Origin of the sequence: Pseudomonas citronellolis (assembly GCF_001586155.1) — a bacterium.
GTDB classification, from domain to species: Bacteria; Pseudomonadota; Gammaproteobacteria; order Pseudomonadales; family Pseudomonadaceae; genus Pseudomonas; species Pseudomonas citronellolis.
The window spans coordinates 4,619,264-4,730,796 of sequence record NZ_CP014158.1; the positions used below are offsets into that span (position 1 = coordinate 4,619,264).

The following is a 111,533-nucleotide window of genomic DNA, read 5'->3' on the forward strand; positions in this document are numbered from 1 at the left end:
TCTGTACCTGGCACAGCGGACAGGCGCCAGAAGCGCTTGCGTTGATTGTTCGTGCCCTGCCGGTGGTGGCCTCGTAACCCCGGCCGCAACACGACTGCAGCGCCCGGCATGCCGGCGACGCGGTTCCCCTGACAGCCAGAAGCACCACCCGCGGGTTGTAGAAGCCCAGTAGGCGAACGCGGAGCAACACCGATTTCCTCGATGCCATCCAGAGGGTGGCATCTGGGAAGTCAGCCAAGAGGACAGGCTCATGAACATCAGCGTTTTGAACTTCACGGCCTACAAGATCGACGTCGATCCAGCCAGCCGAACCACGGTGGGCATCTCAGCATTCGATGCGGACGGCACTTCTGTGCTGGAGAACTTCGACATCGAGCAGATCGTTAACCACTTTGGCGCCGAGGCCCTTCTCGATGAGATCGGGGAGCAGGTCGCCCGCCGCCACTTCGACATTGAGGGATAAGAGATGGCCGCTACCTACGGGCGCAGCCCGGCAGAGATCGCCGAGGACATGGTGCTGACCATGGCCTCCCCCATCTTCAACATCAGCCGCGAGTTTGCAGCGCGTTATTGCGAGCAGCGCTTTGAGCTCGAATCAGCCAAGCCTATCCGTGAGCAGGCAGTGGCGCTGCTTGATAGTTGGGAAGGTACAAACGCGAATATCGCCGCAGCGATGCAGCTGTGGCCGATTTGGTGTTACGCAACCCGCGCGCACCGGTCCAACACCTGATCCTATGCGGCCAAGATTTCTCAGATGCCCTTCGCAAGAGGGGCATCGAGGAAGTCAACGAACACAGCCCGGGAGGGCGAGACGATGAGCCAGCAAATAGCCGACGCAGTAGCCAAGAAGGTCAACGCCAGTGCCTACGGCGTTGCAATCACCGTGCAAAGCAGCGTCGAAGGCAGCTTCTACGTGATCTGGAAGCAAACCAGGTCCGGCATGAAGAGCCACAAGCTCCTGATCGAAGCAACTGATGAATCCCGCCTGGAAGCGCACGCTCGGGGGTTTATCGAGCAAATGATCCAAATGAACGCATACACCAGCGCAGTCGGCGCCTAACCGCCACCGCCCCGGTTCGCCGGGGCATCACAGAGGAAAGGACATGAAAAAGGTCACCATCGGCCGCGCCGCTCAGAAATACGGGAAACGACCAGTGCTGGTGGATGGCGTGAAGGTTGCCGAGATTCACAAGGTGTCGAGCTGCTGGGGCAGCCGCTATCTGTGGATTCTCAAGCGCGACAGCGACGGCAAGACGCAGCAATGCGCCGACCTCGATCACGTCCGGTCAATTGCACGGTCGTTTGCCTAGCCCGATCCCCTGGCCCAGCCAGGGCGCATCGAACCTTGGAGTCATGAGGGGAGCGGCCTGGTTGATCCATCAGCCGCTGCTGCTGGGCAGCGTAAGCGACGACCGATCTACCGGAGATCAGCACCGGCCAGACCGCTCCCCCATGGCTCCGCACAGTCAGGAGAAAGAGATGAGCAACGAACGCGAGCCGCTTCCACGCGGTGACGACGACATGAGCCTGCCCGAAGGAAAGACCTGCGCAGACTGCACGCACTGCCGGCGCTGCACGCTGATGTTCGGCCATATCCCGGCCGATGAGTCCTGCGACTGGTCGCCGTCTCGGTTCACACCTAAAGCGCAGGCCACCGCCTAACCGCGCCCTTGCGCATACACACACTGGAGGCGAGATCATGCCGATCTATGCAGTCACCGTCCTTGCAATGGGAACCGTTTTGGTTGAGGCCGAGAACGAAGATGAAGCCGGCCTGATGGCGATGAACGAAGTCGACGCGGGCGACCTTGAAACCATGAGCGGAGAGATCGACAGCGTGGTCCAGCCCGAAGAACTTGAGCGCTACAAACGTCACGGCAACCTCGTGCTGATCGACGAAGACTGACCTCCCCGGCAAGTACGCCACCTCTTAGCCCGCTTCATGCGGGCTTCTTTCCGCCCTCTTTCGCATGCCGACGCATCGCCGGCAGCCGAAAGCGCGCACCAGCCCTCGGCCAAGGGCATCCGCACTCTCCAAAAGGAAACCCCAATGAAAACCTATACCCCCGAAGAGCTTGCCGAGGTCCTGGAAAAACACCGCCTGTGGCTGGATGACGAAGAGGGCGGTGAGCAGGCAGACCTGAGCGGCGCCAACCTGAGCGGCGCCTACCTGCGCGGCGCCTACCTGCGCGGCGCCAACCTGCGCGGCGCCTACCTGCGCGGCGCCAACCTGGACGGCGCCAACCTGAGCGGCGCCTACCTGAGCGGCGCCTACCTGCGCGGCGCCAACCTGCGCGGCGCCTACCTGCGCGGCGCCAACCTGGACGGCGCCAACCTGAGCGGCGCCTACCTGAGCGGCGCCTACCTGCGCGGCGCCAACCTGCGCGGCGCCTACCTGCGCGGCGCCAACCTGGACGGCGCCAACCTGAGCGGCGCCTACCTGAGCGGCGCCTACCTGCGCGGCGCCAACCTGAGCGGCGCCAACCTGAGCGGCGCCTACCTGCGCGGCGCCTACCTGAGCGAGCTGTCTTCCATCTGGGGCCTGACCGGCAACCTCCGCGAGGTGAAGGCTATCCAGGCGGACACTTGGCCGGTCACCTACACCGCCACCCACATGCAGATCGGCTGTCAGTTGCACGCGCTCACCGAATGGTGGGCCTTCAACGACGAAGAGATCAGCGGCATGGATTCGAAGGCTTTGGCCTGGTGGGCCATCTGGAAGCCGATCCTGCAGCAGATCATCGAAGCCTCTCCGGCAGTACCCGGCGGCGAGAAGCCGGCCGAGATCGAAGCGGCGTAACCGAACAGCGAACGAGTCGAGGGGCTAGCGCAGCCAGACCTGACACTTCCGGGGAAGTGCCCGGCGTTCGCTCCGCTCCACGCGCCGGCCGGCGCCTCCGGCCGATCCCTGCAGGAGGAGTGGCAGCCATGTAGACCTTCAACCCAGGTAGTTCGGCAACAAGCCGGGCGGGCCGCGAAACACTCACATACGGCGGCGTTTGTGAGACCGAAGGGCCGGCACCGCCGGCCTTTCCCCTTCCCTCTCCAGTTTCTTTCCGACAGCACTCACCGCGGCGCCCACCGGCGCACCAGCCGCGCGACCGAGTGCTGCCGAAAGGAAACCACCCAACCGAGGAAAACGCCATGCACCAGCTGATCCCCCGCCAGCAGCCGCTGGCCGACCTGCTCCGCCAGACCGCCGCCGCGCGCGACGCCTTCGCCATCCGCCGCCGCCTGGCCGTCGAGGTGCCGCTGTACCAGGTGAAGCCGGCCGGCCGCGGCTTCTTCCACATCGTCGAGAGCGCCACCGGCAAGGTGCGCGGCTTCCGCCGTACCCACGGCGCAGCCTGCGAGCGGGCCCGCGAACTGGAACAGCGGGCGCGCGACGACATCGGGATGGAAGGCTGATGGCCAAGACGCAACAGGAGCGCTCCGCTAAGGCCGCAGCGAAGCGCGCCGAGGTCGGCGAGGAGGAGCTGCGGCACCGGGTTCGCCCGGGCGTGACCGCCAAGCTGGACGACCTGATGCGCTGGGCCGACATCGAGCAGAAGGCCGAGGCCGTGCAGCTGCTGATCCTCAACGTCCACGCCCTGGGCCAGGAGGGCGCCGCGCAGTTTCTCGCCATCCCGCGCCACGAAATCACGATAAGCGAAAGCGTGGCGCGCAGGCTCGAACAAGAGGGGCGGCGCGAAGCCGCTGCCCTCGACAGGGAGGACCAATGAAGCTCACGACAATCCCGCGGATCAAGCGCGTCTCATTGGCGCGACCGAGACTCCACCGCCCTCGCATCTCGTCTCGAAAGGTTCCCTACCTGTTGCAGGGCGGCCCGCTGAACATGGCCTGGCTGTGCTCCCCGGGAACGCTTCGCTTCAGCTACCAGCAATGGCGCGGCTACTACGACCAATCCAATAAGTGGGTGTCCCTATGAGCACATTCGCCGTATTCGGAATGACCCGGGATGTGGCCTTGGAAGAGGCCAGGAAGACCGTGAAGATATCCAGGAAAACCCCGCTCGGCGAGGTCGGCATCCCCATGGCCGAATGGCTCGCGCTCTGCGAGAAGCGCGCCGACGAGATCATGGAGGGCACGAAGACCAAGCAGCTAAGCCCGCTGTTCGACTCGCCCCAGTACGCCGACGACTTCATCCACCTGGCGCGGCGCACCTTGAGATGCCGGGACATGCACATCAAGGCGCGCGTCACCCTCACCAACGAGAAGGGCGAGCCCCTGATCGACAAGAAGACCAAGGCCCCGAAGATCGGGTGGGAGCCCTACGGCGCGCAGCCGAAGCGCAGCGCGGCGTAGCCATGGCGGCCTACTACAACGAGCACGATGCCTACGCGGCCCAGTGGGGCAACGAGCTGGACCTGCGCGACCGCAACTGAAGCGCCAGCGGCGCAAGGAACCCCTCATGCAACAAGACCAGCAGGCCGGCGCCCCGCTTCGCACCGGGGACGCCTCGCCGATCCACATGCACCTGTCGCACGCGGCCCGGCTCCTGGGCGGCTACCTCTACCGCTACAGCAGCGAGGTGAAGCTGCACGAGGCCATGGCCGAAGTGCTCGCCCAGGCTGGCATCAGCTTCGAGCGCGAGCACGTCCTCGACGCCAAGAACCGCGCCGACTTCTGGCTCGACGGGCTGGTGATCGAGGTGAAGGTCGACGGCACCCTCGCCGAGGCGCTGCGCCAGGTCGACCGCTACATCCACCTTCCGCAGGTCACCGGCGTGCTGCTGGCCAGTACGCAGCGGTGGGCCGCGGCGCCCTTGAAAGATCGCCCAGCCTGGGGCGGCAAGGCCTTCCAGATGGTACGACTGGGACGACAAGCACTATGACGAACTACGGAACCGTGATGTACAACGGCCGCTACTGGCGGATCAACTGCGAGCCGCAGGTCAGGTCCAGGCTGAAGCGGGTGTTCCCCCGCGTGCTGCAGCAGGCGGCCGCCCACATCGACCTGCTGGGCAGCCCGGAGAACAGCCGGGAACTGCTGTGGTTCCTGCAGCGCTACCCTATGGAAATGGAGGCGGACGCCCGCGCCAGCCTCGAGCACCTGGCCGACCAGCACCATGCCATGGAGCACAGCCTGGCGGAGCTGGTCGCGGGCCGCCTGCCGATCCCGCCGTTCGACCTGGCCAAGCCACCCAGGGAGTACCAGCGGTTCGCCGCGGCCCAGATCGAGATCCGCGGCGGCCTGCTGCTGGCCGACGACCTCGGGCTCGGGAAGACCGTCACCGGCATGTGCCCCATGGCCGTGCCGGCCAACCTGCCGGCGGTGGTGGTCTACCCGGCGGCGCTGCCCAACCACTGGCCGGAGAAGCTGGCCGAGTTCGCGCCGGCCCTGCGCGTGCACCACATCCGCAAGGGCCAGCCCTACCCGCTGACCAAGCAGCCGCGCCAGCGCATCACCGACCTGTGGGAAACCCTGCCCGACGTCATCCTGATCAGCTATCACAAGCTGCGCGGCTGGGCCGAGGTCCTGGGCGAGATCGTGCAGTACGCCGTGTTCGAGGAATGCCAGCAGCTGCGCAGCCCCGACAGCGACATCTACCGGGCCTGCTGCTACCTGGCCAGCCAGGCGCGGCTGCGCATGGGCCTGACGGCCACGCCGATCTACAACTACGGATCGGAGTTCTACCACGTCGTGAACCCGCTGATCCCCGACTGCCTGGGCGGTTACGACGAGTTCCTGCGCGAGTGGTGCATCGGCGGCTCGCCCGGGGAGAAGCCCAAGCTGCGCGACGCCGAGCAGTTCGGCGCCTATCTTCGCCGCGAGGGCATCATGCTGCGGCGCACCCGGGCGGAAGTCGGCCGGGAGCTGCCGGCCCTGGCCAAGATCCCCCACGAGATCGAGTCCGACAGCGCCGCGCTGGCACGGATCACCGGCGACGCCGTCGCGCTGGCCAAGACGATCCTGGCGGCGAACGAGGCCTACCGCGGCGAGAAGATGCGCGCCGCCGGCGAGTTCGACCAGCTGGTGCGCCAGGCCACCGGCGTGGCCAAGGCGCCCTACGTCGCCGAATTCGTGCGCCTGCTGGTGGAAAGCGGGCAACAGGTGATGCTGTTCGGCTGGCACCGCGAGGTCTACGGCATCTGGCAGGAGAAGCTCGCCGACTTCAACCCGGTCATGTACACCGGCAGCGAGTCGCCGAAGGAGAAGCAGGCCGCCAAGGACGCGTTCATCGCCGGCGAGAGCAAGGTGATGCTGATCAGCCTCCGCGCCGGCGCCGGCATCGACGGCCTGCAGCACGTCTGCAGCACGGTGGTCTTCGGCGAACTCGATTGGTCGCCGGGAGTGCATGAGCAGTGCATCGGCCGCGTTCACCGCGACGGCCAGACGCTGCCGGTGCAGGCGTTCTTCCTGATCTCCGACGAAGGCAGCGACCCGATCGTCTCCGACGTGCTCGGCGTGAAGCGCGAGCAGATCGAGGGCGTCCGCAATCCAGGCGAGCACCTGATCGAACGCCGCGACATCGGCGAGAACCAGCTGCGCCAGCTCGCCCAGCGCTTCCTCAAGGACCATGGCCAGGCCCTGCTGCCGCCGGCGGCGGTGCCGATCCGGCGCCAGCAAGAATTCGAACTGACCTGATCCGCCCCAGCCATCCCTCTTCCACAAGCCCCGCGCCAGTAGGCGCAAGGATTCGTCATGCCATCGAAAAGACTGGCCGACAAGCAGCAGCGTACCGAACACGTCAACCAGGCCATCCGCATCATCGCCGACCACGGCCGGCGGTTCTTCTTCAACCAAGCCCAGCAGCGATACGCCTGCATGCAGGTCGACGAGCGCGGCCGCATCTGGTTCATCGACGACTACAGCGGGAAGCGGATCTACACCCACCCGACCACCTGGGGCGGGCGCTGGCGAGGCTTCAGCCACGGCGGGACGCTCCGCGACCTAGTCTGCCTGTTCCGTGACTACATCCGTACCGGCAAGAAGCTGCACCCGTTCTATCTCGGACCAGAGCGGGCGCGCCTGAGCGACGGGAACATCTGGGGCTATGAGGTCGACCAGATGGCGGCAGTTCGTAGGCTCGCCAGCGCGCTCCCCGTCTTCGAGCAGATCGAGGCAGCAGCATGACTCAACGCATCTACCTCGCCGGCCCCATGACCGGCCTGCCGGAGCTCAACTACCCGGCCTTCAACGCCGAGGCCGCGCGCCTGCGCCAGCTCGGCTACCGCGTGGAAAACCCGGCCGAGAACGCGGCGCCCGCCTGCGGCACCTGGGCCGGCTACATGCGCCTGGCCCTGGCCCAGTTGGTCACCTGCGACACCATCGCCCTGCTGCCAGGCTGGCTCGCCTCCCGCGGCGCCAACATCGAGCGCGCGCTGGCCGTGGACCTGGGAATGAGGATCGTCATGGCCGACACCATCACCGAGCCCGCAAGGACCGCAGCATGACCCGCCCGACCTTCTGCCGCGGTACCGGCCGCCCCACCAGCACCTGCGACTGCCTGCGCTGCGCGCCGCCGGCCAAGGAGCCCGCACAATGCAACCCATCCAACTGACCGTCGAGCACCGCATCGACCCGCAGGGCAACCCCATCGCCGAAGTGAACGGCCTGCCCCGCCTGGGCGCCCTGCTCTACCCCGACCAGATGCACGAATACGCCCGCCAGCTCCACCAGGCCGCTATCGCCGCCGCGCAGGGCGAGCGCGGCACCCGCATATACCCCGCCGAGGACTAAGCCATGACCGAACAATCGTGCTGTGCCCTGTGTGGTGCGGCAGGGCACCTTGCTGCCCAGTGCAATTGGAATGAGCGGCGCCTGACCTTCACCCTGGAGTCGCTGGCGGCCGCCCTGAACGATGTCCAGTGCTTGAGCGATCTCGGCCCCGAACTGATCGCCGCCAGCGTGTTCCGGCAGCATCCCGAGCAGGCAGAGGGCGCGCAGGGGGAGCGGATCATCCAGACCGCACCGGAACGCATCTATCTCATCGTGGGCGCCGAATGTCCGCGCGACATCGACTTCAGCGAACTGACCGAGGTCAGTTGGTGCGAGAACGATATCGACGATGGCATCGAGTACGTGCGAGCAGACAAGGCCGGCGCCGTCCCGGCCGCCCAGGCTGGGCAGGTGCCCCAGGCCTGGCTTGACGTGCAGGCCGAGCGGCGCCGCCAGGTGGCGGCCGAGGGCTGGACGCCGGAGCACGACAACGAGCACAGCCACGGCCAGATGGCCCGCGCCGCCGCCTGCTACGCCCTGGCCGGCTCCAGCGCGGCGGATGATAAAACCACAGCTCTGCTGGTGTCGCTGGCCTGGCCGTGGGACCAGCAATGGTGGAAGCCGACCACCGCGCGCCGCGATCTGGTCAAGGCCTGCGCCCTGACGCTGGCCGAGATCGAGCGCCTGGACCGTGCTGCCGCGCCGACGGCAGGAGGGAGCGATGCGTAGAGCCCTAATCCTCGCAGCCGGCGCCGTCCTGCTCGGCCTGGCGGTCGCCGGCGCGGTCATCGCCGTGCCGCTGGTCCCGGCATTCGCCGCCATGCAGTGGGGGTGCAGCCTATGACGCCGACCAGGCAGCAGTCCCTCCTCAGGGCCCAGACCGCCCTGGCCCGGAAGGTCTACGACGTGGTCCCGATCCGGACGCCATGGACGCCCCTGCAGATCAAGGGCGCCCTGGCGGCCGGAGGCCACAGCAGCGCGGAGCTGTCGGTGATCCGCGCGTACCTGAACGACCTGAAGGAAGCCGGGCTGATCCGCGAGGCCGACCGCCAGATGTACCTGCGAACCGAAGTCAGAACCCCACTCCAGAAGGACCAACCCATGCCCCAGGTCGTCACCAGCATCAAGCCGGCAGCGAAGGCCAGCAGCGCCAGCCCCATCGAACTGCTCGGCGACCTGGCCAGCCAGTTGAAGACGCTGGGCGAGGAGTTCTCGGCGAAGGCCCAGGCCCTGGCGGCGCGCGTCGAGGAGGCCGCGCTGACGATCGAGCAGGGGCTGGAGGCGAACGCCGCCAACCTGGAGAAGGCGCGCCAGCTCCAGACGCTGCTGAAGAGCCTCGCCGAACCCAACACCTAATTCATGCGGCGCCGGTACGCCGGCGCATTGAGGCATTGCTATGCGAAAAGAACTCATCAAGATCAGCGAGTTCCAGCGGCGCCGCTGGGGCACCAACGGAACGCCATTGTCCGGCCAGGCGATCCGCAACCAGCTCAGGGACGGCATCCTCCCGGGCGAGCGGATCGGCAAACTCTGGTTCGTCGACTGGACGGCGTTCAGCAAATCGACCAGCAACGACCTGGTCGCCATGGTTCTACGAGGAGCCGCGTGATGTCACCTCGACCACGGAACAAGGCCAACAAGGGGCTCCCCGAGAACCTCTACCTGGACTCCAGGCGCGGAACCTACCGCTACAGAAGGCCGACAGATGGAAAGTGGTTCCCCTTTGGCGCCGACCGGGCCAAGGCGATCAACGCGGCCAAGCAGTTGAACATGGAGTTCATTGGCGGGGCCGACCTGGTGTCCAAGGTGAAAGGCGGATCCACCGATCTGTTCGTCGACTTCCTCGACCACTACAAGGAGAAGATCCTCCCACCGCGCGAACTGGCGAAAGGTACGCTCGATCTGTACGAAGTGCGGTTCCGGCAATTCCGGAAGGCCTGGCCCACCCAGGCGGTCAACGAGATCACCATCCGCATGATCGCGGACCTGCTCGACAGCCTGACGCCCCGGGCGGCGAACCAGGCCCGGGCGCTTCTGATCGACATCTTCAACCACGCCGTGGCGAAAGGCCTTTGCCCGGACAACCCGGCCATCTGCACCATTCCGAAGATCGAAAAGAAGCAGCGGCGGCGACATACCATAGAGGGGCTGAGGGCCATTCGCGAGAAGTCGCCAGCCTGGCTGCAGAACGCGATCGACCTGGCGCTGATCACCGCCCAGCGCAGGACCGATATCCTGGCCATGCGATTCGACGACGTTCGCGACGGGTTTCTGTACGTTGTCCAGCAGAAGACCGCCAAGGCCAGCGACGCGGCCTGGATTCGCTTCCGGGTGACGCCTGAGCTCCAGGCCGTGCTCAGCAGGTGCCGGGACAACATTCCGTCGCCCTTCCTGATTCACCGCCGGCCTGAACGGAAAAAGCAAAGGCAGGCGGAGCAGAAGGAGCACTGGACGAAGATCGAGGAGCGCTACCTAACCAGGGCCTTCAAGGAGGCCAGGGATACGGCAGGCTGTTATGCGGGGTGGAGTGAAGAGGAGATGCCGGGCTTCCATGAGGTCAGGGCGCTGTCGCTGCACCTGTACAAGAAAGCCGGAAAGGACGGGCAGAAGATCGCCGGCCATGCCAGCGAGGATATGACGAAAAACTATCAGCGCGACCACGAGGAAGTGGTCTGGGCGGACGCAGTTCCGGACCTGGATATCAGCGATTTCGCCCGATAGTTTTGCGCGCATTTTGCGCCAGTTTTGCGCGGGGCCAGAAACGAAAACGGCTCAAGCACCGTAAGTGCTTGAGCCGTCTCGTAAATTTGGTCGGGACGGAGTGATTCGAACACTCGACCCCTTGCACCCCATGCAAGTGCGCTACCAGGCTGCGCTACGCCCCGACATTGCCTTCCGGTTGCCCGGTTGGCGGATCGCACTATACCGTAAGGTTTTCTTTCGGCAAAGCACTTTTTTCATTTTTTTCAGCTACTTGCGCAGCACGTGAAGAACGTCTTCCAGTTCCGCGATCATCTGGCGGATGAGTTGCTTGTACTGGGTGATGTCTTCGCGGGCTTCGTCGCCGGAGAGGCGCTGGCGCGCCCCGCCGATGGTGAAGCCCTGGTCGTACAGGAGCGCGCGGATCTGGCGGATCATCAGCACGTCCTGGCGCTGATAGTACCGGCGGTTGCCGCGGCGCTTGACCGGGTTGAGCTGCGGGAACTCCTGTTCCCAATACCGCAGCACGTGCGGTTTCACTGCGCACAAGTCGCTCACTTCACCGATGGTGAAGTAGCGCTTGCCCGGAATGGGGGGCAGTTCGTCGTTATGACTTGGTTCCAGCATAAGCCTCAACCCTGGCTTTCAGTTTCTGGCCTGGACGAAAGGTGACGACGCGGCGAGCCGTGATCGGGATTTCCTCTCCCGTCTTCGGGTTGCGACCCGGGCGCTGGCGTTTGTCGCGCAGGTCGAAATTGCCGAAACCGGACAGTTTCACCTGTTCGTTGTGCTCCAGCGCCTGGCGGATCTCTTCGAAGAAGAGTTCCACCAGTTCCTTGGCTTCCCGTTTGTTCAGGCCCAGCTCTTCATACAGACGTTCGGCAATCTCAGCTTTCGTCAGAGCCCCCATACGCTACTTCCTTAACGTGGCGTTGAACCTTTGCTCCAGCGAGGCGACGATTTTCTGCGTAGTCGCGTTCACCTCGTCATCGTTAAGAGTGCGTGATGGATGCTGCCAGGTCAAGCCGACGGCCAAGCTTTTTCCAAGCGGATCAATACCTTTACCCTGATAGACATCAAACAGCCTGAGGTCGGTCAGGAATTCGCCGGCCTCTTCGCGGATGGTCGACAGGACGGATTCGGCTGGAATATCGCGGTTGACCACCAACGCCAGGTCGCGGCGCACCTCGGGGAAACGCGACAGTTCGCTGAACTTCGGCAGGCGGCCGCGGACCAGTTCGCCCAGCACCAGCTCGAACAGGTAGACCGGGCGATCGAGGTCCAGGGCCTTGGCCAGTTCTGGGTGCAGGGCGCCGACGTAGCCGACCAGTTCGCCATCGCGCTCGACACGGGCGGTCTGGCCCGGGTGCAGCGCCGGGTGTTCGCCGGGGACGAAGGCGAAGACATCAGCGGCGCTGGCGCTGGCCAGCAGGGCTTCGACGTCGGCCTTGATGTCGAAGAAGTCGACGCCTTCGCGCACGTTGCTCCAGCCTTCCGGCTCGCGGCTGCCGCAGATGACGCCGGCCAGCATGTTTTCCTGCTGCAGGCCCTCGAGCTGGCCGACGAAGCGCAGGCCGCTCTCGAACAGGCGCACGCGGGTCTGCTGGCGGTTCAGGTTGTGCTGCAGTGCCTTGACCAGGCCCGGCCACAGCGAGGCGCGCATGGCGGCCATGTCGGCGGAGATCGGGTTGGCCAGCATCAGCGGCTGCACGCCCGGGCTGAACAGTTCGAACAGCTTGGGATCGATGAAGCTGTAGGTGATGGCTTCCTGGTAGTCGCGGGCGACCAGCAGGCGGCGCAGCGCCGGCAGCTCGGCCTGGGTTTCCGACTTGGTGTTGGGCGCCAGGCGCGCCTGCGGGTAACGCACCGGCAGGCGGTTGTAGCCGTACAGGCGGCCCAGTTCCTCGATCAGGTCGACTTCCAGGGAAACGTCGAAGCGGTGGCTCGGTACGCCGACCTTCCAGCGCCCTTCCCCATCGGCTTGCACCTGGAACTCCAGCGCGGTGAGCAGGCGCTCGATTTCCGCAGCGTCCATTTCCATGCCGAGCATCTGGGTGACGCGCTCGATGCGCAGCACCACCGGCTCGACCTTGGGCAGGTGTGCCTGGCTGACCTGCTCGACCACCGGACCGGCTTCGCCGCCGAGGATCTGCAGCAGCAGTTCGGTGGCGCGCTCCATGGCGCGGCGGGCCAGTTGGAAGTCCACGCCACGCTCGTAGCGGTGCGAGGCGTCGGTGTGCAGGCCGTAGGAACGAGCCTTGCCGGCAACAGCGATGTTGTCGAAGAAGGCGCTTTCCAGGAACAGGTCGCGGGTCTTGGCGCTGACGCCGCTGTGCTCGCCGCCCATCACGCCGGCCATGGCCAGGGCGCGTTCGTGGTCGGCGATGACCAGGGTGTCGGTACGCAGGGCGACTTCCTGGCCGTCCAGCAGCACCAGCTTCTCGCCCTCTTCGGCCATGCGCACGCGGATGCCGCCCTTGATCTCGTCGAGGTCGAAGGCATGCATCGGCTGGCCCAGCTCCAGCATCACGTAGTTGGTGATGTCCACCGCGGCGTCGATGCTGCGGATGTCGGAACGGCGCAGGCGCTCGACCATCCACAGCGGCGTCGGCTTGCTCAGGTCGACGTTGCGGATGACGCGGCCCAGGTAGCGCGGGCAGGCATTCGGCGCCAGCAGCTCGATGGGACGGACGTCATCGATGCCGGGGGCGACCGGCTTCACATCGACGAAAGTGACCGGCGCCGAGTACAGCGCGCCCACTTCGCGGGCCAGGCCGGTCAGCGACAGGCAGTCGCCGCGGTTGGGGGTCAGGCCGATCTCGATGGAGGCATCGTCCAGTTCCAGGTAGTCGCGGATGCTCGCGCCCACCGGGGCGTCGGCGGCCAGTTCCATCAGGCCGGCGTTGTCGTCGCTGATTTCCAGCTCTTTGGCCGAGCACAGCATGCCGTTGGACTCGACGCCGCGCAGCTTGGCCTTCTTGATCTTGAAGTCGCCCGGCAGTTCGGCGCCGATCATGGCGAAGGGGATCTTCAGGCCCGGGCGCACGTTGGGCGCGCCGCAGACGACCTGGAAGGTCTCGCTGCCGTTGCTGACCTGGCAGACGCGCAGCTTGTCGGCGTCCGGGTGTTGTTCGGTGCTCAGCACCTCGCCCACCACCACGCCGCTGAAGGCGCCGGCGACGGGGATCACGGCATCGACCTCGAGGCCGGCCATGGACAGACGAGCCACCAGCTCGTCGCGGGAAACCTGCGGATTCACCCAGCTCCGCAGCCATTGTTCACTGAATTTCATCCTGCTCTCCTAAGAATTCGTTGACGTCGCACGCGGCCTAGCGGAATTGCCCGAGGAAGCGCAGGTCGTTGTCGAAGAACAGGCGCAAGTCGTTGACGCCGTAGCGCAGCATGGCCAGGCGTTCGATGCCCATGCCGAAGGCGAAGCCCTGGTATTTCTCCGGGTCGATGCCGGACATGCGCAGCACGTTGGGGTGCACCATGCCGCAGCCCATGACTTCCAGCCAGCCGGTCTGCTTGCACACGCGGCAGCCCTTGCCGCTGCACAGCACGCACTGGATGTCGACTTCCGCCGAAGGCTCGGTGAAGGGGAAGAACGACGGGCGGAAGCGCACCGAGAACTCCTTCTCGAAGAAGGCGCGCAGGAACTCCTCGATGGTGCCCTTGAGGTCGGCGAAGCTGACGTCTTCGTCGATCAGCAGGCCTTCGACCTGGTGGAACATCGGCGAGTGGGTCAGGTCGGAGTCGCAGCGGTACACGCGGCCGGGGCAGACGATGCGGATCGGCGGGCGCTGGCTCTCCATGGTGCGCACCTGTACCGGCGAGGTGTGGGTGCGCAGCAGCATGTTCGCGTTGAAGTAGAAGGTGTCGTGCATCGCCCGCGCCGGGTGGTGGCCGGGGATGTTGAGCGCTTCGAAGTTGTGGTAGTCGTCTTCGACTTCCGGGCCCTCGGCCACTTCATAGCCGATGCGGGTGAAGCATTGCTCGATGCGTTCCTTGGTACGGGTCACCGGATGCAGGCCACCGGAGGTCTGGCCGCGGCCCGGCAGGGTCACGTCGACGCGCTCGGCCGCCAGCTTCGCCGCCAGCGCGGCGCCTTCCAGGTCGGTCTTGCGGGCGTTGAGCGCCTCCTGGACCTTTTCCTTGGCAACGTTGATCAGCGCACCCACCTTGGGGCGCTCCTCGGCCGGCAGGTCGCCCAGGGTCTTCATCACCTGGGTCAGCTCGCCTTTCTTGCCAAGATAGTGGACCCGGATCTGTTCCAGGGCATTGACGTCTTCGGTATGTCGCACAGCCTCCAGGGCTTGGGAGACCAGCGCGTCCAGGTTTTCCATGTACCAACTCCAGATACGAAATAGGGGAAGAGCGGTTAGGCTCTTCCCCTATCGGTGACGTTACGTCCCGGATCGAGATCCGGTGATTGTCTCAGAACCTGTCCACGATCTGCTGCGCGTCGGCATAACTGCGTTAAAAACAGGCGAGTGATGCTCATTTAGCGGACTAAACTGCGCTCCCTCGCCTGTTTGACTCGCTGCGCTCGCCCTTCGGGCCAGCCTTCGGCTGTTACTCCCGTTGGTCGTTGCGCCTTGTTCTGCTCTAGCTCGCGAGATCGTGACCAAGCTCTTGGGGCTTAAGCCAAGCTTGCCTTCGCTTTTTCGACAATCGCGGTAAACGCCGCTTTTTCGTTCACAGCCAGATCGGCCAGGACCTTACGGTCGATCTCGATGGCCGCCTTTTTCAGGCCGGCGATCAGACGGCTGTAGGACAGACCGTTCTGACGAGCACCAGCGTTGATACGGGCGATCCACAGGGCGCGGAACTGACGCTTGCGCTGACGACGGTCACGGTAGGCGTATTGGCCGGCCTTGATCACCGCCTGCTTGGCAACGCGGAACACGCGGGAACGCGCGCCGTAGTAGCCTTTGGCGAGTTTCAGAATCTTCTTGTGACGACGACGGGCAATCACGCCACGCTTAACACGAGCCATTTATCTATCCTCTACCAGAAATCAACGCAGACGCAGGGAGCGTTCTACACGGCGAACGTCGGAAGCAGCGAGCATCGAGGTGCCGCGCAGCTGACGCTTACGCTTGGTGGTCATTTTGGTCAGGATGTGGCTCTTGAAAGCGTGCTTGTGCTTGATGCCACCAGCAGTCACTTTGAAGCGCTTCTTGGCGCCACTCTTGGTTTTCATCTTTGGCATGTTTAGTACTCCGCATTCGTTAACAACTGATAACCATCAGGCCTGCCAGTGCCCGGGAGGTTATTTACGCTTCTTGGGAGCGATGACCATCATCAGCTGGCGTCCTTCCAGCTTAGGATGCTGTTCCACGGTGCCGTATTCGGCGAGGTCGGTCTCGACCCGCTTCAACAGCTCCATGCCCAGCTCCTGGTGGGCCATCTCACGACCACGGAATCGCAGGGATACCTTGGCCTTGTCCCCTTCACTAAGGAAACGTACCAGGTTGCGTAGTTTTACCTGGTAATCCCCTTCTTCCGTCCCTGGACGAAACTTGATTTCTTTGATCTGTTGCTGGTGCTGGTTTTTCTTCGCCGCAGCCGCCTGCTTCTTCTTCTCGAACAGGTGCTTGCCGTAATCCATGATGCGGCAGACAGGAGGCGCCGCATCGGCAGAGATTTCAACCAGGTCCAGCTTGGCCTCGTCGGCGTGGCGCAGCGCCTCATCAAGGGTCACTACGCCGATCTGCTGACCGTCGGCACCGATCAGACGCACTTCGCGTGCGGTGATGTTCTCGTTGATCGGTGGTTTCGGGAGAGCCCGCTTATCCTGTCTCATTTCACGCTTAATAATGATTACTCCGAGTCTTGGCGACCACGCCGGGAAACCGCCCGAGTCAACAGCTCGACGAACTGGGAAAGCGGCATCGAGCCGAGGTCTTCCCCTTCGCGCGTACGTACGGCGACGGCCTTCGATTCAACCTCCCTGTCTCCAATAACCAGGAGATAGGGAACCTTGAGCAAAGTATGCTCGCGGATTTTAAAGCCGATTTTCTCGTTTCTCAAGTCGGACTTGGCACGGAATCCGCTTTCCTCGAGCGTACGGACCACTTCCTCGGCGAAATCGGCCTGCTTGTCGGTGATGTTCATGACCACCGCCTGGGTCGGCGCCAGCCAGGCCGGGAACAGGCCGGCGTAGTGCTCGATCAGCATGCCGATGAAGCGCTCGAAGGAACCGAGGATGGCGCGGTGCAGCATGACCGGGCGCTTGCGGTTGTTGTCTTCGGCGATGTAGCTGGCGTCCAGGCGCTCCGGCAGGTTCGGGTCGTACTGCAGGGTGCCGCACTGCCAGTTACGGCCCAGGCAGTCCTTCAGGGTGAACTCGATCTTCGGGCCGTAGAAGGCGCCCTCGCCCGGCTGGTATTCCCACTCCAGGCCGGATTCGTTCAGGGCGTCCGCCAGCGCGCCTTCGGCGCGATCCCACAGCTCTTCGGAGCCCACACGCTTGGCCGGACGGGTGGACAGCTTCATGGAGATGTCGGAGAAGCCGAAGTCGGCGTAGACCTGCAGGGTCAGCTTGATGAAGTCGGCCGCTTCTTTCTTCACCTGGTCCTCGGTGCAGAAGATGTGCGCGTCGTCCTGGGTGAAGCCGCGCACGCGCATGATGCCGTGCAGCGCGCCCGAAGGCTCGTTGCGGTGGCAGGCGCCGAACTCGGCCAGGCGCAGCGGCAGGTCGCGATAGGACTTCAGGCCCTGGTTGAAGATCTGCACGTGGCACGGGCAGTTCATCGGCTTGACCGCGAAGTCGCGACTTTCCGACGAAGTGGTGAACATGTTCTCGGCGTAGTTCGACCAGTGGCCCGAACGCTCCCAGAGGATGCGGTCGACCACCTGCGGGGTGCGCACCTCGACGTAGCCGTGCTCGCGCTGCACCTTGCGCATGTACTGCTCGAGCACCTGGTAGACGGTCCAGCCGTTGGGGTGCCAGAACACCATACCCGGCGCTTCCTCCTGCAGGTGGAACAGGTCCAGCTGCTTGCCGATGCGGCGGTGGTCGCGCTTCTCGGCCTCTTCGATGCGCTGGACGTAGGCGGCCAGCTGCTTCTTGTCGGCCCAGGCGGTGCCGTAGATGCGCTGCAACTGCTCGTTCTTCGAGTCGCCGCGCCAGTAGGCGCCGGAAATCTTGGTCAGCTTGAAAGCCTTGAGGAAGCGGGTGTTGGGCACGTGCGGGCCGCGGCACATGTCCACGTACTCTTCGTGGTAGTACAGGCCCATCGCCTTCTCGTCGGGCATATCCTCGACCAGGCGCAGCTTGTAGTCCTCGCCGCGGGACTTGAACACCTCGATGACTTCGGCACGCGGGGTCATCTTCTTGATGACGTCGTAGTCCTTATCGATCAGCTCGGCCATGCGCTTCTCGATCGCCGCCATGTCCTCGGGGGTGAAGGGGCGCTCGAAGGAGATGTCGTAATAGAAGCCTTCGTCGATCACCGGGCCGATGACCATCTTCGCGCTCGGGTACAGCTGCTTGACCGCGTGGCCGACCAGGTGCGCGCAGGAGTGGCGGATGATCTCCAGCCCTTCCTCGTCCTTCGGGGTGATGATCTGCAGGGTCGCGTCGTGTTCGATCTTGTCGCAAGCATCGACCAGCTTGCCGTTGACCTTGCCGGCCACGGTGGCCTTGGCCAGGCCCGCGCCAATGGATTGCGCCACCTCGGCCACGCTGACCGGGTGATCGAAGGACCGCTGACTACCGTCGGGAAGAGTAATGATGGGCATGGCGCCTCCTCTCCTAGTGGTGACCCCTACGAAAGGCCACATGGGTTGGGATGTGCCAGTAAGCGTCGCCCGCCGGGCAGGCCTGCCTCACAGTGGCAGGCGCCTTTTCGGCACCCTGCGCTTGCGCGCGCGGACGGAGATCACTGGAAGAAAAACGAACGAAGCCCCGACAAGCGGGGCAGGTCGCCATGGTACTGCATGTGGAGGCAACTGACGAGCGGCATCAGTGCGCGTCGATGAACTCCAGCACGGCGCGATTGAAAGCGGCCGGGCGCGTGGCGTTCATGCCGTGGGAAGCGCCGGCGATGACTTGGCTGTGCACGTCCGGCAGCGTCTGCGCCAGGGCCTGGACCACCTGCGGGAAGGGCTCGGGGCTGAGTTCGCCGCGCAGCAGCAGGGTCGGCGCCGCCAGCGTGGCCAGGCGCGCGCGCCCGAGCGGCTCCGGCCGATCGGCGACCTGGCCGATCAGCGTCATGGCGTTATCGGTGGCCATGTCGCGGAAGTGCCGCGAGGAGCGCCGCCAGATCCCAGGCCCGCTGACGGTGTCGACGAACAGCTCCAGGCCCGCCTCGACCTCGCCCTGGCGGATCAGTTGCAGCGCCTGCTCGCGGAAACGGTTGCGCTCGGCCGGCGCCGCCGGCACGGGCACGCCGGCCGCCTGGAACAGGTCGGCGGCGAAATCCCCGCCGGGGTCGCACAGCACCAGCGAACGCAGGCGCCCGGGCGCCTCCAGCGCCAGCCGCAGGCAGATATTGCCGCCGCGCGAATGCCCCAGCAGGTGTACCGGCTCGCCCTGCATGTCGATCAGCGCGAGCAGGTCCTCGACATGTTGCGCGGTAGTGAAGTCCGCGCCCTCGCCATTCCAGCGCTGCGGATAATAATGTCGAAGACTGGGCGCCAGCAGACGATAGCGCTCGCCCAAACCGCGCAATTGCCATTGCCAGTAGCGGTAATCGCAAAGCGAGCCGTGCACCAATACCAGCGGCACCCCCTCCCCCTGCACCAGGCAGGCCAGTTCATGTCCATTGAGTGAATACGACTGGACATTCGAAAGCATCTACATCCCCTATCCCATGGCGCACGCAAGATATCGGCGATCCCCATGGCGAACCGCCATCTAGTTGATGGGAGGCGATTATCCGCGATTCGCGGCATGGCGATAAAGCCATACATTCGGAAGGACCTTTGCAATGCCGTGAAAAACACCTTATCGAAGATTAATTATTGCATCGCCCGCTTATTTAAATTAATAATTCGCCGCCCACATAACTTTCCGAACACAATGGTCGCCGAATAGCTGCGCACCGATATCCGTTTCGGAATGACCTGCCCTGGAGTGCAAACATGTCCAAACTCGCGGAATTCCGTGAAGCCGAACGCCTGCTCAAAGAACAACTGGCCCTGCTGGAAAAGCTGAAGAACGACAGCTCCCTGAAGAAGGAACTGGAATTCAAGGATCAGCTGCAGGCCCTGATGGACGAATACGGCATGAACCTGCGCAACGTCATCGACATCCTCGACCCGCAGGGCACCGCCAACAACGCCGCCGCCGCGCCGGCCGCCAGCGCCCCGCGCCGCAGCCGCCAGCTGAAGGTGTACAAGAACCCGAACAACGGCGAAGTGGTGGAAACCAAGGGTGGCAACCACAAGACCCTGAAGGCCTGGAAACAGCAGTACGGCGCCGAGACCGTGGAGTCCTGGCTGCAGAAGTGATGCCCGCCCCGCGGCGGCCGACGCCGCCGCGGGAAGCTCCTCGGAAACATCCTCTGACGATCCGCACTTGAAAGACCCGCCCAGCATCCGGATAATGCTGCCCGCGAGTCATGAACTTCAGGTCGCCCCTCCCGTCGCCGCCCACCCCAAACCAGGGCGCAGCAGCCGGGACACACAGGGCCACGGCCAGCAGCCAGTCACTGGCAGGCGCATCCAGCGCGCCCCTCAAGGCGCAGCAAATCGTCCTTACATATTTGGCAAGCCCGAACTTCGGGGGTTGGCGTATTCTCCCGCCATGGCGCCCTCGAAAGACCTCTTCGAGTTTTCATTCGCTGCCACATTCCGGTCATGGATATCACGCATTCTGCGTTCGACCGGAGTTTTTTACGTTTCACGCGGTCATAAGACCGTGACTATTTGGAAGAAAGACAATATGAAAAAAAGCACTCAGATCCAGGAGGCGATCGGCACCCTCAAGGCAGCTTTCGCCCCGCTCAACTGCATCATCCTGGCACCGCGCAAAGACAGCTTCAGTTTCGCCCTGGTGGACGAATACGGCGTCGCCTGCCATAGCGAACGGCTCTATCCGCAGCAGTACCAGGCCGCAGAGCCGCTGCAGGCCGTCATCGCCCGCGTGCAGAGCACCCTGGCCGCCTGACCGGCACCCGACGAAAAGCCCCGCGAATCAGGCTGTGTGAAAACCCGAGCGGCTCTTCGAAGAGTGCGTTCCTACGTGAAATCTGAAAAGGCTTGGCTATTCAGCCAACCCAGAATCCGCGTAGAAACGCGAAATCCAGGTTGTTTTTTAACCAGCTGGACCGATCCGGAGGTTTTCACACAGCCTGGAATGCGGGGCTTTTTCATTTCCGGCCCGCTCACTCCAGGCGCAGGCCAGCCTTGAGCGCCGCCACCTCGGCAAGTCGCTGCGGGTAATCGGCCGCCGGCGCGGCATAGGTCAGCGAATAGGCCGCCTCCTTGCCCAGCGCCACCTGCACACCCTGCTTCATGGCCTCGTTGCCGTTCTGGCTGATCGAGCAGACCAGCTCCAGGCCGTCCAAGCCCCCAAGGGAAGCTTGCCGCGGCTTGCTGCAGGCCGCCTGGAAGCCCTGGCGCAGGAAGTCGACCTGCAGCGACTTGCGCATCTGCAGGATCACCCGCTGCAGATCCACATCCTTCACCTCGGCCAGGCGGCTGCGGGTGATTTCCACCACCAGCGCCTGGGAGCCATCCGCCGCCAGCTTGACGCCGCGCTCGCGGCGCAGCGCCGCAGCGTCGTCCGGCGCCTCGGGCGAACGCGTCACCTGCCAGCCCTCCGGCCATTCCGCCAGCCCGGCGGCCATTGCCAACCCACTCGCCGCGCACAGCAGAAACACCCCGAGCCCCCGGCCCCACCCACCACTCATGCCACGCCTCCCGCACTTCCCGACCAGCAGTAGCCACGAAACGCCACTGCACTTTTGCCAGACAAACTACACCGATTGCCGTCGATTGGCTGTTGAACCCCGGCCGGCAATTCGTCGCTCGATGCGCCCGCAACGCCGGGGACCGACAACGCCCACGAGGGAATACGTGATGCGCAGCGAAAAATCCAAGGACGCCAGCGGCCGTGCCCTGGGCGTGCTCTGCGTGGTGGACACCCAGCCGCGCGCAGCAATCCGGCGAACTGCCCCTGACCTACCAGTCACCACCCCGGAGCGGCACCCGGCCGCCACCTGGCCCAGGGCGACTTCACCGGCCGTCCGCTGCCCCGCCCTGCGCTGCGCGCCCTGATCCCCGACCTCAGGCACAGCGCCAACGCCGCCTGAGCCGCCGGACGAACGCATCGGCGCCGATACAAACCTTACCCTGCCGATACCAGGTTTCTCGGGACACCCGCGGTGCGGGCGTGTCTACTTTGCACCCATTTTTCCAACCCTGGTGTCGCCATGCTTTCCAGATTGACCAAAGTCGCCCTGCTGCTCGCCCTCGTCTCGCTCTCCGGCTGCTGGCCGTTCTTCCCGCCCTTCGGCGGGCCGGGAGGTGGCGGACACGGCGGTGGCGGCCATGGCGGCGGGCCCGGCTTCGAGCGCCGCTGAGCACGCAGGGGCGCCCGGCGCGGCCGGCGCGGCCGGTGAATCCAATCGCGGACGGAGTCCGCTCCTACGCCCGCGCTTCCCTGCGGGCCGCGCCGAGGTGCTTTTCGTAGGATGGGTTGAGCTTGCGAAACCCATGCGGTTGCGGTGATGGGTATCGCTTCGCTCAACACCATCCTACGAAAAGCCATGCTCGCTCATGCTGTAGGAGCGGACTCCGTCCGCGATCAGCCCGAATCGCGCGCAAACAAAAAAGGGCGACCCTCTCGGATCGCCCTTTCTGCTACCGCCGAAGCGGTGAATTGGTAGGCACAATTGGACTCGAACCAACGACCCCCACCATGTCAAGGTGGTGCTCTAACCAGCTGAGCTATGTGCCTAAAGAAAAGGGCGACCGCTTAAGATCGCCCTCTCGCTACCGCCGAAGCGGGAATTTGGTAGGCACAATTGGACTCGAACCAACGACCCCCACCATGTCAAGGTGGTGCTCTAACCAACTGAGCTATGTGCCTAGCGATGGGGGCGCATTCTACGCGAAGGCGTTGAGCCGTCAAGCATTTTTTCGCTAACCCCCTGAAAAAGAGAATTTTTTTATGTTCGTCCTTGCGTAAAAAATTTTGCACGGCCACTAGCCGAGTGATTTCGACTCGGGTAGCATCAGCCCATCTCGTAAAAAATAACAAACACAGGTGCAATATGCCGCACACTTCTTATCCCACTTCCTACTATGCAGCCTCGGCCAATCCGGTCCCTGCGCGCCCCGAACTCAAGGGCGAGACCGAAACCGACGTGTGCATCATCGGCGCGGGCTACACCGGCCTGTCCACCGCCCTCTTCCTGCTGGAGAACGGCTTCAAGGTGACCGTGCTGGAAGCCGCCAAGGTCGGCTTCGGCGCATCCGGCCGCAACGGTGGCCAGATCGTCAACAGCTACAGCCGCGACATCGACGTCATCGAACGCACCGTCGGCCCGAAGCAGGCGCAACTGCTCGGCCAGATGGCCTTCGAGGGCGGCCGCATCATTCGCGAGCGCATCGCCAAGTACGACATCCAGTGCGACCTGAAGGACGGTGGCGTGTTCGCCGCCCTCAGCGCCAAGCAGATGGGCCACCTGGAGTCGCAGAAGAAGCTCTGGGAGCGCTTCGGCCACACCCAGCTGGAGCTGATGGACGCCAAGCGCATCCGCGAAGTCGTGGCCACCGACAGCTACGTCGGCGGCATGCTCGACATGAGCGGCGGCCACATCCACCCGCTGAACCTCGCCCTGGGCGAAGCCGCGGCAGTGGAATCCCTCGGCGGCGTGATCCACGAGCAGTCCCCGGCGGTGAAGATCGAGCGTGGCGCCAACCCGGTGGTGCACACCCCGCAAGGCCGGGTGAAGGCCAAGTTCGTGGTGGTCGCCGGCAACGCCTACCTCGGCGGCCTGGTCCCTGAGCTGGCCTCCAAGTCCATGCCCTGCGGCACCCAGGTGATCACCACCGAGCCGCTGGGCGACGAGCTGGCCAGGACCCTGCTGCCCCAGGACTACTGCGTCGAGGACTGCAACTACCTGCTCGACTACTACCGCCTGACCAGCGACAAGCGCCTGATCTTCGGCGGCGGCGTGGTCTACGGTGCCCGCGATCCGTCGAACATCGAGGCGATCATCCGTCCGAAGATGCTCAAGGTGTTCCCGCAGCTGAAGAACGTGAAGATCGACTTCGCCTGGACCGGCAACTTCCTGCTGACCCTCTCGCGCCTGCCGCAGGTCGGCCGGATCGGCGACAACATCTACTACTCCCAGGGTTGCAGCGGCCACGGCGTCACCTACACCCACCTGGCCGGCAAGGTGCTGGCCGAAGCCCTGCGCGGCCAGGCCGAGCGTTTCGACGCCTTCGCCGACCTGCCGCACTACCCCTTCCCGGGCGGGCGCATGTTCCAGGTGCCGTTCTCCGCGATCGGCGCCTGGTACTACAACCTGCGCGACAAGCTGGGCGTGTAACCCGCCCTGCGAACGACGACGGCGCCCTAGGGCGCCGTTTTCGTTGGCGCGCCGCTGTCGCTGCGGATCTGCGCGTGGCTGATCAGGGCGAAGATCAGGCTGCCGCCGACGATGTTGCCGGCCAGAGTCGGCAGCGCGAAGTCCAGCAGGAAGGCCTTCCAGCCCAGCTCGCCGGCCCACATCAGGTAGCCGACCTCGCAGGTGCCGACCACGATGTGGCTGAAGCTGCCCAGCGACATCAGGTAGGTGACCAGGATGATGATCCACACCTTGGCGCCCTCCGCCGCCGGCACCAGCCAGACCATGGTGGCGATCATCCAGCCGGAGACGATGCCGCGGGAGAACATCTGCCAGCCGTCGTTCTCCATGACTTCGCGGCCGATCTCGAGGAAGGCCTGGTCGGTCTTCGCATCGAAGATCGGCAGGTGCAGCATGGCGTAGGCGAACAGCAACGCGCCGACGACGTTGCCCAGCAGCACCACGCCCCACAGGCGCAGCAGTTGCCCGGCCTTGCGCAGGGTCGGCTCGCTCATCAGCGGCAGCACCGCGGTGAGGGTGTTCTCGGTGAACAGCTGCTGGCGGGCGAGGATGATGGCGAGAAAGCCCACCGGGTAGCCCAGGCTGGTGACGATGGCCGCGCTGTCGTGCTCCGGCAGCTTGGCGCGGAACAGTCCCATGGCCATCAGCGACAGGCCGATGGTCAGCCCGGCGGCCAGGGCCGACCACCAGAGCGCCGCCAGGGTGCGCTCCAGTTCGTGGTTGCCCTGCAGGCGGATCACCTCGTGCAGCACCAGCGCCCGGGGTGGCTGGGCCTTCTCGACCTTGCGGCGCTCCTCGGCGGAAAGATCGTCCGCGGTATCGCCCTTGCCGGCGATATCGCGTGCCGGCTGCTGCTTGTCGCTGGCCATGGCTTGCACCTCATCAAGGGATGCAACTTAGGCCGGCGATCAAGCGCAGCGGTTCAAAGAAAATGCCCCGCTGCGCCTCAGCGCACGGGGCAGGCCGGCGCGGCGCTGCATTGCCCGGCAGCCACCGGCGCCGCCTGGGGCGCCTGGAGGAAACGCGCATCCGTCGGCGCCAGCTGGTGCGCGCAGCTCGCCGGGGCGCGGGCCTGCTCGGCGCAGCCGCGTTCGGCCATGACGTTGGCCAGGTTGTACCAGGCGGCGGCGAAGTCCGGCCGCGCGGCCACGCTGTGGCGCAGTGCCGTTTCGGCCTCGCCCAGGTCGCCGGCGGCGTAGCGGGCGTTGGCCAGGGCGAACCAGCCCAGCGGCTCCTGCGGCCAGGTCCGGGTGGCGGTGCGGTAGGCCTGGTCGGCCAGGGCCTGTTGCCCGGTTTCCTCCAGGTCGTGGGCCGCGCGCAGCCAGCGCGTCGGTTCGACGCTGGCCGGCAGCCGGTCGGCCGGCAGCGTCAGCACCGCCCAGCGCCCGCTGCGCCGCCAGGTGACGTCGAACGCGGTGAAGTCGATCACCAGGCGCTGGGTGATGCCGGAGCGCAGCACCAGCTCGTGGCGGTCGCGGTCGTAGCCGACCACCACGGCGTAATGCCACATCGGCAACCAGTCCAGGCCGTTGTTCTGCAGCACCAGCACCGGGTTGCCGGCGGCCACTTCCTTGAGCACGTCCTCCAGGCGCGGGCGCAGCGGGTAGACCAGCAGGCCCCGCTCGCGCGCCGCGGCCACCAGCTCGACCTGCAGGCTGCCCTGGCGCTGCGGCAGGAACACCCGCTCCTTCAACTGGTTCGGCGTCACCCGCACGCCGCGCTGGTTGAGCACGGTGGCGAGCGCCGCCGGGCCGCACTGGTATTGCTGCTGCGGGAAGAACTGCACCGCGGAAAGCTCGACGCGCCGTGGCAGCGCGTCGACCTCCGCCGGCAGCCGCGGCGCCGTGGCGCAGCCGCCGAGCAGCAGCGCGGCCAGGGCCACGGCAGCGGCGGCGTGCCTCAACGCTGGCACCGCACGAAGGTGAAGATATGCGTGATGCAGAGCATGTCGGTGATGATGAAGATCAGCAGGAACAGGATGATGATGCCGATGATGCCACCGGCCGGCGCCTGGTCCAGTTGCTGGTTGAACTGCGCCAGCTCCTCGTTGGACAGGCTCTTGATGCGCTGCTCGACCTGGCTGCGCTCGACGCCCATGGATTGCAGCTTCTTCTGCACACCCTGGTCATCGAGCATGCGCAGCAGCTGTTCGCGGTCGACGTGCTGCTGTTGCGCCTGCAGCACCTCGCCGGTGCCCACCATCGCCGCCTGCGCCAAAGGCACCTCGGCCACCACGCCCAACTGCGCCAGCACCAGCACGGCCGCCAGGCGCCTTACCCGTTTTGTGATTGTCATTCTGGGTCTCCTCCACTTTGACGCGCTAGCAGACCGCCGGGGAAAGCCGGAGGTTCCGCGCCGCCAAGCACGGTTGCACAAGCAAAGCCCGGGCGCCGTCGCCGAACGAGGCACCTTCTGTTCAGATCACGGCGTCAGGCGTTTGGTTCGAAGCGCAAGCGTCGCCAGTCCAGGGCCAGGTGGCCGAGGTACACGCAAGGGTAGGCATGGGGCAGCAGGAAATGCTCGTGGCCGGCCACGGCCAGCCCGGCGCGCCGGCAGTCCAGGCGCAGCAGGCGGCCCCAGGCATAAGCCTGGGCATCGAGCGCCTGCGCGCCGCAGTCCGCCCCCGGCCAGCGCGCCCGGCACCAGTCGAGCAGCGCCCGGGGGTCGCGCACCTCGGGCAGGCAGGCGATCCGCACCTCGTCGTCGCGCCAGTCCAGCGCCCGCTGCGCATCGAAGGCGGCCTGGCGCTCCAGCGGCAGCGGGCGAACCCTGGCGCCATCGGCCAGCGGTTCCAGCGTCACCGCCAGCGGCTGCCAACTGCTGTGCTCCAAGGCCCAGAGCAGATCGCCGTCGACTTCCAGCGACGGCCGCCCCGCCACCCGCTGGCGGAAACCCTCGCAAACCAGGCAGCAATCGCCCAGTGGAATTCGCAGTCGACTCTCGCTCACATCAGCCTCGCAGCACATCGGCCGCGTGATTCTAGGGAAAGCCTGCGGCTGACGGAAAGCCCCGTCAGTTGCCAAGCAGGAACTGCCGCCTTCGGTTCAGCCGCCGGTCATGTTCATGAAGCGCAGCACCTGGACCTGCCCGGCGGCGTCGAAGTGGTGGCGCTGCGGCTTGAGCTGCAGCGCCTCGACCAGCGCCGCGCGCAGCCGGGCACCGTCGCCGGGGTGGCTGCGCAGCAGTTGGCGCAGGTCCAGCGCGCCTTCGTGGCCGAGGCAAAGCACCAGCTTACCCTCGGCGGTGACGCGCACGCGGTTGCAGTCGCCGCAGAAGTTGTGGCTGTGCGGCGAGATGAAGCCGATGCGGCTGGGCAGCCCGTCGACGCGGTAGTAGCGCGAGGGGCCGCCGCTGCGCTCCAGGCTGGGCGTCAGTTGCCAGTGTTCGGCCAGGCGGGCGCGCACCTCGTCGCTGCTGCACAGGGTCTGCGCGCGGTCGTGGCTGCTGATGCTGCCCAGCGGCATCTCCTCGATGAAGCTGATGTCCAGCCCGCGGGCCAGCGCGTACTCCACCAGTTCGCAGACTTCGTCGTCGTTGCGCCCCTTCTGCACCACGCAGTTGAGCTTGATGCGTTCGAAACCCGCCGCCCGCGCAGACTCTATCCCCGCCAGCACCTGGGGCAGGCGGTCGCTGCGGGTGAAGGCGGCGAAGCGTTCGCGGCGCAGCGAATCCAGGCTGATGTTCAGTCGGCGCACGCCGGCGGCGCGCAGCTCGGCCGCGCGGCCGGCCAGTTGCGAGCCGTTGCTGGTGATCGCCAGGTCTTCCAGTTCGGGGCGCGCGCCGAGCCGCGCCAGCAGCGAGCTCAGGCCCTTGCGCACCAGCGGCTCGCCGCCGGTGATGCGGATGCGCCGCACGCCCAGGGCGATGAAGGCGTCGGCCACCGCGTAGAGTTCTTCCAGGCTCAGCACCTGGTCGCGCGGCAGGAACTGCATGTCTTCGCTCATGCAGTAGGTGCAACGGAAGTCGCAACGGTCGGTCACCGACAGGCGCAGGTAGGTAATGCGGCGGCCGAAGGGGTCGACCAGTTGGCTGTCGGACATGGCGGCGAGCTCTTGGAAGGCCGGGCGCCGTAGCGGCACCGGGGTCCGGCAGACTCTACAGAAAACCTGAACCGTGGGTCAACTTCAGCCGCCGGGCCCTTGCTTGAGAGGCCCGCGGAGCCGGTGCTACCATCGCCGGCCCAGCCATGGGCTACCCGCGCACAAGAAGACCCAGCAGACCATGACCAGCATTCGCGAACGCAACCGACGCCTGATCCTCCGCGCCGCCAGCGAAGAGTTCGCCGAAAAGGGCTTCGCCGCCACCAAGACCAGCGACATCGCGGCGCGCGCCGGGCTGCCCAAGCCCAACGTCTACTACTACTTCCAGTCCAAGGAAAACCTCTACCGCTGCGTGCTGGAAAGCGTGGTGGAGCCGCTGCTGCAGGCTTCCGCACCGTTCCGCGAGGACGACGAGCCGGCCGAGGCGCTCAAGGCCTACATCCGCTCCAAGGTGCGCATCTCCCAGGAACTGCCGCACGCCTCCAAGGTGTTCGCCAGCGAGCTGATGCACGGCGCGCCGCACCTGCCCAGGGAATACCTGGACGAGCTGAACGCCCAGGCCCAGCGCAACATCGCCTGCCTGCAGAGCTGGATCGACCGCGGTCTATTGGCCCCGGTGGACCCGCACCACCTGCTGTTCACCATCTGGGCGGCGACCCAGACCTACGCCGACTTCGACTGGCAGATCTCCATGGTCACCGGCAAGGACAGCCTCAGCGATGCCGACTTCGAAGCCGCCGCCGAGACCATCACCCGCCTGGTGCTGCGCGGCACCGCGCCGGACGCCGGCGAGCCGGCCAAGGCCAGCGGCCGCATGCGGCCGTTGCCGCTGTAGGGCGCATAACGCCTAAGGCGTTATCCGCCGTTTGGCCCTCGCATCCGGCCGCTCCGGGTTCAGCCCCTTTTCACCCTACCCCGCGTCGGCCACCAGGCCGGCGGCCTGGATGCCGCGGATGGCGCATTGCTCGTCGATGTCCGAGGCGTCGCCGCTGATGCCGATGGCGCCGATTACCCGATTGCTCGTGTCGCGGATCAGCACGCCGCCCGGCGCCGGCACCACGTTGCCCTGGGCCAGGGTGTTCACCGCGGCGATGAACGACGGGCGCTGCTGGGCGTCGGCGGCCAGCGCGCGCGAGGACTTGCCCAGGGCCACCGCGCCCCAGGCCTTGCCGATGGCCACCTGCGGGCGCAGCAGGCTGGCGCCGTCCTCGCGTTGCAGGGCCACCAGGTGGCCGCCGGCGTCGAGCACCGCCACGGTCAGCGGCGCGGTGGACAGTTCGCGGCCGGCGGCCAGGGCGCCGTGGGTGATGGCCAGGGCGGTATCCAGGTTGATTTCGCTCATGAGGGGTTCCTCGCAAAGGGATAAGACGTGCGCCCGCGCCTTTTTCGAAAAACGGCGCGGCGTTGCAAAGCCCTTGATGGAATAGCCGAAGGCAACCCCGGACGCAACGATTAAATACAATCCTTCGTCATTTTGTACACAATAACAAAAACAGAAAAATACAACGCCAGTATCGAATCAGCCGCTCAAGGATGCCGGGTTTCCCAGTACCCCGGGGTGTTGTAGAGGGCCTTCAGGTAGTCGATGAAAAAGCGCACCTTGGCCGGCAGGTAGCGCTGCTGCGGGTACACCGCCTGGATGTCGTAGGCGGGGATCTCGTACTCGTCGAGCACCGTCACCAGTTCGCCGGCCTTGAGCTCGGCCTGGATCTCCCAGGTGGAGCGCCAGCCGATGCCCAGGCCCTGCTTGACCCAGTCGTAGAGCAACTCGCCGTCGTTGCAGTCGAGGTTGCCGGACACCCGCACCGCCACCTGCCGGCCGTCGCGCAGGAAGGTCCAGCCGCGCTGCTGGCCGCCCTGCAGGTTGAAAGCCAGGCAGTTGTGCCGCGCCAGGTCTTCCAGAGTGCGCGGCACGCCGTGCAGCTCGAAGTACGAGGGCGCGCCGCAGACCACCCGGCGGTTGGGAAACAGCTTCACCGCCACGTAGTTGGGGTCGGTGACCTCGCCGATGCGGATGCCCATGTCGTAGCCCTGGCGCACCAGGTCCACCAGGCTGTCGGTGAAGTTGAACGACAGCTTCAGGTCCGGGAAGCGCTCCAGGAAGGCCGGCGCGTGGGGCGCGATGTGGCGCCGGCCGAAGGCCGCCGGGGCCGACACCACCAGGTGCCCGCGCACCGAGTTGCCGCCGCGGGCGACGCTGGCGTCGGCCTCGTCGAAGTCCTTGAGCAGGCTGCGCGCGCGCTCCAGGTACTGCTCGCCGAGGTCGGTCAGCTGCAGGCCGCGGGTCGAGCGGTGCATCAGCTTCACGCCCAGGTGTTGCTCCAGGGCGTCCAGGCGCCGGCCCATGACCACCGGGGTCACGCCTTCACTCAGCGCCGCCGAGGCGAAGCTGCCGTTGTCCGCTACCAGGACGAAACTGCGGATGAGGATATAGCGGTCCATTCGATACTCCAGATATCGACAGAACTGAAGTATCCATCAATTCCGTCGCTTTGGCACAGCCGGCATCCTTGGCCCCAACAAGAAAACCACCGACTCAAGAGGAAAGGTCATGGCCAAAATGAGAGCGATCGAGGCGGCCGTCCTGGTCATGCGCCGCGAAGGCGTGGACACCGCCTTCGGCGTGCCGGGCGCTGCCATCAACCCCATGTACGCGGCGATGAAGAAGCTCGGCGGCATCGACCACGTGCTGGCCCGCCACGTCGAAGGCGCCTCGCACATGGCCGAAGGCTACACCCGCACCAGCGCCGGCAACATCGGCGTGTGCATCGGCACCTCGGGCCCGGCCGGCACCGACATGGTCACCGGCCTGTACTCGGCCTCCGCCGATTCCATCCCGATCCTCTGCATCACCGGCCAGGCGCCGCGCGCCCGCCTGCACAAGGAAGACTTCCAGGCCGTGGACATCACCAGCATCGTCAAGCCGGTGACCAAGTGGGCCACCACCGTGCTGGAGCCGGGCCAGGTGCCCTACGCCTTCCAGAAGGCCTTCTTCGAGATGCGCAGCGGCCGCCCCGGCCCGGTGCTGATCGACCTGCCGTTCGACGTGCAGATGGCCGAGATCGAATTCGACATCGACGCCTACGAGCCGCTGCCGGTGCACCGCCCGAGCGCCACCCGCGCCCAGGCCGAGAAGGCCCTGGCCCTGCTCAACGACGCCGAGCGCCCGCTGCTGGTCGCCGGCGGCGGCATCATCAACGCCGATGCCTCGGCCAGGCTGGTGGAGTTCGCCGAACTGCTCGGCGTGCCGGTGATCCCGACCCTGATGGGCTGGGGCACCATCCCCGACGACCACCCGCTGATGGCCGGCATGTGCGGCCTGCAGACCTCGCACCGCTACGGCAACGCCACCCTGCTGGAGTCCGACCTGGTGTTCGGCATCGGCAACCGCTGGGCCAACCGCCACACCGGTTCGGTCGATGTCTACACCGCCGGCCGCAAGTTCATCCACGTGGACATCGAGCCCACCCAGATCGGCCGCGTGTTCACCCCGGACCTGGGCATCGTCTCCGACGCCGGCGCCGCGCTGGACGCCTTCCTCGAAGTGGCCCGCCAGTGGAAAGCCGCCGGCAAGCTCAAGGACCGCAGCGCCTGGGCCGAAGCCTGCCGCGAGCGCAAGCGCACCCTGCAGCGCAAGACCCACTTCGACAACGTGCCGGTCAAGCCGCAGCGCGTCTACGAGGAGATGAACGAGTTCTTCGGCAAGGACACCTGCTACGTCAGCACCATCGGTCTGTCGCAGATCGCCGGCGCGCAGTTCCTCCACGTGTACAAGCCGCGCCACTGGATCAACTGCGGCCAGGCCGGCCCGCTGGGCTGGACCATTCCCGCGGCCCTGGGCGTGGTCAAGGCCGACCCGAGCCGCCAGGTGGTGGCGCTGTCCGGCGACTACGACTTCCAGTTCATGATCGAGGAGCTGGCCGCCGGCGCGCAGTTCAACCTGCCGTACATCCACGTGCTGGTGAACAACTCCTACCTGGGGCTGATCCGCCAGGCCCAGCGCGGCTTCGAGATCGACTACTGCGTGCAGCTGGCGTTCGACAACGTCAACGCGCCGGAACTCAATGGCTACGGCGTGGACCACGTCGCCGTGGTGGAAGGCCTCGGCTGCAAGGCGATCCGCGTGTTCGATCCGAACCAGATCGGCGCCGCCTTCGCCCAGGCCCGCGAGCTGATGCAGCAGCACCGCGTGCCGGTGGTGGTGGAAGTGATCCTGGAGCGCGTGACCAACATCGCCATGGGCACCGAGATCAACGCCATCAACGAGTTCGAGGAGCTGGCCCAGAGCCGCGACGACGCGCCTACCGCCATCTCGCTACTGGACTGACGAAGTACCGGGCCCCGCGTGCGCGGGAGCCGTGGCAGGGAAAACCACAGCCTGCGCGCGGCGGGGCCCACCCTTACGGAAATACGTGTTTCATCACCAGGAGGCCCCGACATGCCCCGTTTCTGCGCCAACCTGTCCATGCTCTTCACCGAGGTGGACTTCCTCGACCGCTTCGAAGCCGCCGCCAAGGCCGGTTTCAGCGGCGTCGAATACCTCTTCCCCTATGACTTCGAGGCCGAGGTCATCAAGGCCAGGCTCGACGCCAACGGCCTGGAGCAGGTGCTGTTCAACCTGCCCGCCGGCGACTGGGGCAAGGGCGAACGCGGCATCGCCTGCCACCCCGACCGCGTCGAGGAATTCCGCGCCGGCGTCGACAAGGCCATCGCCTACGCCAAGGTGCTGGGCAACAAGCAGGTCAACTGCCTGGCCGGCATCCGCCCGCAGGGCTACGACTGCGCCACCATCGAGAACACCTTCCTGAACAACCTGGAGTACGCCGCCGAGAAGCTCGAGGCCGCGGGCATCAAGCTGGTCATGGAGATGATCAACACGATCGATATCCCCGGCTTCTACCTGCAGACCACCCAGCAGGCGCTGGACGTGCGCGAGAAGGTCGGCAGCCCCAACCTGTTCCTGCAGTACGACATCTACCACATGCAGATCATGGAAGGCGACCTGGCCCGGACCATGGAGAAGAACCTGGCGGCCATCAACCACATCCAGCTGGCCGACAACCCCGGCCGCCACGAACCGGGCACCGGCGAAATCAACTACCGCTTCCTGTTCGGCCACCTGGACCGCATCGGCTACCAGGGCTGGATCGGCTGCGAGTACAAGCCGGCCACCACCACCGAGGCGGGTCTGGGCTGGCTGAAGAGCCATAACGCAGTGTGAACGCAAGCGCACGAATTCCGCTGCCCGGTCATACCGGGTAGCCAACAGACAAACAGAACCAGGAGACACCCTCATGGCCAAGATCGGATTCATCGGCACCGGCATCATGGGCCTGCCCATGGCGCAGAACCTGCAGAAAGCCGGCCACCAGCTGTTCCTCTCCAGCCACCACGACAAGGCCCCGGCCGCGCTGGTCGAAGCCGGCGCCGTGGCCCTGGCCAACCCCAAGGAAGTGGCCCAGGAAGCCGAGTTCATCATCGTCATGGTCCCGGACACCCCGCAGGTCGAGGACGTGCTGTTCCGCCAGGACGGCATCGCCGAAGGCGTCGGCCCGAACAAGGTGGTGATCGACATGAGCTCTATCTCGCCCACCGCCACCAAGGCCTTCGCCGAGAAGATCAAGGCCACCGGCGCGCAGTACCTGGACGCCCCGGTCTCCGGCGGCGAGGTCGGCGCCAAGGCCGGCAGCCTGAGCATCATGGTCGGCGGCTGCCCGAACACCTTCGAGCGCGCCCTGCCGCTGTTCCAGGCCATGGGCAAGAACATCACCCGCGTCGGCGGCAACGGCGACGGCCAGACCGCCAAGGTGGCCAACCAGATCATAGTCGCGCTGAACATCCAGGCAGTGGCCGAGGCCCTGCTGTTCGCCGCGCGCAACGGCGCCGACCCGGCCAAGGTGCGCGAGGCGCTGATGGGCGGCTTCGCCTCCTCGCGCATCCTCGAAGTGCACGGCGAGCGCATGGTCAAGGGCACCTTCGACCCGGGCTTCCGCATCAGCCTGCACCAGAAGGACCTCAACCTGGCCCTGGCCGGCGCCCGCGAACTGGGCCTGAACCTACCCAACACCGCCAACGCCCAACAGGTGTTCAGCACCTGCGCGGCGCTGGGCGGCAGCAACTGGGACCACTCCGGGCTGATCAAGGGCCTGGAGCACATGGCCAACTTCTCGATCCGCAAGGACTGAGAAAGCGGACCGTAGGATGGCGTTGAGCGCAGCGATACCCATCCTACGAAAAGCCCCGCTGCGTTATGGGAGTGACGCGGCGAGGCAAGGCTTCGAACCCCGGCCGGCGTGAACACGGCTTCGCCGGCCGGGCGTATCGAAGGCATTGCCCAGGCGCTTGCCCCCAGGCGCCTGCGCAATGCCGAAATAAAGAACAACGACAAGAACCTGAGGAGCCCCAGATGAGCCTCGACCCACGCGCCCTGCTGCGCGAGCTGTTCGACACCGCCATCGCCGCCGCCCACCCGGCGCAGACGCTGGCCCGCCACCTGCCGCGGGTGCATGGCGGGCGCACCATCGTCATCGGCGCCGGCAAGGCCGCCGGGGCCATGGCCGAGGTGGTCGAGGCGCACTGGAAGGACGAGCAGGTGGACGGCCTGGTGGTCGCCCCCTACGGCTACGGCGCCAATTGCCAACGCATCGAAGTGGTGGAAGCCGCGCACCCGGTGCCGGACGACGCCGGCGAGCGCGTGGCCCGCCGCGTGCTGGAGCTGGTCAGCGACCTCAGCGAAGACGACCGGGTGATCTTCCTGCTCTCCGGCGGCGGCTCGGCGCTGCTCGCCCTGCCCGCCGAAGGCATCAGCCTCGACGACAAGCGCGCGCTGAACAAGGCGCTGCTCAAGTCCGGCGCCGCCATCGACGAAATGAACTGCGTGCGCAAGCACCTCTCGGCCATCAAGGGCGGCCGCCTGGCCCGCGCCTGCTGGCCGGCCAGCGTGTACACCTACGCGATTTCCGACGTGCCCGGCGACGAGGCCACGGTGATCGCCTCCGGCCCCACCGTGGGCGACCCGACCACCTCCGCCGACGCCCTGGCCATTCTCAAGCGCTACGCCATCGACACCCCGGCGCACATCCGCGCCTGGCTGGAAGACCCGCGCTCGGAGACCGTCAAGCCCGGCGCCGACTGCCTGTCGCGCAGCTACTTCACCCTCATCGCCACGCCGCAGCAGGCCCTCGACGCGGCCGCCGCCAAGGCCCGCGCCGCCGGCCTGGAGGTGCTGATCCTCGGCGACCTGGAAGGCGAGTCCCGCGACGTGGCCAAGGTCCACGCCGGCATCGCCCGCCAGGTGCGCAAGCACGGCCAGCCGCTGGCCGCGCCCTGCCTGGTGCTCTCCGGCGGCGAGACCACCGTCACCGTGCGCGGCAAGGGCCGCGGCGGGCGCAACGCCGAGTTCCTGCTCAGCCTCACCGCCGCGCTCAAGGGCGAGCCGGGCATCTGGGCGCTGGCCGGCGACACCGACGGCATCGACGGCATGGAGAACAACGCCGGCGCCCTGATGAGCCCGTGCAGCTACCAACGCGCCCTGGCCGCCGGGCTGAACCCGCTGTACGAACTGGACGACAACAACGGCTACGGCTTCTTCGCCGAGCTGGACGACCTGGTGGTCACCGGGCCGACCCGCACCAACGTCAACGACTTCCGCGCCATCCTGATCCTCGAGAGTGACGAGCAATGAACAGCGACAAGAAGGTCAAGATCCTCGCCACCCTCGGCCCGGCCATCAAGGGCCGCGAGGACATCCGCGCCCTGGTGGACGCCGGCGCCAACCTGTTCCGCCTGAACTTCAGCCACGGCGAATACGCCGACCATTCCCAGCGCTACCAGTGGGTGCGCGAGGTGGAGGCCGAGCTGGGCACGCCCATCGGCATCCTCATGGACCTGCAGGGGCCGAAGCTGCGCGTCGGCCGCTTCGAGAACGGCGCGGTGATGCTGCACAAGGGCCAGAGCTTCACCCTCGACCTGATGGATGCCGCCGGCGACGAGCGCCGCGTGACCCTGCCGCACCCGGAGATCATCCAGGCCCTGGAGCCGGGCATGAGCCTGCTGCTGGACGACGGCCGCATCCGCCTGCAGGTGCTGAACAACCACGGCGACGCCATCGAGACCCGCGTGCTCAACAGCGGCGAGCTGTCCGACCGCAAAGGCGTCAACGTGCCCGAGGCGGTGCTCAAGCTCAGCCCGCTGACCGCCAAGGACCGCCGCGACCTGGCATTCGGCCTGGAGCTGGGCGTGGACTGGGTGGCGCTGTCCTTCGTGCAGCGCCCGGAAGATATAGAGGAAGCCCGCGCGCTGATCGGCGACAAGGCCTTCATCATGGCCAAGATCGAGAAGCCCTCGGCGGTGCAGTGCATCGAAGAGATCGCCCGCCTGGCCGACGCCATCATGGTGGCCCGCGGCGACCTCGGCGTGGAAGTGCCGGCGCAGAACGTGCCGGGCATCCAGAAGCGCATCATCCAGGTCTGCCGCCAACTCGGCCGGCCGGTGGTGGTGGCCACGCAGATGCTCGAATCCATGCGCTTCTCCCCGGCGCCGACGCGCGCCGAGGTCACCGACGTGGCCACCGCGGTCAGCGAGGGCGCCGACTGCGTGATGCTCAGCGCCGAGACCGCCTCCGGCCAGTACCCGGTGGAAGCGGTGGAAATGATGGCCAAGATCATCCGCCAGGTGGAAGCCGAGCCGGACTACCAGGGCCAGCTGGAACTGAACCGCCCGGAGCCGGACGCCACCGTGTCCGACGCCATCAGCTGCGCCATCCGCCGCATCAGCCGCATCCTGCCGGTGGCGGTGCTGGTCAACTACACCGAGTCCGGCAGCTCCACCCTGCGCGCCTCGCGGGAACGGCCGAAGGCGCCGATCCTCAGCCTGACGCCCAACCTCAAGGCGGCACGCCGGCTGAGCGTGGCCTGGGGCGTGTACTCGGTGGTCAACGAGCAGCTTGCCCACGTCGACGAGATCTGTGCCACCGCCCTGGAGATCGCCCTGGCCCAACGCATGGCCCAGCGTGGCGATACCGTGGTGGTGACGGCGGGGCTGCCGTTCGGGCAGCCGGGGAGTACGAATATGTTGAGGATCGAGACGGTGGCGCCGGCGTTGTCGGCCTGAAGAGCCCCTCACCCCAGCCCTCTCCCAGAGGGAGAGGGAGCAGTTCGGCGCCGCCGGTAATGCCGGTGTTCTGCCTTCTGCCACGCAAGTCCCCTCTCCCTCTGGGAGAGGGTTAGGATGAGGGAACCAGGCCACCGGTAACTTCAGCGCCCCACCTTCTGCCGCACAAGTCCCCTCTCCCTCTGGGAGAGGGCTAGGGTGAGGGAACCAGGCCACCGGTAACTTCGGCGCCCCGCCTTCTGCCACACAAGTCCCCTCTCCCTCCGGGAGAGGGCTAGGGTGAGGGAACCAGGCCCACCGCCAACACCGGAGCCAGGCCTGGCCCCTCCCCCTCCTCAGGAAAAGCCTGGAGAGAAAAAACAGAGTTTCGGAACCCTGCCAAAGCCGGGTTCCACACCGCGTCACTCCCGGACGGACGGGGCCGGGAAAACGGGGCCGCGACCCCGTCCGTCCGGGATTGGCCTTGAACGGCCAGCAGTTCTGTCGGCCATAGCCACCCTCGCATCCTCCCACGCAGGCTATGGACATTCGAGGCCACCCTCCGGCGATCCCGGGGACAGGCCTCTTTTTTATTCACGCCCCAAAATGGTGCCATGGCAGAATGCGCCCACTGACACAGCCCACGGAGCTTCCCGCGATGCCCTCCCCCGATGGAAGGCACGGCCGCCGACGCGGAACCGGAGAAGCCCCGGACATCCCCTTCAACTGCCCAGACCCTCGATGCGCCCACTACCGCTACTGACCCTCTGGCTGCGCGGCTTCAGCCAGGTGTTCCTGCAACCCTCGCCGCTGTTCGGCCTGCTCTGCCTGGCCCTGATCGGCGCCTGCGCCCCCGGCCTGCTCCCCGGCGCCGTGATCGGCGCCACTGCCGGCCCGGCCTTCGCCCACCTGCTGCGCTGCCGCCAGGGCGACACAGACACCGGCCTGTACGGCTACAATGCCGTGCTGATCGGCCTGCTGCTGCCGCTGAAGTTCGCCTGGTCGCCCATGCTGGTGGCGCTCGCGCTGTTCGCCAGCCTCGCCAGTGTGTTGCTGCAGCGCCTACTGCTGCGCGCCTCGCGCCAGCGCCACGGCCTGCCGCCCTACACCCTGGCCTTCGTCCTGCTCGGCTGGACGCTGCCGGCGCTGGGCACGCTGCTGTCGCTGCCAGCTGCCGCGCCCATCGCCGGGCTGATCGAGCTGCCGCTGCCGACGCTGCTCGAAGCCACCTCCCGGGCCTTCGGCCAGGTGATCTTCCTCGACACCCCGCTGGCCGGCGCGCTGATCTTCCTCGGCCTGCTGCTGGGCGCCCCGCGCGCCGCCACCTGGGCGCTGTTCGGCGCGGTGATGGTGCTGCCGGTGGCGGTGTTCGCCGGCATTCCCCAGGGCGACGTACACAGCGGCCTGCTCGGCATGAACAGCGCCCTCGCCGCCCTCGCCCTGGCCCTGCGCGGCCCCGGCCCCTTCGCCCCGCTGGCCGGCGCCGTGCTGGCGCTCATCCTGCAACAGGCCATGGTCGCCCTGGGCATCCCCTTCATGACCGCGCCCTTCATCTTCGCCTGCCTGCTGGTATTGCTGAGCGAACGCCTGCTGCGCCCGGCCTCGCGCCGCGCACCGCTGGCCGGTAGCTGAGGCGGATTGCGCCGAGCGCCAACCGTGACGCCATGTCACATGGCAATCCCATCCAGGCCGGCACAGGTCAAGGCCGGCCCGGCTCCACGCCGCCATGCTGGCGAGGCGTGGGCGTGGTTTCCGACGACCGCCGCGCATTTTCCCGCCCGTGACGGCATAATCCGCGCCCTTCCGCGGCCCGCCGGGTTCGCGTTTCCATTTGCAAGCAGCGGTAAGGTCATGACACTTCCCTCCCCCACCCTGTTCCAACGCATCCAGCGCAGCAGCCTGGTGATGCGCATCTTCGTCGGCATGCTGGCCGGCATCGCCCTGGCGCTGGTCGCGCCCGACGCCGCCCTGGCCGTCGGCCTGCTCGGCAAACTGTTCATCGCGGCGCTCAAGGCCGTGGCGCCGGTGCTGGTCCTGGTGCTGGTCTGCGCCTCCATCGCCAACCACAAGGCCGGGCAGCGCACCCACATCCGCCCGATCCTGGCGCTGTACCTGCTGGGCACCTTCGCCGCCGCGGTGGTGGCGGTGGCGGCCAGCTTCGCCTTCCCCTCGACCCTGGTGCTCGACGCCCCGGCCAGCGGCAACGCTCCGCCCGGCGGCATCGGCGACGTGCTCAACGGCCTGCTGTTCAGCGTCGCCAGCAACCCGGTGAAGGCGCTGCTGGAGGCCAACTTCATCGGCATCCTGGCCTGGGCCGTGGGCCTCGGCCTGGCCCTGCGCCATGCCCGGCAGAGCACCCGCGACCTGCTCGACGACCTGGCCGGCGGGGTGACACTGATCGTCCGCGTGGTGATCGCCTTCGCCCCGCTGGGCATCTTCGGCCTGGTGGCCAGCACCTTCGCCGAATCCGGCCTCGATGCCCTGCTCGGCTACCTGCAGCTGCTCGCCGTGTTGCTGGGCTGCATGCTCTTCGTGGCGCTGGTGGTGAACCCGGCGATCGTGTTCTGGAAGCTGCGCCGCAACCCCTACCCGCTGGTCTTCACCTGCCTGCGCGAGAGCGGCGTGACCGCCTTCTTCACCCGCAGCTCGGCGGCCAACATCCCGGTCAACCTGCAGCTGTGCGAACGCCTGGGCCTGCACGAGGACACCTACTCGGTGTCGATCCCGCTGGGCGCCACCATCAACATGGCCGGCGCCGCCGTGACCATCAGCGTGCTGAGCCTGGCCGCGGCCCACACCCTGGGCATCGCCATCGACCTGCCCAGCGCCCTGCTGCTGTGCGTGGTCTCGGCGGTATGCGCCTGCGGCGCCTCCGGCGTGGCCGGCGGCTCGCTGCTGATGATCCCGCTGGCCTGCGGGCTGTTCGGCATCTCCGGCGAGGTGGCCATGCAGGTGGTGGCGGTGGGCTTCGTCATCAGCATCCTGCAGGACTCGGCGGAAACCGCGCTGAACTCCTCCACCGACGTGATCTTCACCGCCGCAGCCTGCCTGGCCGAGGAACCGGCAGCCGCCGAGGCGGGCCTGGGCGAGAAGCGCTGAACCAGGCGACGCGCCCCGCGGGGCGCGTCCCTGCATAAGTAAATAGCCTTTGGGTATTTAAGCGGCATATAACCCATGGGCATAATCGGGCGATCCAACACTGCCGAGAAGGAACCGCCCGTGAAACGACTCTTCGCCGCCTCCCTGCTGGCCGCCGGAATGGCCCTGGCCGGCGCCGCCCAGGCCGCGCCGCCGCTGCTCAACGTCTCCTACGACGTGATGCGCGACTTCTACAAGGAGTACAACCCCGCCTTCCAGAAGCACTGGGAAGCGGAGAAAGGCGAGAAGATCACCATCCAGATGTCCCACGGCGGCTCCAGCAAGCAGGCGCGCTCGGTGATCGACGGCCTGCCGGCCGACGTCATCACCATGAACCAGGCCACCGACATCGACGCCCTGGCCGACAACGGCGGCCTGGTGCCGAAGGACTGGGCCACCCGCCTGCCGAACAACAGCGCGCCCTTCACCTCGGCCACCGTGTTCATCGTGCGCAAGGGCAACCCCAAGGGCCTGCACGACTGGCCGGACCTGCTCAAGGACGGCGTGCAGGTGGTGGTGCCCAACCCGAAGACCTCGGGCAACGGCCGCTACACCTACCTTTCCGCCTGGGGCTACTCGCTCAAGCACGGCGGCGATGAAGCCAAGGCCAAGGAATTCGTCGGCCAGCTGTTCAAGCACGTGCCGGTGCTGGATACCGGCGGCCGCGCGGCGACCACCACCTTCATGCAGAACCAGATCGGCGACGTGCTGGTGACCTTCGAGAACGAGGCCGAGATGATCGCCCGCGAATTCGGCCGCGGCGGCTTCGAGGTGGTCTACCCGAGCGTTTCCGCCGAAGCCGAGCCGCCGGTGGCGGTGGTCGACAAGGTGGTCGAGAAGAAAGGCACCCGCGAACAGGCCGAGGCCTACCTGAAATACCTGTGGTCCGACGAGGGCCAGACCATCGCCGCCGACAACTACCTGCGCCCGCGCAACCCGGCGATCCTGGCCAAGTACGCCGACCGCTTCCCGAAAGTGGACTTCTTCTCGGTGGAGAAGACCTTCGGCGACTGGCGCACGGTGCAGAAGACGCACTTCGCCGATGGCGGGGTGTTCGACCAGATCTACAGCGGCAACTGATAGCGCCAGCTGCGCCGAGGCGCTCTTCGTAGGATGGGTTGAGCTTGCGATACCCATGCTGCCGTGGTGATGGGTATCGCTTCGCTCAACACCATCCTACGAAAAGCCGTGCTTCCTGGAGCCGTAGGAGCGGACCTTGTCCGCGATGGCCGGACGTCCCGGCGCGATTCGCGGATAAGATCCGCTCCTACGCTGCCCCACCACTCCATTCCCCTGTAGGAGCGCGCCCTGCGCGCGATTCGCGGGCAGGGCAAATGCCGTGCCTCTCGGCCAGGGCAGGCCTGCGGCCCCCTCACCCTAACCCTCTCCGTTCGGAGTGCGTTGGTATTTCGACGTTAGCCGGCCAGCACAGGGATTGCCGGCTGAAACCAGGCCGCCTCTCGGCACGGACCAGCCCCCTCTCCCTCCGGGAGAGGGCTGGGGTGAGGGGAAAGCCCGCGCGCCGATGTCATCGCGCCCTGCGCATGAATCGCGGACGGAACCCCCACCTCCTCAACGCGGCCGCCACCCCACCTCGCGCAACGCCTCCAGCAGGCGCTCCCCGCCCAATGCCGGCACCAGCGTGCCGTCCGCCGAGCTCATCTCGCGGCCGGCCAGGATGGCGTTGACGATGGCTTCCTCCACCGCCTCCGCCGCCGCGGCGAACAGCGGCGAGATGTGCTCGTTGTTGAGCATCTGCAGCGGCGTGCTCTGCGGCAGGCCCTTGCGCCCGTAGTCGGCCGGCGGCAGGTCCCGGTTGCCGGTGGCGAAGGCCAGGAAGATGTCGCCGCTGCTGTCCTCGGTGCCGCCGCCGGTGCGGGCGATGCCGATGGAGGCACGCTGCGCCAGGCGCTGGCACTGGTGCGGCAGCAGCGGCGCGTCGGTGGCGATGATGACTACGATTGAGCCCATGCCCGGCTCGCCCTTTTCCGCGAAGGGCGAGGGAATGTCGCCCAGCACCCGGCCCACCGGGTAGCCGTCGACGCGCAGTTCGCGGCGCTGGCCGTGGTTGGCCTGGACCAGCACGCCCACCGTCCAGCCGCCCTGCTCCGCCGGCAGCTTGCGCGAGGCGCTGCCGATGCCGCCCTTGAACTCGTGGCAGATCATCCCGGTGCCGCCGCCCACCGGGCCTTCGGTCACCGGCCCGGACTCGGCGCCGGCCAGGGCCTGGCGCACCTGCTCGGGGCCGACGTGCTGGCCCCAGATGTCGTTGAGCAGACCGTCGTAGGTCTCCATCACCACCGGCATGCACCAGTACACTGCCGGGTCGCCCAAGGCGTCGCGCTCGGCGGCCACCAGGGCGTCGCGCACCACGCCGACGCTGTGGGTGTTGGTGATGGCGATGGGCGTAGTCAGCAGGCCGGCCTCGCGGATCCACTCCAGGCCCGTGGCATCGCCGTTGCCGTTGAGCACATGGACGCCGGCGAAGCAGGGTTGCAGGCGGGCCTCGCCGGCGCGGGGCTGGACAATGGTGACGCCGGTGCACACCTGCTTGCCATCGCGCTCGGCGATCAGCGTGCTGTGGCCGACGCGGACGCCGGGGACATCGGTGATGGCATTGAATGCGCCGGGCGTGCCCAGGCCCAGGGTGATGCCGAGTTGACGAGCGCGCATGGGGACTCCTGTGGTCTTCAGAGTTTCTGGAAAGCCGGGCTCAACTTGCCGTAGGTGCCGTAGAGAATCACCGACACGGCCAGTATCCCGATAATGGTCATCACATCCCGCGCCGAGGCTTCCAGCAACAGGTTGAGCAGCAGGTAGCCGGCGCCGACCACCGCCAGCAGCGCCGGCAGCGGCCACAGCGGCATGCGGTAGGGATGCTCGCGGTCGCGGCGCAGCACGCGGCTGAACAGCGCGCACAGGGCCACCACCAGGTAGATCAGCACCAGCAGCAGCACGGTGAAGGAAGTCAGTTCCTCCAGGTTGGAGCTGAAGCTCAGCGCCGCCGAGGGCACGCCGAGGAACAGCGTGGCCAGCCAGGGCGACTCCCAGCGCGGGTGGATGCGGGTGAAGGCGCGGTTCAGCGTTGGCGTCCAGAGGGCGTCGCGGCCGCTGCTGAAGATCACCCGGCCGACCTGGATGACGATCGCGACTATGGCGTTGAACACCGAGAGGAAGATGCCGGCGCTGACCAGCCGCGACAGCGTGGCGTTGCCGTGGGCAGTGAGCAGGTAGCCGATGGGGTCGGGGCTGGCGAGCATGTCCTTGAGCGAGGGCGCGCCGATCAGCAGCGCGGTCAGCGGCACCAGCTCGATCACCACCACCAGCACCAGCGACCAGAGCACCGCGCGGTGCACGCTGCGGCCGCCGTCCTTCATGTCCTCGGCCAGCAGCACGGCGCCGCCGAAGCCGTTGTAGGAGAACACCGCTGTGCCCACCGCGCCTATCACCAGCGCCCAGGGCGCCGCCGCCAGCGCGCCGCCGCTCAGCGTCTGCGGCTGCAGCAGCACGCTCAGCGGCTGGCTGGCGTGGCCGAAACCGAGCACCACTATCACCAGCAGCGCGGCCACTTCGCAGAGCAGGAAGACGCCGGTGACCCAGGCGTTGACACGGATGTTGAGGATGCCCAGCACGTAGCTGGCGGCGACTATGACCAGGGCCACGGTCTGGGTGTCGAACTGCGTGCCCAGCGCGCCGTTGAGGTAGGTGGCCGCGCCCGTGGCCAGCACCGGCGGGATGAACAGCAGCGAGACCAGCACGGCGAGGAAGGTGGCGTAGCCGGCCATGCCGCCGAACACCCGCTTGGCGTAGACGTACTCGCCACCGGCCGAGCTGTGCGCGCGGCCCAGCTCGGCGTAGCACCAGGCGAACATCAGCGCCAGCGCCGCGGCCATGACGAAGGCCAGGAAGGCGCCGCTGCCGGCCTGCTGGATGGCGAAGGGGGCGATGACGAATACGCTGCTGGCGGGGGTGACCGCCGAGACGGTGATGGCGACCACGTCGAACACGCCCAGGCTGGGCTTGAGCGCGCCGTCCGGCGCTGCGGGAGAGCTCATGTCGTTTTCCTCGAATTGTTATTGGTGGTTGAGGCAGGAACGAAAACCCTTGTGGCGCCCTCTGCGCGGGGCGCTGCATGGCCCGCAGTCTGGGCGGCCGGGCCCTGGCGGCCAATCACCATTTGGGGTTACGCCCCTTGACGGCGGGGCCTGAAAAAGAGGAAACCGGGTGACCTTTCGCGCCGGAGCCCCGGGGATGCACAACCTGTTTCGCGAAGTCGGCATGCACGCCAACCTCGGCCGCGCCATCGAGCAGATCGGCCAGCCGCGCTTCTGGAAGCAGCTGATCCTGCTGCTGCACCAGTGGCTGCCGTTCGACAACGCCCTGGCGGCCTTCTACCCCGCCAACGCCACCCCGGTGGCGCTGGAGGAATACGACGCCGATCCACAGGCCGTCTCGGCGGCCATGCCCGCCTACCTCAGCGGCCTGTACCAGCTCGACCCCTTCTACCAGGCCTGCCGCGAAGGCCTGCCCAGCGGCCTGTACCGCCTGGAGGAAGTCGCCCCGGACCAGTTCCGCCAGAGCGAATACTTCCTCAACTACTTCCACGACAACGTGCTGGAAGACGAGGTGCAGTTCATCCTGCAGTTGCCCGGCCAGGGCGCGCTGTCGCTGTCCCTGGGCATGCGCAAGCCGTTCGACGCCGCACAGTGCGGCCTGCTGGCGATGCTCTGCCCCTGGGTGCTGGCGCTGATGCAGCAGCACTGGCAGCAACGCAGCCAGCGCCTGCTGCCGGCGAACCCGGAGGGCGTGGCCACCCAGGTGCGCGACGCCCTCAGCCACTTCGGCGCCGGGGTGCTCTCCGAGCGCGAGCTGGAGATCGCCCGGCTGATCCTGCGCGGCTACTCCTCCAAGGCCATGGCCGAGCGCCTGGCCATCTCCCCGGAGACCATCAAGGTCCACCGCCGGCACCTCTACGCCAAGCTGGACATCTCCTCGCAGCCGGAGCTGTTCTCGCTGTTCCTGCAGTCCCTCGGACACGACCCGGAGAACCCCTGAGGCAGGCTCCATCGACCCGGCGAATGCGCCCGCGCGGGGAGCTTCGCGGCCTGAATGGACGTGTCCGGAGAGACAGCAGCCTGTCCGCCGCGGCCACTGGCCGGCTCGGGCCGGGCCCCTAGACTGAAGGCCGTCCAAACGACAATCACAAGAGGACAGCCCGATGAATGCCCGCGCCAAGTTCACCCACATGGAAGACGGCAGCGTCGAGGACTGGTCGATCATCGCCCAGGACTTCGCCGCCTATGCCACCCAGTTGCCCGACCGCATCCTCGCCCACCTGCGCCTGCTCGACGGCGACTTCGGCGGCTTCCCGGTGGACCGCCTGAGCCACTCGCTGCAGACCGCCACCCTGGCCCACCGCGACGGCCGCGACGAGGAATACGTGGTCTGCGCCCTGCTCCACGACATCGGCGACACCCTCGGTTCCTACAACCACGCCGACATCGCCGCGGCCATCCTCAAGCCCTTCGTCAGCCCGGAGAACCACTGGATGATCGAGAAGCACGCGATCTTCCAGGGCTACTACTTCTTCCACCACCTGGGCCTGGACCGCCACCTGCGCGAGCAGTTCAAGGACCATCCGCAGTTCGAGCAGACCATCGAGTTCTGCGCGCGCTACGACGCCGCGGCCTTCGACCCCGAGGGCGAGACGCTGCCGCTGGAGTTCTTCGAGCCGATGCTGCGGCGCGTCTTCGCCAAGCCGCGGCAGTCCATCTACATGGCGCGGGACGCCGACTGAAACCGGCCGCCGGCCGGGGCGATGAATCGTCACTGGCCGGCGGATGGGCGCTTGGTTAAGATCCCCAGGTCGTACTTGTGGAAGGCGCACGTCAGAATGCGCCATCACCGATCAGGGATAATCCGAGCGCATGAAGCCCAACCGTTCCGAAACGCCGTCCCGACCTGGCGCCGCCCCTCTGCGCGAGTACCATTCGCGCGTCCTGGCCTACCTCGCCGTGGCCGCCACCGTCAGCGCCGGCACCTTCAGCCAGTACTTCGGCTACGACGCGCTCTGGATGGTCCCCTACGCCCTGCTCTACCCGCACCTGGCGCAGAACCTGAGCCGCCGCTACAAGCACAGCCACCCGCAGCAGACACGCCTGGTCCTGCAGGCCCTGGACGCCCTGCACACCGGCGCCGGCGCCGCGCTGCTGGGCTTCTCGGCGGTGCCGGCGCTGATGCTGGTGCTGATCCTGGCCTTCTCCTCGCTGGTCGTCGGCGGCCTGCGCACCCTCGGCCTGGCCCTGCTGATGGCGCTGAGCGCCGCGGTGCTCACCGGCGCGCTGGCCGGCCCGGGCTTCAAGGGCAACGCGCCGCTGCTGGTGAACCTGGTCAGCGTGCTGTTCTGCGCCTTCTACATCTGCGTCACCGCCTACTTCACCCACCAGCAGGGCCTGCGCCTGGCCCAGGTGCGCGGCGAGATCGCCCGCGAGCAGGAAAAGGCCGCGCGGCTGGCGCACAACCTGGCCAAGTACCTGTCGCCGCAGGTCTGGGAATCCATCTTCAGCGGCAAGCGCAGCGTGCGCCTGGAAACCCAGCGCAAGAAGCTCACGGTGTTCTTCTCCGACATCAAGGGCTTCACCGAGCTGTCCGAGGAGCTGGAGGCCGAAACCCTGACCGACATGCTCAACAACTACCTCAACGAAATGTCGAAGATCGCCCTCAAGTACGGCGGCACCATCGACAAGTTCGTCGGCGACTGCGTGATGGTGTTCTTCGGCGACCCCGCCACCCAGGGCGCGAAGAAGGACGCCGTGGCCGCGGTGTCCATGGCCGTGGCCATGCGCAAGCACATGAAGGTGATGCGCCAGCAGTGGCGCGCCCAGGGCATCACCAAGCCGCTGGAGGTGCGCATGGGCATCAACACCGGCTACTGCACGGTGGGCAACTTCGGCGCCGAAACGCGCATGGACTACACCATCATCGGCCGCGAGGTGAACCTCGCCAGCCGCCTGGAAAGCGCCGCCGAGGCCGGCGAGATCCTCCTCAGCCACGAGACCTACTCGCTGGTGAAGGACGTGATCATGTGCCGCGACAAGGGCCAGATCAGCGTCAAGGGCTTCAGCAAGCCGGTGCAGATCTACCAGGCGGTGGACTTCCGCCGCGACCTGGGCGCCAACCCCAGCTTCATCGAGCACGAGCTGCCGGGGTTCTCCATGTACCTGGACACCAACAACGTGCAGAACTTCGACAAGGACCGGGTGATCCAGGCGCTGCAGCAGGCGGTGGAGAAGCTCAAGGACAAGATCATTCTTTGAGCTTGTGCCGCTGGCTGCCTTTGTAGGAGCGAGCTTGCTCGCGAACGGGGTTTGCCGGTGGCTGCGGTGCTGGGTAATTAGAGCACCCTCTCCCCAACCCTCTCCCTGAAGGGAGAGGGGGCTGTCCTGAGCGGGCTGCAAGTCAGGCACCATCCTTCCACCCCGTCATTCCCGCGAACGCGCACTACTGTCCGGAATATTTTCGAGGGGGCGTCTGGAGGGCTTGCGGGGGCTGAAGGCACGGGTTAAACCGTTGAGCGCCAACTCAACCTCACAGCCCCGCAAGATGTTCAGGATAAGCCGTTTTCACGATGTACTAAAAGCGCTGCCTCGCGGCGTCTTCGATCGACTGGTCGCCGAACACGGCGCCGACAAGCACAGCAAGCGCTTTGGCAGTTGGGATCACCTGGTCGCCATGGTGTATGCCCAGCTGGCCGGCGTGAGCAGCCTGCGGGCGCTTGAAACCAGCTTCAACAGCCATCCCCATCAGCACTATCACCTGGGTACGGGCCCGATCCGGCGTTCCACCCTGGCCGACGCCAACGAACGCCGTAATACCGAGGTCTTCGCCCAGGTTGCGCACTACCTGATGGCGGGCGTCTGCCGGCAGTTACGCCGTGACGGGAAGGAACTGCTGTACCTGCTGGACTCCACCACGAACACCCTCAAGGGCCCTGGCTTCGACGAATGGACGTTGTCCAATCGAACCCGCTCCCAGGGGCTGAAAGTCCATGTGCTGTATGCCGAGCAGGCGGCGGCGCCGGTGCATTGCAGCTTCAGCGCAGCCAACGTCAACGACATCGACGAAGGCCGGACGCTGGGTATCGAGCCACAGGCCACCTACGTATTCGACAAGGGCTATTACGACTTCAACTGGTGGGCGAGCCTGGATGCCCAGAAGGCCCGCTTCGTCACACGATTCAAGTCCAATGTGCAGCTCAAGGTCCTGGCCCAGCGCGAGGTTCCCCAGCAAGACCGGGAAACGATCCTGCGAGACGAAGAGGTGAGTTTCTCCAACCGCAACCCAGGTGGCCGACGGCGTAATCACTACACCCAGCCCCTGCGGCGAATCCTAGTGAACCGCCCAGGCGATGAGCCGCCTCTGAGCCTGGCGACCAACGACCTGAGCAGCCCGGCGGCAGAAATCGCCGAGCGCTATCGGGATCGCTGGCGGATCGAGCTGTTTTTCAAATGGATCAAGCAGCACCTGAAGGTCAGGCGTTTCCTGGGCCGTAGCGAGAATGCCGTGCGCATCCAGATTCTCTGTGCGCTGATCAGCTACTTGCTGCTGAACCTTTACCAACGCAGGACGGGAACGCGGCAGAGCCTGTGGATGCTGATGGTGGAGGTACAGGCGACGCTGTTTCAGCGTCCTGGTCTGGAGGCCGAACGTTACCGACGACGGCAGGAGCGAATACGCGAGATCAACCTGCGTCAGGGGCAGCTGTTAATAGCATGAGGCGTGCCGGACAGCAGTGCGCGAACGCGGGAGCCCAGAGACTTTGGGGTGACTCCTTTCCCTCTCCCTGAAGGAAGAGGGGCCGTTCGGAGCAGTTGGGCTTTCCAGAGTCAGCCGGCAGCTCCAGAGTTGCCGGCCGACACCAAATCCTTTCTCGGCACGGACAGCTCCCTCTCCCTTCAGGGAGAGGGTTGGGGAGAGGGGACGGAGTCAACCTGAAACACGACAGCCACCGGTAAACCTCGTTCGCGAGCAAGAACTAGGCGTCCCCCTCGCTCCTACAATCTCCCCGCCCATAAAAAAGCCCGCTGCGGGGGCGGGCTTGAAGGAGGCGCGGCGCTTCACGTCGCCGCGCCCAACCGGAGAACCGGGAGGTATCAGGCGGCCTGGGCCTCCTTGGCTTCCAGCGCCGACGGGCCGGCGGCCAGTTCGCGGTCCAGCTGCGCGGAGTCCAGCTGCTTGCACCACTTGGCAACCACCACGGTGGCCACGCCGTTGCCCACCAGGTTGGTCAGCGCGCGGGCCTCGGACATGAAGCGGTCGATGCCGAGGATCAGCGCCAGGCCGGCGACCGGCAGGTGGCCCACGGCGGACAGGGTGGCGGCCAGGACGATGAAGCCCGAACCGGTGACGCCCGCCGCGCCCTTGGAGGCGATCAGCAGCACCAGCAGCAGGGTCAGCTGGTGAGTGATGTCCATCGGGGTGTCGGTGGCCTGGGCGATGAATACCGCGGCCATGGTCAGGTAGATCGAGGTGCCGTCGAGGTTGAACGAGTAGCCGGTGGGGATCACCAGGCCGACCACGCTCTTGTCGCAGCCCAGCTTCTCCATCTTGGCGATCATCCGCGGCAGCGCGGACTCCGACGAGGAAGTGCCGAGAACGATCAGCAGCTCCTCGCGGATGTACTTGATGAACTTCAGGATGTTGAAGCCGTGGGCGCGGGCGATGCCGCCCAGGACGATGAGCACGAACAGCAGGCAGGTGATGTAGAAGCAGGCCATCAGCTGGCCCAGCTGCACCAGCGAACCCACGCCGTAGGCGCCGATGGTGAAGGCCATGGCGCCGAAGGCACCGATGGGAGCGACCTTCATGATCACGTTGATGATGTTGAACATCACCTGGGTGAAGCGCTCGATGAACTGGAAGATCGGCTGGCCGTAGCTGCCCAGGCGGTGCAGCGCGTAGCCGAACAGCACGGAGAAGAACAGCACCTGCAGGATGTCACCGTTGGCGAAGGCGCCGACTACGGTGTTGGGGATGATGTTCATCAGGAAGTCGACGGTGCTCTGCTTCGCGCCGGCGGCCGCGTAGGCGGCGATCTTGCTGGTATCCAGGCTGGCCGGGTCGACGTGCATGCCGGCGCCGGGCTGGACCACGTTGACCACCACCAGGCCGATGATCAGCGCGATGGTCGAGACGATCTCGAAGTACAGCAGGGCCATGCCGCCGGTCTTGCCTACAGCCTTCATGCTCTGCATGCCGGCGATGCCGGTGACCACGGTGCAGAAGATGATCGGCGCGATGGCCATCTTGATCAGTTTGACGAAGCCGTCGCCCAGGGGCTTCATCAGCACGGCGGTCTGCGGATAGTAGTGGCCCAGGGCGATGCCGATGGCGATGGCGATCAGCACCTGCACGTACAGGCTCTTGTAGAAGGGTTGCTTGGTCATTGCGGCAGGGTCCTCTTGAGCTGGCGGCCCGCCTTCCTGGCGGCGGCGCGTTGCCCGAAGCGTTATCTCCCTTCAGTGGGAGAATTTGTTTTCGTCCTGCCCGTCGGCAGGCCTTGAACCCTATTGGCAAGCCCTGTGCCAAATCGCCATCTTTATATTTTTACTTTATTTTCAATATCTTACAAAAACACCAAAGCGACATGCGGGCCGATCGATGGCGGAAACCCGCCAAGCCCGCGGCGGGTTTCCCGCCACTTGGCGGGTATCCGCCAGGGCCCGTCGTGGCTTAGATTTGTTCGCGCGGCTGCCACGCACCGGTAGCCGGCACACACGCAGCAGAACAAGGAAAACCCATGCGTGAACGCACCATCGCCAGCCATTTCGTCCGCGCCGCCCTGCGCGGCGCCCGCCAGCAGGGTCACGACCCCCTGCCGCTGCTGCGCGCCGCCGGCATCCAGCCGGCCTTGCTCGAAGAGCCGCGGGCGCGGGTCTCGCCGGAGCAGTTCGGCCGGCTGATCCAGCTGGTCTGGGAAGACCTCGACGACGAGTACATGGGCTTCGGCGAGGTGCGCAGCAAGCGCGGCACCTTCGCCATGATGTGCCACGCCATCATCCAGTGCCGCACCCTGGAGAAGGCCCTGGGCCGCGGCGCGCTCTTCTACGACCTGTTCCCCGCCGCGCCGCGCATCGAGCTGCGCCGCGACGGCGAGCGCGCCGAACTGGTCATCGACCACAGCGCGCTGCAGGACCCGGAACACTTCCTCACCGAGAGCCTGCTGGTGATCTGGCATCGCCTGGGCAGTTGGCTGATCGGCCAACGCATCCGCCTGGACGAAGCCCGCTTCGCCTATCCCGAGCCGGCCCACGCCGCCGAGTACGACCTGCTGTTCCCCTGCCCGCGGCGCTTCGCCGCCGACAGCACCGGGCTGAGCTTCCACGCGCGCTACCTGGACATGCCCCTGCTGCAGGACGAGCGCAGCCTCAAGCACTTCCTCAAGGACTCCCCGGCCGACCTGCTGGCCCGCCCGGACGGCGGCGACAGCCTGACCAGCCAGATCCGCCGCCTGCTCGGCCGCGACTGCCGGCGCTGGCCGGACCTGGAAAGCGTGGCGCAGCAGTTGCACATGAGCCCGCAGACGCTGCGCCGCCACCTGCGCGAGGAAGGCCCGAACTTCCAGGAACTCAAGGACCAGCTGCGCCGCGACCTGGCCATCTACCACCTGGGCCGCGACGAACTGTCGATCCAGGACATCGCCGACCAGCTCGGCTTCTCCGAGCCCTCGGCGTTCCACCGCGCGTTCAAGAAATGGACCGGGCTGACGCCGGGGGCGTACCGGGCGCGGCAGGGGGAGTGATGTCGCTAGTGAAATGGCGGGAGAGGCGCTAGCATTGCGCGACTACTCACCAAGGAAGGTACGCAAGCGATGGAAGAAAATCCCTACGTCCAGCCGAAGGCCACGGTGCACGAACAGGAATCCGCCAACAAGGCTCTGCGCATGGCCGAGCTGCACATCTCCCAGGCCTGGATCGGCGCTTGCATCGGCAGCGCATTGGCCGCCATGGTGGTGGTCCACGGGTTGAGCCGGGGTGGATTGCCCCACCTGCTCATCCAGGCCACCGGCATCAGCGCAGCCGTGCTGCTAGCGCTCGCACTCGGCGTCTATCGCAAGAGCCGTGTCTGCGCGGCGCTGCTGCTGATGTACCAGCTCTGCACCCTGTTCCTGGTGGCCTTTCTGGGGCGGATGACACTGACGGCGCTGATCGCGGCACTCTTCACCTACCTGTTCGCCCAGGGTTTGCTCGGCTGTATCCGCTATCACCGCTTGAAGCACCTGGCGCAGACCTGATTCGTAAGTGCGCATGACGCCTACGGTTCCTGGCAAGCACCGATGCAGAAGCGCGCCCTGCGTGCCTTTCGCCGCCTCTACCCCGGCAAACGGATGCGGAAGCAGGCGCCGCCCAGTTCGGAGTCGTCCAGCGCCAGGCTGCCGCCGTAGCTGTCGAGGATGTCCATCACCACCGCCGTGCCTATGCCCTGCCCCGGGTGCTGGGTGTCCAGCCGCTCGCCGCGCTGGAGGATGCGCTGGCGCTGGTCCGGGGGGATGCCCGGGCCGTCGTCTTCCACCCGCAGTTCGTAGCCGCCGTCCTGCTGGCGGGCGCTGATGCGCACGCGGGCCAGGCACAGGCGGTAGGCGTTCTCCAGCAGGTTGCCGAGCAGTTCCAGCAGCGCGCCCTGCTCCAGCGGCAGGCTCAGGTGCTCAGGGAAGTCGCGTTCGAGGATCACCCGCTTGTCGCGGTAGACCTTGTCCAGCGCGCCGGCCAGGGTGTCCAGCAGCGGGCCGAGCTGCACGCGGTGGCGCACCAGGCCGCTCTTGCGCAGGCTGGCGCGCTGCAACTGGTAGCCGATCTGCTGGCTCATGCGCTCGATCTGGCTCTGCAGCACCTGCACCTGCTCGCGGTTGCGCGGCTCGTCGGCGAGGTTTTCGCTCACCCCTTGCAGCACCGCCAGCGGCGTCTTCAGGCTGTGCGCAAGGTCCGCCAGGGAGTTGCGGTAACGCTCGCGCTGGCTGCGCTCGCCGTCCAGCAGGCGGTTCAGCGAGTCGGTCAGGCGCAGCATCTCGCTGGGGTGTTCGTCGCTCAGGCGTTCGCGCTCGCCAGCCTCGATCTGGTCCAGCTCCTCGCGTATTCCGCGCATGGAGCGGAAGCCCCAGCCCAGGCCGAGCCAGAGCAGCCCGAGCAACAGCAGCAGCGCGCCGCCGAGCCAGATGTACAGCTGCTCGCGGAAGCCGTGCACCAGCTCGCGGAAGGCGCTCACCGGCTGCATGGTGACGATGCTGTAGGCGGCCTGCTTGCCGCCCACCAGGTCGATCTCCACGTCGTAGACGAAGAATTCGTTGCCGTGGTCGTCGCGGGCGCGGGTGAACACATCGGGCTCGCCGTCGTAGAGCGGCACGTACTGCACGCTCTCGTCCTGGGTCGAGGTGGAGCGCCAGACCATCCGCCCCTCGCGGTCGTAGATGTAGCCCAGCAGCTTGGACTCCGGCAGGTTGAAGTCCTCCACCGCCAGGTGCTCCGGCATGCTCAGGCGGTCGCCGTCGATGCGCGCGGACGACACCAGGGTGGCGACATCCGAGGCCAGGCGCTGCTGGATGGCGTTCACCAGGGCGATGCTGAACGCCCGCTGCAACGCCGGCAGCAGGGCCAGCATGAAGAGGATCGCCAGGGCCGCGGCCCCGAGCATCAGGCGCAGGCGCAGCGAGCGCATCAGCGGCAACGCTCGGTGAACAGGTAGCCCTGGCCGCGCACGGTGTCGATCGGGCGGAAGCCCTCGTGGCTCTCCAGCTTGCGCCGCAGGCGGCCGACCAGCACCTCGATGACGTTGGGGTCGCGCTCGTCGTCGTCCGGGTAGAGTTGCTCGATCAGCCGCTCCTTGCTCACCACCTGCTGGTGGTGGCGCATGAGGTATTCGAGGATGCGGTACTCGAAGGCGGTCAGGCCCAGGGTCTGGCCGGCCACCGTGGCCTGCTTGCGGTTCAGGTCGAGCAGCAGCGGGCCGGCCTCGATGGTGGCCTGGACGAAGCCGCTGGAGCGGCGCAGCAGGGCGTTCAGGCGCGCTTCCAGTTCCTCGAACTGGAACGGCTTGACCACGTAGTCGTCGGCGCCGGCGGCCAGGCCCTCGACCTTGTCCTGCCAGTTGCCGCGGGCGGTGAGGATGAGGATCGGGAAGGCCTTGCCCTGGCTGCGGAACTCGCGGATCAGGTCCAGGCCGCTCATGCCCGGCAGGCCGAGGTCGATGATCGCCAGGTCGTGATGGTATTCGTGGGCCCGGTACAGGGCCTCTTCGGCGTTGCCCACGGCGTCGACCACGTGGCCCTGTTCGCCGAGGCGGGTGTACAGGTGATGACGCAACAGCGCCTCGTCCTCCACCACCAGTAGTTTCATGGGACTTCCTCCTTATGCGGGGCCGGGCCGCGGGCCCGGCCCCCTGCCAGTCAGAACCGGTAGTTGGCGCCCAGGTAGAGCTGCGCGCTGCTGTGCAGGTCCAGCGAGCCGACCTTGTCGCCGCCGTGCGGGCTCATTTCCGTGCTGGCGTTGGTACGCAGGTAACGATAGCCGCCTTCCAGCGAGGCGTTCCGGCCGATGTCCTGGAGGATACCGGCCTGGGCGCCGATGGCGTAGCCGATGTCGCTGTCACGGCTGTAGCCGCGGGAGTCCTGCTCCAGCTTGGTCAGGCCCAGGGTGCCGCCGCCGAACAGCTTGGTGCCCTGATCGTTGAGCGGCAGGAAGGCGTCGTAGCTGCCGAGCAGGTTCTGCTGGCGCAGCTTCAGGCCGCGGTAGGTGTCGGAGGTGTTCTCGTAGGTGGCGTAGTAGCGGCCGGTGTCGTTCTGCTGGCCGGCGCGCACGCCCCAGGTGCTGCTGTTGTTGATCACGCTGTCGAGTTTCGGATCGTTGAGATTGCGGTTCAGCGCGTGGGATTTCTGGATGTTGTTGCTGGTTTCGCCCCAGGTCAGGCCGGCGAAGTTTTCCGAGGCCTGGGCGACGCCGACCGAGGCGCCGAGGATGGCGGTGGCGAGGGTGAGCTTCTGCAGCAGGTTCATGGTGTTTCTCCGTCAAGGATGTGGGTAAGGGGTTGACGGAGTGCAGGTTAAGGGGCGGCCACTGAACGCAGCCTGACGCGCCGCTGAACCTGGCCTGAACGGAAGGCTCGCGGTGCCTTGGCCCCGTGGGATGGGTTGAGCCTTGCGAACCCCTATGGCCGCGATGATGGGTATCGCTTCGCTCAACACCATCCTACGGCGACACGGGGCAACCCGTAGGGCGCATAACGCCTACGGCGTTATCCGCCGTTTGACCTTGATTCCCGGCGGCTCCGGGGTTGACCTGGGGGTTGGCCATGGCCTCGGTGTATCGGCGGATAACCGCGAACGGTTATTCGCCCTACGGTTCAATGCGCGGCCTGCAGGGCCTTGAGGATCTTCTGCCCGGCGCGGCCATCGGCCGGTTGCAGGCCCAGGCGCTGCTGCTCGGCCTGGATGGCGCGGCGGGTGTTGTCGCCGATCAGCCCGTCCGGCTCGCCGATGGCGTGGCCGCGGGCCAGCAGCAGTCGCTGCAGCTCCTTGCGCTGGGCGCGGCTCAGGCCGGGGTCGTCGGTCGGCCAGGGGGTGCGCAGGCCCGGCTCGCCGCGCAGGCGGTCGGACAGCAGGGCGATGGCCAGCGCGTAGCTTTCCGCCGCGTTGTACGAATAGATCGCGTCGTAGTTGCGCAGCACCAGGAAGGCCGGGCCGGCCTTGCCGGTGGGCAGCAGGATGGCGGCGCGGGCGTCGCCGGCCGGCAGCGGCCCGCCGTCGATGCGCTTCACGCCCAGGGCCTGCCAGTCCGCCACCGTGCGCCGCTTGGTGCGCCCGGCCAGGGACTCGGCGAAGTTCGCCGGCAGCTTCACCTCGTAGCCCCAGGCCGCGCCCGGCACCCAGCCGGCCTTGCGCAGGTAGTTGGCGGTGGAGGCCAGGGCATCGGGCACGCTGCCCACCAGGTCGCGGTGGCCGTCGCCGTCGAAGTCCTCGGCGATGCGCGCGTAGGTGCTGGGCATGAACTGCGTCTGGCCGAAGGCGCCGGCCCAGGAGCCGGTGATGGCCGGATCGCGCAGGTCGCCCTGCTGCAACAGCTTGAGGGTGGCGAAGAACTCGCCCTGGAAGAACGCCTGGCGCCGCCCGTAGCACGACAGCGTGCCCAGCGAGACCAGCAGCGGACGCTTGCCGGTGATGCGGCCGAAGTCGCTCTCCACGCCCCACACCGCCGCCACCGTGTACTTGTCCACCCGGTACTGGCGGGCGACGCGCTCGAACAGCTCGGCATGCTGCGCCAGCATGGCCTTGCCGTCGGCGACGCGCTGTTCGTCCACCAGCCCGGCCAGGTAGTCCCACAGCGGGGTGACGAATTCCGGCTGGGCATTGAGCAGGTCCAGCACGCTGAGGTCGGCCGCAAGGCCGCCGGTGTAGCGCTGGTAGGCCGCGGCGCTCACGCCCTTGGCGGCGGCCTGCGGTTGCAGGCGCGCGAGGCAGGCGGAGAACTCGTCGGCCACGGCGCCCGGGGCCTGGGACAGGCCGGCGGCGAGCAGCAGGGCCGGGAGGATTCGCGAAGGCAGCATGGGGCAATTCCTCAACGGTGCATGATCGACAGGGCGCTGAAGGTCGCCCGCCCGCCTTCGCTGGCGGGGCCGCGATTATCCTGCAGGTACAGCCCCGCCTTGAAGTACAGGCCCTGGCGCGCCCACTGCGGGTCGAGCTGGCGGACCAGGCGCTGGTCGTTGACCTCGATGCTCAGCACGCCCGTGCGCGACACGCCGATGCGGTAGTCGAACTCCCGCCCCAGGGGGATGCCGTCCAGCACCGTGTAGGTGATGGCGGTGGCATCGCCCGGGCGCTCGCGGATCTGCGCCAGCACCCGGCCCTGGTCCAGGCGCAGCTGGTAGACCAGCTTCAGCAGCGGCGCGGCGTCCCCGCTGCCGGCGCCGTCGCTGTGGATCTGGCCGATCACCATGCGCCGCATGGAGGGCACCGCGTCCACGTGCAGGGTGGCGCGCAGCAGGCTGTCGACGTTGGGATAGCGCCAGGTGTAGGGCGAGCCGTCGCTGCGCGTCTCGCGCAGTTCGGTGCGCGGGAACTCGCTGTTGCGCGTGTGGCTGCCGTTCACCGGCACCCAGAACTCCACGCCGTCGGCGCTGCGGTGGAAATACGGGCTCTGGTAGTCGCGCTGCAGCGCCGGGGTGGAAATGGTCCTGGCCGGGCGGCCTTCGGGAAGGGTGAGGTTCCAGGTACTGAGGTCGAACATCCGTTGTGGGTCCCGCACGGCTGACTGGCCCGGCAAGGGTAGCCGATGGCGCCGCGGCTTTCACGCCATGCCGCGGGCTTGAGCGGTTGCGCCGGCAAAATCCGACCTCCGCCGCACAACCGGCTATCTTTTTCAGTCCACCCTCTGGAGAAAACGCCCATGCGCCTGCTCGCCACCCTGCTGCTGCTCGGCCTGGGCTTCGCCGCCCAGGCGGAGGTCAAGACCCAGGAAATCCCCTACCAGGCCACCGACGGCACCAAGCTGGTCGGCTACTTCGCCTACGACGACGCCCAGGCCGGCATCCGCCCGGGGATCATCGTGGTCCACGAATGGTGGGGCCTGAACGACTACGCCAAGCGCCGCGCCCGCGACCTCGCCGCGCTGGGCTACGCGGCGCTGTCCATCGACATGTACGGCGAGGGCAAGGTGGCCGAGCACCCCGAGCAGGCCCAGGCCTTCATGCAGGAAGCATTGAAGAATGCCGACGCCGCCAAGGCGCGCTTCCAGGCCGGCCTGGACCTGCTGAAGAAACAGCCGCAGACCGACCCGACCAAGATCGCCGCCATCGGCTACTGCTTCGGCGGCAAGGTGGTGCTGGACATGGCCCGCCAGGGCCTGCCGCTACTGGGCGTGGCCAGCTTCCACGGGGTGCTGGCCACCGCCACCCCGGCGCAGCCGGGCGCGGTCACCGCCAAGGTGCTGGTGGAGCACGGCGGCGCCGACACCCTGGTGCCGGCCGACAGCGTGGCCGCCTTCAAGCAGGAGATGGACGCCGCCAAGGTGGACTACAGGTTCGTCGTCCAGCCCAACGCCAAGCACAGCTTCACCAACCCCGACGCCGACAAGCACAAGGGCCACGGCCTCGACGTGGGCTACGACAAAGCCGCCGACCAGAAGTCCTGGGCCGACCTGCAGGCCTTCCTCAAGGACATCTTCCAGCAGAAGGCCGACTGAAGGGCGATGGGTATCGCTTCGCTCAACCCATCCTACGGGGGTGTTGGCGCTTGGCCGGGCAAAAAAAAACGGGAGCCCGAAAAGGGGCTCCCGCCACGATCTGTGAAAAAGCCGGAGCACGCGGCTCCGACAACAACCTCACCTGCGTTCCAGCAAAGGAACGCGAGGCGCAGTGTGGCAAATTCCCCGGCCGCCGATCCGTAGCGCTTCGGTAAGCCTTTGCAAGCGAATGTAAACGCTGCGTGACCGCCCGGACGCGACTGGGCGGTCACTCGCCACGCGAATCCACTGGCACCGCGTCCGGCGGCCGGGCAGAATCCCCGCCATGCCCGACACCGACGACTTCCTCACCCCGCCCCAGGCGCACTGGCCGCTGCCCCAGGCGCTGCCCGGCGCCCTGCTCCACAGCTGCCGCTTCCAGCCGCAGAAGCTCGACGCCCAGGCCTTCGGCCGCCACGGCGTGGACCTGCCGCCGAACATCGGCCGCGCGGTGGCCAAGCGCCGCGCCGAGTTCCTCGCCGGGCGCCTGTGCGCCCGCGCCGGCATCCAGCGCCTGACCGGCCTGCCGCAGGCGCCGGGCCTGGCGCCGGACCGCGCGCCGATCTGGCCGGGCGGGCTGGTCGGCTCCATCACCCATGGCAACGACTGGGCCGCCGCCGTGGTGGCCCGCCGCGACGCCTGGCGCAGCCTCGGCCTGGACGTCGAGACGCTGCTGGACGACGCCCGCGCCAGCCGCCTGCTGGAGGAAATCCTCACCCCCGCCGAGCGCGAACGTCTGGCGCCGGAGCAGGTCGGCCTGGGCGTGACCCTGACCTTCTCGCTCAAGGAAAGCCTGTTCAAGGCCCTCTACCCCCTGGTGGGCCGGCGCTTCTACTTCGAAGACGCCGAACTGCTGGCCTGGGACGCCGAAGGCCGCGCGCGCCTGCGCCTGCTCTGCGACCTGTCCGCGGAATGGCACCACGGCCGCGAACTGGAGGCGCAGTACGCGCTGTTCGACGGGCGCCTGCTGAGCCTGGTGGCGGTCGCCTAGCGCTCCGCCGCCAAGGTGCGGCATCGCGGCCATTGACTGGAAAGTCAGAATTTGGCCTCATGCACCGCGTCCAGCGACCGAGCCTAGCCGTTGCCTGACCGCGTCATCGTCACGGCAATCACGTCTTGCGCCTATCGCTATATACAAAAACATATAGCGATGGACGCCAGCCGCGGCTACCCTGGCCGGCGCGGACGGCGCCACCCCGGCCACATACATAGAAAAAGAACGGACCAAGGAGCATGACAATGAAGCGATCCACCCTCGCCCTGGCGATCGCCACGGGCATCCTCGCCCAGCAGGCCAGCGCCGGCGGGTTCATCGAAGACAGCAAGGCCAGCCTCGGCCTGCGCAACTTCTACATCAACACCGACAACCGCAACGGCCCCGCCTCGCCCAGCAAGCAGGAAGAATGGGGCCAGGGCTTCATGCTCAACTACGCCTCCGGCTTCACCGAGGGCACCGTCGGCTTCGGCGTCGACGCCCTGGGCCTGCTCGGCCTGCGCCTGGACGGCGGCGGCAAGTCCGGCAAGAGCGGCATCGACCGCCAGCCCGGCACCATCTTCCCGCTGGAGAGCGACGGCAGCGCGGTGGACGAGTTCAGCAGCCTGGGCCTGACCGCCAAGGCCAGGGTGTCGAAGACCGAGTTCCGCTACGGCACCCTGCAGCCCAAGCTGCCGGTGGTGGTCTACAACGACGCGCGCCTGCTGCCGATGACCTACGAGGGCGGCCAGGTCACCTCCAACGAGTTCAAGGACCTGACGCTGATCGGCGGCCAGCTGACCCATACCAAGGGCCGCAACTCCACCGACTGGCGCAGCATGTCCATCGCCGGCGCCAACGGCAGCAGCGCCAGCTCCCGCGACAGCAACAAGTTCTACTTCGCCGGCGGCGACTACAAGGCCACCAAGGACCTGACGCTGCAGTACTACTACGGCCAGCTGAGCGACTTCTACCAGCAGCACTTCCTCGGGCTGACGCACAACTGGGCGGTCGGCCCGGGCACCCTGAAGACCGACCTGCGGGTGTTCATCAGCGATTCCGACGGCAAGAACGGCAGCGCCTCCGGCCGCAAGGACGGCTACGTCAGCAGCGGCTATTACGGCAACAACGTGGTCAAGGGCGAGGTGGACAACAACGTCTACAGCGGCCTGCTCACCTACAGCCTCGCCGGCCACAGCATCGGCGCCGGCTACCAGGTGCTCACCGGCGACAGCGACTTCCCCTACCTGAACCGCGGCGACGGCGAAGGCACCAGCACCTACCTGCACACCGACGCCCAGCTGCTGAAGTTCAACCACGCCGGCGAGCGCACCTGGATCGGCCGCTACGCCTACGACTTCGCCAAGCTCGGCGTGCCGGGCCTGACCTTCAGCGTGCTCTACCTCAACGCCGACGACATCAGGACCGGCCGCGGCGACCAGGGCGAGTGGGAGCGCGACATCGCTCTGGGCTACGTGGTACCCGAAGGCACCTTCAAGGGCCTGGGCCTGGCCTGGAAGAACGCCACCATGCGCAGCGGCCTGCCGGTCAGCGGCTCGGGCACGGCGACGCAGCGGGACCAGGACGAGAACCGGTTGATCGTGAGTTATACGTTGCCGTTGTTCTAGGTCTTGGGTCTGGAGGGAGGTGTTGGTTGAGGGTCAAGAGCCCAGAGCCAAGAGCCCCTCTCCCTAACCCTCTCCCTGAAGGGAGAGGGGACTGTCCTCTGCCAAGAGGTGGTCCGCAGTAGTCCTGATGCATCCGGCGGAAGCCTGACTCCCAATTCGCACCGTACGGCCCCCTCTCCCTTCAGGGAGAGGGCTGGGGAGAGGGAACGGAGCCAACCCAAGGCACGAAAGCCACCGGGCCGCGCCAGGATGCTCTTCGTAGGAGCGAGCTTGCTCGCGAACAGGTTCCGCTGCGGGGCTCATTCGCGAGCAAGCTCGCTCCTACGAAAAGCCATAAAGCCATCCGCCCTCAGGCCAACACCGCCACCGACTTCACCTGCGCCCACACCCCCTCCCCCACCCGCAACCCCAGTTGCTCGCAGGAATACCGGGTAATCCGCGCCAACAACGGATTCCCCCCCACATCCAGCCGCACCAGCAGATGCGCCGGCGTATCCGTGGGAGCCAGCTCGGTCACCGTGGCCGGCAGCAGGTTGAGGATGCTGCTGCGCTGCGGGCGCTGCAGAGTCAGACTGACGTCGCGGGCCTGCACCTTGATGCGCAGCGCCTTGCCCACCGGCAGCGGGCCGTGGGCCAGGCGGATGCGTTCGCCGCAGTTGGGCAGGCCGAGGTCGAGCAGGCCGTATTCGGCGTCGTGGCCCAGCACCTGGCCGTCGATCACCACGCCGGCGTCTTCCAGCAGCGAGGTGGGCAGGTCGGTGCGCGCCAGGGTCTCGCCCACCGCGCCGCTGGCCAGCGCGCGGCCGGCTTCCAGCAGCACCAGGTGGTCGGCCAGGCGCGCCACTTCGTCCGGCGAGTGGCTGACGTAGAGGATGGGGATGTCCAGCTCATCGTGCAGGCGTTCCAGGTACGGCAGGATTTCCGCCTTGCGCTTGAGGTCCAGGGCCGCCAGCGGCTCGTCCATCAGCAGCAGGCGCGGGCTGGTCAGCAGCGCGCGGGCGATGCCCACCCGCTGGCGCTCGCCGCCGGACAGGTGGCGCGGCATGCGTTCGAGCAGGTGGCCGATGCCCAGCAGCTCGCAGGCCTGGTCCATGGCCACGCGGTGCTCGCGCGCCGGCACGCGCTTCATGCCATAGCGCAGGTTGCGTTTCACCGACAGGTGCTCGAACAGGTTGGCGTCCTGGAACACGTAGCCGATGGCGCGCTTGTGCGGCGCCAGGAACAGGCCCTGGGCGCTGTCCTGCCAGGTTTCGCCATTGACCACCAGGCGCGCCTCGCGCGGCCTTTCCAGGCCGGCCACGCAGCGCAGCACTGTGGTCTTGCCGGAGCCGGAATGGCCGAACAGCGCGGTCACCCCGCGGCCCGGCAGGCGCAGGTCGACGTCCAGGGTGAAGCTGCGGTATTCGAGCAGGAAGCGTGCTTGGATGTCTGCCGGCATCTCAGTTCCAGGCCGAGTGGCTGCGGCGCGTGGAGTACAGCGCCAGCAGCACGAAGAAGGAGAACACCACCATGCCGCCGGCCAGCCAGTGCGCCTGGGCGTACTCCATGGCCTCGACGTGGTCGAAGATCTGCACCGAGACCACGCGGGTCTGGCCGGGGATGTTGCCGCCGATCATCAGCACCACGCCGAACTCGCCCACGGTATGGGCGAAGCCGAGGATGGCGGCGGTGACGAAGCCCGGCCGTGCCAGCGGCAGGACCACGCTGAAGAAGGTGTCCAGGGGCCCGGCGCGCAAGGTCGCCGCGGCCTCCAGCGGGCGCGTGCCGATGGCCTCGAAGGCGTTCTGCAGCGGCTGCACCACGAAGGGCAGCGAGTAGATCACCGAACCCACCACCAGCCCGGCGAAGCTGAACGGCAGGCGCTGCCAGCCGAGGGCGTCGGTGAGCTGGCCCACCGGGCCATTGGGGCCCAGCGTGACCAGCAGGTAGAAGCCGATGACCGTCGGCGGCAGCACCAGTGGCAGGGCCACCAGCGCACCCAGCGGGCCCTTGAGCCACGAACGGGTGCGCGCCAGCCACCAGGCGATGGGAGTGCCCAGCAGCAACAGGATCAGGGTGCTGACGGTGGCCAGCTCAAGGGTGAGCCGGATCGCCGTGAGGTCCGCCGCGGTCAGGTGCATCGTTTTCCCTGTTTACAGCTCGTAGCCGTAGGCCTTGATCACCGCCGCCGCCTTCGGCCCCTTCAGGTAGTCCACCAGGGCCTTGGCCGCGGCGTTGTCCTTGCCTTTCTCGAGGATGACCGCGTCCTGGCGGATCGGCTCATAGAGGTCGGCCGGGACTATCCAGGCCGAACCGGCCGTCACCTTGCCATCCTTGTAGATCTGCGACAACGCCACGAAGCCCAGCTCGGCGTTGCCGCTGGACACGAACTGGTAGGCCTGGCCGATGTTCTGGCCCTCGACGATCCTGCCGGCCAGCTTGTCCTTCAGGCCGAGCTTGTCCAGCACCTGGGTGGCGGCCAGGCCGTAGGGCGCGGTCTTCGGGTTGGCGATGGACAGGTGCTGGAAGCCGCCTTTCTTCAGGACCTCGCCCTTGGCGTCGACGTAGCCTTCCTTCGGCGACCACAGCGCCAGCTTGCCGATGGCGTAGGTGAAGCGCGAGCCGGGGACCACCGCCTTCTCCTGCTCCAGCTTGGCCGGGGTGCTGTCGTCGGCGGCGAGGAACACCTCGAAGGGCGCGCCGTTCTTGATCTGCGCGTAGAACTGCCCGGTGGCGCCGAAGGAGGCCACCAGCTTGTGCCCGGTGTCCTTCTCGAAGTCCTTGGCGATGGCCTGGATGGGCGCGGTGAAGTTGGCCGCGACCGCGACCTGCACCTCGTCGGCCAGCGCCGCGTGGGTGGCCAGGCAGGCCGCCAGGGCCAGGGAAAGGCGGGCGAATGTGTGTTTCATCGATGTGCTCCAGTGGTTGGCTGTTGTTCTGCTTCGAAGGGCCCGCCGGCTTTGCTATACCTTCCTGACCTCACTGAAACCCGGGAGAGAAAGACATGAAAGTCAGCGCGCGCAATGTGTTCCGCGGCACGGTCAAGCAACTGCGCAACGGCGCGGTGAATGCCGAGGTGGTGGTGCAACTGCCCGGCGGCAACGACCTGGTGGCCATCGTCACCGAGGAAAGCGTGAAGAGCCTCGGCCTGGCCCAGGGCAAGGACGTGGTGGCGCTGGTCAAGGCGCCCTGGGTGATGCTGATGACCGATGCCGAGGGCATTCGCCTGTCGGCGCGCAACTGCCTGGCCGGCACGGTGAAGTCGGTGGCCGACGGCGCGGTGAACGCCGAGGTGGTGCTGGACCTTGGCGGTGGCAGCGAAGTGGTGGCGGTGGTCACCCGCGACGCCGTCGCCGAGCTGGGGCTGGCGGCCGGCGTCAAGGCCACGGCGGTGATCAAGGCTTCCCATGTGATTCTCGGTGTTCCTTCCTGACGGATGCCACGGCGCGACGCTGGAGGGCCCCGGTCTGTCCGGGGCCCGCTGCCGGAGAATCGTTATATCAAAAATTACATAACGATACCCGCGCCGCAGCAATACCCATTAAGGGCAACGCCATGGGCTTGGCCACGGGCGTCGGTGCCGATGGGCACGCCAGCATTCTGCATTTATTGACCTGAAGGTCAATTTTTCCGCAAGGCTACAACGCCAGGTACAGCGTCAGCAGCAGGCCCAGGCCGGCCACCGTCAGGTTGAGCCAGGGCCCGGCGTTGACCCGGTAGCCCTCGGGAATCTCCACCGGCTTCAGCCCGCGCACCACGTTGCGGTACTGCAGCGCCGAGCTGCAGGCCGCCACGCAGCCGAGCAGGATGAAGCCCAGCCCCACCCAGAACGACATGCGCAGCGCCGCCGCGGTCTCCAGGCCCGCGTGCATCAGGCGCAGCAGCAGGCCGGTGCGCTCCACCACGAAGCCGAAGGCGATCAGCGCCAGGGCGGTACGGTTCCAGGCCAGCAGGGTGCGCTCGGCGGCGAAGAAGACGCGGGGGTCGTTCAGGTCGGACATGGGGCCTCGGTTCGCAGGGGAATCTCCGGGTAGCGTAGGCGGCGGGCGGCGCTGCGTCTAAGGCACGGCTTCATGCCCCCGCGCCCTTGCGCCGCTGCCGCCATTCGAACGCCGCCATGCCGGCCAGCATCCCCAGCACGAACAGCGCCGCCTGCCAGTGGCCGGCGCCCAGGCCGACCAGCGCCGGCCCCGGGCAGATGCCGGCGATGCCCCAGCCGACGCCGAACACCAGGCTGCCCAGCACCAGGCGGCGGTCCAGGTCGCGCCGCGTCGGCAGTTGCATGGCGCCGCCGAGCAGGCCGTGCGCCTTGCCGCGGGCCAGGCCGAAGAACGGCGAGGCGGTGAGGATGGCGCCGACCATCACCAGCGCCAGGGACGGGTCCCAGGCCCCGGCCAGGTCGAGGAAGGCCAGCACCTTGGCCGGGTCGGCCATGCCGGCCAGCAGCAGGCCCAGGCCGAACAGCAGGCCGCAGAGGAAAGCGCTCAGGCGGGCCATGTTCAGGCTCCCAGCAGGTGGCGGATGCAGAAGACGGTGGCGAAGCCGCTGGCCATGAAGCACAGCGTGGCCAGCAGCGACCGCGGCGACAGCCGCGCCAGGCCGCACACGCCATGGCCGCTGGTGCAGCCGGCGCCATAGCGGCTGCCCAGCCCCACCAGCAGCCCGGCCAGCAGCAGCGCCGGCCAGGCGCTGTCGAAGTGCAGCGCCGGCAGCGGACCGAAGGCCAGCCACAGCAGCGGCGCCAGCAGCAGCCCGAGGAGGAACGCCAGGCGCTCGCCGCCGACGCCGCCCCTGGCCAGCAGGCCGCCGAGCAACCCGCTGATGCCGGCCACGCGGCCGTTGAGCAGGGCGAACAGGCCGGCGGAAAGGCCGATCAGCGCGCCGCCGGCCAGGGCGCTCCAGGGGGTGAAAGCCGTCCAGTCGATGTTCATTCGGCATCCTCCGCGCAGAACAGCTGGTAGAGCGTCTGGATCACCGCCAGCGCCTGAGGGCTGCTGATGCGGTAGTACACCTGTTTGCCCTCCTTGCGCGTCGCCACCAGCCCCTCGCGGCGCAGCACGCCCAGTTGCTGGGACAGCGTCGGCTGGCCGACGCCCACCCGCTCCTCCAGGGCGCCGACGTGCAGCTCCTCCTGGGACAGCATGCACAGCAGCAACAGGCGGTCGGGGTTGCCCAGGGCCTTGAGCAGGCGCCCGGCCTGGTCGGCGGAGTGGCGCAGGCGTTGCAGGTCGATGGCTGGGGTGGCGGGCATGGGAACGCTCTACGAAATCACAATATATAAAAACATATAATATAAACCCGCAGAACGTCCACCCTCGCCCGCCGCGGGCTATTCCTTGGGCGCCTGGCGCCGCGGCCAGGCCAGGGTGAAGCAGGCGCCGCCCAGGGCCTGGCTGCGGGCGATGGACACCCGGCCGCCGTGCCAGCGGATGATCCGCCGCACGATGGACAGCCCCAGGCCGTGCCCGCCGGTGACCCGCGTGCGGCTGTCGTCGACGCGGAAGAACGGCGTGAACAGGCGCTCCCAGCGGTCCTCCGGCACGCCCGGGCCGTCGTCCTCGACGTCCACTTGGCAGCGGTCCAGGCTGACCCGGTAGCTCACCCGCACCCGCGTCTCGGCGTAGCGGATGGCGTTGCTCAGCAGGTTCTGCAGGGCGCGGTGCAGGTAGCGCGGCTCGGCCTCGATCCAGCTGCCCTGGTCGAAGGGCACCAGCGCGCCGGCCTCGCAGGTCACCTGCACCTCGCCGCGCAGCGGGGCGATCTCCGCCACCACCTGGCGCACCAGCTCGCCCAGCTCCACGCTCTGGTAGGTCAGCGCCGGCGAGCCCTGCTCCAGGCGCGCGTAGGTGAGCATCTCGTCCACCAGCTGGTCGAGGTCCTGGATGTCGCCGTCCATGCCCTCCAGGTACTTGTGCCGGGTCTTGTCGTCCTCGGCGGACTCGATCATCTCCAGGCCGAAGCGCAGCCGCGCCACCGGCGTGCGCAGCTCGTGGGACACCGCGCGGACCAGCTCGCGCTGCACGCTGATCAGGCGCTGGATCTGCTCGGCCATGTGGTTGAAGGTGCCGGCCAGGCGCCCCACCGAGTCGCTGCCGCGTTCCTCCACCCGGGTGTCCAGGCTGCCGCGGGCGATGCGCGAGGCGGCCGACTCCAGGCCGCGCAGGCGCTGCTCCAGGCGGCTGATCAGCAGGTACAGGGTGAGGCCGATCAGCGACAGGCCGACGGCGGCGATCAGCAACAGCAGTTGCGGCGGATAGGGGTTCATCTGGTAGATCGGCCCCAGCTCCAGCACCCAGGGCGTGTCGACGATGCCGGCCACCACGCGGATGGAGTCGCCGTTCTTGCCCAGCGCCAGCACAGTGTCGCCCTCCTCCACCCGGCGGCTCTGGTCGTCGTCCAGGTCGATCTCCTTCAGGCGCAGCAGGTGCACGTCGAAGCCGAAGCGCTTGTCGCGCACGATGCGCGCCAGGTGGTAGGGCTGCTCGCTGGCGGGGAAGCGGCGCAGCTCGTCCATCAGCATATAGATGGTGGCCCGCGCCAGTTGCTCGCTGACCTGCTCCACCTCGCCGGTGAGCACCAGGCCCTCCTGCAGGCTGACCTGGGTATGGATGCGCACCTGGTGCGGCCCGTCGGCCTCCACCAGCACCTGGTTATTCATCAGCCGCGCGCGGTCGCGGCCGTCCATGCCCAGGGCGTCGAGCTTCTGCAGGCTCAGCGGGATGCCCATCAGGCGGCTCCACTGCAGCAGCGCGCGCTTGCGGTCCACCTCCTCCATGCCCGCCATCTCGTCGGCCATCAGGCGGAAGGTGCCGCGCGCCAGCTCCTCGCGGTAGCGGTCGCCGCGCACCTCGTTGACCAGGTGCAGGGTCAGCACGCCGAGGGCGGCGACCAGCACCAGGGTCAGCAGCATGCCGCCGTAGATGCGCAGGAAGATGGATTTCATCGGCGAAGCCCTGTGCCGGGTTCAGCGGCCGGCGTGGAGGCGCGGGGACGGCGCCGGGAAGTATGGATGCAACACGCAGGATGGGAGAGCGAAGCGATACCCATCGATGGGTATCGCCGCGCTCCACGCCATCCTACGTGAACACGGACGCGGGCGAGAGCGTTGGCCCTACTGCTCGCCAACGAACAGGTAGCCCTTGCTGCGCACCGTCTTGATCAGCCGCGGGTGCATGGGGTCGTCGCCGATCTTCGGGCGGATGCGCGAGATGCGCACGTCGATGGAGCGGTCCTGGCCGTCGTATTCGATGCCGCGCAGGGAATTGAAGATTTCCTCGCGGGAAAGGATGCGCCCGCTGTTGGCCGCCAGCAGCCACAGCAGGTCGAACTCGGCGCTGGTCAGCTCGATGGTCTGGCCGTCCAGCCAGGCCTCGCGCATGGCGTTGTCGATCACCAGCCTGCCGAAGGTCAGGCGCTTGCTGCCCGCCGCGGGCGCCTCGTCCGGCCCCTCGCTGCGCCGCAGCAGGGCGCGGATGCGCGCCAGCAGCAGGCGCGGGCGCACCGGCTTGCACACGTAGTCGTCGGCGCCCATCTCCAGGCCCTGGATCTGGTCCATGTCGTCGGTGCGCGCGGTGAGCATCAGGATCGGGCCGTCGTAGTCCGGGCGCAGGCGCCGGCAGATCGACAGGCCGTCCTCGCCGGGCAGCATCAGGTCCAGCACCACCAGGTCCGGCCGTTCCGCCAGCACGCGGTCCACCGCGCGGGCGCCGTCGGCCTCGACGCCCACCTTCAGGCCGTTGCTTTCCAGATAGTCCTGGGTCAGCTCGGCCAACCGCTGGTCGTCCTCGACAATGAGGATTCGCGCCTCTTGCTCCACACCGCCTCCCAATGCACCTGAACGGGTCCGCCGCGCACCGCCGCGAGGCAGGCGGGACGTGCCGCATTGTAGCCAGGAAGCCGCGCCATGGCACGGGCGGAACGCGATGGGGCAGGACCACAAGATATTGTGGTAGGGTTCACACCCTGACAGCCTCAGGCCAACTCCTGAATCTGTCAGTCGCTCATGACGAACGGTGAAAATCAGCAGCGGTGCGGCCTGGCGCGATCCCTACGCGATCACGCACACGCCACCCACAATTTATCCACAGGTTTCCCCCAGCCTGCCGCCTTGCAAAGCCTCCCATAGCGCATTATCTTGTATCCCCGTTGCGGATAACCCCTACATGTTGGGTCCGCAACCTGGAACCGGACACAAGAAGAAGCATGAGGTCGCGAGCCTTTTCCACGGCTCCTCCGGTTCCCCCAGCAGCTGCATCCAGGCGTACGGAAGTCCGACGCGGCGTAGGCCGCAAAGGAGTGATCGATGTCGATGGCCATGCGGTACGGGTGTTGCAACCGATCGGTCAACACCACTAGGTATTGTGGTTCCGGCCCGTAAAGCCGGACACCCGACTTGGGCCAGGGAGGCGCTTGAGTCCCCTTCCCCTGTTACGCAAGTTTTCATGCGGCCGGCCCCGCCGGACGCACACGCTCTTTATTGCTGTTTTTCCGGAGCGGCGCCCCCGGCGCCAGTGACAGAACCCACTAAGAGAATGTGGAGACAACCACCCATGCAGATCGACACCACTCGCGAGAACCCGCAGGCCGCAGCGCCGCAGGCAGCCGAATCCGCCCAGGATCTGGCCGCCACCGCGCCCGGCCAGCTGCGCGTGATCAAGCGCAACGGCACCGTAGTTCCCTACACCGATGACAAGATCACCGTAGCCATCACCAAGGCGTTCCTCGCCGTGGAAGGCGGCACCGCTGCCGCCTCGTCGCGCATCCATGAAACCGTCGCGCGCCTGACCGAACAGGTCACCGCGACTTTCAAGCGCCGCATGCCCTCCGGTGGCACCATCCACATCGAAGAAATCCAGGACCAGGTCGAACTGGCCCTGATGCGCGCCGGCGAGCAGAAAGTCGCCCGCGACTACGTGATCTACCGCGAAGCCCGCGCCAACGAGCGCAAGACCGCCAGCGCCGCCGGCGAAGTCGCCCAGCCGCACCCGAGCATCCGCATCACCAAGGCCGACGGCAGCACCCAGCCGCTGGACATGGGCCGCCTGCAGACCATCATCCGCGAAGCCTGCGAAGGCCTGGCCGAAGTCGATGGCGGGCTGATCGAACGCGAAACCCTGAAGAACCTCTACGACGGCGTGGCCGAGAAGGACGTCAACACCGCCCTGGTGATGACCGCCCGCACCCTGGTGGAACGCGAGCCGAACTACTCCTACGTCACCGCCCGCCTGCTGATGGACACCCTGCGCGCCGAAGCCCTGGGCTTCCTCGGCGTGGTCGAGAGCGCCACCCACCACGAAATGGCCGAGCTGTACGCCCGCGCCCTGCCGGCGTACATCGAGAAGGGCGTGGAATTCGAGCTGGTCGATCCCAAGCTGAAGACCTTCGACCTGGCCAAGCTGGGCGCCGCGCTGAACCACGAGCGCGACCAGCAGTTCACCTACCTGGGCCTGCAGACCCTGTACGACCGCTACTTCATCCACAAGGACGGCATCCGCTTCGAACTGCCGCAGGTGTTCTTCATGCGCGTGGCCATGGGCCTGGCCATCGAAGAGCCGCAGAAGGAAGAACGCGCCATCGAGTTCTACAACCTGCTGTCGTCCTTCGACTACATGTCGTCCACCCCCACCCTGTTCAACGCCGGCACCCTGCGCCCGCAGCTGTCCAGCTGCTACCTGACCACCGTGCCGGACGACCTGTCGGGCATCTACAGCGCCATCCACGACAACGCCATGCTGTCGAAATTCGCCGGCGGCCTGGGCAACGACTGGACCCCGGTGCGCGCGCTGGGCTCGTACATCAAGGGCACCAACGGCAAGTCCCAGGGCGTGGTCCCGTTCCTGAAAGTGGTCAACGACACCGCCGTGGCCGTGAACCAGGGCGGCAAGCGCAAGGGCGCCGTGTGCGCCTACCTGGAAACCTGGCACCTGGACATCGAAGAATTCCTGGAGCTGCGCAAGAACACCGGTGACGACCGCCGCCGCACCCACGACATGAACACCGCGAACTGGATTCCCGACCTGTTCATGAAGCGCGTGTTCGAAGACGGCACCTGGACGCTGTTCTCCCCGTCCGACGTCCCCGACCTGCACGACCTCTACGGCAAGGCCTTCGAAGAGCGCTACGAGTACTACGAAGCCCTGACCCAGTACGGCAAGCTGAAGCTGCACAAGGTCGTCCAGGCCAAGGACCTGTGGCGCAAGATGCTCTCCATGCTGTTCGAGACCGGCCACCCGTGGCTGACCTTCAAGGACCCGTGCAACCTGCGCAGCCCGCAGCAGCACGTGGGCGTGGTGCACAGCTCGAACCTGTGCACCGAGATCACCCTGAACACCAACAAGGACGAGATCGCCGTCTGCAACCTGGGCTCGGTGAACCTGGTCAACCACATCGTCGACGGCAAGCTCGACGTCGAGAAGCTCGGCCGCACCGTCAAGACCGCGGTCCGCATGCTCGACAACGTCATCGACATCAACTACTACTCGGTGCCCCAGGCGGAGAACTCCAACCTCAAGCACCGCCCGGTGGGCCTGGGCATCATGGGCTTCCAGGACGCCCTGTACCTGCAGCACATCGCCTACGGCTCCGACGCCGCCATCGACTTCGCCGACAAGTCCATGGAAGCCATCAGCTACTTCGCCATCCAGGCCTCCTGCGACCTGGCCGAAGAGCGCGGCGCCTACGAGACCTTCGACGGCTCGCTGTGGTCGCAAGGCATCCTGCCGATCGACTCGCAGAAGCTGCTGATCGAAGCCCGCGGCGCCAAGTACATCGAAGTCGACCAGAGCGAGAGCCTGGACTGGGCCCCGGTGCGCGAGCGCGTGCGCAAAGGCATCCGCAACTCGAACATCATGGCCATCGCGCCGACCGCGACCATCGCCAACATCACCGGCGTGTCGCAGTCCATCGAGCCGACCTACCAGAACCTCTACGTGAAGTCGAACCTCTCCGGCGAGTTCACCGTGATCAACCCCTACCTGGTGCGCGACCTCAAGGCCCGCGGCCTGTGGGACCCGGTCATGGTCAACGACCTGAAGTACTACGACGGCTCCGTGCAGCAGATCGAGCGCATCCCGCAAGACCTGAAAGATCTGTACGCCACCGCCTTCGAAGTGGAGACCAAGTGGATCGTCGACGCCGCCAGCCGCCGCCAGAAGTGGATCGACCAGGCCCAGTCGCTGAACCTCTACATCGCCGGCGCCTCGGGCAAGAAGCTGGACGTGACCTACCGCATGGCCTGGTACCGTGGCCTGAAAACCACCTACTACCTCCGCGCCCTGGCCGCCACCAGCACCGAGAAGTCCACCATCAACACCGGCAAGCTGAACGCCGTGAGCTCGGTGATCGACGAAGGCCTGCAAGCCGCCCCGGCCCCGGCGCCGGTACCCAAGGCCTGCAGCATCGACAACCCCGACTGCGAAGCCTGCCAGTAAGGAAGCAGCGGCCCTCGCCCGAGGGCCGCGTTTCCACGCAGCACGGATATCCCCTCTCCCTTCAGGGAGAGGGTTAGGGAGAGGGGCTCTTGTCCCCGCCTCCCCCAGACATAACAGCTTCCCCTCGTCATTCCCGCGAACGCGGGAACCCGGAGAAGGGAAGCCAAGCAAGCTTTAGCGTGCCCCCATCACGCAACCAGACCAGGAGAGGAACCAATGCTGAGCTGGGACGAATTCGACAAAGAAGACCCCACCGAAGCCAAGGCCGCCCCGGCCGTGGCCAAAGCCGCCGCCCAGGCCGCCGACAAACTGGACGACGAAGCCGCCGGCTCCGTGGAAGAAGCCCGCGCCGTCTCCGCCAGCGACTCCGACGCGGTCGCCCGCGCCAAGAAGGCCCTGGACGCCCTGGACATCCAGGAAGGCCTGGACGATCTGGAAGGCTCCGCCGCCCGCGTACAGGTCGGCGACAAGCAGATGATCAACGCCCGCGCCGACCTCAACCAGCTCGTACCCTTCAAGTACGACTGGGCCTGGCAGAAGTATCTGGATGGTTGCGCCAACCACTGGATGCCGCAGGAAGTGAACATGAACGCCGACATTGCCCTGTGGAAGAGCAAGGACGGCCTGTCCGAAGACGAGCGCCGCATCGTCATGCGCAACCTCGGCTTCTTCTCCACCGCCGACTCCCTGGTGGCGAACAACCTGGTGCTGGCCGTGTACCGCCTGATCACCAACCCCGAATGCCGCCAGTACATCCTGCGCCAGGCGTTCGAGGAAGCCATCCACACCCACGCCTACCAGTACTGCATCGAGTCGCTGGGCATGGACGAGGGCGAAATCTTCAACATGTACCACGAGATCCCGAGCGTCGCGAAAAAGGCGTCCTGGGGCCTGAAGTACACCCGCTCGATCTCCGACCCGCAGTTCCAGACCGGCACCCCGGAAACCGACCGCCAGTTCCTGCGCAACCTGATCGCCTACTACTGCGTACTGGAAGGCATCTTCTTCTACTGCGGCTTCACCCAGATCCTCTCCATGGGCCGCCGCAACAAGATGACCGGCACCGCCGAGCAGTTCCAGTACATCCTGCGCGACGAATCCATGCACCTGAACTTCGGCATCGACGTGATCAACCAGATCAAGATCGAGAACCCGCACCTGTGGGATGCCCAGATGAAGGACGAAGCCACGCAGATGATCCTGCAGGGCACCCAGCTGGAAATCGAATACGCCCGCGACACCATGCCGCGCGGCGTCCTGGGCATGAACGCAGCGATGATGGAGGACTACCTCAAATTCATCGCCAACCGCCGCCTGACCCAGATCGGCCTGAAGGAAGAATACCCGGGCACCAGCAACCCCTTCCCGTGGATGAGCGAAATCATGGACCTGAAGAAGGAAAAGAACTTCTTCGAGACCCGCGTGATCGAGTACCAGACCGGCGGCGCGCTGAGCTGGGACTGAATAGGGGCAAGACGTCATTTTTCACTAAGAATTGGAATTTATTCACTTCAAAGTGGAATAAACGCACCAAATGAGTGCGGAGTGTAACAAGCAAGAACCTTGGAGCCGTTAAGGATGGCGGTGAAGAGGAGCAGTCGAAAGGGCCGGAGTGCTGCTATGCACACCGGCCTTTTTTTGATGATGCCCGCCAAACGCAAGCGTCCGCCACACACCGAAAAATCTAAGCGGGCGTGGCCTATGTGTATAAAGCCACTCCCGGCACATCGCAGACAGGCTGCGTACGAGACTGAACGCTAGACTCAGACTGCCGCAGGAAAGGAGTCACCAGATGGATGCCAAGAACCTCGAAGTTCGCCGGCATGGCGCGCGGGGCCGTGTTTCGCCGCCTGGATCGCTGGGGGCACCTGAACAACAAGGCGCTGCACCCCGGCAGCCTGATCAGCCTGCTACGCCAGATATTGTTGCGCGCCGGTGTCCCGGCTGAGCTGTACACCAGTCATTCGCTGAGCCGCGGCTTCGCCACCTGGGCCACGGCCAATGGCTGGGATCTCAAAGCGCTGATGACCTACGTGGGCTGGAAGGACATTAAATCAGCGATGCGCTACACCGACCCGGCGATCTCCTTCGGTAGCCTCGCGGCGAGGCCAGCATTGGAATCCTCTGTGGGCACTTCGACGCATTTGCTCGCTCACATCGACAGGTGACAGGAGTGAAGGCACAGGGATAACTGATCGATCTGATTCCGGGGGGCGATGCTATGGCGCCTGGCAACAACCAGTTCGGGACGGATACCGAGGCAGAAGCATGCGGTATTTCTTGTGCGTAGCGGTCAGCTGATGGCCTCGATCTGCCCCAGATGGCTACTTGCCATTTGTGCAGCCTCGTCCTTTAATCGGGTGCCCAGGCAAAGGAGACTGCTATGTCATTGCTGGACGAGATCATCGCGTGGACTGGTGGACTTAGGCCCTGGCAGCAAGAGGCACTGCGCCGGATTTTTACGCGGCCCGAACTCGCCCAAGATGACATCGAAACCATCCTGCAAATGGTTCGCGAGCAAGAACGGGAAAATGCGACCACAGGGGCCACCAAACCATTCACATTGGATGACGTTCCGGGGGCCTGCAGTGGCGCCACCGTGCGACTGACCGGTGTCTCCGGGCTGGATCAGGTCAACGGTTTCCCTTCTGGTCGAGCATTTGACCTCGTGCCGGAGGGCATGACCATCTTTTTTGGTCACAACGGGGCCGGCAAATCCGGCTATGCCCGCGTCTTCAAGAACGCCTGCAAAGCCCGACATCGAGTGGAGGTGCTGCCCAACGCCTTTGGGGCCGCAACTCCACCTCGGCCTCCATCTGCTGAATTCTCCATCCTGGTGGATGGCACGCCGGAAACTGCGCGTTGGGTTCAGAGCGGGCCAGCCCATCCACATTTGAGCGCGGTATCGGTATACGACGTAGCCTGTGCCAACGACTATATCGATGCGGAAGGCACCCCGGCATTTCAGCCATACGGACTGATCCACCTGACGCGCCTGGTCCTGCTGCAGCGCGACTTGCAGACCCGGATTGGAGCTGAGCGCAATGCGTTGGTTCTGGATTCCCAGCAGTTCGAGCCGCTGAAGGGTAATACCGAAGTCGGCCGTTACATCGCCAGCCTGGGGGCAGACTCGGATCGCGCAGTACTGGTTCGATTGGGAACGCTCACTGACGAGGAACTCCGAAGGCTTGAGTTTCTGAAGCGGACACTGCTGGAAACCGATCCTACTCCCCAAGCGCTGGCCTTGGAGCGCCTGGCGACCCGCCTGGACCAAGCGCAACGCCGTGCCGAGGCGGCACAACGATGGGTGGGTGACCGGGCCATTGCGAGGGCAAAGGAACTCATCACCGCGGAAAAAGCTGCACACCTCGCCATGCAACTAGCACAAGCGCGCCTCCAGGGGCGGGGGACACAGGACACCACGGAACCACCAACATTGGCTTCACACACCGCCACTCTGTTAGAGGGCACCGGCGATGTGCTTTGGCAAACGATGTACCGGGCCGCTGAAGCCTTCTCTCAGCGGGCAGCATATTCCGGACATTTATTCCCGCACCTGGAACTCGACGCACGCTGCGTGCTCTGCCAGCAACCCTACTCAGTCGATGCAGCGGAACGCATGCGGCGTTTTGCAGCTTTTATCTCGGATACTGCGACAGCAGATGCACAAACAGCCAACGATGCCCGTATGACCGCTCTGGGGAAAGTGAAGGCCGTTGACCTCAGCATCCTGGATGCGCCCACGCTGGCTGAAGTGGCGGAGCGGCTCCCCGATCTACACGCCACCATTACTACAGCGGCCTCGGTTTGGGCCGTCCGGCACACTTGGGTCAGTCAAACATTGGAAGCGGGAGACTGGTCTCCTGAATCAGAGCCACTTTCACCGGAAGCGAACCTAGACAGTGAGTTCGCCAGCAAGGCTGCTTCGCTGCGCGCTGACGCCAGTACCCTCCGGACCTCCACCGATCCTGCTGTGCGTTTAGCGCTGAGCCAAGAACTGGCAGACCTGGATGCGCGTCAGCGCCTTTCCGGCCAGCTCGGCGCGGTGGAGCGCTTCATTCAGGACAAGCAGACTCATGCTGTGTTAAGCCGCTGTCATGCAGCCCTAAATCCTGGAACGGTATCACGCAAGCTGACGGCTCTGGCCGCGACGTATGTAACCGAGGCATTGGCCGCCGCCATGAATGCCGAATTGAAAGCCTTGGGCTATAAACGCCGAGTGCAACCCGACCTGACCGGACGCACGGAGCTGGGGGTGACCAAGGTTACCCTACGCCTGCAGGAAATCACGGCGAAGGCTTCTAAAGTGCTTTCCGAGGGGGAACAGCGTGCTTTGGGGATGGCCATGTTCATCGCCGAACTCGAATCTCTGCCACATACCTCGACGGTCATTTTTGACGACCCCTCAACCTCTCTAGACCATGTTTATCGTCGGGCCATCGCTCGGCGTTTGGTTGCGCTAGCCGAGACCCGCCAGGTGTTGGTGTTCACACATGACGCGGTATTCCTGACCGAACTGGCCATGGCACTTCAGCGCGCTGATCGCCCGGCCAGTTACAAGACCATTGGTTGGGATGAGTCGCCAGGACTGGTAAGCGAAGGGCTAACATGGGCCACGATGGACACCAAAGCCCGCCTGGCTGATCTGCGAGATCGTGCGAAAGCGTTGAGCGCTCCGGAAGACAGCTACCCGGATGATGAACTTGAGCGGCAAATCGCTGCGGGCTACTCAAGCCTCAGAGGTACCGTCGAGCGCGCCATCCGGGAAGTTTTCCTGAACAATACGGTTCAACCGTTCAGCGACGTGGTGAGCGTCGAGGCCTTTGGCGCCGTCATCGGCCACCCTGCAGATGAGTGGGAGAAGATGCTGGCGGTTTATGCTCGGGCTTGTGAAGCCACTGAGGCCCATGACACCCCGGGTGAACGCCAACTGCCACTGCCCACGCGCGAGGAATTGCACAGCGACATCACTCTGATCTTGGAGCTAATCAACGAAGCGGCCAAGCGGCGAACCGCCTACGAAAACCTACGCAGGGAACGAACCGCACAACGCAAGAAGCTTTTCGGTGGCTAGTGAGTAATTGAAAAGGATTTTCAAATGACAAGAAAATCATATGTAAGTGAATCTGATTTAGCGGAGCGGATTTTTGAAGAAGAACATTTTCGAGATATAAGATTCGCTATCAGTTATTTTATCCCGCACTTTCGTGAGTACAATACGGAAACTTTCTTTCTAGCGTATTGGCCTGAAGTTGTAAAATCCAGATGGCTGTTAGATTTTGCAGCAAAACTTCCATTTGATGTAAGAGAGATCAAGGCCAGTAGGAAAAGCGTGGCAACTGCTAGAGCTTCTGGCATAACTAGCTTTGTGTGCATACCAGTTAATATCGAGTCAATGTACACGCACGCAAAGTCAACTCCAGTATTAAAAATAGTGCTATCCGACGAGCGAATGTATCTCCCCGTCAAAGACTTCCTCTCGAGCGAGTACGGGAATGGGTTCTTGCACATATCTACCGCAAAATCAGCGAGCAAGGAAGAAAGGGATTTTAGTCCAAGAAAAATAGGTAACTATGCCATAGCAAGAGCTCTTGCTCTTCTAGAAGACGGTAGAGTGCCGCAAGAGTTTTTTGAGGCAGTAAGTGAAGTGCTAGGGCCCAAGAAAAAGTCTTGGAAGCGATTAGCTTTCCCTGGCTATCGTCATGGGCTGACATATGCAAATGAATTGATAGCCGAAAGTTTATGCTTGGACATTGTCCGCGAGGGGAGACTCATGCCCAGCGGCAATGAAAACTACATCCCGGCGATACTACGTAGTAGTCGAGCGCTATGGGGGAGCAGATCGAGCCTGACAGATAACGCTTCTACTGAAAACCGTTTATGTATCAGTGTAGAGCCGATTCTATGGAGAATCTACAAGGTAGATTTAGATAAGCTATTCCCTGATGGCTCTCTAAAAAAAGAACTTGTCGCCGCCCTCAGAATCTATGTTAACTCAGCTGTAAAGTCTGAGAATTACATTAGAAGATTGGTTGGCTATCAATCAGAAGCGATAGCTGCCATAACCTCAGATTCTGTGGGGAAAACTTTTATTTCGCTACATCGGCAAGAGCTTGAGTTGTTCAATATCTCCTTGGGCATATTGGGCTTGTCTGATTTATTTCCGATCATCCGAATTGAGCCTAAAATAAATAAGATCAAAGGCGATTTAATCAATCTAGCCAATTGCGCCAGAGGGAATGGCTGTCATGCCAATTTTAAATTAAACAAGCTCGGAATGACACTTAAGGAGCGAATGCTCTTGTTGGTTGACAAGCGATTTTTGTCTTTTTTTAAAGAAAAGCTTCCCGAGTTTTCCGGGGTGTCTATAGTAACTGATTTACCACTTGAATGGCTTCCGCTGAGGGGGTTGCCATTGATGTTAAGATGTGACGTCAGCCGGATACCAGCAACTCCAGGCAATATAAACTTACTCCAAACCCTTAGAAGTCGACATAAGACAATAGCTCTCTCTGACTTTGATGAGATATTGATTGTTCGATCTTTCTCGGAAAGCGACAAAATCAAATACACTCTTGAAACCACTCTTCAGCATTGGACCAACATGCATGAGGAATATCCAAAATACAGGATTGTTGATATTGAGTCATCTGAAGAATTTGTTGCTATAATTAATAGCTTCAAAGGGGCGCTGATGATTTTTGATGGTCACGGCTCACTAAAAACAGATTCTGCTATGGGCTCAATTATAGTTGGGGGCGAGGAATTAAATGTTTGGGAGTTACAGAGCCAGATCAATATGCCTCCTATTGTATTGCTCAGTGCTTGCGATACTATTCCAGTAGATGGCGGACACGGAGCAACCGCTAGCGGTATGCTTGCACTAGGAGCTATGACAGTGCTTGGAACGCTTCTACCTGTGAACGCTGTTCAATCCGCCTCCTTCATTGCTCGACTTCTATTCCGCATGTCAATGCTGCTTCCAATGGTGGTAAAAAATGTAAGCTACATGCCTTGGCGAGGGCTCATGAGCGGAATGCTGCGAATGACTTTTTGCACAGAGCTAATCGAAAATTTAATTAATGAGGCAAAAATAATTAATATAATAGATCGCCCCGGCATTCAACTGATTGCAAATAATGCTATTAACTCTATGTCTGCTGACTGGTATGAACAGGTTGTTGCGGAGATTTGTAAAAGATCAGTCGCTGAGGAAAAGGAGACTGTAGAGCGGTGCAAGTTTTGGGGAAGCATGGTAGATACCTTGAAATATACTCAGCTTGGGCGGCCTGAAAATATAAAACTGAGATCGAAAAATATTCACGAAGCTGCCGATCTCCTCATGAACTCCTGAAGGAGGGCCTAGTATTCGCTGGTGAGGACTCGCCGATGACCAACCTAATGCTGTCGATGATGGGGGCCTTTGCTGAATTCGAGCGCACCCTGATCCGTGATCGGCAGCGCGAAGATATTGTCCTGACGAAGCAACGCGGCGCGTATCGGGGCCGCAAGAAAGCCCTGTCCGACGAGCAAGCTGTTACCCTGCGGCAGCGGGTGAGGGCCGGCCAGTCCAAGGCGCAACTCGCCCGTGAATTCAACATCAGCCGGGAAACCCTCTATCAGTACCTCCGCACGGACGATTGATACATGCCGCGTCGCTTGATCCTCTCAGCCACGGAGCGGGATAGCCTGCTCGCGCTGCCGGAAAGCCAGGATGACCTGGTCCGTTACTACACCTTCAACGACTCCGATCTGTCGCTGATTCGCCAGCGGCGCGGCGACGCCAACCGCTCGCCAGGTACTGAGGTCAACTATGGCCCATGTCCTCGTCACGTGATGTCATCGTAGGTATTTTGACGTGCGGTTCTCGCATGCGACTCCGAACTCGAGATCAGTCGCTCATTAGTAACGGTACTCTTGCGGCGAAAAGCGCCCCTTGCAGCCAAACAGCAACTTGGCCGTGAACTTTTCCAGGCAGGCCATCCACCTCCGCTGGTGCATGCTGCTCGAAGTATGCCCGCTGCGCCTCAGGCAGGGTGGCGCGGTGCGCCAGGTAGGCCGCCACCGTCATAGCCGCGAACGTCATAACGCTCATCCACGGAGCGCAAGACAGTGCGATAGGTGGCTGCGACGATAGGCAATGATCTGGTCGGCAAACACGGCAGGGCTGAGGCCAAAGATCTCGGCATAGTGCTCAACCGAATAGGGCGCCTCGTTCGTGGGACGCAGGCAGTCGATCAGCTCGGCGACCGATAGCGCCGCTGGCTGGAGTACTCCCTTCATGGCTTATTCCTCCTGCCGCCTTTCGCTCACCGCATATCCGCATGCCAGCGCTGGGCAAAGCCCTCGTAGCAGGAAATCAGGAGGTCGTGCTACCGCCGTCATTGAAGAAATCATCGCGAGCAAGGCGTCCAAAATGGCTGAGCTCTTGGTCCTCATCGCCGAACATGAAGCTCACCATGCGCTCTCGCCTGAGCCCGGAAAGCACCCTAAAAAAGCAGGGCTCGCACAGATGGACCTCATAGCGCTCACCATCATGGGACGAGCCATAACCCCAACTGGCGCGAAGCGTACCAAATTGCAATCCATACCCTTCAACACGCGTGCTATCGCCACAAACGTCGCATAGGACATCTCTGACCGATTCGGTCTGTTCCATAGCTGTGATCTTCATTGAGAACCTCCTGCTCGGGTACATGTACGACATCGTTTATCCGACACACGATACTCCTTCAGGTGCCTTGCACGGTGGGGTTATGTGCTCCCCGAAAACGGCCCTTCGGTGCTCCGGACCAGCGGCAGAACTCAGCAGAGATTTTCACACAGCTTGGGCCGCATTCAGGCATTCACCGGTCCGAGGCCGGTATTGAGCCATTTCAAACACAGACGGCATACTGCCTTCCGTCATCGAATGAGTGAAAGTGAACAGGCACAAAGCCTGTCTCGCCTCCGATGAGCTCTTCGAACAACCTTTCACACAGCCCTGAGCCTCGCTGCAATCCAAGTGTCCCCACATGCGCATTCTCACAATTTAATAGATGACCACCAGCAGATTGCTCTGATACGTTGCGACAGGAAGGCAATATCAATGTGCGTTTACGACCAATCAAAAGAAGGAACGGTATGTTGGCAACTCAGGATCACTATCCGGAGGAGTTCGCACACTGCTATGACTGCGGCACGGAGAATGAAAATGGCCACAAGCTGAAGAGCTACCTAATCGGGGACGTGGTGCAAGCACGATTTCTTCCCGACCCGATGTACAGCGGTGGTTATCCAGGCAATGCCTACGGCGGACTGATTGCATCGCTCCTCGATTGCCACGGTGCCGCAAGCGCAGCCGCCTTCTGCTATCTAGCTGAGAATCGCCAGATGGGCGACGAGGTTGAGGCGATTCGATTTGTCACCGGAACACTCACGGTTGTTTATCGCAAGCCAACCCCGCTCGGTGTCGAGTTGAGTCTCGAGGGGAAGCTTAAGTCTCTGGAGGGTAGAAAGGCGATTATAGAACTTTCTCTGAGTGCCAATGGCCAAGTGTGTGCCACGGGAGAGATGATTGTATTTCGCTTTAACGCGTGAGCGTAAGAGTCAGCACGAGATTAAAACTAAAACCAGAAGCCATCATACGACCGTTCGGTGGGTTCTGTTGCATTTGTGGTACAGATGTCGTCGCTTCCAATGCCTCTTGCTAAAACTCGGCCCAGGATGCGACGTCTCCGCATAGCTTTGCTGGCATTCATCCATCAGTATCTGCCTGTGCCAAAATTGTCACGCCGAACTCGACTACGGTGTCCGTAGCCTGCGTATGAAAGACATCACGATCGTCCCTGAGCACGTGATTGACGAACAGCTCATCATTATCATAGCTAGGTGACTCTTTGCCGATGGTGAACAGATTGATAGTTCGAAAACACAAATGAGAAGCAAGTATCTGCACAGCACGGACGAGGCTCAACGAGAAACCTGGCAAACCATCACCTAGACGTCAATCCCAATTGAAGAAAACAAGAGCAGCAGTACTAATTAAAAAGACAACCAAAAACAAAAGGACTATTGGTCGCTTCGGGAACAACCTCAAATTAAGCCGAGCCCAAAGTATCGGCATGGCGACAATAGAAATCGCAAACAGAGCTACTGGTGCTGCGTACACCCAGGCAAACAGGTATAGGCACGCAAGCGATATAATAAAGATACTCCCCAGAACAAGAGTACTTTGAAGTAAACCAACAGGAATAGCACCACCCCACAAGTAGCCATAATCACGAGCAATCAGAGATGCGATACCTTGGGTGACATTTATATTCAATAGCATATCTCCCATTGGCAGCATCAGGCAGGAACCCCCAAAAAATCCGGCAATCCCCAGAAACTCCCGAATAATTATTCTATGTCGGAGAACCCAAAATAAAGACCCTGTAAGTAGCACAGCCCCAAGAAACGTGGTAACTAAAGCGAAGCCGATACCATCCAGCCTCCAACGAAACCAGCCTGCGATTAGAATCATTAAAAAAGAAAAGAAAGCCAATCCACCAAAGACCTTGGCGACCCAAACCAATACCACCGAGACTTGCGAACGCCTAGCTATAGAGATCATCGAAAAATAACCACGATCAACCTCTTGCATAAACTGCCTAGCCTTTTCGGTTTGAAGTAGCATGTCCCCCATGAAAAACATACCAGATATTGAGTTCAACAAATACCAAAAGACTTTCAAGAACACCTCCAAACTCCAAGCAATCAATCACCTAGCGCAGGACTAAATCCCCCCCTACAGCATAATCTATGCGCGCTGCTTGCCTGCGGAGTGCGCTAACGCACAAGGAATGACTCCTCATCCCTGGCGACAATGACCATCAAGGCAGGGAGGCCCTCCGCACTCATCTTGCGGTGCAACGTATCGAGCAATTTCTCATCATCTTGGCTTGGGCGAGAAGAACAACCATCTGGGTGGGAATGCCATTCGCCAATATAGTCCACCACTCGCGCAGTTCGGCGGTGCACCTCCTCAAGCATCTCTTGCTGGCCCTCTTCCCCTCTAATGAAATGACTGGAGCTAGCCCGACTATCACTCGGAGTGGGAAGCACGTCGACAACAACAATAGTCTTGGACTTAAAATCCGTGACACCTAGGACGCTTCCACCAGTTTCATTAGGAAGAGCCGCAACCCGAGCGTGCCTGAGCTTCTCGACCAAGAAAGTATCGTATTTAATTGTCCAGCCGTTCGACTCCCGGGAAACTACGTCCCATACCGGCACTTCATGAGCAGACACTGCTCCGGAATGCTCCTCATAGGTCCAGATGCAGAGGCGCGCGTCCGGCCTAAGCACCGACTGCCGCAGCTGACGCGACAGAATACCTGCGTGGGTATGAACACTCTCATTGGACATCCGTACCGAAATATCTCGGCATCCACCACCGACCCAGCGATCGCCCAAGTGATTGGCTAAATGTGTGCTACCCCATTCGCTGGTCAAAATCGCCCGGTAGTACTGTCCCTCGAGTCCATCGATGCGTTGCTTTCGATCCTGGTCTTCAAGAATCATCACGCTCGAAAGCCCCGACGGCGCCAGGAAAAGGCTCACCGTACGAGGTGCATCCTGCATATGAGCCAGCTCGCGAGGAACTTCGAAGGTAGTCGTAACGTCGACGACGAGTTGAGCTTTATCCAATGCGGCATGGACCTGTTCGTCATCGGCGACAATGCTTTTTGCAATGGCAACTGGCGCCAGTTCATTGGGGTAAATGTCCCGTGCAAATGCGCGCATGACGTCAGCTTTAAGAAAGCCGATGCAGTCATCGGATGCTAGGTGACGACTGAGGTTGTGTGGCATGAGCCGATCCGGATCGACATACGTCCACCGCCCCCAGCCCTGACGAACCCAGAGGTCAGCCAAAGCACTACCTAGCGCACCTACACCGGCTAAGACTCCGTCGAACTGTGCGCTCTCTGGCTCCACCGCAGACAGCTCTCGAGCGAATTGTGCAGTGAGAGCCGAACGCACCTCTACCGGCAATAGCGGCAGGGAGCGCCATCCAGAGCCCCGGTACCCATCAAGCAGAGCGATCCGCAAGCGACGACCATTCTGATCGGGCATACCAAGCATCTCAAACGCATCAGCAAGCTCAAGCAGGGACGAAGTCATCAAGTAACCGATCACATCTGCCCGCTCGAGAGCCCCAGCGCGAGTGCGAGGAACCCACAGGAGGATCAACATCCCCTCACCAGCCCCGTCAGCGAGCACAACACCATCTGGGATGGCGTCAAAGACACTGGTGTACAACTGTTCTGCTAGATCGCTCCCCCAGGCCTCCAACTGCTCCTGCAATGAACCAAGCGTGCCAGGCAGAGCAACCACTGCGGTTGAATCCACGGGTGGCACGTTGATGGAGATTACCCTAACGGCTTTGGATTGATTTGACGGATCAGCTGGTACAGCCCGAAGGATGATCGATTCTTCTGACGGCACCCTCAAAAAGTTAAGTGCCTGATCATCTGAGGCGATGTAATCCGCATAATTGGCAGGAAGAATCAGCTGGCAGGGGCTCATATAGAAAAGCGGCTCGAGAGGCTGATCCTCCCGATGTAGTTTGAGTTGTGCCGACTCTCTTAGCCACCAGAACATCCGTGCAATGAAGCGCTGTGGCGTCCAACCGCGCTGCACTGCTGCCCATGCAGAATCATACAAGCAGAGCATCCTAGGACGCCCAAGCACGGTCGGGTGCTGATGTGAGAGCGCAGGAAAATCCTTACGCAGCGTGTGTACCAAAATAGGTACCCGATACTGCGGATTGATCCCTATTGCCAAGCGCTCTCGTCGACGAATGCCAGCGGGGTTTCCAGAGTCTACGGTGCCGTCGCCAGCATCAATGATAATGTAATCCGTGCGAGCCCCATCAATCGTCTCACACCGCAATTCGCGTACATCGATGTGCGGGCTCGCACGACAAGCGTTCAGAAGCGTGATCGTCTCGGGATAGAGTGCATCCTCCTGGAAGCACGCCACAGCGTCGCCGAGCTCGAAGTACTCGATCATTTTCCGCTTCCAGCCCGCGGCGCGACTGCAGCCGCTACCGAAGTCGTTGCAGCCCCAGCCAGGACCGCCGCCACAGTGGCCCGCCTGACTGTACCGCCCGACTCCACCGTGAACTCCAGAACTGCTTCATCCTTCAGATCTCCCGTGCAGCCAAACCAGCCATCCACCCCGTCCAGGATATCCTTGTACTCACGCTTTGCACGAATGTTCGGCGGGTCGATGTCGTCGTCGAGAATCTCTTTGCTACTGGAGACAATGGTTGCGCCACTACGGGCTTGGCCAAGGGCATTACGCGCACCTTCGTTGAGCCTGGCGTCCTCCCCATTCTCCGACCAACTGTCGTAAGACAGGGTGCGCCAAGAGCAATGGTGGGGAGCAAGAAGTAGATCGTACTCAAGGGTCTCAGGGGACCGCTCAAAACGATCCCACAGGCGCTCCCAGATAAGCACCGCTGCGTCACCGCCAATCAGGAAACGAGCCTTAGAAGGCGAATACGCCGATTGAGAGATCTCCATATTCATGACAACGCTGGACTCATTCTTGCTGAGCTGCTCCTCGAGCGCCTCATCATCGTCATGCGGCGTCGGGGCCAGCAGGTGAGCTCTAAAAAATGCAGAGCAATCCTCTCCGTCAATTCGGCTGAACTTGTCGCCCGACTTGATGACAATCGATCCAAGGTCGTCAGTCTTACCCTTGATGTCCTCTCCCATGATGAGGATACGGTTGCCGGTGCTGGCACTCCTATAGGTACGCCAGTATTTGACCCTGCGCCGGGCTTCCTTGTCGAATGCCCCGGCATCGTTACACAGCGTATGGTTTGCTGAGCGACGACGGAAAATCAGGGGCGAAGACCAGATCTCACCGATCAGGATGCGCCTGTCAGCCTGATCCAGATCGTCGTCGGGATAATCGGCGGGATCACCCAGCCAGAAATGCTTAATCAGACCTCGACAGTGGTCCTGGTCGGGGTGACTCAGCAGAAACACATCAACAAACGGACGTCCGTCCTTGTCGATCATCAGCCGCTTGCGAAGCGCCTTTGCGACGTCTGGCGTCTCATCATCAGGATCATCAGCTGCTGCACGAATATTGCTGTCAATGAGAATAGTTGTAACACGCGTGTCCGCGAGACGAACAAGCGTCATGTCACCATTGCCGACTTGGAAAAATGTGATCTTCGCCGCCATAAAACCCTCCCCGGGTCGCTACGCGAGCTTGAGAAAGCCAACAGGCACGCTAAGATACGCATAGAAAAACTACCCGTCTAGACTTTATGCGACTATTTTTTATGCCCACAATTACTTTAGCGGAACGCCTATGACCAGTCCAACAGCTCGCACCGGACGCTGGGGACAAGATCGTCGCCTGGAGTTCATCGATTTTCGATTGCTTTGGGAGGGGCGGCTTAACCGCTCTGATCTGACGACCTTCTTCCGGATATCGGTACCCCAGGCATCACTTGACCTTGCGGCTTATCAAGAGCTGGCGCCAGGCAATATGGTCTATGACCGCACGCTGAAGACCTACGTGGCCACTTCAGCATTTCGGCCCGTCCTGACTAATCCAAGCAGCAGCCATTACCTCAATGAACTGCTGTTGCGAGAGACTGGTACGGTCGCTGCCAGTGACAGCTTCGTTGGGTGGGCACCACCAGTGGCAAGCCTGCCCTCACCTACCCGACAGGTCGACGCGCAAATACTCATACATCTGATCAGAGCGATCCAAAGAAGTGAGGCGCTCACCGTTGACTATCGCTCAATGACTCACTTCGATGAGCCGACACTACGAACCATTTACCCGACGTCGTTTGCAAGCGACGGCTTCCGGTGGCACGTCCGAGCATTCTGTTTCAGGTCGCTCATTTTCAAGGACTTTGTACTGGGGCGAATTACAGAGGTCATCAACTCCTCCCCCCCCCCCTCACCTATCCCACGAGATGCAGAGTGGGAAACATTGATCGACGTAGTCATCGGACCCAATCCGACTTACCCCCCTAATAAGCGCCGAGCGATTGAGCACGACTACCAAATGGTAAATGGAGAAACCAAGCTTCGTGCCCGCAAAGCCCAGCTCTACTACCTCAATCGCCGCCTGAACTTGAATCTCAAGGCGGGCGACCCCGTGAATGACTCCCAGCAAATCGTCATGCTTCGCATCGAGGAACATATTCCTATAGGGGAGGCACAGCAAAATGAGTGATAACGGCGTAACAGGGGACGCTCCAGCCAAGCACATATGGATGATCCTAGGGATCCTGTTCTATCTATTGGGCTGGCTCATCTTCGCAACCTACTCGATAGGTGCCATGGCATTAGGTTGGTTACCAGTCCCCTACGCGCCATTGCGCGTGCCGCTCATGTGTGGCGCTATCGCTTATGTGGGCGGGGCGCTGTATTGCTTCCGGGCGATATACCTAAACAAATGCGTTCATAAGCGTTGGGACCCAGACTGGCACATCTGGTATTTCATTCGCCCCATCACCAGCACTATTGCCGGGGCAGTCAGTTTTCTATTCCTCAAAGCTGGCCTCCTTGTGCTGGAGTCGAGCTCAAAGGCCGACGCAAGCGAGATTGGTTTCTTCGCCCTTGCATTCATCGCCGGTTTCAACGTCGACAAGTTCGTTGCAAAAATTGAAGAGGTAGCGAAAGCCGTTTGGGGGATTGACAAATCAAGAAGCGCCAAAACCCTTGCCGGAGAACCAACGCCGCGGCCCAGCGGAACATCCACGCCTTCCAAGACACCCTGATCGTTAGTATGTGCAAAATCACAGATACTTTGGTGATCTAGAGTGAAAAATATGTATATCTGACTACTTCGAGATCGACTTTCTTTATGTCGAAACCGCGAAAGTGAAGATGTAACCACGTTGCTCTATTTGCGTCATTTGTCACTATGAGCTGGAATTTTTCACTTCAAGGGGGCATGTTAGGGACAGCACCGGAATCGCTCTGACAAAGCCCATCGACACCGCTTCCCGTCGTTGCCCATGGGACTTCATTAGAAAACTTTCCCCTCCTCTGCCAGAGCCTCATCGAGGATCGAAAGGATCTGGTCGGCCTGTTCGCGGTCGATGGTCAGCGCCGGGCTCAGGCACATGGTGCTGTTGAAGTCGGCGAAGGAACGGTTGGTACGGCTGTACCTACGACTACTTAGCCTTGGTCCCGGCAAATTCGCATCCTGCACAGCCCCTCGCAACCAGAGGCTTGCCGGGACAATACGGAGGTGGAGCGTTTCTTCCGCTCGCCGAAAGCAGAACGGCTGTACCTGACGCACTACACCAGCAACCAGAATGCGAAAAGTGACTTGCTCGACTGCATCTACCTTTACAATCACCTCCGTCGCCACTCGATATTGGGCAATCTCCGTCCGATGGAGTTTGAGCGGCGAAATGCAAGTAATAGCCTTAACTAACTGCACATCAGTTGCGGATCAGGCCACAAAGCAGATCAAAGCGGAGACTCACGTGACCAACAGTCATTCCTCATCAAGATCAGACGGCGCTGCCACTCGCGAGCACATTATTGAGGAGGCCGGTCGGCTTATTGCTAAGTACGGTCTGGCAGGAGTGAAAAGCGCATTAATTGCAGAGAAATCTGGCACCAGCTCTGCCTCAATAAATTACCATTTTGGCAGTCGCGCAAAGCTTTACGAGGAGGTTATTTCCGAAGCTAAAAGGCGAATAGATCGCCTTCCAGAACTGAGCCCTACCTCTGACCTAGGGCTCCCGGCATCGATACAATTGCGTCGCACCTTAGAGCGTCTGATCGACACAAGTACAACAAAAGACATATGGTATGTCCAGATACTTATAAGAGAACTATTCCAGCCATCTTCGAGACTTCAGAAGCTCTTTGAAAAAGAGGGTGATGCTCAAATATCGAGACTACTGGAGATTTCTAGCCAGATTAGCGGCATTCCTAGAACCGCTCCCGACCTGCCGTACTTCGTACTCTGCATTGTCGGACCTTGTATTGCTCTACTCATGGAAAACACTTACAAAAATCCCACCATCGACATGAAGAAAACTACAGCCGCCGCGCTCTTAGACTTCTTCCATAGTTTCTTCCTGGCAGGTCTATTGGCGGCAGGCCAGAATTACTCTAGCGACACTCAACAACTTGACATAGCCACAATCACCCCAAGTACTCGCACCTAGAGGCAAAACCAAGTGTCATGACCATTCTTTTCAACCGCTGAAAACAGGCCATTCCAAAGTCACAGCAAAAGCTCGTGGAAAAAACCGGCTCGTCAGCCTATGCCTGAACCATTACCAGTTTGTCGAACCGCTGCATTAAATAAAGTCGCAGCATCTTCAACAGCGACTCCATTGAACCTGACAACCTAGCACTTCGGGCTTACCAGTGCCCCCCCCCGCTCCAGAACTTCGGTGACGCCATCGACACAGAGCAGCCGCCCCAACACCAGGCTATTTGCCGGACTAGCCAGGCAGAAGCGCTCAACCGGGCATCCGCCAGAATTTGCGACACCTCGACTGACGTCGGCACATGGATGCACTCTACGTCTGCCCGACTCATTCGAGGTTCAGACAAGTGGCAACGATCTTGTGGCCATCCAGATCACGTACATACGCGGAATATACGTGAGGGCCGTAGTTCCGCGGACCGGGGGCCCCCGCATCGACGCCTCCAGCCTGCAGAGCCACCTTGTGAAATTCATCCACCGCAGCCCGGGTGGGGGCGGTGAAACCTATCGTTACGCCGTTACCTACTGTTGCGACATTGCCATCAGTTGGCTTCAGGACCACGAAGCGAGAATCTGCTCCTCCCCAGACTGCGGAATTTTCCATGGATGCCAAACAGACGTAGCCCAGTGTGGGAAGAACAAGATTGTAGAAGGCGTGCGCCTTTACCAGGTCATTGGTGCCCACAGTCAAATGCGTAAACATCATTACAGTCCTCCGGTAGGGTAATTTCTGGTTTCTAAGAGACCAAGCAACTACACGCGCGAATTATCTGGACCTAGTCCCCAAGCGCCGTACTTCATCATCAAGGGCGGTCATCGCTTTCATCAGGTACAGCGCTACCGCATTCGGCGCCCAGTGCCTTGACGGCTCCAGAAGGCGCGGACGCACGAAATGGTAGTCACGCTGTGGAGCGTTCAGAGTCGTGGACAGATCGTGGCCGCGCGCGGATAGCTCAGCAAAGTGCCGTTCGATACTGCTATCCAGCGAGGCGAGTGCTTGATCGTCGAGAATCCAGAGGTCGCCGCCGAAGTTCGGAAAGGACGCCAGTTGGTACGAGATCAACATCTGCCCGATATTCTGACTTAGCTCGTGCAGTTCGTCTTGCATCTTCCCCGGATCAGGAGCAGCGTCGTAGTGCTCGGTCAGTAACCTTTCTAGGTTGGAATACCCCTCAACGACAGCGGGCAACCAACGTGTATAAGCTGCCTGAACCTGGCGAGCGTCAGCGATGCTTTGTGGCAGGTGCTTGAGTTCGACAACCGCATTGTCGAACCGGCGGACCTGCTCAATCAGAGACGCATCCCCCACTTGCGTGGCCATTTCGTGCAAGCGCTCCAGTTCACGGGTGGAGACTTCGATGTTCTCTGCCTCATAGGGGGTGCCGTTGAGGTTGTAGTAGAGCAGCGCATTGACGGCCGCCCGGGTCGCCAGAGTGCGCATCCCGTGCAACGCCTGTCGGTCCTGTGCCCCCAAAGCCTCTCCCCTGGCACAAGCCAGCAGCATCAATATCAGCAGGTAACTCCGAAACCGATTGTCTTTCTTGTTATCGCGATTCAAGTAGAAGTTCCTTCACAAATCCTGTGATGCCTTCGACCCAATGGCAATGTCCGGCTCCAGGCAGAGCCGAACCCACCCTCAACGATCTCCCTGGCCTCAGCTGAAATTCCCGTCGGTGAGTGCCGACCAATCGCGCCACTGCTCCACTTCGCGAGTCAACGCCACCAGTTTTCCTGTCATTACTTGCAGGGCATCGGAACCGGCCAGGTAGCGCAGCGGCGGATGCTCTTCACCGGCCAGCCTCACAAGCATCACACCCAGCTTGGCGGGATCGCCCTTCTGTTGGTGATTGTTAGCCGCCGACGACGCCTTGATACGACGACTGAGCTCGGCATAGTCCTCCAGGCTGTTGCTACCCAAAGCGGCCGAACTGCCATCGAGAAAGTCGGTACGAAAGGCGCCAGGCTCGATCAGAGTTACGCGTATGCCGAATTGCGCGACCTCTTGGGCAAGGGATTCGGAAAACCCCTCCACAGCGAACTTCGCCGAACAATACAGCGCCGCACCAGCCATACCGGTCAGACCAGCAATGGAGGAAACATTGAAGATGTGTCCACTGCGCTGTCGGCGCAACGTTGGCAGCACTGCACGGCAGACATGGAACAGGCCGAAGACATTGGTTGCAAACTGCCGCTCTGCTGCTCCGGCGTCGTTCTCCTCGAAGGGACCCAGTTGGCCATATCCCGCATTATTCACGACAACGTCAATACGCCCGAAACGTTGTACTGCTGCCTCAACCACGGCGGCCGCCTGGCCAGCCTCGGTGACATCCAATTGCAGAGCCAGTACACGCTCAGCAAAGGGCTCGAACACCCGTTCGAGACGAGTCAGATGGCGACCTGTCGCAACAACATTGTCACCTGCTTCCAGCGCTGCTCTGGCAATGGCCTCGCCGAGACCACGGGTGGCCCCCGTGACGAACCAAGTCTTATTCATTGTTGATCTCCGGGCTCGGTGGATTCCTGGGCCAGCCAATGTCGAAGGCCGGCTTGATGGTTGCCTGGAAAGCATATGAACAAATTTTTAATTTATGTTCAAATAAGATTTTATAAATCCGTGCCACTGCCTTGCAACCCACCCTGAGGACTACACCGTGCTGATCGATATCCATGCCCACCTCGTGACAAAGGGAATGCTGAACCGCCATGAGTTCTGGGGCCCCTTCATGAAGACCACAGGCTTTACAGTCGGTCACTTTTCCTTGGGCACCAAGCAGCCGTCCAAGGCGCGAAGCGACGAGGAAGCCGAAGCCAACCTACTGGGTCGCATGACCCATGAAAGCCGCCGACGCCTGATGGCCGAGCGCGGCGTAGACAAACTGGTAGTTTCAGTACCCTCTCATGCATTCATGTACTGGGCAGGTGAGTTCGGGACCGAATACGCACGCATATGCAATGACGAAATGGCCGCCTATTGCCGTCAGGATCCGCAGCATTTCGACTTCTGGTGCCATGCAAACCTGGCCGAGCCGGAAGCAGCAACAAGGGAGATCGAGCGCGCTGTCCAGCAGTTGGGCGCCAAGGGAGTCTGTGTCGGCGGTACCAATTTCAATGGTATCGAAACCCATGACGAACGCCTGTTTCCGGTCTGGGAGAAAATCGAGCAGTTGGATGTGCCTATCATGGTGCACGGCTTCAACCAGTCCATCTACTGGGGCGAGAAGCACACCGACGACAAGTTCGAGACCACCTCGATCGTTGGTGACTGCGTCGATGAAACGCTGTTCTTCTGGTACCTGATCTGCGGTGGTGCGCTGGATGCGTATCCTAAACTCAAGGCCTACATCACCCATGCTGGCGGTATGGCGGTGTTTCAGCTCGGCCGCCTCAGCGAACTGAACCAGGCCATGGCACCGGATGCCCGCAACCGCAGGCCGTTGATGGACTACCTGGACAACTTCTACTTCGACCTCGACGTACATGCGCTAGGCCTGCGCCGTGGCGTGGTGGAGGTCGTCGGCGTGGATCGGCTGGTCTACGGCACTAACTTCGGGGGAGCCTATGCCCATGGCGACCTCACCGAGAACCTGGGCCTGAGCGGAGATGACCGGGAGAAGATTCGCAGTGGCAACGCGATCCGCCTGCTCAAACTGGAGCCCCAGGTCAGCCGCTGATCATCCCCAAGCGGGCTCAGGTGTCGGAGCACCTGGGTCCCGTACCGGTCCTGGTCCCCCTGCGCGGCATCGGTACGAGTCCCTGTACCACAGCGATGCCAAACAGAATCAGGCCACCACCAATAGCGTGATAGCCATGCAGTTCCTCACCCAGTAGCACCACTGCCAGCAAGCCGGTGAACAATGGCGTAAGGTTCATAAACACCGCAATCCTCTCCGCTCCGATCTCCCCAAGCGCATGGTTCCAGAGCCCGGGCGCCAGCGCCGACGCGAACAGACCGGCATAGACCACCAGCGGCAAGTTGTGCGCTGTCAGTTGCACCGAAGGGGCCAGCAGGAACGCTGGTAGCAACACGATCAAGCCACAGAACACCTGCACATAGAGTGACTCCCAGGTCGCTATCGGTAATTGCCAGCGCTTGAGCAGCAGGCAGTAGACCGCATAGGACAGCGACGCCATGAGCATGAGGAACTCGCCCAAGCCCATTCCTTCCCGCCACAGCCGACTCGGCTGTCCGGCACTGATAAGCAGGGCGAGCCCGCAGAATGAGACCAGACAACCGAGCCAGACAGAAGGCGTCGGCCGCACCCCCATCAACGGTAATGCCAGCAGCGTGGTCAGCAGCGGCATGGTACCGAGAATCAGGCCCATCGAGGTGGCAGAAACCGTATGCGCGGCGAAGTAGGCTAGCGACTGATACAGGGCCATGCCCAACACTCCGAGGGCAAACAGCTGCCAGAAGTGCCGGCGGATCAACCGCCGTTGCTTCCAGGCCCTGGGCAGCAACCAGGGGCTGAGCAAGATGAACGCCAGGAGCCAGCGATAGAAGGAAATGGCCGCCGGCTCGATAGCACCGACGGCCAGTCGATTGACTACCGTGCTACCGGCCCAGATCAGCGAAGCTAGAATGGGGAACAGATAGATCATGAGTCATCCGTCCTAACGAACCCAGGAGTCACTGGAAACCAGCGCACATCCAGACAAGCTCCACAGGCTCCCCGCTTCGCGTACCACAACGCCCTTCAGGTCCCAGGGCGTATGTAGTAACCGACCGCCACGGCGTATCGCCCTACTTGGCGAAGCAGGGTGCTCTTCTGCTCAAGGCGATTGCTCGCAGGGTTGCGCCACAGATAGCTCACCTCTGCATATCCACCACCCTTCTTCAGCGCATCGAGCATCTGTATACCGATCCGCTTTTGGTCGGCGGACTGCAAAGCACGGAATTCAGTACCAACCAAGCGCAGGTTGTAACCGTGGGCGCTGAACTTCAGAGTATCCAGGTCGACGATGAAGACATACAGATCATCACGGATAAACTCCATGTCCAGGCTGTTGACCTGCTCGATCACCTTCGCGGGGTTGACTGCTATCGCGGCACTCGCGCGCTCCAACAGTTGGATAGCCTCCTGCTTGCTGGAGCGAGGCATGTAATAGCCGACCGCGAAGATCCGCTCACCAACACGCCTGAAAAACACTCGCTTGCGCTCGGTCTTGCCATCAACCCAGTTCACCCAGTGGTAATCGGCGCTATGGGTTTCACCATCCTCTGGCAACGCCAACGCCGCCTTGAAGGACTTGTTCAATTCAGCGTCAAGCACGCCACCGATATTGCGCCCCACCAAGTTCGCCGACGGCCCTCCGCTGGCCAACATCACGCCGCTAGTGTCGACGACATAAACATAGAATTCGCCATCGACGAACTCTCCCTGACGACTGAAGGCAGCAAAAGCAGCCTCCCCCTTTTCCCGGTAGTAGGCAACAGCTCGGTCCAACAGACGATTAGCCTGCATAGCCTCCGCCGCATAATTTCCTTCGTCTTGGGCCAGGGCGCTGGACAGGCAAAGCACACCGAGCAGCAGTAGCAATACATGGCGAAAAATAGACAACTTGGAGGCCTCGGTGTCAGCAATAGTCATTGGCTCGAAGCCCTCCGATTACAGGGTACGTCCAATGATTTCTTTCATGATTTCAGAGGTGCCGCCATAGATGCGTGCAACTCGTGCATCCACCCAGGCGCGACTGACCTTGTATTCGCTCATGAAGCCGTAGCCACCGTGCAGTTGAAGGAATTCGTCGAGCAACTTGCCCTGCATCTCCGAACCGAGCAACTTGGCCATGGCGGCGACATCCGCCGGTAGTTCACCACGCATAACCTTGGCTAGGCAGTCGTCGACGAAAACCCGCAACATGGTCGCCTGCGCCTTGGCCTCGGCTAGCTTGAAACGGGTGTTCTGGAAATCCAGTACCGGCTTACCAAATACCTTACGATCGCGGGTGTATTCGATGGTTTCTTCCAGTAGGGTATGGATTGACTGCGCCGCACGGATGGCGATGATCAGACGCTCCCAGGCCAACTGGTGGGTCAGATACTTGAAGCCCTGCCCCTCCTCACCCAGGCGGTTGCTAGCCGGTACCCGCACCTCGTCGAAGAACAGCTCGGCGGTATCCTGGCCCTTGAGGCCTATCTTCTCCAGCAAGCGCCCCTTGGAGAAGCCCTTGCGCTCTTCCTCGATACAGATCAGCGTCAGTTCCTTGGCCGCCGGGTCGAGCTTGGTGGCGGTGACTACCAGTCCGGCATTACCGCCATTGGTGATGAAGGTCTTCTGTCCGGAAACGATGTAGTCGCCACCGTCGCGGCGTGCCAGAGTGCGCATCGAGCGCAGGTCGCTGCCGATGCCAGGTTCGCTCATGGCTATCACGCCAATCAGCTCGCCACTGACCATCCGTGGCAGCCACTTCTGCTTCTGCTCTTCGCTGCCATAGGCGACGATGTAGGGTGCGACTATCTCCGAGTGAGTGGTGAAGCCCACGGCAGTCGCATTGGCCCTGGCCAACTCTTCGATCATCACAGCGGAGTGGCCGAAATCGCCACCGGAGCCGCCATATTCTTCCGGCACGGTGGAGCACAGCAGCCCGGTCTCGCCCGCCTTCAGCCAGATCTCCTTGGGCACGATGCCGTTCTTTTCCCACTCATGCAGGTGAGGCACGATCTCGCGATCGACGAAACGTCGCGCCTGCTCGCGGAACAAGTTGTGGTCTTCACGGAAAACACCACGCATAACTATCACTCCAGTTCAGTCGGTCTTCTCAACGGTCCAGATAATCCGGCTTGCGCTTGTCCAAGAAGGCGGAGACCGCTTCCTGATGGTCTTCCGTGTGGTGGGCCAGCGACTGGTAAGCGGCGGACAACTCCAGCAGCGAATCGAGGCGCATGTGCTGGCCCTCTCGCAGCAATCGCTTGCACAGGCGCAGGGCATGCCCCGGATTCACAGAGATGCGCTGTGCCAGCGACCGGGCCTCGGCCTGGAGCGTCTCGTGGGTGCAGACTTGCTCCACCAACCCCCACTCCAGAGCCTTGGCGGCATTGACGGTGTCACCGGTGAAAGCCATCAGACTTGCCTTGGGGATGCCGATGATGCGTGGCAGCAACCAAGCCCCCCCATCGCCCGGTACAATCCCCAGTCGGACAAAACTTTCCGCGAACAGTGCCGAAGTCGACGCCAGGCGAATATCACACATGCAAGCCAGGTCCAGTCCGGCGCCAATCGCCGGGCCGTTGATAGCGGCAATCACCGGAATATCCAGCTCGTACAACGCCAGCGGGATGCGCTGGATACCATCACGATAGGTATTACGCAGTTCGTAAGGGGACCCGGCGAATATCCCCTCGCGACTGCGCATGTCCTTGACGTTGCCGCCGGCGCAGAAGGCGCTGCCGTTGCCGGTCAGTACCATAACCCGCGCCGAGTGATCCCGACGCAGTTCGGCGCAAAGGTCGACGAACTCCTGGATTTGCTCCGGCGAGGTCAGCGCGTTGCGGGTTTCCGGGTGGTTCATGCGCACGGTGACGATGGCGCCGTCCCGCTCGATCTGCAGAAAGGGATTCATGCTGTATGTCCCCCGAGTCCAGGTAGAGATTGGGTTGCGTGCCCTGTAAGCAACGGCCAGTAGCCTTGGCCACCAGCGGCGCAGGCCAGTTGGCCGATACGCTGGCTCCACAGGCTGGCCGAACCAAACTCGCTACGCCAGGCCCACAGGCGACGCGACAGCAGGTGCAGCGAATACTCCTGGGTAAAGCCGATGGCGCCGTGCACAGAATGGGCGATACTGGCGCCGACGCTGGCTGCCTCGGCGGTACTGACCTTTGCAACAGCAATACTGAGGGCGGCCAGGTCAGTGTCCGATTCGACGAAGGCAGCCTCCGCAGCGACACCAGCGGCCGCCGCCTGCTCGGCGAATACCGCGAGCTGTTGCTGGATAGCCTGGAAGGCGCCGATCGGGCGGCCAAACTGGTTGCGCTCGCAGGCGTAGTCAGAGGTCATGTCCAGCAGCGCTCGCAAGGCCCCGGCGATCTGTGCGGAACGCAGCAACGCCCCCCCCAACAAAAGAACATCACCCGGCATCCCCGCCGGCAGGGGTGCACTGGCGAGCACCGGAGCCGAGCTGAAGCGCAGGCCATCGCGTGGCTCTCCAGCCACGTTCAGGGCCAGGATCTGTTCAGCCGCCGCGGCACGGTCCAACAGGACTACACGTGGACCATCAGCGGTATCGGCAACGGCCACCACCGCATCGACATACCGCCCCCAAGGCACGTCATGCACGGAGCCATCCACCTTGTCGCGCCGCAGGCTGAGTTGAACGCTGGCGCCAAAGCTGAGGACGCCACTATGTCCTTCAAGCCCGGCCTTGCCAAGCAACCAGTTGGCCAGCAGCGCTTCACCCAGGGGCACTGGCGCAGCAAAACGGCCGGCGGCGCGAGCCAGCACATAGAGATCAGCCCACCCCGCCTCGCCCCCACCCAGGGCTTCAGGTACGGCAGCCAGTGTGAAACCAGAGTCCTCCAGGACGCTCCAGAGTTCTGCTGGCCACGCACCACCTTCGCAGCCGAGCACGTATTCCGACGTGGCCAGATTGCCGAGCAGGCGCTCAATGGTCGATTCAAATAGTTCTCGCATGATTATCGCAACCCCAGGCCACGCGCGATGATGCCGCGCAGGATTTCGCGAGTACCACCGCGCAGAGAGAAGGAAGGTGCCATCTGCATCAGATAGGCCAGGACCCGGGCGTGTTCGCTGCCACCAACTAGGCGAGGCTCGGCCTCGACCAGCAGTTGGGCGACCTCGGGCAGTTCCTGCTCGAACAGATTGCCCAGATCCTTGACGCAGGAAGCAGCCCAGGTCGGATGCTCGCCGGCAGCCAGTTGCGCGGTGACTGCCAATGACATATTGCGCAAGGTCAGCAGCTTCGCCGTGAGGCGGCCAACCTCGCGGCACTGTAGGGCATCCGGACTGTGGCCGAGTGCATCGATCAGTGTCCTGAACAAGGCCATGCAGCTGAGGAAGCGTTCCGGACCGCTACGCTCGAAAGCCAGCTCGGCGGTGACCTGCTCCCAGCCCTTGCCTTCGGTACCGATCAGCGCATCCGCATCGAGCTGAACGTTGTCGAAGAACACCTCGTTGAAATGCTCGCCACCGGCCAGGTCTCGGATGGGACGGATGATGATCCCCGGCAGGCTGAGGTCGACGATGAACTGCGACATACCCTCATGGCGCGCCGCCTGCTTCTCGCCGGTACGCACCAGGGCGATCATGAAATGCGAGTGCTGGGCGTTTGTGGTCCACACCTTCTGTCCGTTGAGCAACCAACCACCGTCATTGCGACGAGCGGAGGTCTTGATCGAAGCTAGGTCGGAACCTGAGTTCGGCTCGCTCATACCAATGCAGAAATAGCTTTCGCCGCGGCAGATCGACGGAAGGTAACGGTCTTTCTGCGCCTCGCTGCCGAAACGGTTTATCAGCGGGCCGCTCTGCCGGTCAGCAATCCAGTGCGCCGACACCGGTGCACCGGAGGCCAGCAACTCCTCAATGATTACGTAGCGAGAGAAAGGACCGGCTTCAATGCCGCCATAGCGCTTCGGCAACGCCATGCCGACCCAGCCCCGGGCGCCGAGCTGGCGACTGAACCCCGCATCGAACCCCATCCAGGATTGCGCCCGGGCGGTCGCCGGATACTCGGCAAGATAGTCCTGGAGAAATGTCCGCACCTCGTGGCGGAGCAACTCCGCTTCGTGGGGAATCCTGCTGTAAGTGAATTGAGCGATAGACATGCGAACTCTCGAAATGGGGCACAAGGCCAATCACTGACAGGTGAGCCGAAACCCGCCAGCCCTCCCCGACATTAAGGGAGAGGGCTGGTAGGCGCCTTATCAGAGAGCAGTGCCGGCGTCTGCCTTCGCAAACATCGCATTGATGTCGCCAGAAGTGACCGGCTTGCCATCGGCACGCCCGTGGTCGGCGCCACCAAGGCCCAGCGCCGGCTCGGTTTTCACGTGCGCAGCTTGGGCGCGCAAGGCGCCGACCGTGCAGTTCTCGCGACCGAGAATCGCGAACGGGTCGTAGGAGAACTCGCGCATGGCGTTGAGGTGGGTGACCTTGTCGATGGTCTCCTTGGGCAAGTGCCTCAGGCCTTCCCAGGCCGTTTCCGGCGAGTTCGGCCAGGTGCAGTCGGAGTGCGGGTAGTCGCTTTCCCAGGTCACCATCTCTTCGTTCATGAACTTCAGGTTCTGCAGCCCGAAGTTATCCTCGATGAAGCAGGTGATGAAATGCTTCTTGAAGATGTCGCTAGGCATCTGTCCACCGAAGTTGGAATTGGTCCAAGCGTTGTGATGGCGATGGGTGAAGTCGGCGCGTTCCAGCAAGTAGGGAATCCAGCCGATGCTGCCTTCGGACAGGGCCATACGTAGGCTCGGGAATTTCTTCCACATCGGCGCCCAAATCCAGTCGGCCGCCGAGTTGGCGATGGAGATCGGCATAGAGGTGATCCAGGCGTCGATCGGAGACAGGTCGGAGGCGTGCTCGGCCTTGACGCCGGTACCGATGTGGCAGCAGATCACCACGTTGTGGTCGGCGCAGGCTTTCCATAGCGGGTCCCAGTAGTCACTGTGGATCGACGGGAAGCCGTGAATCGCCGGGTTGTCGGATAGCGAGAGGGCATGCACGCCTTGCTTGGCCAAGCGCGCAACCTCCGCGGCTGCGGCCTGCATGTCCCACCAGGGCACCAGCATCAGCGGGATGAAACGTCCCGGCGCGGCATTGCACCAATCGTGCAGGTGCCAGTCGTTGTAGGCCTGGATGGCCGCCAGGGACACGGCGCGGTCCGAGTGGTTCTGGAAGCGCTGGCCGGCGAAGCCAGGAAAGGTCGGGAAGCAGAGTGAGCCGAGTACGCCATTGGCGTTCATGTCGTCCACACGATCACTGATGTTCCAGGTGCCGCGGCGCATCTGCTCATAGCCCAGCGGCTCCATGCCGTACTCCTCCTTGGGCCGCCCGACCACCGAGTTGAGGCCCATATAACCGGTGGCCTGCTCCTCGAAGACCCACACATCGCGCTCTCCGCGCTTGACAACGTGGGGCTCGCGCCCCTTGAAGCGGGCCGGCATGTGACGTGCAAAGGCATTCGGCGGCTCGATCGCGTGGTCATCAACGCTGACGAGAATCAGATCTTCAATCTTCATTGTTGTTTTCCCCTTGGCTTACGGGTTCCTGATGTGTTTCCGATCATAGAGCACGACCGAGATAAATTAAACACTTTTTTTAAATATGTTCAACTACATATTCTATCAGGAACACATCGAGCACGCCCCGCAAAGACCAGGGCCACGTGGCTCAATCCCAGATCACATGTAGGTGATGGGGGCCACGCAGTTGCGCTCCGATAATTTGTGGGGCCGGTTTGCCGACATCGAGGCGAATATTGGGCATCAGGTCGAGGACGGCATTAAGCGCGCAGTTGATTTCTGTTTTGGCGACGAACTGACCAATGCACATATGCGGACCGAAACCGAAACCGAACGACGGCCTGGACTTGCGGTCGATGTTGAAGCTGTCGGCCTGCTCGAACGCGTCCTCGTCACGGTTGGCCGAGCTGACAATGCACGAGACCATGGCCCCCTTGGGAATGGCCACGCCACGAATCTCGACGTCCTTGGCCGCCTGGCGCACCTTGAAAGTGGCCACCGGCTCGTAGCGCACCGTTTCGTCGATGACTCTGGGCACTAGGCTGCGGTCCTCACGGATACGCGCCAGTAGCTCCGGCCGCTCCAGCAGCAGTGCCATCAAGGTGCCAAAGGTACGAGTGGTAGTCTCGCTCGCCGCCGGGAGCAGCGAACGGACAAAGGTGGTGATCTCATGATCATCAAGTGAGCGCCCCTCGTACTCGGCCCGAATCAGACGGCTGATCAGGTCATCGCCCGCAGCGCCTTCGGCACGACGTTGCGCTACTACCACCTTGACCACGTCATAGAGAGCCTGGGCGGCCTCCATCGCCGCGCCACGTGCGGCGGCAGCCCTCTCGGGATCAACCTGCGGACCAGCCAGGATAGCCAGCGCCCAGGCGGCATACTGCTCTATCTCCTCGGGACGGTCCTCGGGGAAGCCGATCAGCGAGTAGATCACGCGAATGGGGAAGTACAGGGCGAATTCCATGAGATCCGCACGCTTGCTAGCAACCATGGGCTTCAGATACTCATCGCGGATAACCCGATCGATCTTGGATTCCTTCCAGCGATTGACTGTCTCGGGCATGAACACCGGCTGCAGCAGGCTGCGGATGTTCTTGTGCGCGAGTCCATCCATGGCGGTGAGGATCAGGCCATCGAAGAACGACCCCAGCCCCTCGGCGATGAAGCCACTGGTGAAATTCGTGGCATCGCGCATCACCGCCATGACATCGTCGTACTTGAACAGCGTGAAAACCGGACGGTCAGGATCAAGTCCGGCAATCGACGGCACACCCAGGCGCGCCATGAAGTTCTCCGGGAGAACCGGGGATTTCTCGCGCATCTCACGATATACCGCGTGCAGATCGATATCGGCACCTCGGTAGTTGCTCGCGACATTGGCGAAGACTTGCTCCAAGTTGCTTTGGGCCGGGGCGGACATGGACATCTCCTTTCTTGTTGTACGTAGCCGGTATGCGTGGCCCCGTGAGGGACACGCCCTATCGGGCATATTAGGCACGCTATGCATAAATCTGAACGATTTTTTACATTTTGCCCAAAATCAAGAAAAGAAATGCCCAGCCAAGGCGTATGAACAATGCGTTCAATAAGCTTGCTGGACGTAAGTCATACGACCACCGGCTAGCATCAGGGCACAATAGAGGTTGATTTCCGTCACCTGAGCCGGACTGAAGAATTCGGCCATTCGTGCGTAGTGCTCGTCGTCGATGGCCATGTAGTCACCCGCGAACAGTTCGGCAAAACGCAGAGCAGCCCGCTCGGCAGGAGTGAAGCGCTCACTGTCGGTCGCCAAGCAGGCAATATCGTCCTCGCTGACCTCATCGGACTTGCGCGCCAACTGGCATGCCTGGCAGGTGGTGATACTGGCGATCTTCAGCCGCAACAGCTCGCGCAAGCGCTCGTCCAGCAAGCTGTCCCGATAGAAGCCGGCCATCAGCTCCAGCCAGGCCAGGGCCAGGCCAGGGCGATGCGCCCAGACCTGGATCGGCCTTGTCGAACTGAGCATGCGGGTTTCCTGCCCCCACACGATGGCCTCGCGCAGCTCGGCCGGCATATCCTCCAGCGGTACCATGGAAATTCGCGCTATGCCTGCAGCCCTCTCCATCTGTTCAACCAAGGCGCTCGATGATGGTTGCGGTCCCCATGCCTCCGGCACAGCAAATCGCCTGCAGCCCATAACGGGCACCGCGCCGCTCCAACTCGTTCAGCAGCGTGGTCATCAGCCGTGCGCCACTAGCGCCAAGCGGGTGGCCCAGGGCGATGGCACCACCGTTGACATTGAGTCGCTCGTGCGAGACACCGGTTTCATGCATCCAGGCTAGCGGTACCGAAGCGAAGGCCTCGTTGACCTCGAACAAATCGATATCACTGATGCCCAGGCCAGCTTTCTGCAGCACCTTGTAGGTGGCAGCGATCGGGCCAGTAAGCATCAGCGTCGGGTCAGCCCCCACCGTGGTGAACGCACGAATCCGAGCCCGAGGCTTCAATCCCAGACGCTGAGCAGTTTCCACCGACATCAACAGCAGTGCTGCCGCACCATCGGAAATCTGTGAAGAGTTTCCGGCGGTGATGCGGCCGCCCTCAGGGCGGAAACTGGTCTTCAAGGTCGACAACTTACCCCGGGACGTGTCACGACGAATGGTCTCGTCCGCCCGCAGCGGTGCTACAGGTTCGCTAAACCCATGCTCGCGCAAACCCTCGACCGGTACTTCGACGATTTCATTAGCGAAATACCCGGAATCAGCCGCAGCGGCCGCCCGGCTATGGCTGACGAAGGCGTAGTCGTCCAGTTCGTCACGGCTGAGCGACCACTTGTCGGCAATACGCTCGGCGGCCTCACCCTGACTGGTCAGCTCATAACGCTCGGCAGCCATCCAACCAAAAGCTTCGCCGTGGATCTCGCGGTTGCTCCCCATCGGTACACGGCTCATGTTCTCCGCCCCGCCGGCAACCACGATGTCAACGCCCCCGGCGGCAATGGCGCCAGCGGCGACATGCACCGCCACCTCTCCCGACCCGCACTTGCGGTCGATGGTCAGCCCAGGGATATCCACCGGCCAGCCGGCACCAAGTAACGCGGTTCGGGCAATGTTGGCCGACTGTTCGCCGATCTGGGTGACGCAGCCGAGTATCACGTCATCAACCTGCGCTGGCGACAGGCCTACGCGCTCCAGCAGCTTGCCAATCACCAGTGCTCCCAGGTGATCGGCACGCACACCGGCCAAACCACCGCGGAAACGGCCAATCGGCGTACGTACTGCATCGACGATCACTATGTCTTTCATAGTGCACTCGCCTTGAGGCCGGAGCCCGGCACCCGCGTGCCCTCTTCATAGCGATAGACGCCATGCCCGGTCTTGCGGCCGAAGCGCCCGGCGGCGACCATCTTGATAATCAGAGGGCACGGCCGGAACTTCTCGCCCAAGGTCTGATGCAGGTAGCGCAAGACAGACAATCGGGTATCCCAGCCGGTCAGGTCACCCAGCTCCAAAGGCCCCATGGGGTGGTTGAAACCCAGACGCAGAGCCGTGTCGATATCCTCAGCACTGGCCGTACCCTCCTGGAGCATGTACATCGCCTCGTTGCCGAGCAATGCGGACATCCGGCTGGTGGTCAGGCCAGGCGACTCGTTGACAACGATCGAGGTCTTACCCATTGCACCGCACAGCTCACGAGTACGCACCAGCGCCTCGTCACTGGTCGCCAGACCGCGAACCAGCTCCACCAGCTTCATCTTGTGCACCGGATTGAAGAAATGCATGCCGATGACCCGCTCGGGGCTGGCTAGGGCGGCGGCGATCTCGGTCACACTCAGCGCCGAGGTATTGGTGGCGATGATTGCGCCGGGGGCGAGCAGCGGCTCGGCCTGGGCAACCACCGCCCTCTTCACATCCAGTCGCTCGGAAACCGTTTCCACCAGCCAATCGGCCCCCTGCGCGGCCTCGGCCAGGTCGCCGCTGGTGGACAGGCGCGCCAAGGATGCCTGCGCCGACTCAGCAGAGACTTTGCCAAGCGATACACCATCCTCGAGGATCTTGCCGATATTGCCCCTGGCGCGGGACAACGACTCAGGGTTGGTATCCACCAGCACGGTGGGATAGCCGGAACTGGCGAACCCGTGCGCAATACCGGTCCCCATCAGACCAGCCCCCACTACCACGATCTTTTCTTGTTTATCAGTGCTCATGCTTCGCTCTCGATTCAGTCGCGGGACTTCTTGCCCACTACGTTGCACAATGTGCCTATGCCCTCGATGGTTGCCTCGACGACATCCCCGGGATTGAGGAATCGGCCAGTTCCCATGCCGACACCGGCCGGCGAACCGGTGAACAGCACGTCACCACAGGCAAAGCTGGATCGCTGCTGGACGAAACGAATCAGCTGGCCGACATCCCAGGTCATCTCCGCGGTCGAGCCGTCTTGTCGAATCTCGCCGTTGACCTTAAGGATTAGGCGCAGCTCAGGTGAGCCGACTGGAAACTCGTCCTTGGTGACGATCCAGGGCCCAAGCCCGGTGGTACAGTCCTGACTCTTGGCCGCAAACAGGTCCATGCCGATACCCGCCGGACCACTGCGCTGCAGGTCCCGTGCGCTGACGTCGTTGCCAACGGTGTAGCCCAGAACGCTGGCCAGCGGGTCATCCAGGTCTATCTCGGAATTACCGATCACCGCCACCAATTCGACCTCGTGGTCTAGCTCCTCGGTCAGGGGTGGATAGCGAATCGGGTCTTTCGCGCCGATCAGCGCACCGTAGGCTTTGAGGAAGGCCACCGGCTGTGGAGGGCTGGCGAGGCCGAAGTCATCAGCCAGGTGCTTGGCATAGTTTGCACCCGCCACCACCACCCGGTTGACCGGTTCGATCGGAGGTAGGAGGCACATCTTAGACAGCGGTAGCGACGGTCCAGAAAGGCGCAGGGCACTGATACCTGCCCCCCTGGCCAATGCGGGGGCCCACTGGGAAAATTCCCCATCGATGGCATGGACCTCGTCGCGCTCAGGGTCAACGACAGCCCAGAAGGGCCCCGTTTGGAAATAGGAACAGCGCGCCAGCTTCATCAGGCACCCACCTTGCCCAATTTGGTCGGATCCAGGTGCAGGAGATCACAGGCGTTTTTCCAGCGGATCTTCTGCAGATCCTCGTCGGATAGGCGCAGCCCTTCCGTCAGGTCATGGCGCACCGCATCACTGCCGCCGAAGTTGGAGCCGTACACCACTCGATCAGCACCAATGACGTCCAGCATGGCCTGACGCATGGGGAGCTCGTGCAACTCCACGTCGAAATAGAAGTTGGACAGATAATCCAGGAATGGCTTCTTGTTGTGATAGACGTCGAGATTGGGGTTGGTCTGCGCCATGCGCCCCAACTGATAGGGCACGAAGCCACCACCATGAGTGATGTAGACCTTCAGGTTCGGGAAGCGATCCAGCACACCGCCATTGATCAGGTACCAGAAGCACTTGGTTTCGTCATAGTTCATACCCACGATCGCGGTCGTCTCATAGCGATCGGTATTGGCGTCCTTACCCCAGGTTACGGACTGGTTGTAGCCATGCACGAAAATCGGCAGGTCGAGGTCGCACAGTGTCTCCCACACGGGATCCAGCTCGGGTGAGTCGTATTCCAGCCCGCCAAAGTTGGAACCACCGGCAACCAGGCCCTTGGCGCCCAGTACGGTGCAGGCACGACGGATTTCCTTGGCCGCCTCGTGCGGTACATTCAGTGGCGCGTGTGCCCAGAACATCAAGCGATTGGGCGCTGCAGAGCAGTAGCTCGCCAGCGCATCATTGACCCGGCGAGCAAAGGGCACGGCGAACTCGGCTTCCGTCCAGTACATGTAGCAATGGCTCGGCACCGAGAGCACCTGGGCAGCCTGACCCGCCGCATCCATCGCAGCGAGGCGATGGCTCGGGTCACGCCATTTCGCCATGTATTCCGCCACGTTCAGCGTTTCGCCACGAGCATGCGCCTCGCGCAGCGCCTTCTTACGCTCCGGAGCACCCAGGGTCAGTATCCAGTCTCCCACTCGCAGCTTGATGTCGCCATCGGGTTGCAGCTCGAAGGCCGGTCCCCAGTAGGGATGCTGGTCGTAGTAGTCGGGATGGGGCGCGTGGGCGTGAAGATCGATGAGCATAGTCTGGATACCTCAGAGTGGCATTTTTTGTGTTTATGTAGCGCAACGCTCGTGGCGTACCCGGCCTAGCCGGGTACACATCACTCAACATGCGCGTCAGGCCCGCTTTCATGGTGAAGCATAATTTTAAATTGATCATAAATCAAAAAACTGTTCAATTTATTTTTAAGATCACAAGACACAACCCCGACTCCAACCTCTCGAGACGAGCGGTAGCAGAACAGCCCCAGGAGGAATGGGTAAGGAAAAAAAAGGGGGGAGACGAGATCGGATGGGAAGGGTGCGACTGAGTGAGGGCGGGGCTAAAGCAGAGAGGACGGGAGAGAGGAAGGAGCCAGCCACCCCCTAGCAGAGGGTGGCGGCAAGGTCGATCAGCGGCGAGAGCGCGAGGTGGAGCCGACAGTCAAGGCAACGACGAGTTTCCGTACACGTACCGGCAAGAGACGACGACTAACCCCCTCGGGCACGAGCACTTCGCTCAGGACATAGCGAATGATCATTTCGCAGACCAGCTCCCGGTCGATCTTGATGCCTAGCCGGGCATCCCACTCATCGAACACGATCCCCAGCAGATCCTGAAAGCGCACGATGGAATCATGGAATATCCGTCGGAAGAAACCCAGGGCATAGTCAGGCGCCACCACGAGCAAGCGTCGGGCGCGGCTCTGCTCAAGGTAATTATCGAGGTAGGTAATCAGCGCATTCAAACGCGCGTCGGGGTCGGCAATATCCCCCAGCGCCAAGGCCAGCGACTCATGGAAGCTGTCCCGTTTGTGGCGGGAGAAGGTATCCAGCAAGTCCTCCTGGGAGGAGAAGTAGCGATAGAACGTCCCCCGGGACACCCCAGCCACCTGGCAAACATCCAGGATCGATATCCGATCTGCGCCGGAGCGCAGCACCACCTCCTCGGTGGCAGACAGGATATTCGTAACGGTCTCCTCGGAGCGCTTATTGGGCCTTACCTTGCCATTCACCGACGAGGCAACACCATTTTTCTGAACAGGCCTTTTCGTGACGGTAGCAGGCTTCTCCGCAGGACTGGCATTCTTTCTGGCGAGCTTGTCACTCGCGCCCTTGCTCGATCTGGTGGCTTTCGAAGTCATTGACAAGGATTCTCAGCGGCTAAATAAGAGCAACACTACCACAAGATATGGGCAGTATCAGCAAAACCTGTTCAAATTTTAACTGAAGACATCTGTAAAATTTGAATCTAGAATGGCATTCTCTCTTCAAAATAAAATCGCTTGCCCGCACCAGGGCAGGCCCTAAGGAGATCGAGACATGAGCGGCACTGGCCATCCGGACACCTGGTCCATGGGGGAACGAGACACTGTTATCGCAGCGCTTGAACGAGCGGTAGCAAAGCATCCAGACCGAGTCCTATTGGATTTCAGCGGAAAGTTATACACATATTCTGAAGTCGACTCGATTTCCACCCGCATGGCCCATGCGCTCTCGAACCTCGGCGTGCTACCAGGCGAGACCGTGCTGACAATGCTGGACAACAACATCGACGCTGTCGTGTGCTGGCTGGCGATCAACAAGCTGCGTGCAGTTAGCGTTCCGATCAACACCGCGCTCAAAGGCGAGTTCCTCCGTCACCAGATCGCTGACACCGGAACCCATCTGGTCATCTGCGAAGCGGACTACCTGACACGCATCACTCCGCTGGCCGAGCAGCTCACTAACGTCACCCGGATTCTCTGTCGCGGTGACTTCATTGCTCCCAAGAACTGCCGCATTCCTATCGCCGCCTTGGACGAACACCGTGGCAACGACGACACCCCTCTGAGCGTCAAACCGGAAGCTTCCGACCTGGCTTGTCTGATCTATACCTCTGGCACCACCGGCCCCTCAAAGGGCTGCATGATCAGTTACAACTTCATGTGCAATCTGGCGCGCCTACAGCTGCGAGCCGGTCCGGCCAACGAAAACGACGTAACCATCACGCCCCTGCCGCTGTTCCACATGAACGCCCTGTGCGTCAGCATCATCGCCAGCATCCTCGTTGGTGCACGGGCAGCGATCCTACCGCGCTTCTCGGTCTCCAACTTTTGGCAGGAAGTCGAGCGTTCCGGCGCTACTATTGCCTCCATCCTCGGCGGAATGGGTGGCCTGCTAGCTCAGGCCCCTGACAACGAGGCGATGAAACGCTGCTATGGTCAGATCCATACTGCTCGCGGCAACCCCTATACCGAGGAAACCAAGAAAATCTGGCGCGAACGCTTCGGCAGCAAACTGGTCGGCGGAAATGGCTATGGCCTCACCGAGGCTTGCGTAGTCACTTCTCTGGCCGCCGGCGAATACGCAGCGCCCGGCTCGTCCGGCAAACGCATCCCAGACTTCGACGTGCGGATCGTCGATGACAACGACCAAGAACTGCCCGCCAACACTCCCGGCGAAATCGTCGTCCGCCCATTACGTCCGGACATCATGTTCCAGGGCTACTGGAATCGCCCCGCAGATACCCTGAAGCTGATGCGCAACATGTGGTTCCACACCGGCGACGTCGGCAAGTTCGACGACGAAGGCTTCTTCTATTTCGTCGATCGCAAGAAGGATTACCTGCGCCGCCGTGGCGAAAATATCTCCAGCTTCGAGATGGAAGCCGCCTTCGCTGTGCACCCGGCCCTGGCCGAGGTTGCCGTGCATGCCGTGCCGTCCGACAAGGGCGAGGACGACGTCAAGGTGACCGCAGTGCTACATGAAGGGGCCTGCCTGACTCCGGAAGAGCTGTTCCACTGGGCTGTCGAGTCAGTCCCTTATTACGCCCTGCCCCGCTACATCGAGTTCCGCACCAACCTGCCGAAGAACCCCCAGGGCCGCGTGCTGAAGTATGAGCTGCGCGACGAAGGCAAGACAGCCGACACCTGGGACCTGGAAGACACTGATATCAAGATCGCCAAGCGCTGACCCGCCATGAAGCCCCGGCCTCACTTTCTGACTGGCCGGGGCTCGCTATCCTTCCTCGCGATGGAACTAGTGTGCACCTCACCCTGATCTTGCGACCTCGCCCCGTGTTACAGAAGAAAGCGCGGTGGCAATAGCCGCGCTCGATGCCTCCCGTCAGTATTCGCGCACAGGTACGGTGGCCGGTCGGGAATTGTAGCCAGGGAGGTGCAGCCCGCCATCGACATGGAGAGTCTCGCCGGTGACGAAGCGCGACATCTCAGAAGCCAGAAATACCACTACTGGCCCAATATCTTCCTCCGGCTCCCCGCAACGCCCCAACGGGCGTAGAGCGGCGGAACGCTCGGCAAACCCCGGGCTCTCCGCCGCCAGCTTATGGAAGGTTGCCCCCATGGCGGTAGGCGCAATGGCGTTCACGCGGATGTTGAAACGCCCCCACTCCGAGGCCGCACTGCGGGTCAAACCGACGACACCAGCCTTCGCTGCGTTGTAGTCGCCATGCAGCCAAGCACCGACCTCGGTGTCGATGGAGTAGAAGTTGATGATCTTGCCGCCGCCGCGCACGCGCATGTGCGGCAGTGCAGCCTTCATCGACCACCAAGCGGCCCACAAGGTGGAGTCGAGGGTCCGAGCCAGCATCTCGTCGGTCTTCTCCTCCAGTAGCACATTGGGCGTGGGGGCGAACGCATTGTTGACCAGAATATCCAGCCCTCCGAAACGCTCCACTGCCACCTGGATAGCCGCCTCAATATCCACCTTGCTGGTCACGTCGGTTCTGATGAAAACCGCGCGCGCGCCAAGCGCCAGCAACTCGCCCTCCACAGCCTTGCCAGAGGCCTCGTCCAGCTCGGCTATCACTACCGCGGCGCCGGCCTTGGCAAAGCTCAACGCCACGCCGCGACCAATACCGCCACCAGCGCCAGTTACCAGCGCTATCTGCTCTTGCAATAGCTTCATAACGAATTCCTTCTTGTTTTTAGATGAACACTTTTGCGTATACTGTTCAAATATACTTCAATCCGCAAGATCAGGCACCTGCGGAAACCAGCGCAAGGAAAAAACGATGACCAGCATGTTCCGCCGCCGAGTGGAAATCGTCTCTACGCCACAGGATGCCATGCGAGAGATACGGGCTACTCTTGAGGACGATTTCCATCACTTCCGCGTCTGGCTACACCATAGTGACGGCATCGTACGGGAGATTGGCGGGGAGGCCTTGCGCTACCCCTACTCCGCCTGCCCACAAGCAACCGATCAGTTGGAGCAACTGATCGGCATGCCACTCAGCCATATCGCCCATACAGTGACCCGGCAGACCGATGCCCAGCATCAATGCACACACCTGCTAGACCTTGCCGGCCTGGCCATCGCCAATGCGGCCCGCGGAACGCTCCGCCGATGCTACGATGTCCAAGTACCGGACCGCGTCAACGAACGCACGACACCGGTACTGCTTCGTGATGGGAGGCTCCTGCTGAGCTGGGAGGTACGAGGCTCGATCATCGAAGGGCCAGCGCCCTACTGCGGGGTAAATCTGCGCGAAGGAATGGCTCGCTGGGCCCTTAGCCATCTTCCCGAAGAAGATGCGGAAGCTGCGCTATTGCT

The 111,533-nt window shown here is 63.6% G+C and carries 114 protein-coding genes, 3 tRNA genes and 2 pseudogenes (1 of these 119 cut by a window edge); 58 read left to right on the forward strand and 61 right to left on the reverse strand.

Going from position 1 to position 111,533, the window contains the following annotated elements:
* Positions 1–250: 250 nt before the first annotated feature.
* The 20 genes from PcP3B5_RS20020 to PcP3B5_RS20110 all read left to right on the forward strand — a co-directional run bounded on the left by PcP3B5_RS20020 (position 251) and on the right by PcP3B5_RS20110 (position 10,383).
* Positions 251–463, forward strand: coding sequence for a hypothetical protein (locus tag PcP3B5_RS20020; RefSeq protein ID WP_058145433.1), 213 nt, complete (start codon positions 251–253; stop codon positions 461–463).
* A gap of 3 nt (positions 464–466) precedes the next feature.
* Entirely contained in the window at positions 467–730 is a 264-nt protein-coding gene (locus PcP3B5_RS20025; RefSeq protein WP_061562248.1) for a hypothetical protein, read from the forward strand.
* An 84-nt stretch (positions 731–814) separates the two neighbouring features.
* Positions 815–1,060 (forward strand): hypothetical protein, encoded by a 246-nt coding sequence (locus PcP3B5_RS20030; RefSeq protein ID WP_145923925.1) that lies wholly within the window; start codon positions 815–817, stop codon positions 1,058–1,060.
* 43 nt (positions 1,061–1,103) lie between these two features.
* Complete coding sequence (locus PcP3B5_RS20035; RefSeq protein ID WP_061562250.1) at positions 1,104–1,310, forward strand: hypothetical protein; 207 nt, start codon at positions 1,104–1,106, stop codon at positions 1,308–1,310.
* A 169-nt stretch (positions 1,311–1,479) separates the two neighbouring features.
* Positions 1,480–1,662: a hypothetical protein gene (locus tag PcP3B5_RS20040; RefSeq protein WP_081884633.1), complete on the forward strand. Its 183-nt coding sequence runs from the start codon at positions 1,480–1,482 to the stop codon at positions 1,660–1,662.
* A gap of 37 nt (positions 1,663–1,699) precedes the next feature.
* Positions 1,700–1,906, forward strand: coding sequence for a hypothetical protein (locus PcP3B5_RS20045; RefSeq protein ID WP_061562251.1), 207 nt, complete (start codon positions 1,700–1,702; stop codon positions 1,904–1,906).
* 144 nt (positions 1,907–2,050) lie between these two features.
* Positions 2,051–2,800, forward strand: a complete 750-nt coding sequence (locus PcP3B5_RS30930) for a pentapeptide repeat-containing protein (protein ID WP_203228514.1) — start codon at positions 2,051–2,053, stop codon at positions 2,798–2,800.
* Positions 2,801–3,144: 344 nt separating this feature from the next.
* Complete coding sequence (locus PcP3B5_RS20055) at positions 3,145–3,408, forward strand: hypothetical protein (protein ID WP_061562252.1); 264 nt, start codon at positions 3,145–3,147, stop codon at positions 3,406–3,408.
* Positions 3,408–3,722 carry a hypothetical protein gene (locus PcP3B5_RS20060; protein WP_061562253.1) on the forward strand — a complete coding sequence of 105 codons (315 nt, stop codon included), beginning with the start codon at positions 3,408–3,410 and terminating at the stop codon, positions 3,720–3,722. Before PcP3B5_RS20055 ends, PcP3B5_RS20060 begins: the two co-directional genes overlap by 1 nt.
* Positions 3,723–3,987: 265 nt before the next feature.
* On the forward strand, positions 3,988–4,305 hold the full coding sequence (locus PcP3B5_RS20065) for a hypothetical protein (RefSeq protein WP_237143054.1): 318 nt from the start codon (positions 3,988–3,990) through the stop codon (positions 4,303–4,305).
* Positions 4,306–4,411: 106 nt separating this feature from the next.
* On the forward strand, positions 4,412–4,834 hold the full coding sequence (locus PcP3B5_RS20070) for a hypothetical protein (RefSeq protein WP_203228517.1): 423 nt from the start codon (positions 4,412–4,414) through the stop codon (positions 4,832–4,834).
* The gene (locus tag PcP3B5_RS20075) at positions 4,831–6,588 is read left to right on the forward strand and encodes an SNF2-related protein (RefSeq protein ID WP_061562255.1); all 1,758 of its coding nucleotides are present in this window, start codon (positions 4,831–4,833) and stop codon (positions 6,586–6,588) included. Before PcP3B5_RS20070 ends, PcP3B5_RS20075 begins: the two co-directional genes overlap by 4 nt.
* 57 nt (positions 6,589–6,645) lie before the next feature.
* Positions 6,646–7,077, forward strand: a complete 432-nt coding sequence (locus tag PcP3B5_RS20080; RefSeq protein ID WP_061562256.1) for a hypothetical protein — start codon at positions 6,646–6,648, stop codon at positions 7,075–7,077.
* Positions 7,074–7,397, forward strand: a complete 324-nt coding sequence (locus PcP3B5_RS20085) for a DUF4406 domain-containing protein (RefSeq protein WP_061562257.1) — start codon at positions 7,074–7,076, stop codon at positions 7,395–7,397. Before PcP3B5_RS20080 ends, PcP3B5_RS20085 begins: the two co-directional genes overlap by 4 nt.
* An 88-nt stretch (positions 7,398–7,485) precedes the next feature.
* Positions 7,486–7,683, forward strand: a complete 198-nt coding sequence (locus PcP3B5_RS20090; RefSeq protein WP_061562258.1) for a hypothetical protein — start codon at positions 7,486–7,488, stop codon at positions 7,681–7,683.
* Positions 7,684–7,686: 3 nt separating this feature from the next.
* Complete coding sequence (locus PcP3B5_RS32245) at positions 7,687–8,391, forward strand: hypothetical protein (protein WP_237143055.1); 705 nt, start codon at positions 7,687–7,689, stop codon at positions 8,389–8,391.
* Positions 8,384–8,506 (forward strand): hypothetical protein, encoded by a 123-nt coding sequence (locus tag PcP3B5_RS32335; protein ID WP_257722550.1) that lies wholly within the window; start codon positions 8,384–8,386, stop codon positions 8,504–8,506. Before PcP3B5_RS32245 ends, PcP3B5_RS32335 begins: the two co-directional genes overlap by 8 nt.
* Positions 8,503–9,018: a hypothetical protein gene (locus PcP3B5_RS20100; protein ID WP_061562259.1), complete on the forward strand. Its 516-nt coding sequence runs from the start codon at positions 8,503–8,505 to the stop codon at positions 9,016–9,018. Before PcP3B5_RS32335 ends, PcP3B5_RS20100 begins: the two co-directional genes overlap by 4 nt.
* A 40-nt stretch (positions 9,019–9,058) precedes the next feature.
* Positions 9,059–9,271, forward strand: a complete 213-nt coding sequence (locus PcP3B5_RS20105) for a hypothetical protein (RefSeq protein WP_043270643.1) — start codon at positions 9,059–9,061, stop codon at positions 9,269–9,271.
* The gene (locus PcP3B5_RS20110) at positions 9,271–10,383 is read left to right on the forward strand and encodes a tyrosine-type recombinase/integrase (protein ID WP_061562260.1); all 1,113 of its coding nucleotides are present in this window, start codon (positions 9,271–9,273) and stop codon (positions 10,381–10,383) included. The genes PcP3B5_RS20105 and PcP3B5_RS20110 overlap by 1 nt, the downstream gene beginning before the upstream one ends.
* A gap of 87 nt (positions 10,384–10,470) precedes the next feature.
* Here PcP3B5_RS20110 and PcP3B5_RS20115 read toward each other — a convergent pair.
* From PcP3B5_RS20115 to PcP3B5_RS20160, 10 genes are all read right to left on the reverse strand, one after another.
* Positions 10,471–10,547, reverse strand: a tRNA-Pro gene (locus PcP3B5_RS20115).
* An 85-nt stretch (positions 10,548–10,632) separates the two neighbouring features.
* The gene (locus PcP3B5_RS20120; protein WP_009617038.1) at positions 10,633–10,989 is read right to left on the reverse strand and encodes a MerR family transcriptional regulator; all 357 of its coding nucleotides are present in this window, start codon (positions 10,987–10,989) and stop codon (positions 10,633–10,635) included.
* Entirely contained in the window at positions 10,970–11,272 is a 303-nt protein-coding gene (gene ihfA, locus PcP3B5_RS20125) for an integration host factor subunit alpha (protein ID WP_003090661.1), read from the reverse strand. The genes PcP3B5_RS20120 and ihfA overlap by 20 nt, the downstream gene beginning before the upstream one ends.
* A 3-nt stretch (positions 11,273–11,275) precedes the next feature.
* Positions 11,276–13,654 (reverse strand): phenylalanine--tRNA ligase subunit beta, encoded by a 2,379-nt coding sequence (gene pheT / locus PcP3B5_RS20130; RefSeq protein ID WP_061562261.1) that lies wholly within the window; start codon positions 13,652–13,654, stop codon positions 11,276–11,278.
* 37 nt (positions 13,655–13,691) lie between these two features.
* Positions 13,692–14,708 carry a phenylalanine--tRNA ligase subunit alpha gene (gene pheS / locus PcP3B5_RS20135; protein WP_009617022.1) on the reverse strand — a complete coding sequence of 339 codons (1,017 nt, stop codon included), beginning with the start codon at positions 14,706–14,708 and terminating at the stop codon, positions 13,692–13,694.
* A gap of 296 nt (positions 14,709–15,004) precedes the next feature.
* Positions 15,005–15,361 (reverse strand): 50S ribosomal protein L20, encoded by a 357-nt coding sequence (gene rplT, locus PcP3B5_RS20140; protein WP_003099086.1) that lies wholly within the window; start codon positions 15,359–15,361, stop codon positions 15,005–15,007.
* Between the two features lie 21 nt (positions 15,362–15,382).
* Positions 15,383–15,577 (reverse strand): 50S ribosomal protein L35, encoded by a 195-nt coding sequence (rpmI, locus tag PcP3B5_RS20145; protein WP_009617012.1) that lies wholly within the window; start codon positions 15,575–15,577, stop codon positions 15,383–15,385.
* A gap of 60 nt (positions 15,578–15,637) precedes the next feature.
* Positions 15,638–16,189 (reverse strand): translation initiation factor IF-3, encoded by a 552-nt coding sequence (gene infC / locus PcP3B5_RS20150; protein ID WP_173427906.1) that lies wholly within the window; start codon positions 16,187–16,189, stop codon positions 15,638–15,640.
* Positions 16,189–18,111 (reverse strand): threonine--tRNA ligase, encoded by a 1,923-nt coding sequence (thrS, locus tag PcP3B5_RS20155; RefSeq protein WP_043270648.1) that lies wholly within the window; start codon positions 18,109–18,111, stop codon positions 16,189–16,191. Before thrS ends, infC begins: the two co-directional genes overlap by 1 nt.
* A 223-nt stretch (positions 18,112–18,334) precedes the next feature.
* Positions 18,335–19,168, reverse strand: a complete 834-nt coding sequence (locus PcP3B5_RS20160; protein WP_061562262.1) for an alpha/beta fold hydrolase — start codon at positions 19,166–19,168, stop codon at positions 18,335–18,337.
* A 287-nt stretch (positions 19,169–19,455) separates the two neighbouring features.
* On the opposite strand from PcP3B5_RS20160, the gene PcP3B5_RS20165 reads away from it, so the two are divergent.
* Both PcP3B5_RS20165 and PcP3B5_RS20170 read left to right on the forward strand, forming a co-directional pair.
* Complete coding sequence (locus PcP3B5_RS20165; RefSeq protein WP_009617003.1) at positions 19,456–19,824, forward strand: histone-like nucleoid-structuring protein, MvaT/MvaU family; 369 nt, start codon at positions 19,456–19,458, stop codon at positions 19,822–19,824.
* A 433-nt stretch (positions 19,825–20,257) separates the two neighbouring features.
* Positions 20,258–20,482: a hypothetical protein gene (locus PcP3B5_RS20170; RefSeq protein WP_009617001.1), complete on the forward strand. Its 225-nt coding sequence runs from the start codon at positions 20,258–20,260 to the stop codon at positions 20,480–20,482.
* Positions 20,483–20,699: 217 nt separating this feature from the next.
* On the opposite strand, the gene PcP3B5_RS20175 is transcribed toward PcP3B5_RS20170, so the two are convergent.
* Positions 20,700–21,227 carry a DUF4946 domain-containing protein gene (locus tag PcP3B5_RS20175; protein WP_061562263.1) on the reverse strand — a complete coding sequence of 176 codons (528 nt, stop codon included), beginning with the start codon at positions 21,225–21,227 and terminating at the stop codon, positions 20,700–20,702.
* Positions 21,228–21,749: 522 nt separating this feature from the next.
* On the opposite strand from PcP3B5_RS20175, the gene PcP3B5_RS32045 reads away from it, so the two are divergent.
* Positions 21,750–21,899 (forward strand): hypothetical protein, encoded by a 150-nt coding sequence (locus tag PcP3B5_RS32045; protein ID WP_162839902.1) that lies wholly within the window; start codon positions 21,750–21,752, stop codon positions 21,897–21,899.
* Between the two features lie 300 nt (positions 21,900–22,199).
* Here the strand turns inward: PcP3B5_RS32045 and PcP3B5_RS20180 are convergent.
* A tRNA-Val gene (locus tag PcP3B5_RS20180) sits at positions 22,200–22,276 on the reverse strand.
* 55 nt (positions 22,277–22,331) lie between these two features.
* Positions 22,332–22,408 (reverse strand) — tRNA-Val (locus PcP3B5_RS20185).
* Between the two features lie 184 nt (positions 22,409–22,592).
* Between PcP3B5_RS20185 and PcP3B5_RS20190 the strand changes: the two genes are divergently transcribed.
* Positions 22,593–23,876, forward strand: a complete 1,284-nt coding sequence (locus PcP3B5_RS20190) for an NAD(P)/FAD-dependent oxidoreductase (RefSeq protein ID WP_061562264.1) — start codon at positions 22,593–22,595, stop codon at positions 23,874–23,876.
* Between the two features lie 26 nt (positions 23,877–23,902).
* Here the strand turns inward: PcP3B5_RS20190 and PcP3B5_RS20195 are convergent, their stop codons facing one another.
* From PcP3B5_RS20195 to moaA, 5 genes are all read right to left on the reverse strand, one after another.
* Complete coding sequence (locus tag PcP3B5_RS20195) at positions 23,903–24,784, reverse strand: formate/nitrite transporter family protein (RefSeq protein WP_061562265.1); 882 nt, start codon at positions 24,782–24,784, stop codon at positions 23,903–23,905.
* 77 nt (positions 24,785–24,861) lie between these two features.
* Positions 24,862–25,818: a PA2778 family cysteine peptidase gene (locus PcP3B5_RS20200; protein ID WP_082816372.1), complete on the reverse strand. Its 957-nt coding sequence runs from the start codon at positions 25,816–25,818 to the stop codon at positions 24,862–24,864.
* Positions 25,815–26,210, reverse strand: a complete 396-nt coding sequence (locus PcP3B5_RS20205) for a PA2779 family protein (protein ID WP_009616989.1) — start codon at positions 26,208–26,210, stop codon at positions 25,815–25,817. The genes PcP3B5_RS20200 and PcP3B5_RS20205 overlap by 4 nt, the downstream gene beginning before the upstream one ends.
* Positions 26,211–26,344: 134 nt before the next feature.
* Positions 26,345–26,863 carry a hypothetical protein gene (locus tag PcP3B5_RS20210; protein ID WP_145923926.1) on the reverse strand — a complete coding sequence of 173 codons (519 nt, stop codon included), beginning with the start codon at positions 26,861–26,863 and terminating at the stop codon, positions 26,345–26,347.
* A 96-nt stretch (positions 26,864–26,959) separates the two neighbouring features.
* On the reverse strand, positions 26,960–27,955 hold the full coding sequence (moaA, locus tag PcP3B5_RS20215) for a GTP 3',8-cyclase MoaA (protein ID WP_061562267.1): 996 nt from the start codon (positions 27,953–27,955) through the stop codon (positions 26,960–26,962).
* A 181-nt stretch (positions 27,956–28,136) separates the two neighbouring features.
* Between moaA and PcP3B5_RS20220 the strand changes: the two genes are divergently transcribed.
* Positions 28,137–28,790: a TetR/AcrR family transcriptional regulator gene (locus tag PcP3B5_RS20220; RefSeq protein ID WP_058490350.1), complete on the forward strand. Its 654-nt coding sequence runs from the start codon at positions 28,137–28,139 to the stop codon at positions 28,788–28,790.
* Positions 28,791–28,865: 75 nt separating this feature from the next.
* On the opposite strand, the gene PcP3B5_RS20225 is transcribed toward PcP3B5_RS20220, so the two are convergent.
* Positions 28,866–29,297 (reverse strand): GlcG/HbpS family heme-binding protein, encoded by a 432-nt coding sequence (locus tag PcP3B5_RS20225; protein WP_009616982.1) that lies wholly within the window; start codon positions 29,295–29,297, stop codon positions 28,866–28,868.
* Between the two features lie 185 nt (positions 29,298–29,482).
* A complete protein-coding gene (locus PcP3B5_RS20230) occupies positions 29,483–30,397 on the reverse strand; it encodes a LysR family transcriptional regulator (RefSeq protein WP_061562268.1) in 915 nt (304 codons plus the stop codon).
* A gap of 109 nt (positions 30,398–30,506) precedes the next feature.
* Between PcP3B5_RS20230 and gcl the strand changes: the two genes are divergently transcribed.
* From gcl to PcP3B5_RS20270, 8 genes are all read left to right on the forward strand, one after another.
* Positions 30,507–32,282 (forward strand): glyoxylate carboligase, encoded by a 1,776-nt coding sequence (gcl, locus tag PcP3B5_RS20235; RefSeq protein ID WP_061562269.1) that lies wholly within the window; start codon positions 30,507–30,509, stop codon positions 32,280–32,282.
* A 111-nt stretch (positions 32,283–32,393) separates the two neighbouring features.
* Complete coding sequence (hyi, locus tag PcP3B5_RS20240) at positions 32,394–33,176, forward strand: hydroxypyruvate isomerase (protein WP_043270666.1); 783 nt, start codon at positions 32,394–32,396, stop codon at positions 33,174–33,176.
* A gap of 73 nt (positions 33,177–33,249) precedes the next feature.
* A complete protein-coding gene (locus tag PcP3B5_RS20245) occupies positions 33,250–34,140 on the forward strand; it encodes a 2-hydroxy-3-oxopropionate reductase (protein WP_009616974.1) in 891 nt (296 codons plus the stop codon).
* Between the two features lie 221 nt (positions 34,141–34,361).
* On the forward strand, positions 34,362–35,639 hold the full coding sequence (locus tag PcP3B5_RS20250) for a glycerate kinase type-2 family protein (RefSeq protein ID WP_061562270.1): 1,278 nt from the start codon (positions 34,362–34,364) through the stop codon (positions 35,637–35,639).
* Positions 35,636–37,066 carry a pyruvate kinase gene (gene pyk / locus PcP3B5_RS20255; RefSeq protein WP_043270670.1) on the forward strand — a complete coding sequence of 477 codons (1,431 nt, stop codon included), beginning with the start codon at positions 35,636–35,638 and terminating at the stop codon, positions 37,064–37,066. Before PcP3B5_RS20250 ends, pyk begins: the two co-directional genes overlap by 4 nt.
* 720 nt (positions 37,067–37,786) lie before the next feature.
* Positions 37,787–38,677, forward strand: a complete 891-nt coding sequence (locus PcP3B5_RS20260; RefSeq protein WP_061562271.1) for an urea transporter — start codon at positions 37,787–37,789, stop codon at positions 38,675–38,677.
* Positions 38,678–38,896: 219 nt separating this feature from the next.
* Positions 38,897–40,144: a serine/threonine transporter SstT gene (sstT, locus tag PcP3B5_RS20265; RefSeq protein WP_043270674.1), complete on the forward strand. Its 1,248-nt coding sequence runs from the start codon at positions 38,897–38,899 to the stop codon at positions 40,142–40,144.
* 120 nt (positions 40,145–40,264) lie between these two features.
* On the forward strand, positions 40,265–41,263 hold the full coding sequence (locus PcP3B5_RS20270) for a sulfate ABC transporter substrate-binding protein (RefSeq protein WP_024128603.1): 999 nt from the start codon (positions 40,265–40,267) through the stop codon (positions 41,261–41,263).
* Positions 41,264–41,755: 492 nt separating this feature from the next.
* Here PcP3B5_RS20270 and PcP3B5_RS20275 read toward each other — a convergent pair whose 3' ends face one another.
* Both PcP3B5_RS20275 and PcP3B5_RS20280 read right to left on the reverse strand, forming a co-directional pair.
* Positions 41,756–42,856, reverse strand: coding sequence for a DmpA family aminopeptidase (locus PcP3B5_RS20275; RefSeq protein ID WP_061562272.1), 1,101 nt, complete (start codon positions 42,854–42,856; stop codon positions 41,756–41,758).
* A gap of 17 nt (positions 42,857–42,873) precedes the next feature.
* A complete protein-coding gene (locus tag PcP3B5_RS20280) occupies positions 42,874–44,238 on the reverse strand; it encodes an APC family permease (RefSeq protein ID WP_061562273.1) in 1,365 nt (454 codons plus the stop codon).
* A gap of 196 nt (positions 44,239–44,434) precedes the next feature.
* Between PcP3B5_RS20280 and PcP3B5_RS20285 the strand changes: the two genes are divergently transcribed.
* From PcP3B5_RS20285 to PcP3B5_RS20300, 4 genes are all read left to right on the forward strand, one after another.
* Complete coding sequence (locus PcP3B5_RS20285) at positions 44,435–45,238, forward strand: LuxR family transcriptional regulator (RefSeq protein ID WP_043270680.1); 804 nt, start codon at positions 44,435–44,437, stop codon at positions 45,236–45,238.
* Between the two features lie 163 nt (positions 45,239–45,401).
* Positions 45,402–45,980, forward strand: coding sequence for an HD domain-containing protein (locus tag PcP3B5_RS20290; RefSeq protein WP_043270682.1), 579 nt, complete (start codon positions 45,402–45,404; stop codon positions 45,978–45,980).
* A 130-nt stretch (positions 45,981–46,110) separates the two neighbouring features.
* The gene (locus PcP3B5_RS20295; protein ID WP_058490360.1) at positions 46,111–47,499 is read left to right on the forward strand and encodes an adenylate/guanylate cyclase domain-containing protein; all 1,389 of its coding nucleotides are present in this window, start codon (positions 46,111–46,113) and stop codon (positions 47,497–47,499) included.
* Between the two features lie 286 nt (positions 47,500–47,785).
* Complete coding sequence (locus PcP3B5_RS20300) at positions 47,786–48,958, forward strand: IS4 family transposase (RefSeq protein ID WP_070065536.1); 1,173 nt, start codon at positions 47,786–47,788, stop codon at positions 48,956–48,958.
* 377 nt (positions 48,959–49,335) lie between these two features.
* On the opposite strand, the gene PcP3B5_RS20305 is transcribed toward PcP3B5_RS20300, so the two are convergent.
* Complete coding sequence (locus PcP3B5_RS20305) at positions 49,336–50,628, reverse strand: dicarboxylate/amino acid:cation symporter (protein ID WP_043270686.1); 1,293 nt, start codon at positions 50,626–50,628, stop codon at positions 49,336–49,338.
* 353 nt (positions 50,629–50,981) lie between these two features.
* On the opposite strand from PcP3B5_RS20305, the gene PcP3B5_RS20310 reads away from it, so the two are divergent.
* Together PcP3B5_RS20310 and PcP3B5_RS20315 are read left to right on the forward strand one after the other, a co-directional pair.
* Positions 50,982–51,983: an AraC family transcriptional regulator gene (locus tag PcP3B5_RS20310; RefSeq protein WP_009616959.1), complete on the forward strand. Its 1,002-nt coding sequence runs from the start codon at positions 50,982–50,984 to the stop codon at positions 51,981–51,983.
* Positions 51,984–52,052: 69 nt separating this feature from the next.
* Entirely contained in the window at positions 52,053–52,475 is a 423-nt protein-coding gene (locus PcP3B5_RS20315) for a hypothetical protein (RefSeq protein ID WP_058490361.1), read from the forward strand.
* 77 nt (positions 52,476–52,552) lie between these two features.
* Here the strand turns inward: PcP3B5_RS20315 and PcP3B5_RS20320 are convergent, their stop codons facing one another.
* The 5 genes from PcP3B5_RS20320 to PcP3B5_RS20340 all read right to left on the reverse strand — a co-directional run bounded on the left by PcP3B5_RS20320 (position 52,553) and on the right by PcP3B5_RS20340 (position 57,456).
* A complete protein-coding gene (locus PcP3B5_RS20320; RefSeq protein WP_024128601.1) occupies positions 52,553–53,896 on the reverse strand; it encodes an ATP-binding protein in 1,344 nt (447 codons plus the stop codon).
* On the reverse strand, positions 53,893–54,570 hold the full coding sequence (locus PcP3B5_RS20325; protein WP_061562275.1) for a response regulator: 678 nt from the start codon (positions 54,568–54,570) through the stop codon (positions 53,893–53,895). The genes PcP3B5_RS20320 and PcP3B5_RS20325 overlap by 4 nt, the downstream gene beginning before the upstream one ends.
* Positions 54,571–54,620: 50 nt before the next feature.
* Positions 54,621–55,226, reverse strand: a complete 606-nt coding sequence (locus PcP3B5_RS20330) for an outer membrane beta-barrel protein (RefSeq protein WP_061562276.1) — start codon at positions 55,224–55,226, stop codon at positions 54,621–54,623.
* Between the two features lie 347 nt (positions 55,227–55,573).
* On the reverse strand, positions 55,574–56,773 hold the full coding sequence (locus tag PcP3B5_RS20335; RefSeq protein WP_145923927.1) for a lytic murein transglycosylase: 1,200 nt from the start codon (positions 56,771–56,773) through the stop codon (positions 55,574–55,576).
* Positions 56,774–56,784: 11 nt separating this feature from the next.
* Positions 56,785–57,456, reverse strand: coding sequence for a polysaccharide lyase family 7 protein (locus PcP3B5_RS20340; RefSeq protein ID WP_009621781.1), 672 nt, complete (start codon positions 57,454–57,456; stop codon positions 56,785–56,787).
* 159 nt (positions 57,457–57,615) lie between these two features.
* On the opposite strand from PcP3B5_RS20340, the gene PcP3B5_RS20345 reads away from it, so the two are divergent.
* The 3 genes from PcP3B5_RS20345 (at position 57,616) to PcP3B5_RS20355 (ending at position 61,050) form a co-directional block, all read left to right on the forward strand.
* Positions 57,616–58,410 carry a dienelactone hydrolase family protein gene (locus tag PcP3B5_RS20345; protein WP_061562277.1) on the forward strand — a complete coding sequence of 265 codons (795 nt, stop codon included), beginning with the start codon at positions 57,616–57,618 and terminating at the stop codon, positions 58,408–58,410.
* Positions 58,411–58,735: 325 nt separating this feature from the next.
* A complete protein-coding gene (locus PcP3B5_RS20350; RefSeq protein WP_009621779.1) occupies positions 58,736–59,440 on the forward strand; it encodes a 4'-phosphopantetheinyl transferase family protein in 705 nt (234 codons plus the stop codon).
* Between the two features lie 242 nt (positions 59,441–59,682).
* A complete protein-coding gene (locus tag PcP3B5_RS20355) occupies positions 59,683–61,050 on the forward strand; it encodes an OprD family porin (RefSeq protein WP_203228519.1) in 1,368 nt (455 codons plus the stop codon).
* Positions 61,051–61,399: 349 nt separating this feature from the next.
* On the opposite strand, the gene modC is transcribed toward PcP3B5_RS20355, so the two are convergent.
* The 3 genes from modC to modA are packed head-to-tail and all read right to left on the reverse strand — an operon-like array spanning position 61,400 to position 63,938.
* Positions 61,400–62,488 (reverse strand): molybdenum ABC transporter ATP-binding protein, encoded by a 1,089-nt coding sequence (gene modC / locus PcP3B5_RS20360; RefSeq protein WP_061562279.1) that lies wholly within the window; start codon positions 62,486–62,488, stop codon positions 61,400–61,402.
* A 1-nt stretch (position 62,489) separates the two neighbouring features.
* A complete protein-coding gene (gene modB, locus PcP3B5_RS20365) occupies positions 62,490–63,170 on the reverse strand; it encodes a molybdate ABC transporter permease subunit (RefSeq protein ID WP_043270704.1) in 681 nt (226 codons plus the stop codon).
* Positions 63,171–63,182: 12 nt separating this feature from the next.
* Positions 63,183–63,938, reverse strand: coding sequence for a molybdate ABC transporter substrate-binding protein (gene modA, locus PcP3B5_RS20370; protein ID WP_061562280.1), 756 nt, complete (start codon positions 63,936–63,938; stop codon positions 63,183–63,185).
* Positions 63,939–64,033: 95 nt separating this feature from the next.
* Between modA and PcP3B5_RS20375 the strand changes: the two genes are divergently transcribed.
* Complete coding sequence (locus PcP3B5_RS20375) at positions 64,034–64,462, forward strand: TOBE domain-containing protein (RefSeq protein ID WP_043270708.1); 429 nt, start codon at positions 64,034–64,036, stop codon at positions 64,460–64,462.
* A 205-nt stretch (positions 64,463–64,667) separates the two neighbouring features.
* Here the strand turns inward: PcP3B5_RS20375 and PcP3B5_RS20380 are convergent, their stop codons facing one another.
* From PcP3B5_RS20380 to PcP3B5_RS20405, 6 genes are all read right to left on the reverse strand, one after another.
* A complete protein-coding gene (locus PcP3B5_RS20380) occupies positions 64,668–65,030 on the reverse strand; it encodes a YidH family protein (RefSeq protein WP_009621770.1) in 363 nt (120 codons plus the stop codon).
* 70 nt (positions 65,031–65,100) lie between these two features.
* Complete coding sequence (locus PcP3B5_RS20385; protein WP_061562281.1) at positions 65,101–65,526, reverse strand: DUF6691 family protein; 426 nt, start codon at positions 65,524–65,526, stop codon at positions 65,101–65,103.
* A gap of 2 nt (positions 65,527–65,528) precedes the next feature.
* The gene (locus PcP3B5_RS20390; protein ID WP_058071240.1) at positions 65,529–65,960 is read right to left on the reverse strand and encodes a YeeE/YedE family protein; all 432 of its coding nucleotides are present in this window, start codon (positions 65,958–65,960) and stop codon (positions 65,529–65,531) included.
* On the reverse strand, positions 65,957–66,280 hold the full coding sequence (locus tag PcP3B5_RS20395; protein WP_061562282.1) for an ArsR/SmtB family transcription factor: 324 nt from the start codon (positions 66,278–66,280) through the stop codon (positions 65,957–65,959). The genes PcP3B5_RS20390 and PcP3B5_RS20395 overlap by 4 nt, the downstream gene beginning before the upstream one ends.
* A 78-nt stretch (positions 66,281–66,358) precedes the next feature.
* On the reverse strand, positions 66,359–67,972 hold the full coding sequence (locus PcP3B5_RS20400; protein ID WP_009621766.1) for an ATP-binding protein: 1,614 nt from the start codon (positions 67,970–67,972) through the stop codon (positions 66,359–66,361).
* Positions 67,973–68,140: 168 nt separating this feature from the next.
* Positions 68,141–68,845 (reverse strand): response regulator, encoded by a 705-nt coding sequence (locus tag PcP3B5_RS20405; protein ID WP_009621765.1) that lies wholly within the window; start codon positions 68,843–68,845, stop codon positions 68,141–68,143.
* A gap of 733 nt (positions 68,846–69,578) precedes the next feature.
* On the opposite strand from PcP3B5_RS20405, the gene PcP3B5_RS20410 reads away from it, so the two are divergent.
* The 7 genes and pseudogenes from PcP3B5_RS20410 to PcP3B5_RS30945 all read left to right on the forward strand — a co-directional run.
* Positions 69,579–72,458, forward strand: coding sequence for a ribonucleoside-diphosphate reductase subunit alpha (locus PcP3B5_RS20410; RefSeq protein ID WP_009621764.1), 2,880 nt, complete (start codon positions 69,579–69,581; stop codon positions 72,456–72,458).
* Positions 72,459–72,674: 216 nt separating this feature from the next.
* The gene (locus PcP3B5_RS20415) at positions 72,675–73,922 is read left to right on the forward strand and encodes a ribonucleotide-diphosphate reductase subunit beta (protein WP_009621763.1); all 1,248 of its coding nucleotides are present in this window, start codon (positions 72,675–72,677) and stop codon (positions 73,920–73,922) included.
* A gap of 332 nt (positions 73,923–74,254) precedes the next feature.
* Positions 74,255–74,626 carry a tyrosine-type recombinase/integrase gene (locus PcP3B5_RS20420; RefSeq protein ID WP_042929798.1) on the forward strand — a complete coding sequence of 124 codons (372 nt, stop codon included), beginning with the start codon at positions 74,255–74,257 and terminating at the stop codon, positions 74,624–74,626.
* A 215-nt stretch (positions 74,627–74,841) separates the two neighbouring features.
* Complete coding sequence (locus PcP3B5_RS20425; RefSeq protein ID WP_042929796.1) at positions 74,842–77,532, forward strand: AAA family ATPase; 2,691 nt, start codon at positions 74,842–74,844, stop codon at positions 77,530–77,532.
* 24 nt (positions 77,533–77,556) lie between these two features.
* Positions 77,557–79,812, forward strand: a complete 2,256-nt coding sequence (locus tag PcP3B5_RS31555) for a hypothetical protein (RefSeq protein ID WP_145923928.1) — start codon at positions 77,557–77,559, stop codon at positions 79,810–79,812.
* Positions 79,803–80,102 (forward strand): annotated as a pseudogene (locus PcP3B5_RS20430) (helix-turn-helix domain-containing protein); the annotation flags it as partial. The gene PcP3B5_RS31555 and the pseudogene PcP3B5_RS20430, both read left to right, overlap by 10 nt.
* Positions 80,103–80,105: 3 nt before the next feature.
* Positions 80,106–80,249 (forward strand): annotated as a pseudogene (locus tag PcP3B5_RS30945) (DUF4158 domain-containing protein); the annotation flags it as partial.
* A 300-nt stretch (positions 80,250–80,549) separates the two neighbouring features.
* Here PcP3B5_RS30945 and PcP3B5_RS31850 read toward each other — a convergent pair.
* A complete protein-coding gene (locus tag PcP3B5_RS31850; RefSeq protein WP_153562516.1) occupies positions 80,550–80,741 on the reverse strand; it encodes a hypothetical protein in 192 nt (63 codons plus the stop codon).
* Positions 80,742–80,817: 76 nt separating this feature from the next.
* Positions 80,818–81,132, reverse strand: a complete 315-nt coding sequence (locus tag PcP3B5_RS20440) for a hypothetical protein (RefSeq protein WP_042929823.1) — start codon at positions 81,130–81,132, stop codon at positions 80,818–80,820.
* A gap of 449 nt (positions 81,133–81,581) precedes the next feature.
* Here PcP3B5_RS20440 and PcP3B5_RS20445 point away from each other — a divergent pair, with 449 nt between their 5' ends.
* Complete coding sequence (locus tag PcP3B5_RS20445) at positions 81,582–82,037, forward strand: PaaI family thioesterase (protein WP_042929795.1); 456 nt, start codon at positions 81,582–81,584, stop codon at positions 82,035–82,037.
* 157 nt (positions 82,038–82,194) lie between these two features.
* Here PcP3B5_RS20445 and PcP3B5_RS31560 read toward each other — a convergent pair whose 3' ends face one another.
* The 4 genes from PcP3B5_RS31560 to PcP3B5_RS20455 all read right to left on the reverse strand — a co-directional run bounded on the left by PcP3B5_RS31560 (position 82,195) and on the right by PcP3B5_RS20455 (position 86,680).
* A complete protein-coding gene (locus PcP3B5_RS31560) occupies positions 82,195–82,413 on the reverse strand; it encodes a hypothetical protein (RefSeq protein WP_145923929.1) in 219 nt (72 codons plus the stop codon).
* A 30-nt stretch (positions 82,414–82,443) separates the two neighbouring features.
* A complete protein-coding gene (locus PcP3B5_RS31565; protein WP_042929793.1) occupies positions 82,444–83,178 on the reverse strand; it encodes a hypothetical protein in 735 nt (244 codons plus the stop codon).
* Positions 83,179–83,267: 89 nt separating this feature from the next.
* Positions 83,268–85,493 carry a Mov34/MPN/PAD-1 family protein gene (locus tag PcP3B5_RS20450; protein WP_061562283.1) on the reverse strand — a complete coding sequence of 742 codons (2,226 nt, stop codon included), beginning with the start codon at positions 85,491–85,493 and terminating at the stop codon, positions 83,268–83,270.
* Positions 85,490–86,680: a ComEC/Rec2 family competence protein gene (locus PcP3B5_RS20455; protein ID WP_061562284.1), complete on the reverse strand. Its 1,191-nt coding sequence runs from the start codon at positions 86,678–86,680 to the stop codon at positions 85,490–85,492. Before PcP3B5_RS20455 ends, PcP3B5_RS20450 begins: the two co-directional genes overlap by 4 nt.
* A gap of 130 nt (positions 86,681–86,810) precedes the next feature.
* On the opposite strand from PcP3B5_RS20455, the gene PcP3B5_RS30950 reads away from it, so the two are divergent.
* The 4 genes from PcP3B5_RS30950 to PcP3B5_RS30960 all read left to right on the forward strand — a co-directional run bounded on the left by PcP3B5_RS30950 (position 86,811) and on the right by PcP3B5_RS30960 (position 89,649).
* Positions 86,811–87,692 (forward strand): BrxR family helix-turn-helix transcriptional regulator, encoded by an 882-nt coding sequence (locus PcP3B5_RS30950; RefSeq protein ID WP_079281391.1) that lies wholly within the window; start codon positions 86,811–86,813, stop codon positions 87,690–87,692.
* Positions 87,685–88,239 carry a hypothetical protein gene (locus tag PcP3B5_RS20465; RefSeq protein ID WP_228480166.1) on the forward strand — a complete coding sequence of 185 codons (555 nt, stop codon included), beginning with the start codon at positions 87,685–87,687 and terminating at the stop codon, positions 88,237–88,239. The genes PcP3B5_RS30950 and PcP3B5_RS20465 overlap by 8 nt, the downstream gene beginning before the upstream one ends.
* Positions 88,240–88,670: 431 nt before the next feature.
* Complete coding sequence (locus PcP3B5_RS32645; protein ID WP_225617206.1) at positions 88,671–88,904, forward strand: integrase core domain-containing protein; 234 nt, start codon at positions 88,671–88,673, stop codon at positions 88,902–88,904.
* Positions 88,905–88,956: 52 nt separating this feature from the next.
* Positions 88,957–89,649, forward strand: coding sequence for a TetR/AcrR family transcriptional regulator (locus PcP3B5_RS30960; RefSeq protein ID WP_160336938.1), 693 nt, complete (start codon positions 88,957–88,959; stop codon positions 89,647–89,649).
* 375 nt (positions 89,650–90,024) lie between these two features.
* Here PcP3B5_RS30960 and PcP3B5_RS30965 read toward each other — a convergent pair whose 3' ends face one another.
* The 3 genes from PcP3B5_RS30965 to PcP3B5_RS20475 form a co-directional block, all read right to left on the reverse strand.
* On the reverse strand, positions 90,025–90,402 hold the full coding sequence (locus PcP3B5_RS30965; RefSeq protein WP_082816375.1) for a VOC family protein: 378 nt from the start codon (positions 90,400–90,402) through the stop codon (positions 90,025–90,027).
* A gap of 60 nt (positions 90,403–90,462) precedes the next feature.
* Complete coding sequence (locus tag PcP3B5_RS20470; protein ID WP_061562285.1) at positions 90,463–91,254, reverse strand: hypothetical protein; 792 nt, start codon at positions 91,252–91,254, stop codon at positions 90,463–90,465.
* 96 nt (positions 91,255–91,350) lie between these two features.
* Positions 91,351–92,190 carry an oxidoreductase gene (locus PcP3B5_RS20475; protein ID WP_058490372.1) on the reverse strand — a complete coding sequence of 280 codons (840 nt, stop codon included), beginning with the start codon at positions 92,188–92,190 and terminating at the stop codon, positions 91,351–91,353.
* A 157-nt stretch (positions 92,191–92,347) separates the two neighbouring features.
* Between PcP3B5_RS20475 and PcP3B5_RS20480 the strand changes: the two genes are divergently transcribed.
* Positions 92,348–93,367 carry an amidohydrolase family protein gene (locus tag PcP3B5_RS20480; RefSeq protein WP_058490373.1) on the forward strand — a complete coding sequence of 340 codons (1,020 nt, stop codon included), beginning with the start codon at positions 92,348–92,350 and terminating at the stop codon, positions 93,365–93,367.
* Positions 93,368–93,383: 16 nt separating this feature from the next.
* Here PcP3B5_RS20480 and PcP3B5_RS20485 read toward each other — a convergent pair whose 3' ends face one another.
* From PcP3B5_RS20485 to PcP3B5_RS20550, 14 genes are all read right to left on the reverse strand, one after another.
* A complete protein-coding gene (locus PcP3B5_RS20485) occupies positions 93,384–94,295 on the reverse strand; it encodes a DMT family transporter (RefSeq protein ID WP_061562286.1) in 912 nt (303 codons plus the stop codon).
* 95 nt (positions 94,296–94,390) lie between these two features.
* Entirely contained in the window at positions 94,391–95,284 is an 894-nt protein-coding gene (locus tag PcP3B5_RS20490; RefSeq protein WP_082816376.1) for a cache domain-containing protein, read from the reverse strand.
* 18 nt (positions 95,285–95,302) lie between these two features.
* Entirely contained in the window at positions 95,303–96,427 is a 1,125-nt protein-coding gene (locus PcP3B5_RS20495; RefSeq protein ID WP_058490376.1) for an acyl-CoA dehydrogenase family protein, read from the reverse strand.
* A gap of 28 nt (positions 96,428–96,455) precedes the next feature.
* A complete protein-coding gene (locus tag PcP3B5_RS20500) occupies positions 96,456–97,256 on the reverse strand; it encodes a crotonase/enoyl-CoA hydratase family protein (protein WP_058490377.1) in 801 nt (266 codons plus the stop codon).
* On the reverse strand, positions 97,253–98,323 hold the full coding sequence (locus PcP3B5_RS20505; protein WP_058490378.1) for an acyl-CoA dehydrogenase family protein: 1,071 nt from the start codon (positions 98,321–98,323) through the stop codon (positions 97,253–97,255). The genes PcP3B5_RS20500 and PcP3B5_RS20505 overlap by 4 nt, the downstream gene beginning before the upstream one ends.
* A 2-nt stretch (positions 98,324–98,325) precedes the next feature.
* Entirely contained in the window at positions 98,326–99,474 is a 1,149-nt protein-coding gene (locus PcP3B5_RS20510) for an acyl-CoA dehydrogenase family protein (RefSeq protein ID WP_058490379.1), read from the reverse strand.
* A gap of 99 nt (positions 99,475–99,573) precedes the next feature.
* A complete protein-coding gene (locus PcP3B5_RS20515; RefSeq protein WP_058490380.1) occupies positions 99,574–100,881 on the reverse strand; it encodes an amidohydrolase family protein in 1,308 nt (435 codons plus the stop codon).
* A 151-nt stretch (positions 100,882–101,032) separates the two neighbouring features.
* The gene (locus PcP3B5_RS20520; protein WP_058490381.1) at positions 101,033–102,307 is read right to left on the reverse strand and encodes a cytochrome P450; all 1,275 of its coding nucleotides are present in this window, start codon (positions 102,305–102,307) and stop codon (positions 101,033–101,035) included.
* A gap of 162 nt (positions 102,308–102,469) precedes the next feature.
* On the reverse strand, positions 102,470–102,940 hold the full coding sequence (locus PcP3B5_RS20525; RefSeq protein ID WP_225617172.1) for a carboxymuconolactone decarboxylase family protein: 471 nt from the start codon (positions 102,938–102,940) through the stop codon (positions 102,470–102,472).
* A 55-nt stretch (positions 102,941–102,995) separates the two neighbouring features.
* The gene (locus tag PcP3B5_RS20530) at positions 102,996–104,171 is read right to left on the reverse strand and encodes a thiolase family protein (protein WP_058490383.1); all 1,176 of its coding nucleotides are present in this window, start codon (positions 104,169–104,171) and stop codon (positions 102,996–102,998) included.
* The gene (locus tag PcP3B5_RS20535; protein WP_058490384.1) at positions 104,168–105,073 is read right to left on the reverse strand and encodes a 3-hydroxyacyl-CoA dehydrogenase; all 906 of its coding nucleotides are present in this window, start codon (positions 105,071–105,073) and stop codon (positions 104,168–104,170) included. Before PcP3B5_RS20535 ends, PcP3B5_RS20530 begins: the two co-directional genes overlap by 4 nt.
* A gap of 14 nt (positions 105,074–105,087) precedes the next feature.
* Positions 105,088–105,942 carry a fumarylacetoacetate hydrolase family protein gene (locus PcP3B5_RS20540; protein WP_058490385.1) on the reverse strand — a complete coding sequence of 285 codons (855 nt, stop codon included), beginning with the start codon at positions 105,940–105,942 and terminating at the stop codon, positions 105,088–105,090.
* Positions 105,942–107,018 (reverse strand): amidohydrolase family protein, encoded by a 1,077-nt coding sequence (locus PcP3B5_RS20545; RefSeq protein ID WP_058490386.1) that lies wholly within the window; start codon positions 107,016–107,018, stop codon positions 105,942–105,944. The genes PcP3B5_RS20540 and PcP3B5_RS20545 overlap by 1 nt, the downstream gene beginning before the upstream one ends.
* 371 nt (positions 107,019–107,389) lie before the next feature.
* Positions 107,390–108,121 (reverse strand): TetR/AcrR family transcriptional regulator, encoded by a 732-nt coding sequence (locus PcP3B5_RS20550; RefSeq protein WP_058490387.1) that lies wholly within the window; start codon positions 108,119–108,121, stop codon positions 107,390–107,392.
* A 178-nt stretch (positions 108,122–108,299) separates the two neighbouring features.
* Here PcP3B5_RS20550 and PcP3B5_RS20555 point away from each other — a divergent pair, with 178 nt between their 5' ends.
* On the forward strand, positions 108,300–109,931 hold the full coding sequence (locus tag PcP3B5_RS20555; protein ID WP_058490392.1) for an ATP-dependent acyl-CoA ligase: 1,632 nt from the start codon (positions 108,300–108,302) through the stop codon (positions 109,929–109,931).
* Positions 109,932–110,084: 153 nt separating this feature from the next.
* Here PcP3B5_RS20555 and PcP3B5_RS20560 read toward each other — a convergent pair whose 3' ends face one another.
* A complete protein-coding gene (locus tag PcP3B5_RS20560; protein WP_058490394.1) occupies positions 110,085–110,885 on the reverse strand; it encodes an SDR family NAD(P)-dependent oxidoreductase in 801 nt (266 codons plus the stop codon).
* 106 nt (positions 110,886–110,991) lie between these two features.
* Here PcP3B5_RS20560 and PcP3B5_RS20565 point away from each other — a divergent pair, with 106 nt between their 5' ends.
* Positions 110,992–111,533: the 5' portion of a DUF2889 domain-containing protein gene (locus tag PcP3B5_RS20565; RefSeq protein WP_058490395.1), read on the forward strand. It continues 199 nt past the right edge of the window; the window shows 542 of its 741 coding nt (coding positions 1–542); the start codon lies at positions 110,992–110,994; its stop codon lies off the right edge, out of view.

Coding starts and splice junctions, on each gene's coding strand:
- PcP3B5_RS20020 (WP_058145433.1), top strand. CDS start 251: ATGAACATCAGCGTTTTGAACTTCACGGCCTACAAGATCGACGTCGAT.
- PcP3B5_RS20025 (WP_061562248.1), top strand. CDS start 467: ATGGCCGCTACCTACGGGCGCAGCCCGGCAGAGATCGCCGAGGACATG.
- PcP3B5_RS20030 (WP_145923925.1), top strand. CDS start 815: ATGAGCCAGCAAATAGCCGACGCAGTAGCCAAGAAGGTCAACGCCAGT.
- PcP3B5_RS20035 (WP_061562250.1), top strand. CDS start 1,104: ATGAAAAAGGTCACCATCGGCCGCGCCGCTCAGAAATACGGGAAACGA.
- PcP3B5_RS20040 (WP_081884633.1), top strand. CDS start 1,480: ATGAGCAACGAACGCGAGCCGCTTCCACGCGGTGACGACGACATGAGC.
- PcP3B5_RS20045 (WP_061562251.1), top strand. CDS start 1,700: ATGCCGATCTATGCAGTCACCGTCCTTGCAATGGGAACCGTTTTGGTT.
- PcP3B5_RS30930 (WP_203228514.1), top strand. CDS start 2,051: ATGAAAACCTATACCCCCGAAGAGCTTGCCGAGGTCCTGGAAAAACAC.
- PcP3B5_RS20055 (WP_061562252.1), top strand. CDS start 3,145: ATGCACCAGCTGATCCCCCGCCAGCAGCCGCTGGCCGACCTGCTCCGC.
- PcP3B5_RS20060 (WP_061562253.1), top strand. CDS start 3,408: ATGGCCAAGACGCAACAGGAGCGCTCCGCTAAGGCCGCAGCGAAGCGC.
- PcP3B5_RS20070 (WP_203228517.1), top strand. CDS start 4,412: ATGCAACAAGACCAGCAGGCCGGCGCCCCGCTTCGCACCGGGGACGCC.
- PcP3B5_RS20075 (WP_061562255.1), top strand. CDS start 4,831: ATGACGAACTACGGAACCGTGATGTACAACGGCCGCTACTGGCGGATC.
- PcP3B5_RS20080 (WP_061562256.1), top strand. CDS start 6,646: ATGCCATCGAAAAGACTGGCCGACAAGCAGCAGCGTACCGAACACGTC.
- PcP3B5_RS20085 (WP_061562257.1), top strand. CDS start 7,074: ATGACTCAACGCATCTACCTCGCCGGCCCCATGACCGGCCTGCCGGAG.
- PcP3B5_RS20090 (WP_061562258.1), top strand. CDS start 7,486: ATGCAACCCATCCAACTGACCGTCGAGCACCGCATCGACCCGCAGGGC.
- PcP3B5_RS32245 (WP_237143055.1), top strand. CDS start 7,687: ATGACCGAACAATCGTGCTGTGCCCTGTGTGGTGCGGCAGGGCACCTT.
- PcP3B5_RS32335 (WP_257722550.1), top strand. CDS start 8,384: ATGCGTAGAGCCCTAATCCTCGCAGCCGGCGCCGTCCTGCTCGGCCTG.
- PcP3B5_RS20100 (WP_061562259.1), top strand. CDS start 8,503: ATGACGCCGACCAGGCAGCAGTCCCTCCTCAGGGCCCAGACCGCCCTG.
- PcP3B5_RS20105 (WP_043270643.1), top strand. CDS start 9,059: ATGCGAAAAGAACTCATCAAGATCAGCGAGTTCCAGCGGCGCCGCTGG.
- PcP3B5_RS20110 (WP_061562260.1), top strand. CDS start 9,271: ATGTCACCTCGACCACGGAACAAGGCCAACAAGGGGCTCCCCGAGAAC.
- PcP3B5_RS20120 (WP_009617038.1), bottom strand. CDS start 10,989: ATGCTGGAACCAAGTCATAACGACGAACTGCCCCCCATTCCGGGCAAG.
- ihfA (WP_003090661.1), bottom strand. CDS start 11,272: ATGGGGGCTCTGACGAAAGCTGAGATTGCCGAACGTCTGTATGAAGAG.
- pheT (WP_061562261.1), bottom strand. CDS start 13,654: ATGAAATTCAGTGAACAATGGCTGCGGAGCTGGGTGAATCCGCAGGTT.
- pheS (WP_009617022.1), bottom strand. CDS start 14,708: ATGGAAAACCTGGACGCGCTGGTCTCCCAAGCCCTGGAGGCTGTGCGA.
- rplT (WP_003099086.1), bottom strand. CDS start 15,361: ATGGCTCGTGTTAAGCGTGGCGTGATTGCCCGTCGTCGTCACAAGAAG.
- rpmI (WP_009617012.1), bottom strand. CDS start 15,577: ATGCCAAAGATGAAAACCAAGAGTGGCGCCAAGAAGCGCTTCAAAGTG.
- thrS (WP_043270648.1), bottom strand. CDS start 18,111: ATGCCCATCATTACTCTTCCCGACGGTAGTCAGCGGTCCTTCGATCAC.
- PcP3B5_RS20160 (WP_061562262.1), bottom strand. CDS start 19,168: ATGCTTTCGAATGTCCAGTCGTATTCACTCAATGGACATGAACTGGCC.
- PcP3B5_RS20165 (WP_009617003.1), top strand. CDS start 19,456: ATGTCCAAACTCGCGGAATTCCGTGAAGCCGAACGCCTGCTCAAAGAA.
- PcP3B5_RS20170 (WP_009617001.1), top strand. CDS start 20,258: ATGAAAAAAAGCACTCAGATCCAGGAGGCGATCGGCACCCTCAAGGCA.
- PcP3B5_RS20175 (WP_061562263.1), bottom strand. CDS start 21,227: ATGAGTGGTGGGTGGGGCCGGGGGCTCGGGGTGTTTCTGCTGTGCGCG.
- PcP3B5_RS32045 (WP_162839902.1), top strand. CDS start 21,750: ATGCTTTCCAGATTGACCAAAGTCGCCCTGCTGCTCGCCCTCGTCTCG.
- PcP3B5_RS20190 (WP_061562264.1), top strand. CDS start 22,593: ATGCCGCACACTTCTTATCCCACTTCCTACTATGCAGCCTCGGCCAAT.
- PcP3B5_RS20195 (WP_061562265.1), bottom strand. CDS start 24,784: ATGGCCAGCGACAAGCAGCAGCCGGCACGCGATATCGCCGGCAAGGGC.
- PcP3B5_RS20205 (WP_009616989.1), bottom strand. CDS start 26,210: ATGACAATCACAAAACGGGTAAGGCGCCTGGCGGCCGTGCTGGTGCTG.
- moaA (WP_061562267.1), bottom strand. CDS start 27,955: ATGTCCGACAGCCAACTGGTCGACCCCTTCGGCCGCCGCATTACCTAC.
- PcP3B5_RS20220 (WP_058490350.1), top strand. CDS start 28,137: ATGACCAGCATTCGCGAACGCAACCGACGCCTGATCCTCCGCGCCGCC.
- PcP3B5_RS20225 (WP_009616982.1), bottom strand. CDS start 29,297: ATGAGCGAAATCAACCTGGATACCGCCCTGGCCATCACCCACGGCGCC.
- PcP3B5_RS20230 (WP_061562268.1), bottom strand. CDS start 30,397: ATGGACCGCTATATCCTCATCCGCAGTTTCGTCCTGGTAGCGGACAAC.
- gcl (WP_061562269.1), top strand. CDS start 30,507: ATGGCCAAAATGAGAGCGATCGAGGCGGCCGTCCTGGTCATGCGCCGC.
- hyi (WP_043270666.1), top strand. CDS start 32,394: ATGCCCCGTTTCTGCGCCAACCTGTCCATGCTCTTCACCGAGGTGGAC.
- PcP3B5_RS20245 (WP_009616974.1), top strand. CDS start 33,250: ATGGCCAAGATCGGATTCATCGGCACCGGCATCATGGGCCTGCCCATG.
- PcP3B5_RS20250 (WP_061562270.1), top strand. CDS start 34,362: ATGAGCCTCGACCCACGCGCCCTGCTGCGCGAGCTGTTCGACACCGCC.
- pyk (WP_043270670.1), top strand. CDS start 35,636: ATGAACAGCGACAAGAAGGTCAAGATCCTCGCCACCCTCGGCCCGGCC.
- PcP3B5_RS20260 (WP_061562271.1), top strand. CDS start 37,787: ATGCGCCCACTACCGCTACTGACCCTCTGGCTGCGCGGCTTCAGCCAG.
- sstT (WP_043270674.1), top strand. CDS start 38,897: ATGACACTTCCCTCCCCCACCCTGTTCCAACGCATCCAGCGCAGCAGC.
- PcP3B5_RS20275 (WP_061562272.1), bottom strand. CDS start 42,856: ATGCGCGCTCGTCAACTCGGCATCACCCTGGGCCTGGGCACGCCCGGC.
- PcP3B5_RS20280 (WP_061562273.1), bottom strand. CDS start 44,238: ATGAGCTCTCCCGCAGCGCCGGACGGCGCGCTCAAGCCCAGCCTGGGC.
- PcP3B5_RS20285 (WP_043270680.1), top strand. CDS start 44,435: ATGCACAACCTGTTTCGCGAAGTCGGCATGCACGCCAACCTCGGCCGC.
- PcP3B5_RS20290 (WP_043270682.1), top strand. CDS start 45,402: ATGAATGCCCGCGCCAAGTTCACCCACATGGAAGACGGCAGCGTCGAG.
- PcP3B5_RS20295 (WP_058490360.1), top strand. CDS start 46,111: ATGAAGCCCAACCGTTCCGAAACGCCGTCCCGACCTGGCGCCGCCCCT.
- PcP3B5_RS20300 (WP_070065536.1), top strand. CDS start 47,786: ATGTTCAGGATAAGCCGTTTTCACGATGTACTAAAAGCGCTGCCTCGC.
- PcP3B5_RS20305 (WP_043270686.1), bottom strand. CDS start 50,628: ATGACCAAGCAACCCTTCTACAAGAGCCTGTACGTGCAGGTGCTGATC.
- PcP3B5_RS20310 (WP_009616959.1), top strand. CDS start 50,982: ATGCGTGAACGCACCATCGCCAGCCATTTCGTCCGCGCCGCCCTGCGC.
- PcP3B5_RS20315 (WP_058490361.1), top strand. CDS start 52,053: ATGGAAGAAAATCCCTACGTCCAGCCGAAGGCCACGGTGCACGAACAG.
- PcP3B5_RS20325 (WP_061562275.1), bottom strand. CDS start 54,570: ATGAAACTACTGGTGGTGGAGGACGAGGCGCTGTTGCGTCATCACCTG.
- PcP3B5_RS20330 (WP_061562276.1), bottom strand. CDS start 55,226: ATGAACCTGCTGCAGAAGCTCACCCTCGCCACCGCCATCCTCGGCGCC.
- PcP3B5_RS20335 (WP_145923927.1), bottom strand. CDS start 56,773: ATGCTGCCTTCGCGAATCCTCCCGGCCCTGCTGCTCGCCGCCGGCCTG.
- PcP3B5_RS20340 (WP_009621781.1), bottom strand. CDS start 57,456: ATGTTCGACCTCAGTACCTGGAACCTCACCCTTCCCGAAGGCCGCCCG.
- PcP3B5_RS20345 (WP_061562277.1), top strand. CDS start 57,616: ATGCGCCTGCTCGCCACCCTGCTGCTGCTCGGCCTGGGCTTCGCCGCC.
- PcP3B5_RS20350 (WP_009621779.1), top strand. CDS start 58,736: ATGCCCGACACCGACGACTTCCTCACCCCGCCCCAGGCGCACTGGCCG.
- PcP3B5_RS20355 (WP_203228519.1), top strand. CDS start 59,683: ATGACAATGAAGCGATCCACCCTCGCCCTGGCGATCGCCACGGGCATC.
- modC (WP_061562279.1), bottom strand. CDS start 62,488: ATGCCGGCAGACATCCAAGCACGCTTCCTGCTCGAATACCGCAGCTTC.
- modB (WP_043270704.1), bottom strand. CDS start 63,170: ATGCACCTGACCGCGGCGGACCTCACGGCGATCCGGCTCACCCTTGAG.
- modA (WP_061562280.1), bottom strand. CDS start 63,938: ATGAAACACACATTCGCCCGCCTTTCCCTGGCCCTGGCGGCCTGCCTG.
- PcP3B5_RS20375 (WP_043270708.1), top strand. CDS start 64,034: ATGAAAGTCAGCGCGCGCAATGTGTTCCGCGGCACGGTCAAGCAACTG.
- PcP3B5_RS20380 (WP_009621770.1), bottom strand. CDS start 65,030: ATGTCCGACCTGAACGACCCCCGCGTCTTCTTCGCCGCCGAGCGCACC.
- PcP3B5_RS20385 (WP_061562281.1), bottom strand. CDS start 65,526: ATGGCCCGCCTGAGCGCTTTCCTCTGCGGCCTGCTGTTCGGCCTGGGC.
- PcP3B5_RS20390 (WP_058071240.1), bottom strand. CDS start 65,960: ATGAACATCGACTGGACGGCTTTCACCCCCTGGAGCGCCCTGGCCGGC.
- PcP3B5_RS20395 (WP_061562282.1), bottom strand. CDS start 66,280: ATGCCCGCCACCCCAGCCATCGACCTGCAACGCCTGCGCCACTCCGCC.
- PcP3B5_RS20400 (WP_009621766.1), bottom strand. CDS start 67,972: ATGAAATCCATCTTCCTGCGCATCTACGGCGGCATGCTGCTGACCCTG.
- PcP3B5_RS20410 (WP_009621764.1), top strand. CDS start 69,579: ATGCAGATCGACACCACTCGCGAGAACCCGCAGGCCGCAGCGCCGCAG.
- PcP3B5_RS20415 (WP_009621763.1), top strand. CDS start 72,675: ATGCTGAGCTGGGACGAATTCGACAAAGAAGACCCCACCGAAGCCAAG.
- PcP3B5_RS20420 (WP_042929798.1), top strand. CDS start 74,255: ATGCCAAGAACCTCGAAGTTCGCCGGCATGGCGCGCGGGGCCGTGTTT.
- PcP3B5_RS20425 (WP_042929796.1), top strand. CDS start 74,842: ATGTCATTGCTGGACGAGATCATCGCGTGGACTGGTGGACTTAGGCCC.
- PcP3B5_RS31555 (WP_145923928.1), top strand. CDS start 77,557: ATGACAAGAAAATCATATGTAAGTGAATCTGATTTAGCGGAGCGGATT.
- PcP3B5_RS31850 (WP_153562516.1), bottom strand. CDS start 80,741: ATGAAGGGAGTACTCCAGCCAGCGGCGCTATCGGTCGCCGAGCTGATC.
- PcP3B5_RS20440 (WP_042929823.1), bottom strand. CDS start 81,132: ATGAAGATCACAGCTATGGAACAGACCGAATCGGTCAGAGATGTCCTA.
- PcP3B5_RS20445 (WP_042929795.1), top strand. CDS start 81,582: ATGTTGGCAACTCAGGATCACTATCCGGAGGAGTTCGCACACTGCTAT.
- PcP3B5_RS20450 (WP_061562283.1), bottom strand. CDS start 85,493: ATGATCGAGTACTTCGAGCTCGGCGACGCTGTGGCGTGCTTCCAGGAG.
- PcP3B5_RS20455 (WP_061562284.1), bottom strand. CDS start 86,680: ATGGCGGCGAAGATCACATTTTTCCAAGTCGGCAATGGTGACATGACG.
- PcP3B5_RS30950 (WP_079281391.1), top strand. CDS start 86,811: ATGACCAGTCCAACAGCTCGCACCGGACGCTGGGGACAAGATCGTCGC.
- PcP3B5_RS20465 (WP_228480166.1), top strand. CDS start 87,685: ATGAGTGATAACGGCGTAACAGGGGACGCTCCAGCCAAGCACATATGG.
- PcP3B5_RS30965 (WP_082816375.1), bottom strand. CDS start 90,402: ATGATGTTTACGCATTTGACTGTGGGCACCAATGACCTGGTAAAGGCG.
- PcP3B5_RS20475 (WP_058490372.1), bottom strand. CDS start 92,190: ATGAATAAGACTTGGTTCGTCACGGGGGCCACCCGTGGTCTCGGCGAG.
- PcP3B5_RS20485 (WP_061562286.1), bottom strand. CDS start 94,295: ATGATCTATCTGTTCCCCATTCTAGCTTCGCTGATCTGGGCCGGTAGC.
- PcP3B5_RS20490 (WP_082816376.1), bottom strand. CDS start 95,284: ATGACTATTGCTGACACCGAGGCCTCCAAGTTGTCTATTTTTCGCCAT.
- PcP3B5_RS20495 (WP_058490376.1), bottom strand. CDS start 96,427: ATGCGTGGTGTTTTCCGTGAAGACCACAACTTGTTCCGCGAGCAGGCG.
- PcP3B5_RS20500 (WP_058490377.1), bottom strand. CDS start 97,256: ATGAATCCCTTTCTGCAGATCGAGCGGGACGGCGCCATCGTCACCGTG.
- PcP3B5_RS20505 (WP_058490378.1), bottom strand. CDS start 98,323: ATGCGAGAACTATTTGAATCGACCATTGAGCGCCTGCTCGGCAATCTG.
- PcP3B5_RS20510 (WP_058490379.1), bottom strand. CDS start 99,474: ATGTCTATCGCTCAATTCACTTACAGCAGGATTCCCCACGAAGCGGAG.
- PcP3B5_RS20515 (WP_058490380.1), bottom strand. CDS start 100,881: ATGAAGATTGAAGATCTGATTCTCGTCAGCGTTGATGACCACGCGATC.
- PcP3B5_RS20520 (WP_058490381.1), bottom strand. CDS start 102,307: ATGTCCGCCCCGGCCCAAAGCAACTTGGAGCAAGTCTTCGCCAATGTC.
- PcP3B5_RS20525 (WP_225617172.1), bottom strand. CDS start 102,940: ATGCCGGCCGAGCTGCGCGAGGCCATCGTGTGGGGGCAGGAAACCCGC.
- PcP3B5_RS20530 (WP_058490383.1), bottom strand. CDS start 104,171: ATGAAAGACATAGTGATCGTCGATGCAGTACGTACGCCGATTGGCCGT.
- PcP3B5_RS20535 (WP_058490384.1), bottom strand. CDS start 105,073: ATGAGCACTGATAAACAAGAAAAGATCGTGGTAGTGGGGGCTGGTCTG.
- PcP3B5_RS20540 (WP_058490385.1), bottom strand. CDS start 105,942: ATGAAGCTGGCGCGCTGTTCCTATTTCCAAACGGGGCCCTTCTGGGCT.
- PcP3B5_RS20545 (WP_058490386.1), bottom strand. CDS start 107,018: ATGCTCATCGATCTTCACGCCCACGCGCCCCATCCCGACTACTACGAC.
- PcP3B5_RS20550 (WP_058490387.1), bottom strand. CDS start 108,121: ATGACTTCGAAAGCCACCAGATCGAGCAAGGGCGCGAGTGACAAGCTC.
- PcP3B5_RS20555 (WP_058490392.1), top strand. CDS start 108,300: ATGAGCGGCACTGGCCATCCGGACACCTGGTCCATGGGGGAACGAGAC.
- PcP3B5_RS20560 (WP_058490394.1), bottom strand. CDS start 110,885: ATGAAGCTATTGCAAGAGCAGATAGCGCTGGTAACTGGCGCTGGTGGC.